The organism is Chenggangzhangella methanolivorans (assembly GCF_019797865.1).
Classification (GTDB): Bacteria; Pseudomonadota; Alphaproteobacteria; order Rhizobiales; family Methylopilaceae; genus Methylopila; species Methylopila methanolivorans.
This window is the reverse complement of the sequence record NZ_CP081869.1, coordinates 5361095-5472972: the sequence shown is the minus strand read 5'-3', so window position 1 is coordinate 5472972 and position 111878 is coordinate 5361095. Positions and strand designations below refer to the sequence as shown.

Sequence of the window (111878 nt, the reverse complement as noted above, 5' to 3'; positions counted from 1 at the left end):
ACGCCGGACCATGACGCGTTCTCGATCCTTGTCGTGGGGTCGCTGACGAACAACAAGGGGCAGGCCCATCTGGTCGAGGCCTGGCCCGAGATTCTCAAGCGCGTTCCGAACGCTCGCATCGACATCGCCGGGCAGGGCGCGTCCCCGGCGCGAACTCGAAGCGGCGATCCGGCGCCTGGGCGCTGAGGGACGGATCCGCCTGCATGGCCACGTCGCCCACGACGCCCTCATGGCGCTCTACCGGGATTGCGACGTGGTGGCGCTTCCGACGCTCTGGTCCGAGCCGTTCGGGCGCGTGCCGCTCGAGGCCGCCGCGGCGGGGCGCCCGGTGGTCGCCTACGCTTCCGGAGGACTGACGGAGACGATCGTCGACGGCGTCACCGGCCGGCTCGTCGCCCGCGGCGACCGCGCAGCTTTCGTGGCGGCGCTGGCGGGGCTTGCGGCGGACGGCGAGGCGCGGGCGCGGATGGGGGCGGCGGGCCGGGAGCGGGTGGTCGAAGCCTATGCGCCGGCGCGGCTCGCCCAGACGCTCGCGACGGTCTGGGACGAGATCCTCAACGCCGGAGAGCCGTCGGCGGGCCTGCGCCGCGCCTCGGCGGGCGGCCGTTAGCATGGCGGCGGATCAGGCGGCGGATCTCGTGGCGGCCTCCTCGCCGCTGCAATACATGAACGCGGTCGAATGGCGTGCGAGTCTAGGCGGCGGCCCCTGCGACCTCGTCCTGATCGGGGACCGGCATGGCGGCTGCGGGAAGATCGACGCGCTGATGCGCCGCCACGCCCCCTGGCGGACCGTCTATCGCCATGGCCGCCGGCCCCGTCCGGCCCGCATCGTCCCGCGCCTCGTCAAGGACCTGCTCGACGCCGGCCATCGCGCCGGGCTCGAACGGCTCGCGGCCCGGCTCGCCGAAACCCGCTACGCCCGGATCGCGATCGGGGACTACCGCAACGTCTCGCAACGCCTTCTGGCCGCCCGGCTTTCCGGGGCGGACCTGACCCTGCTCGACGATGGCTCCGTGACGCCGCAGGCGGCCGCCTTCCGGGCCGATCCGGCCTCGGCGCCCGAGCCCAAGCAGTTCGATCTCGCCTGGTTCCGCACCGGTCTCGCCCGCCGCCTGTTCGGCGACGCCGCGCTGCCGAGCCCTCCCGGGTCACCTATTTCACCATCTACGAGAGCCTCGTGCGGGCAAGGATGGGGGCGGCGGACGAGGCGGCGGCGAACCGCTACGCCGTCTGGGGTCGAGCCGGCTCCGTTGCGCGGGGGAACGCCGCCTGGCTGATCGGCGCGGACCATGTCGAGGCCGGAATCTGCGCGGCGCAGGATTATCGCAGGCTCGCGCTCGCGGCGGTCGAACGGCTCCGCGCGGAAGGCCGCGATCCGATCGTCTATCGCCGCCATCGCGGCGAAGGCCTCGCCAAGGCCGCCGAGCTCGCCGAAGCCGCGGGCATGGCGCTCGACCCCTCGACGGCGCCGGCCGAGCTCGATTATGTCGAAGCGCTGGAACGGCCCGCGACGGTTCTGGTGTTCGCCTCCTCGGTCGCAGACACGCTCGCGGCGCTCGACCCTTCGCTCGACATCGCCCGGATCGCGCTCCCGCCGGGCTATCTTCGAAAGCGCGCCGACCACATCCGAGCGGTCGTCGCCGCCCACGACGCCTTCAACCCGAGGCTCCGCGTGATCCATCCGGACGCGACCGCATGACCGACGAGACCGGGACCCCCGATCCGGAGGCGAAAAAGCGGTTCGCGGGCAGGCGGGTGCTCGCGCTCGGCACCTTCGACAGCTTCGTCCGGACCCGCCGGCGTCATCGCGCGCCTGTTCGAGGCCGAAGGCGCGAGCGTGCGCTTCGCCGCTTTGTCGGCTTCGGAGAAGACCGAGCAGCTTTCCGCCCGCCAGCTCCGCGCCGGCGGGTGCACGAGACCGTTCCGGTGCTGACCGCCCGAAGCCCTCGTCGCCTCGCGGCTGTTTCGAGACGCCCATGTGGTGATCGCGGTCATTGACGGGGGCAGGGCGCGCGAGCTGTTCCTGTCCTGCGCGGCGGCGGACCTGTCGCGCGAGGTCGCTCGGCCGATCGTCGTGGTGGCCTCGCCCGGCGTGGCGCTCACCGAGCTGCTGCAGGGCTTCATGAGTCGCGCGCCCGCGGACGTGCTGTGCTTCAACGCCGAGAACGAGCGCGCCGCCTTCGTCGCGGCGGCCGACGAGATCGGCGTCGATTCCTCGAACGCGATCGTCACGGGCCTGCTCGGGCTCGACCGCCGGCCGCGCCAGCCGAACTCGGACGGGCGCCCCTGCGTCGTCTTTTTCGAGCAGCCGGTCATTCCCGCCCGGCGCATGCAGCGCATGCACCTGCTCGCCGGCATGATCGATCTCGCGCGCCGGTCTCCCGGGACCGACGTGCTGATCAAGCTGCGCCACGCCCGCAACGAGACCGCGCACCACCCGACGCGGTTCCATCTCGACGACTTATCCCGAGAGCTGTTGGCGCGGGGAGGGCGGCCCGAGAACCTTCACCCACGAGCCCGCGCCGAAGCTGCTCGACCGGGCGGCGCTCGCCGTCACGGTGTCGTCGACCGTCGCCGTGGAGGCGATGTCGCGCGGAATCCCGACCCGAATCGTTTCGGACTTCGGCGTTTCCGAAGCGCTCGGCACCTCGTATTTCGTGGGCTCGGGCTGCTTCGCGGCGCTCGCCGACCTCTCGCCGGACATGCCCGATTCGGCGCGGCCCGAATGGGTGGAGGGGCGTTCCGGCGCGGCCGCCGACCCTGAACCGCTGCTCGGCCAGTGCGACGTGCTGCTTCGCGCGCAGGACGCGCGCGGCTCGGCGCTTCCCTTGAGGCCGCTTGCGCCCGCCTACGGCTCGGCCGCCTGGCTCGGCTACGCGCTCGGCGTCGGCGGACCCGTGGCGGTCCATGCGCCGCATCTCATGGAGAAGCCGAGGCGGGGGCTCGGCTTCGTGTCGGCCGTCGCCGCGCGGCTCCGCAACGCACGGCGAGGGCCGCCGTCGCGGTGAGCGCGGAACAGCGCGGCGAGATGGTGCATTCCGTCTTGGGATCCTCTAGTTTATCGCGAACATGAACGAGTGGGTTCGGCGTCCGGCCGGGCTTGCTGAGGTCGTGGCGCAAGGCCCCGACCGCCAATCAGCGCAGGCCGCCGAACGCGCGGACCGCTACGACAAGACAGGCTTGGAGACCCCTCATGGTCAAGGTGATCGCGGAGATCGGCTGCAACCACATGGGCAAGATGGACATCGCGAAGGAGCTGATCTCCGTCGCGGCCCATGTCTGCAAGGCGGACTACGCCAAGTTCCAGAAGCGCAACAACAAGGAGCTGCTGCCGGCGGCGCAGTACAACGCCCCGCACCCGGTGCCGGCGAACTCCTACGGCGACACCTACGGCGCCCATCGCGAAGCGCTCGAGTTCACGGTCGACCAGCACGCCGAGCTCAAGGAGTTCTGCGAGGCGCAGGGCATCGGCTACACGACCTCGGTGTGGGACATGACCTCGGCCCGCGAGATCGCCGGGCTCAAGCCCGACAACATCAAGATCCCGTCGGCCACCAACCTCAACTGGGAGCTGCAGGGCTTCCTGGCGGAGAACTATGCGGGCGAGATCCATGTCTCGACCGGCATGACGACCCGCGACGAGATCGACGGCCTGATCAAGTTCTACGAGGAGCGCGGCCGCGCCAAGGATCTCGTGGTCTATTCCTGCACCTCCGGCTATCCGGTCGCCTTCGAGGACCTGTGCCTCAAGGAGATCGAGCGCCTCAAGGGCAAGTACGGCGAGCGCGTGAAGAAGATCGGCTTCTCGGGCCATCATCTCGGGATCGCGGCCGACGTCGCGGCGCTCGCGCTCGGCGCGGAGTGGGTGGAGCGGCACTTCACGCTCGACCGCACCTGGAAGGGCACCGACCACGCCGCCTCGCTCGAGCCGGACGGCATGCGCCGCCTGGTGCGCGACCTCCACAACGTCGAGAAGGCGCTGACCTTCAAGTCCAAGGACGTGCTCGACGTCGAAGAGGTCCAGCGCAAGAAGCTCAAGTGGCAGCCTGAACTTCGCGCCGTCGGCTGATCCGGCTTCTGAAGCCGGGACGTAAAAGCTTCTGAGGGCGGCTTGCCGCCGGGCCCAGCCCGTGCGACAGGCCGCCCTCATTCGTGTCTGTCTGCGGGGATTGAGATCGGTGCGGTGCGTTGCGGTGATTCCGGCCCGGGGCGGCTCCAAGGGCGTGCCCCGCAAGAATGTCCGTCCGCTGGGCGGCGCGCCGCTCATCGCCAGGACCGTCGCGGCGGCCCGCGCCGCGCGCCTTGTCGACGCCGTCTACGTCTCGACCGACGATCCTGAGATCGCGGCCGCCGCGCGCGCCGCTGGCGCGGAGGTCGTCGATCGCCCGGCCGAGATTTCGGGAGACCAGGCCTCGTCCGAAAGCGCGCTGCTCCACGCCCTCGACATGATCGAGGCCGAGGGCGACCCGGTCGACGTGCTCGTCTTCCTGCAATGCACCTCGCCCTTCACCACGGCGGCGGAGATCGACGCCTGCGCCGACGCGATCGGCAAGAACGGCGCGGCCTGCTCGTTTACGGCCTCGCCCAATCACGGCTTCCTGTGGGGGCGACGCCGACGGCTTCGCGGCGGGCGTCAACCACGACCACACGAAGCCCCGCAAGCGCCGGCAGGATCTGCCGCCGCAATATCTCGAGACCGGCGCGGTCTACGCGATGAACGCCGTGGCGTTCCGCGCCGCGGGCGTGCGCTTCTGCGGCCCGGCCGCGCTGGTCAGCGTCGACGCGGCCCCGGTCGAGATCGACACAGAGGACGACTTCGCGCTCGCCGAGGCGATGCTCGGCCTTTCCGCGCCGAAGCCCGCCTCCGCCGTGCCGTCGGGCTTCAAGGCGCTGGTGATGGACTTCGACGGCGTCTTCACCGACGACCGCGTGCTTGTGGACCAGGACGGCAAGGAGGCGGTGTTCGCCAGCCGCTCCGACGGCATGGGTCTCGGCCGTTTGCGCAAGTTCACCGAAATCCGGATGCTGATCCTGTCCAAGGAGCCGAATCCGGTCGTCTCCGCGCGCGGCCGCAAGCTCGCGATCGAGGTGCGGCAGGGCATCGACGACAAGCTGCCCGAACTCGACCGTTGGCTCGCCGAGCACGGGATCTCGCGCGCCGAGACCATGTATATGGGCAACGACGTCAACGACCTCGACTGCATGAAGGCTGTGGGCTTCGCGGTGGCGCCCGCCGACGCGCGGCCCGAAGCCAAGGCGGTGGCCCGGCACGTGACGCAGGCCGAGGGCGGCCGCGGCGCCCTGCGCGAGCTTTGCGAGGCGATCATCGAGGCGGAAGCCGCGGCGCGCTGACGGCGCGCCGGGCCGCCGGCTTCAGCGGACCGGGACGCCGAGCTTGGCGCGCACGCGCTTGTAGAACCAGTACATCCCGAGCTTCCGGGAGAACGAGGCGATCGGCCCCTCCTTGACGACGGCCGTGCGCGTGGCGGGACGCGTCTCCGGTGTCTTGCCGTCGCGGGGCGGCCTTGGCGCCGCGATCGGGCCCCGCCGAGCCGAGCGCGTCGCTGATGAGCGACGCCAGCCTGAAGAGCGCGGCGCGGCGCTCCACCGCGGCGGTCGTCACGTCCTGAGCCGCCTCGTCCTGGGCCGCCTCATGCTCCTCGGCCGCCGGTTCGGCCTTGTCCTTGGGCAGCAGCGACGTCTCGATCCCGCTCCAGATCTCGCAGATGCGTCCCGCCTGCGCCGCGCTGCCCGACGCGACATGCGTCGCCGACTTGAAGGACACGAAGGCGGCCGGCATCGGCCGGTCCGGATCGAAGGTCTCGAGCCAGTCGATCAGGGCGTCGGGCGAATAGGGCGCGCCATAGCCCATGCGTCGCATCCAGCGTTCGTCGGGCGAGCGGATCGGGGCGTCGTCGAGCGACTTCAGGTCGCCGAGGCGCGCCAGGAGGCCGCTGGCGAAGAACACATGCGCGCCGTCCGCGTTGCGCAGGCCGAAGTCGGTCGCGACCATGCTCGGCACGCCATAGTCGAAGGCGTCGAACAGCGCCGTCGAGGACACCGTCGCGAACAGGTCCGCCCGGTCCAGGAGGTCGTCGAGCGGCTCGTAGGAGACGATGAGGTTGCGCGGCTTCTTGCGGAGCGCCTTGACGAGCTTGGAGATGTGGTTCGGCTGCTGGTGGAAGGTCTGCTCGTCGGGGCGCGTGCGCGCCTTGATGACGACCTGCCAGTCGGGGCTCGCGGAGGCGAGCCGCGCCAGGACCGACACGAGGTTCTGCCGTTCCCGCAGGCTGCGCGGGACGACGACCTGCTCGGCGAACACGAACAGCTTCTTCGGCGCGGCGGTCGGCGTCGAGGCTGCGTCTTCGACGGGAGCCGCGTCGTCGCTCGCCGCCTCTTCGACGGGGTCCTCCGCGACGGCGCCGGCGTCCGTGGGAGCGGCGTCCTCGGCGTCCTCCGGGCGGGGGTCGGCCGCCTCAGCCACGATGGCGGGCTCGTCGGCCTCCGCGGGGGCGGCTTCGGGCGACGGCTGCGCGGTTTCGGCGTCGACCGGCGCGCCGTCGTCCGAAGCCGCCGCGTCCGGCTCCGGCTTGGGCGCGGGGATCTTCAACGGCCGGGGCGGCGTGTCGGTCTTGCGCCGAAGGCCGACGATGACGGAAGGCTGCCGCGAATACTGCGTGGAGTGGAGGAAGTCGACGAAGGCGTCGCGGTCGCGCGGCCCGTTGAGGCCGATCACGTCATAGCCGAGGCGCCAGGCCAGCCCCTCCTCGAACTTCTCGAACACCAGCCCGTTGAAGTTGCAGAACAGCGCCGGCCGCGGCCGCTCCTTCACCCGCGACGACAGCTCGAGCAGGTGGCGGAACATCGCGAGCCGGCTGCCCGTCACGAACACGCCCACCGCGTCCTGGTCGAACACGACGTCCTCGGTCGGAAGCGCGCCGATCGAGCGTTCGATGATGGCGAAGTCGCGCGTCAGGCGCTCGAGCAGCTGCTGCGGGAGGGTGCGCACCGACTCGATCGCGAAGGTCACGCTCCAGCCGCGCGCCGCGAAGGCGAGCGCGAGCGGAAGCGCGCCGAACACCTGGCTGTCGATGTCGCAGGCGAGAAGTACGCGACGCGTGGTCATGCGTAAGCTGCGTCCCTGAAGGTTTTCGACCGAAGATTAAATAACGGAGCGCAGTCGTTCGAAACTTGTCCAAATCCAGATCTTAATTACACAAATTTGGTAGATATACCAAGGGTTGTGGAAATCGATCTGATTTGTCCAATTCGGATCAGAACTGGTGATGCCGGCAGGCGATGCTAGCGAGAAAGCGACGTGCAATTGCTGCTGCAAAAGAACCCGAATGCTTCCATCTTTGCTTGGATGCATCTCGTACCCGGACCTATACATCAGCCCCGATGGGCAGGCTACGGCTTTTCGATGCGGCGTAGGGCAGCCGTTAGCCGAGGTGAAACGGGGGCGGTTTCCGTTTCTCGGCCTCCCGCGTATAACCCGCCTCTTCACGCCGAGGCAGCCTCTCTTGACCAGTTTCGCTCCGCGCCGGTTCTCGGTCGCGCCCATGATGGATTGGACTGACCGGCGGTGCCGCTCCTTCCATCGCGCGTTGACCGCGCGGGCGCTGCTCTACACCGAAATGGTCACGACCGGCGCCGTGCGCTTCGGTCCGCGCGAGCGGCTGATCGGCTTCTCGGCGCATGAGAGCCCCGTGGCGGTCCAGCTCGGCGGCTCGGAGCCCGCGGAGCTCGCCGAGGCCGCCCGCATCTGCGAGGCGCAAGGGTATGACGAGATCAACCTCAATGTCGGCTGTCCGTCAGATCGGGTGCAGGACGGGCGGTTCGGCGCCTGCCTGATGGCCGAGCCCGCGCGCGTCGGCGACTGCGTCGCGGCGATGCGGGCCGCGGTCGCGATCCCGGTGACGGTGAAATGCCGCATCGGCATCGACGAGCAGGATCCGGAGCAGGCGCTCGACGCGCTCGCCGAAGCGGTCGTCGCGGCGGGCTGCGAAGAGCTGATCGTCCACGCCGCAAGGCGTGGCTGAAGGGCCTGAGCCCCAAGGAGAACCGCGACGTTCCGCCGCTCGATTACGGCCGCGTGTTCCGCCTGAAGGCGCGGCTTCCGCATGTTCATGTCTCGATCAATGGCGGGATCGGCTCGATCGGGGAGGCGCGCGCGCTGCTCGAGCCGCGTGACGGCGTCGCGCTCGACGGGGTCATGCTCGGCCGCGCCGCCTATCAATCGCCGGAGCTGCTGCTCGAGGTGGATCCCCTGTTCTTCGGAGAGCCCGCGCCGCATCCCGACGCACGGTCGGCGGTCGAGAGCCTCTTTCCGGAAATCGAAGCCCATCTCGCCGCGGGCGGCCGGCTCTCGAACTACACGCGCCACATGCTCGGCCTGTTCCAGGGCCGGCCCGGCGCGCGCGCCTACCGGCGTTTCCTCAGCGAGCAGGCGCCGCGCGAGGGCGTGGGGCTCGACGTGCTCCGCCGCGCGCTTGATCTCGTGCGCGATCCGGTCTCTCTGAACCGTCTCGAGGCCCACGCGGCGTGACGCCGCGCTGGGGGCGATGAGTTTGATCCCGCTCGCCGCCGTCATGCCCGGCGAAGCCGGGCGTCCACGACTTTCCAGGCACGTCGAGCGATACGTCGAAGGCGTGGATGCCCGCGCGGAAACGCCGGCATGACGCAGCGGTCAAGCTCGAAGCCACCATGCTTTCGGGCCTCGGTCGCAAGGACAGGCCCCAAAGCTCCTTCGGAGTTCTCCCCACATGGAAGCGTTCGCGTCCCTGCCGGTCGGCGAACTCCTGTCGCTCGCCGCGGGGCTTCTGGCCGCCGGCGTCGTGACGGGCGTTCTGGCGGGCCTCTTCGGCGTCGGCGGCGGGGCGGTGATCGTGCCGGTGCTCGCCGAGCTTTTCGCCCATCTCCACATGGCCAAGGGCCTCGAGATGCAGCTCGCAGTCGGCACCTCGCTCGCCATCATCATTCCGACGTCGCTGCGCTCCTTCCAGGCCCATCGGGCCCGCGGCGCGGTCGACATGAGCGTGCTGAAGGCCTGGGCGCCTGGCGTCGTGCTGGGCTGTGTCGTCGGCGCGGCGGCCGCGTCGCTGTTCAGATCCGAATGGCTGAAGGCGGTGTTCGCGGTGTTCGCGCTGTCGATGTCGGCGCGCCTGATCTTCGCCAAGGCGAGCTGGACCATCGCCGACACCCTTCCGGGCCGGCTCGGCATGGCGGCCTACGGCCTCTTCATCGGCCTCGTCTCGGCGCTGATGGGGATCGGCGGCGGCACCTATGGCAGCCTGATCATGACGCTGCACAACCGCCCCATCCATCAGGCGATCGCGACCTCGGCGGGGCTCGGCGCCATCATCGCCGTGCCCGGGGCGCTCGCCTTCGTGGTCGCGGGCTGGCCCCACATGGCCGAGCTGCCGCCGCTGTCGCTCGGCTTCGTGTCGCTGATCGGCGTCGCGCTGATGGCGCCGGTGTCGACGCTCGTCGCGCCGATCGGCGTGCGGCTCGCCCACGGGCTCACCAAGCGCAAGCTGGAGGTCGGGTTCGGGCTCTTCCTCGCGGCCGTGGCCGCGCATTTCACGCTGTCGCTTTTGCTCTGAGCGCCGATCTCACGGCACGTTGACGCCGATCGAGATCAGGAAATCCTTACCGTAGACGTAGAGCATCGCGACCGCGACGATGATCAGCAGCCAGAGCGCCACCGCCTTCAGCGCCGCGTTGGCGTTGCCGGCGTAGCGGCGCAGCAGCCCGGGGCCGATCCAGACCGCAAGGCACATCATGGCGATGGCCGCGGCCCAGCGCTCGTTCGGGAACGTGCCGAAGCCGCCCGCAAGATCGGCGATGACAAAGGTGACGATCGCGGCGAGCACCACCGCGACGAGCATCTCGGGGATCGATCGGTTCATTCGGGGGCCTCGGCGCGGGACGTCGCGGCGAAGGTCTTTCGCCGGGCGGGAAGCAGTCGAAGCACCTGGTCGCGTTCCGCCGCTGAGTAGCGCATCCAGCTGCCGATCTCCGCCATGGTGCGGAAACAACCCTCGCACCAGCCCGTCGCTGGGTCGACGACGCAGATCTTGACGCAAGGGGATTTGATCGGGGCGGGCTGAGGCATGGCGGATGCTTGGCGGATGCCGCGCGGATGCGCAACCGAACATCGCGTCAGCCGGCGCCTGCGACGATCAGCAATCCGGCCAAGGCCGCGATCTCGCCGAGTTCCGAGCCCGCGCCGCAGACGTCGCCGGTGTAGCCGCCGATCTGCCGGCGGGCGAGGGCGGCAACGCCGGCCGCGGCTCCCAGGCCTAAGACAAGCGCGAGCAGCCCGCCGGCTCCGGCGAGCGCCAGCGCTGCGAGCGCCGCGACGGCAAGCCCGAGCGCGACCGCCCTGACGGAGGGCCGGGCCGCGCGGCCGAGGCCGTCGGCGCGCGCCGGATCGAGCAGCACGGCGGGCAGGAAGGCGAGAGGGCGCGCGATCACGGCCGCGGAGATCACGGCGCCGGCCGCGCCCCAGAGGTCGAGGCGCTCGGCGAGCCCGGCGACGAGCGCGACGCGCGCCATCAGCGCGAGCGCGAGCGCCGCGCCGCCGAAGCTGCCGAGCCGGCTGTCGCGCATGATGTCGAGCTTTCGCTCGCGCGTCGCCCCGCCGCCGAACCCGTCCGCGACATCCGCGAGGCCGTCGAGATGAAGCGCGCCGGAGACCAGCGCCGCGACCGCCGCGGCCGCGACCGCCGCGGGCGTCGCCGGCAGGCCCGCGGAGAGCGCGAGGGCGAGCGCGAGCGCCGAGCCTGCGCCCACGACCGCGCCGGCGAGCGGCGAGGCGGCCGCGATCCCGCCGATCGAGTCGCCGCCCGGAGGCCCGAAGCCGATCGGAACCGGAACGCGGGTGAAGAATCGGACGGCGTCCGCGGCGGCGTCGAGGGCCGCGGCAAGCTTTCCGGCGATGGGCGACGTCGGCTCGTCGGGCATGAAGCGCTCGCGGGTGTCTTGCGGCCGTTGCTAGCGCGGATCCGGGCCGCCGCCCACAGTCTTCGCCATCACGTGAGCGGGCGACGACGTCCCGCGGGCTTGGCCGCCACGAGACATTCGGCTATGCGCTGACGCTTCCGTTTCGAGACATGTCAATCGACGCATGGTTCTGCACAGTGAGCCGCATCCGCGGCGAGAGGCTTCCGGCCTGCCCTTCGACGACATCCGGGCGCTGATGGCGCGCCTGCCGCGCCTCGACGGCGAGGCGGCCGCGCGGGCGAAGGCGCGCGAGGCCGAACTCGTGAAGCCGGCCGGGGCTCTCGGGCGCCTCGAGGACATCGCCGAGTGGCTCTGCGCCTGGCAGGGCAAGACGCCGCCGACCGTCGCGCGGCCGCTGGTGGCGATCTTCGCCGGCGCCCATGGCGTCGCCGAGCGCGGCGTCTCGGCCTATCCGCCGGCCGTGACCCGCCAGATGCTCGACGCCTTCGCGGGCGGCGGCGCGGCCATCAACCAGATCTGCAAGAGCTTCGACATCGGGCTCAAGGTGTTCGATCTCGCGACCGAGCGCCCGACGCCCGACATCTGCGAGCAGCCGGCCATGAGCGAGGCCGAGTGCGCCGGCACGATGGCCTACGGCTTCGAGGCCATCCATGGCGGGATCGACCTTCTGGTCGTCGGCGAGATGGGCATCGGCAACACGACCGTGGCCTCGACGCTCGCCCATGCGCTGTTCGGCGGCAGGCCCGAGGACTGGGTCGGCCGCGGCACCGGCGCCAACGACGTCACGCTCGGGCGCAAGATCGACGCGGTCGCGACCGCGGTCAGGGTCCACGGACCCCATCTCGGCGATCCGCTCGAGGCGCTGCGCCGCGTCGGCGGCCGTGAATTCGCGGCGATCGCGGGCGCGATCCTCGCGGCGCGCATGGAGCGGGTGCCGGTCGTGATCGACGGCTTCGTGGCGACGGCCGCCGCCGCCGTCCTTCACGCGCTCGACGCGAGCGCGCTCGAACACTGCGTCGCCGGCCATCGCTCGGCCGAAGCCGCGCACGGCCGCCTGCTGGAGCGGCTCGAACTGCCGCCGATCCTCGATCTCGGCATGCTCGGCGAAGGCTCGGGCGGGGCGTTGGCGGTCGCCGTCATCAAGGCCGCCTGCGCCTGCCACACCGGAATGGCGACCTTCGCCGAAGCCGCGGTCTCGAACCGCGGCGGCTGACGCGAATCGATCTTCTTGCGCTGCCCGCCTGGATTGCGGCAAGATCGTGGCGTTCCCGGCGCAGTCGCGCCGGCGGCCGTCGGGAGAGAGGCTTGGCGCTCGTCAGAGGCGTCCGCGCGATCGCCGCCGCCGGGCTCCTTTCGGCGCTGACCGCCGGGGAGGCCCGGAGCGGCGCGTTCACGCTCGAGCCCGGCGAAACCAAGCTCTTCGTGCTCGGCCTGCTGTCGGCGGGCGACGAGTATTTCGACCGCAAGGGCAAGCTCCGCGCGCGCGGAGACTACCGCAAATACGACCTCCAGCTGTTCGTCGAGCATGGCGCGCTCGACGGGCTCACCGTGTTCGGCTCGACCGGCCTCCAGAAGATCCGCGCGGAAGACGGCGCGACCTTCGACCGCAAGGGCCTCGGCCGGTCCGAGCTCGGCGCGCGGCGCGGCTCTGGGCCGACGGACGGTGGATCGTCTCGGCGCAGGGCTCGGTCGTGGTCGCAGGCGCGCGCCGCGGCGACGGCATCGCGGCCATCGGCGAGACCGACGATCAGGCCGACATCCGCGGCCTCGTGGCGCGCAGCTTCGAGGTCTTCGGCAAGCCGGCCTTCGTCGACGTCGCGGCCGGCTACCGCTTCCGGGGCGGCGACCCGGCCGACGAGATCCGCGTCGACGCCAGTTTCGGGATCCGGCCGGGCAAGCGGCTGCTGCTCATCGCGCAGAGCTTCAACCAGATCGGCAATGGGCGATGGAAGGGGCCGTTGCCGCTTAAGCAGCGCATCCACAAGCTCCAGCTCGCGGCGCTGTTCGACCTCACCGAGAGCCTGCAGCTCATCGGCGCGGCGTTCTTCTCGCCGATGGGCCGGGATTCGCTCGACGAGAAGGGCGCCTCGCTCGGGATCGGGCTGAAGTTCTGAAGCGATTGGGCGCTCAGGCGCGGAACCCCTCGAACACGATCTGGTCGGCATGGAGCGCCGCGCGCGCCTGATCCTCGAGCGTTCGCACCGTCCAGGTCATGACGGGGCGCCCGAGCGAGCGCGCGAGCCGCACCGCGGGGCGTTCGAGGTCGGCCACGTTCCAGGACAGGAAGTCCGGCCGGGTCGCCGGCCAGTGCAGCAGGTTGCGGGCCGAAAAGCGCCGGCGCGGCGAGATCGCCGCCCAGTGCGGGTCGCCGTCCGCGAAGGCCTCTCCGATGATCCCGCGGGGCGCGTCCGGCGCGAGCCGCCGCAGCGCCGTCACGACGCGCGGATCGAAGGATTTCGCGGCGACGGGTCCGCCGCGGCCGCGAGCCGCTCAGCGACCCGCCTCACGAGCCGTCGTCCCCGCCGAAGGCCGATTTGATCTCGACCACCAGCGCGCCCCGGCCCGCGACGAGGTCGAGGCAGTCGTCGAGCGTGAAGATTCGATCGGCGGTCTCGCGGAACGCCACGCGGCGCAGGTCGGCGAGGGGGAGGCGGCGACCGGCTCGCCTCGGTCAGGCGGTCGAGCGTCTCGTCATGGAAACACGACGGCCTCGCCGTCGGCGGAGAGCTGGACGTCGATCTCGCAGCCGTAGCCCGCCGCAATCGCCTCGCCGACGGCCGTCGGCGTGTTCTCGACGACGCCCGCCGTTCGGTCGTGCAGGCCGCGATGGGCGATCGGCCGCGCCATGAGCCAGTCGAGCCGCGCCATCTCAGCGGTCGACGACGGGCGAGGGCGGCGGGCGTTTCGGCGATGCGGGCATTTTCACCTCCGCGGAGCTTGGCCGCGTCATCCTGTGGCGGGGCGCGCGTCGCCCAGCAAGCGCCCCGAAAGCGACGAGATCATTGCCTTTGGTCGCAGACGGCGCACATTTGTGACGCGACGCAATCGAACGAGGCCTGATGCACGCGATCCTCCTCCGCTCCGCCGCCACCGCGCGGTCCTGTTCGCCGGCCTCGCGGCGACGACGTCGGCCAGTTTGGCTGACGTCGCGCTGGCGCCGCACCGCGCCGTCTATGAGCTGAAGCTGCAGGAAAAGCGCGGTTCGGCCGGCGTCGACCGGGTGCGCGGGGCATCGTCTACCAGTTCACCGGCGATTCCTGCGCGGGCTACGCGCTCAATTTCCGTCAGGTCACCGAGATCGGCAACGGCGAGGGCCAGACCAACGTCTCTGACCTGCGCTCCGAGACCTGGGAGGACGGCGCGGCGAAGTCGTTCAAGTTCCAGGCGAAGAATTATCTCAACGACGAACTCGACCGCGACACGGACGGGCGCGCCGACAGGGCGTCGGACGCGGTCAAGGTGCGGGTCTCCAAGCCCACGTCGGTCACGAAGGACTACGACGTCAAGACGCTGTTCCCCACCGAGCATCTTTTGAAGATCCTCGATGCGGCGCGCACCGAGAAGACGCTGCTTGAGGCCGCCGTCTATGACGGCTCGGAAGCGGGCGACAAGATCTACGACACGTTGAGCGTCGTGGGGAAAGCCGAGACCGCGCCGCCGGCCGAGATGGAGGCCGCGGCCAAGCGCCCCGAGCTCGAGAAGCAGCGTTTCTGGCCGGTGTCGATCAGCTATTTCGAGCGCGGCAAGAAGACCGACGGCGAGCAGACTCCGGACTACCAGATGAGCTTCGACCTCTATGAGAACGGGGTCAGCCGCTCGCTGAAGATCGACTATGGCGAGTTCGTCATCTCGGGCGACCTGGTCGAGCTCGACCTGATGACGCCGAGCGCCTGCAAGAAATGACAGGCGCCCGCGCCCGTCATCCCGGCCTTGAGCCGGGATCCAGAACCGCGGGCGTTGCGAGGTTTTCCTGAGAGCGTGGCGTTCCTGGATCCCGGCTCTTCGGCCGGGATGACGGAGGTGGTTCAGGCGCAGTCCCGGGATGACGGCGGCGTCTACTGTGCGGAGCCGGACTGCGTGCTTCGAGACGCCGTCCTGACGGACGGCTCCTCAGCATGAGGACCGTTTGCGCCCCTCAATCTTCGCGTCGTTAGGCTTTGCCCTCCCTCATGCTGAGGAGCCCGCCTCTTCGGCGGGCGTCTCGAAGCACGCAGTTCGCTGCGAAACGCGCTTTGCCGCCCCATACCTGGGCGGGTGATCTCGTCGAGCTCGACGTGATGACGCCGGGCGCCTGCAAGAAGTCACGGGCGCCCGCGCCCGTCATCCCGGCCTTGAGCCGGGATCCAGAACCGTGGGCGGCGCGAGGTTTTTCTGAGAACGTGGCGTTCCTGGATCCCGGCGCTCCGGCCGGGATGACGGTGGTGGTTCTGGCGCAGTCCCGGGATGGACCGGCGGCGTTTACTGTGCGCAGCCGGACTGCGTGCTTCGAGACGCCGTCCTGACGGACGGCTCCTCAGCATGAGGACCTTTTGCGCCCTCAATCTTCTTGTCCTTGGCTCCGCCTTCCTCATGCTGAGGGGCCCGCCCCTTCGGCGGGCGTCTCGAAGCGCGCAGTTCGCTGCGAAACGCGCCCTACCGCCCGTCCCGCGGCGGCCTCCGCGCGAAGGCGCGGTCGACCGAATCCTGGCCGAACTTCGCCCTGAGGCTCGCAACCGCGGTCTCGATCGCGTCGAGGCGGGCGTTGCGGCGCTCGAGGTCCGGCGGGTCGGCCTCAGACCCCGGCCCGAGATCCGACAGCGCGACGCCGATCAGGCGGAAGGCCGAACCGTCGGCTTCCTTCGCGAGCATCCGGCGCGCGGCCTCGAAGATGCGGGCGGCGAGCCGGGTCGGCGTCGAAAGCGCATGGGCGCGGGTCCGCGAGCGGAAATCCGTGGTCTTGAGCTTCAGCGTCACCACCGAGCCGGAGACGTCGCCGGCGCGCATGCGGTCCGCGACCTTCTCGCACAGCCGATAGAGCCGCGCCTCGAGGTCCTCGAGCGTGACGAGATCGACGTCGAAGGTGGTCTCGGCGCCCACGCTCTTGCGGGCGCGGTCGGGCTCCACGCGGCGCGAATCCTGCCCGAAGGCGAGGCGCGAGAGCCGCAGCCCCTGGTCGCCGTAGCGCCGTGCGAGGTCGCGGGGGTCGGCGCGCTGAAGGTCGCCGATCGTCGAGAGGCCGCCGCGGCGCAGCGTCTCGGCGAAGGCCGGCCCGACGCCCCACAGGAAATCGATCGGCTTCGGCGCGAGGAAGCCCGGCGCCTCCTCGACCGACAGCGTCGCGAAGCCGCAGGGCTTGTCGAGCTCGGAGGCGATTTTGGCCAGGAACTTGTTCGACGCCATGCCGACCGACACGGTGATACCGACATCGCGCTCCACCTCCTGGGCGAAGCGGGCGAGCGTCACGGCGGGCGGCGCGCCGTGCAGCTTCTCGGTGCCCGAGAGGTCGAGAAACGCCTCGTCGATCGAGAGCGGCTCCACCAGCGGGGTGAGCGCGAGCATCTTGGCGCGCACCGCCCGGCTCGCCTCGACGTATTTCTCGAAGCGCGGCTTCACCACGACCGCGTCCGGGCAGAGCTTCAGCGCCTTGAACATCGGCATGGCCGAGCGGACGCCGCGGATGCGCGCGACGTAGCAGGCGGTCGACACCACCCCGCGCTTGCCGCCGCCCACGATCACCGGCTTGTCGGCGAGCGAGGGGTCGTCGCGTTCTCGATGGTGGCGAAGAAGGCGTCGCAGTCGACATGGGCGATGGTCATCGCCCGGAGCTGCGGGTGGCTGGCGATCCGCGGCCCTCCGCAACGCGCGCAGCGCCGCGCGGCGGGCGCGGCTTCGGTCAGGCAGTCCCGGCAGAAGGCGAGCTGGCCGCCCGGCGCGCTCACTCCCGGTCTGATCCGCCGAACGCCGCGCGCGCGCGTCCCACCGCTTCCGGCGGCAGGCCCTCCGCGTCCGCGAAATCCATCAGCAGCCGCTCGTCCGACAGCACGTGGTCGAGGACCGAAGGCAGGAAGCCCGAATCCTGCGCCGCGACGCGGATGGTGGCGGGGTCGAGCCCCGACAGCGCGAGGAACCGTCCGAGCCTTTCGGGGTCGCCGGCGAGATAGGCGAGGGCCCGCGCGGCGATTTCGTCGGCGACCGCAGGACGGTCTCTTTCGGGTCGGATCGGCATGCCCCTTTCTTAACACATCAGCGCTATCCTCTGACATTAAGAAGAGTTCGGCGCGGACGCGCGAAACGTCTATGATTTCGCGAGGAACCGCGCCGCCCGGACGGCGGCGGACCGCGCGTGTCGCCTGCGCGGAGGAGTGTTTGCGCCTGATGCCCAAGACCGTTCTGATCGTCGAGGACAACGAGCTCAACATGAAGCTCTTCCACGACCTGTTGGAAGCGCACGGCTATTCGACGATCGAAACGCGCAACGGCGTCGAGGCGCTCGAGCTCGCGCGCACCCACATGCCCGACCTGATCCTGATGGACATCCAGCTTCCGGAAGTCTCCGGCCTCGACGTCACCAAGTGGATCAAGGAAGACGAGCGCACCCGCGCGATTCCCGTCATCGCCGTCACCGCCTTCGCGATGAAGGGCGACGAGGAGCGCATCCGCCAGGGCGGGTGCGAGGCCTATCTTTCGAAGCCGATTTCGGTCTCGAAGTTCCTCGAGACCGTGCGTCACTATCTCGGCGAGGGGTGACCCGGCCATGACCGCTCGCATCCTCGTCGTCGACGACGTCGCCGCAAACGTGAAGCTGCTCGAGGACCGGCTGACGGCCGAGTATTTCGACGTCATGACCGCGGCCGACGGGCCGACCGCGCTCGAGCTCTGCTCGCGCTCGCAGTGCGACCTCGTGCTGCTCGACGTGATGATGCCGGGCATGGACGGGTTCGAGGTCTGCCGGCGGCTGAAGGCCGATCCGAAGACCCACCACATTCCCGTCGTCATCATCACCGCGCTCGACCACCGTTCCGACCGCATCCGCGGGCTCGAGGCCGGCGCCGACGACTTCCTGACCAAGCCGGTGGCCGACGTCGCGCTGTTCGCGCGCGTGCGGTCGCTCGCGCGGCTCAAGATGCTCGGCGACGAGCTGCGCCTGCGCGCCCAGACGACGCGCGAGATCGGCATGTCGGACGCTTTGCGCGAGGCGGTGTCGGACACCGGCGAGCAGGGCAAGGTGCTGCTCGTCGACGATCGCGAGAGCTCCTCGACGCGGATCTACGACGCGCTGTCGGCGACCAGGGCGTCGAGATCGAGACCGAGCCCCACGAGGCGCTGTTCCGCGCGGCGGAGGGCGACTACGACGTCGTCGTGGTCAGCCTTTCGCTCGAGAACTTCGACGCGCTGCGGCTCTGCGCGCAGATTCGCTCGCTCGAACGCACCCGCGCGACGCCGGTGGTGCTGGTCGCCGATCCGGACCAGAACGCGCGCGTGCTGCGCGGCCTCGAGGTCGGCGTCAACGACTACCTGATGCCCGCTCGAGCCGAACGAACTCGTGGCGCGCATCCGCACCCAGGTCCGCCGCCGCCGCTACACCGAGCGTCTGCGCGCCAATCTCCAGACCTCGATGGCGCTCGCCATCACCGATGGCCTCACGGGCCTGCACAATCGCCGCTACATGGAGATGCATCTCCAGGCGCTGCTCGACCAGGCCGCGAGCCGCGATCGGCCGATCTCGATCCTCGTGGTCGACATCGACCACTTCAAGCAGGTCAACGACCGCCACGGCCACGACGCCGGCGACGACGTGCTGCGCGAGTTCTCCCGCCGCCTGAAGGCGAGCGTGCGCGGCATCGACCTCGCGGTCCGGCTCGGCGGCGAAGAGTTCGTGGTCGTGATGCCGGAGACCGACGCCGCGGTCGCGCGCATCGTCGCCGAGCGCATCCGCACCAAGACCGCGGGCAAGCCGTTCCCGATCCGCTCGGGCGCGCTTGAGATCACGGTCTCGGTCGGCGTCGCGAGCTTCTTCGGGGGCGAGGACGACGCCGCCGCGCTTCTGAAGCGCGCCGACGTCGCGCTCTACAAGGCCAAGACGGACGGCCGGAACCGGGTCGTGGCGGACGCCGCCTAAAGTCGGCTCCCAAGTCGGTGATTCTCCGGATGTCGGAGTCGTGGATCTTCGCCTAGCATCCCGCGAGGGCCCGCACTCGCCGAGGCCCATGCTGGAGCGGGGGCGTCCATGCCGAGCGTTGCGTCGATCCTTTCCGCCGCAGGGCTTGCGGCGGCGATTCTCGCTGTGGGCGCGACCGACGCCTTCGCCGTCAAACGCAAGAACGAGACGGTCGCGGGCCTGAAGGTCGTGACCTTCTCGTGGAACGACTCGGCCGGGCGCAAGCGCAGCGTCTCGCTGAAGCGGGAAGGCGAGGGCAATCCGGGCCATGGCGGCTATGCGGTTCGGATGACGTATCGCTACGACGACGCCGGCAAGCTGAAGACGCTGAAGGCGATCGCTCCGAAGACCCGCGACGGCGGCTTCGGCTATTTCGTCGCCCATGAGCGCTACCGGACCTTCGCCGACGGCGACCAGGCCCCGATCGCCGCCAAGATCTTCGGCGCCGACGATTCGCCGCTCGGACTGGGGTTTCCGGTCAAGCAGAAGACCGTTCTGGACGAGCCCGGCCGCAAGGCGGTCGAGTTCAAGCTCGCCTATCCGAAGTACGGAACCCGCAGTCCCGGCGGCATCGACCAGAACACCGGCGAGGACAAGCCGCGCATCGGCACGGACGCCGGCCTCTTCAAGCGCTACGACCTGCCGGTGACGATTCGCTGGACCTTCGAGGACGGAAAGGACCATCCGCGGATCGCCGTGAAGGTCGACCTCGGCAAGGTTCCGGGGCCGGACCGGCTGAGCTTCGACGTGCGCGGCCCTTACGGAAAACTCGACTTCGACGACGGCGAGGCCGCGATCGCGAAGGTGATGTGGGCCGATCGCTTCGCCTTCGAGACGACCGCCTCGCCGGTGACGCGAAACGCGACATGGACCTGGAACGCCCCGAACGCCGGGGCGCGCTTCACCGCCTTGATCGCCGGGTCGCGCGAAATGGGGATCGTCGAGCCGCGCCCCTTCGCGCAGTCGCTCACAAACGATGGCTATTCGGACGGTCGGGGCAAGACGTCGGCGACCTATTTCGGCGGGAACGGCTGCCCGTTTCAGGACCAGATCATCCCGTGCGACTACGAGTGGCCCTACCAGTCGGCCCAGTACGAGCTTCCTTACGACAATCGGAACGGGGCCACGACGTCGGAGAAGATCGCCTGGGGCTCGACGCCCTATTACGGGATGAGCCTGTCCTCGACCTATGACGGGACGCAATCCGTGGCTTTCGACGGTTTCCCGGCCGACCGCTCGATCGACTACGACGTCTGCGTGGTGCTGGGGCCGACGACCGCCGGCGGCCTCACGCGCGCGGTCGCGGCCGGCGGCGGCGACTATTCCTGCGCGTCGGGAGGCTAGGAGCCTGGGCTCATAATGCAGGCCCCAAACGCTCAGGCGGCCGGGCGGCGCGCGTCGAGCGCGCTGCGGATGCGGGCGACGGCCTGCGGCGACATGCGCCCGGTCCTGACGCCCGAGCACAGGGCGCCGCGGAAGCCGAGATAGTCGGGCCCGAGCGCGGTGAGGGGGCCCACGTCCTCCAGCTTCAGCGAGCCGGCGAGGCCCGTCATGAGGCCGAGCGCGCGGGCGCGGCGGACGAACTCGCCGGCCGCGCCGTCGTCGATTTGCTTGCGCAACCCGCCCGAGGTCTTGTCGGCCGTGTCGATCATCACGCCTGCGAAGCCGCAGCCCGCGAGCTCCGGGAGCAGATCGAAATCCGGCTCGGCGTCGGCGAGGAACACGGCGATCAGGCGCGTGCGTTCCGTGAGCGGCAGAAGCGCCTGAAAGCAGGCGAGGGGATCGCCGCCCGGAAACAGGCCGATCTTGACCATGGGCACGCCCTTCGAGGCGACGCGCTCGACGGCGGCCGCGACGTCCTCTGGGTCCATCGGCCTGTCGCCGATCGTGGCGCTCAGCATGGGCTTGGGCTCGCCCCACGACCACCAGAGCGACACGGCCTCCTGCAGCGCCTTGATCTCCCAGGCGCCGAGCGCGCCGCGCGCGGGATCCTTGAGGTCGACGATGTCGGCCCCGCCGGCGCGCGCGGCCTCCATCTCGTCGAGCGTGGCGACGCTCGCCAGGAAACCGGTCACGACGCCGCCCTCCGGCGATGAGCCTCGACCGCGTCGATGAGCCAGCTCCAGGCCTCGAGCTCGGCCTCGCCCGCGGTCTTGTCGATCGCAATCTGGAGATAGGCGAACTCCTGCTCGATCTTCTCGGCCGACAGCATATGAAGCCGGCTGACCAGCACCGCGCCTTCGAGCACGGCGGCGATGGCGCGGTTGAGCCCGCCGAAGGCGCGATGGTTGGCGCTGTGAACCACCGAGCAGATGAGCTTCGGCCGCTCGCCGTCCTCGACGCGCTCGACCCTGACCTCGTGATGGGAAAGCGCCGCGGCGAGCCGCACGCTGTCGACGGTCTCGGCCCTGACGGTCGGCCACTCGGGGCGGCGCTTGGTCACGCAGCCGGCGAAGATCCTGGCGTCGTCCGTGAAGTTCACGACGCCGCAACGGGTTGTGAGAAAGTTCTCAAGCGTCGTGGAAGGACGGAAGGGCTGCAGCAGCCAGCCGCCCTCGATCGGCGTCGCGCCCATGGGGGCGACGTGGGGGCGGCCGTCCGGCGACGCCGTCGTCACGATGGTCTCGCGGATCACGCCAGTTCGTCCTCATTCGGTCCGTTCAGCGCGGATGACACGGGGCGCGGCCCGCGACCCGCTCTCGGCGGACGGCGGCGCGCCCGAGTCGCGCCGCGATGGTTAGCGCTTCAATAACGGCGGTCTCAAGCCGCTCCGTCGTCGCCGGCGTCGGCGCTCTTCCTGGCGAGCGTCGACCCGACCTTCTTGAACTCAAGCCGATGGGCCTCCTCCGCGCTCTCCGACGTCTCGCCGGCGACGCCGAAACGCAGGCCCTCGTCCTGCGCGTAGCGCTTGCCGAGCCGGTAGGCGATCTCGGCCCGCGCCGTCTCGACGCCGAGGTAGAAGGCGTGGGCGCCGTCGTCCTCGACATTGAGATGGGGATAGAGCTCGAACGGATCCACCGCCGTGCGGCAGCCGTCGCGATTGAACACGTGGACGCCGGCCTCCGACACCTCGATGCGGAAGTTGCGGTCGCGGATCTCCTTGGCCAGCGCCTCGACGTCGGCGGCCGAGGAGGCGACCGGCCGACGATCGCGCAGCGCCATCAGGCCGCCGCCATAGCCTTTCGGCAGGGCTCCGTCCTCGCGGGCGGCGAAAAACTCCCGCCGCGCCCGGTCGAATTCGCGCACCGCCGTGCGGCAGTGCGGGCTGACCTGGACCGCGAGCACCGCGGTGATGCGGAGCTCCGAGATCATGCCCATCAGGATCGCGTTGATCCCCGTGGTGTCGGCGTCGGTGAGCTCGGTGACGTTGCCGATGCCCATCAGCATCGGGGCGTCGGGCCGCTCGCGGCGAAACTCGGCGTAGCGCACGACCGACTCGGTGAAGCCGAAATGGATCGGGTCGAGAATCGGATCGGCGAAATAGGCCCGGCCGCGGGCCTCGAGCGCGTCCGCCACGCGGTAGAGCGAGGCCATGTCGCCCTGGGTCGCGGGCACGAGAATCGGCGTCGCCTCGCCCTCGTCGGCGATCCAGAGGTTCTTTTCGCTGAGGCTCAGCAGATAGTCGGCGCCCGCCCGGTTGGCGCGGGCGAGCTCGTCGTCGTTCGCCGAGTCGACGCTGACCGCGACGCCGCGCTCCTTCAGGGCGCGGATCGTCTCCTCGAGATGGGGAAACTCGGTGTCGGGCATGCAGCCGAGGTCGATGACGTCGGCGCCGTCCTTCGCCAGGGCCTGCGCCTTGGCCACGATCTCGTCGACCGAGAGCGTGGTGGCGTCGACGATCTCGGCGAAGATCCGGCAGTCATGGCGCGACAGGTCCGGCTCGACGCCGCCCCGGCCGAAGAACTGCGGGAGGTCGGCGAGCTCTTCGGGGCCGCGCTCGAACTTCACGCCGAACCGCTCGGCGAGCCGGGCGAGATCGCCGCGGAACCGCCCCGGCAGGATGGCGCGGCCGACCTCGTCGGGCAGCTTCAGGCGGCGGTCGAGAATGTCGGCCGTCATCAGCGCCGCGACCTTGACCCCGACATTGACGACGACCGGATCGAGAGCGTCGCTCTTCAGCTCCTCGGCCATCTTCTGGAGGCGGGCCTCGGCGAGCGAGCCGGTGATGAGCGCGACCTTCTCGCTCACGCGGCGCGCCGGATAGGGGCCGCGAGCGCGGCCTCGAAGGCGGCCGCGGTCGCCGGGCCGACGAGAGCGATCTCTCCCGAGAACTCCTCGGCGAGCGGCGCGAAGACGGGATCCACCGTCCCGGCCGCGGCCCAGGCCTCCAGTCCGCCCTCGGCTGCGGCCGCGGCCTTCAGCAGGATCAGCCGGTCGGCGCGGAGCTCGATCGCGAGCCAGAGCGCCAGGCTGTCCGACGTCACGTCCCAGGAAGCGGGCAGGGGCGCCTCGATCGCCATCGCGGAGGGCAGCCAGATCGCCGGCCGTCCCGCGGCCCGGGCCGCCGCGAAAGCAGGCTGATCGGAACAGGCGACGAAGTCCGGCCCGAGGTCGTTGAGCGCCCAGGCGGTCTGCTCCATGGCGAGGCACGCCATGGCGTGCGCCGCCCGGTCGCCATAGACGAGCCGCCGCTGCTCCGTCCGCACGCCGTCTGCGAACGGGCCGCCGCCGGGAACGAGCACGACGCCCGCGCGCGCCGCGGCCGACAGGATCCCCTCACGTTCGCGCGAGCCCAGCAGGCTGCCGCCGAACTTCACCACGGTGATCATTGACTGCGCGAGGCTCCCTGGCGCCTCGGGAGAGGCTGCGAAATGAGGCGCGGGACGCTACCAGCCGCAGCCCGGCTTTCCAACACGCCCGACCGCGCCGCATGGCCGCGCGCCGGGCGCCCGCAAGGCCTCGTGCTTTCGGACGGTTGTGGCCCGCTTTGACGTGATTCTAATTCCGGGTCGCCCTTCATCCGCCGCGCGCAATCGCGGCCTTCCCCCGGAGCGACGCTCGTGACCCATCGACTGATCCTGAGCGCCGTCGCGCTCGCCGCCATTGCGCTCGCGCCGGGCGCCGCCTCCGCCCAGGACGCCGCCGCCGGCGAGAAGGTTTTCAAGCGCTGCGCCGCCTGCCATGCGGTCGGGCCGTCGGCCGCCAACAAGGCGGGCCCGGAGCTCAACGGCCTCGTCGGCCGCAAGATCGCGGGCGTCGCTGACTATTCGAGCTACAGCGACGCGCTCAAGGCCTTCGGCGAGGGCAAGACGTGGGACGAGGCGACGCTCGACAAATGGTTCGAGAGCCCCAAGACGCTCGTGGACGGCACCAGCATGGCGTTCGCCGGCCTGAAGAAGGAGGACGACCGCAAGAACCTGATCGCCTATCTCGCCGGGTTCGACGAAAGCGGCGCGAGCAAGTAAGTCTCCTTACCAGTAGGTCGGCCGCCAAGAGCCGGCCCGACGGGAGACGACCATGCCTCAAGACCTTCTGACGCGCGCGCGGCCGGGAGCGGCGGCGGCCGTCGCCGCGCTGTGCGCAAGTCTCGTCGCCGGCGCGCCTGCAGAGGCCGCGCCGGCGGTCGAGCCGTTGCCGACCACCGAGATCGCCCCGGGCGTGTTCGTCTATCAGGCGCCGTTCCAGCTCTTGGCGCCCGGCAATCAGGGCGCGATCGCCAATGTCGGCTTCGTGGTCGGGCGGGAAGGAGTCGCGGTGATCGACACCGGCAACACGCCCGAGGCCGGCGCGCGGCTGCTCGCGGCCGTGAAGGCCCGCACCGACCTGCCGGTGCGCTACGTCGTGAACACCCACATGCATCCCGACCACGCGCTCGGCGACTCGGCCTTCAGGGCGACCGGCGCCAAGTTCGTGGCGCACGCCAAATTCGCGCGGGCGCTCACGGCGCGCGCCCAGTCCTATGTCGACGCGGCCAAGCGCCAGGCCGGCGACGCGCTCGCGCCGACGCTCGACGACATCGTGAAGCCGGACATCGAGGTCGCCGACAGGCTGACGCTCGATCTCGGCGGCCGCGCGCTCGAGTTCGAGGCGGAGCCGACCGCGCACACCGACAACGACCTCACCGTGCGCGACGTCCAGACCGACACCTGGTTTCTCGGCGATCTCCTGTTCATGACGCATCTTCCGAGCGTCGACGGCTCGTTCGAGGGATGGGTGAAGCTGATGGCCAGGCTTAGGGAGCGCAAAGCGGCGGGGTGGTGCCGGGCCACGGTCCCGTGTCCGCCGGATGGCCGGCGGCGCTCGAGCCGCAGCAGCGATACTTCGACAGGCTCAGGACCGACGTCGAGGCGCTGCTCGACAAGGGGGTGGACCTGGCGACGGCGTCGCGGACCGCGGGACTGTCCGAACGGGAGGCCTGGGCGCTGTTCGACGAATTCAACGCCCGCAACGCAATAGCGGTTTATCGAGAACTGGAATGGAGATAACGCGACGCAATATAATAAGTGAGCAAGTGCAGCAAAATCATAATAACGCTCTTATATCTTAAAGTCCTGTTGCACCCCCAAACGAAGCGGTCTACGTTCCGCCCAGTCTTCCGCTGCTACGCAGGGGTCTCTAGGGATCAACGCGGTTCGTAGGATTGCCGATACGGGGTCGTCCAACGCGACGATGGGTTGCCGGCAAAGCCGTGACACGAGGCTGAAGGCGCAAGTCCAACAATAAACGAGATCCGTCTCTCAGAAGGGCAACGCTCACGAGAGACTGACTAAGGACTGCGTGAAAGAGGGAGAATAACGAATGCGCAAAGTCGCAATCGCGGCAGGCCTGATGGTCTCCGCCGCCGTGGTGCTGCCGGCCTTCGCCAACGACAGCGTTACGGAAATCACCAAGGACCCCAAGCAGTGGGGCATCCAGACCGGCGACTACGCCAACCAGCGCTACTCCAAGCTGGACGAGATCAACGCCTCCAACGTCAAGAAGCTTCAGGTCGCCTGGACCTTCTCGACCGGCGTTCTTCGCGGCCATGAAGGCGCGCCGCTCGTCATCGGCAACATGATGTACGTGCACACGCCGTTCCCGAACAACGTGTTCGCGCTGAACCTCGACGAAGGCGGCAAGATCGTCTGGAAATACGAGCCGAAGCAGGATCCGAGCGTCATCCCGGTGATGTGCTGCGACACCGTTAACCGCGGTCTCGCTTACGCCGACAACACGATCTTCCTGCACCAGGCCGACACGACGGTCGTGGCGCTCGACGCCAAGACCGGCCAGAAGAAGTGGTCGGTCGTCAACGGCGACCCGAAGAAGGGCGAGACCAACACTGCGACCGTTCTTCCGGTCAAGGACAAGGTCATCGTCGGCATCTCGGGCGCTGAATTCGGCGTGCGCAGCCACATCACCGCCTACAACATCGCCGACGGCAAGCTTGCTTGGCGCGGTTACTCGGTCGGCCCGGACGAAGAGATGCTCATCGACCCGGAGAAGACCACCGAACTCGGCAAGCCGGTCGGCAAGGACTCCTCGCTGAAGACCTGGCAGGGCGATCAGTGGAAGATCGGCGGCGGCTCCACTTGGGGCTGGTACTCCTACGATCCCAAGCTCAACCTGATGTACTACGGCACGGGCAACCCCTCGACCTGGAACCCCAAGCAGCGCCCGGGCGACAACAAGTGGTCGATGACCATCTTCGCCCGCGACGTCGACACGGGTAAGGCCAAGTGGGTCTACCAGATGACCCCGCATGACGAGTGGGACTTCGACGGCATCAACGAGATGATCCTCACGGAGCAGACCGTTGACGGCAAGAAGCAGCCGCTCCTCACGCACTTCGACCGTAACGGCTTCGGCTACACGCTGAACCGCGAGACGGGCGCCCTGCTCGTGGCCGAGAAGTACGATCCGGTCGTGAACTGGGCCACCAAGGTCGACATGGGACAAGGACAGCAAGACCTACGGTCGTCCGCTGGTCGTGGCCAAGTACTCGACCGAGCAGAACGGCGAGGACGTGAACTCGCAGGGCATCTGCCCGGCGGCGCTCGGCACCAAGGACCAGCAGCCTGCGGCTTACTCGCCGGAGACCGAGCTGTTCTACGTGCCGACCAACCACGTCTGCATGGACTACGAGCCGTTCCGCGTCTCCTACACCGCCGGTCAGCCCTATGTCGGCGCGACCCTGTCGATGTACCCGGCCCCCAACAGCCATGGCGGCATGGGCAACTTCATCGCCTGGGACGGCAAGAAGGGTAAGATCGTCTGGTCGAACAAGGAGCAGTTCTCGGTGTGGTCGGGCGCTCTCGCGACCGCCGGCGGCATCGTGTTCTACGGCACGCTCGAAGGCTACCTGAAGGCCGTCGACGCCAAGTCGGGCAAGGAACTCTACAAGTTCAAGACCCCGTCGGGCATCATCGGCAACGTCATGACCTACGAGCACAAGGGCAAGCAGTACGTCGCGGTGCTCTCGGGCGTCGGTGGCTGGGCGGGCATCGGCCTTGCGGCCGGCCTGACCAACTCCACCGACGGCCTCGGCGCGGTCGGCGGCTATGCGGCCCTGTCGCAGTACACCGCTCTCGGCGGCCAGCTCACCGTCTTCACGCTGCCGACCAACTAAGTCGACAGCGACATAAGGGGCGCGGTTCTTCGGAACCGCGCCTCCGCCTTCAGCCCGGCTCTCCGATCTTCGGAAGCCGGGCTTTTTTCATGAGCCGCCGCGACGGCCCGACGCGTCCCCGCCTCGATCTCCTCTCCACGATCGGCTCGGAATTGACGGCGGACGTCTATATACTGACGCGATCGCAGAGCCGTTTGCGCGTCCTGTAACGACGCGCCGGCCCGGCCGCGGCGAGACGGCGCCAAAACACGCCGCGCCGCGACGTCTAATAAGAAAAGCCCGCCAAGCCGGCCGAACCGGCGCGGGCGACCGGAAGGGTGGACATGACCAAATCCCCGATCACCGACATGCCGAACGGCGCAGCCGCACGTCGCCTTGCAGGGTTCGCCGCCGCGCTGGCGCTTGCCGCAGGACTTGCGAGCCCGGCCGGGGCCCAGACCTCCGACCTCGTCAATCGCGCGACGCTGCGCGTCTGCGCGGACCCCGCCGACATGCCGCTCTCGAACGAAAAGGGCGAGGGTTACGAGAACAAGATCGCGGAGCTGCTCGCCAAGGATCTCGGCGTGCCGCTCGCCTACACCTGGTTCCCGCAGGCGACGGGCTTCTACCGGATGACGCTCGGCATCAAGCGCTGCGACGTGGTGCTCGGGGTGAGCCAGGGCGCCGACCCGTATCTCAACACCAACGCCTTCATGCGCACGACCTCGATCATCGTGACCAAGAAGGGCGGAGAGCTCGACGGCGTGGACCAGCTGTCCGATCCGAAGCTTCAGGGCAAGCGCGTGGGCGTTACGGCAGGCACGCCGGCCGCCAGCCACCTCATTCGCAACGGCCTCATGGCCCGGGCCAAGCCGTACAGCCTGACGGTCGACCGTCGATACGAATCGCCGGTCGAGCAGATGCTGAAGGACGTCGAGTCCGGCGACGTCGACGCCGCGATCATCTGGGGTCCGCTCGGCGGCTATTACGTCAAGCAGTCGTCGGCCCTTTCGTCCATTCCGCTCGTGAAGGAGAAGGGACAGCCGCCGATGATCTACCGGATGACCTTCGGCGTGCGGCCTGGCGAAGACAACTGGAAGCATAGGCTGAACGAGTTCATCTCCAAGCATCAGGCCGATATTGACAAGATCCTGTCGGACTACGGCGTTCCGCTGGTCGACGAGCAGGACAACGTCAAGCAGGCGGCGAAATGAACAGGCGGCGGTGGCGCGGCGCTCTCGCCGCCGCCGCGCTCGCGGCCGCCGGCGCGGCGGTCGCTCCCGCCGCGCCGCTTCAGGCCGCCGGGCCTGCCATGGAGGATCCGGTCGAGGGCGCGGCGCCGTCCGAGCCGTCGGGCTACCGGATGGACGACTACCGCACCCCGACGCCGCTGACGCTCAGCGGCGCGCGGTCGATCGACACCAAATCAGCGGAAGCGCTGTGGCGCGCGAAAAGCGCGGTGTTTCTCGACACGATGCCGCGTGACCGTCACCCGCCGAACCTGCCGCCCGGCACGGTGTGGCGCGACAAGCCGCGCGAAGACATTCCGGGCAGCGTCTGGCTGGCCAATGTCGGCTACGGCGCGCTCGTCCCAGAGACGGAGGCGTATTTTCGCGACGCGCTGACGGCCCTGTCCGGCGGCGACAAGGCGAAGCCCTTGCTGTTCTACTGTCGCGCCGCCTGCTGGATGTCCTGGAACGCGGCCAAGCGCGCCATGGAGTGGGGATACACAGACGTCATCTGGTATTCGGCGGGAACGGACGGCTGGGGCGAGGCGGGACTGCCGCTCGAGCGCGCGACGCCCTATGCGCTCTCGCCGACGCAGTGACGGGGCTTAGATGGCGCCGCCTTCCGTGAGCAGGCGCGTCACCTGCGCGGCCTCCTCGGCGATGAAGCGCTCGAACGCGTCTTCCTCGTCGTAGAGGTTCGCCCAGAAGCGCTGGTCGAGCATCTGCAGCCAGCCTGGATAGCGCGAGACCCTCAGCATCGCCTCGCCGAAACGGTCAATCAGCGCCGAGCTGACCGCTCCGCGGGAAACGAGGCCGCGCCAGTTCAACATGGCGAGGTCCACCCCCTGCTCGCGCAGCGTGGGAATGTCGATGTCCGGCGTCCGGTCGGGCGAGGCGAGCGCGAGCGCCCGCAGCGTTCCGCCGCGGATCTGGGACGCGAATTCGAGAAGCGCTCCCGTCGCGACCGGCGTCTCGCCCTTCAGCGCCCAGAAGGCGACGCGCGCCGCCGTGTCTGCAGCGCGGTAGGAGAGCCGCTTCGGATCCGCGCCGGCCGCCTTGGTGAGCCGAAGCGCCAGCTGGTGATCGGCGCTGCCGAGCGGGCGCCCCGCCCATCGCACGGCTGCGGGGTCGCGGGCGATCGCGGCCATCAGGTCATCGAGGGTGCGATAGGGCGAGTCCGCCCGGACCACGATCGGCTGACGTTCGCCGATCAGCCGCGCGACGGGCCGGAACTGCCGCAGCCGACCGGCCGCGCCCGCAATCGTGAGCGCCCCGACGGCCGAGAGGCTGAGCACCATCAGCGACGCGCGCGGACGCTTGCCGTCGAGAAACTCCGCCGCGGCGTCCGGCGTGCGGGGCACGTCGATCGCCATCGCGCGAGGCAGAAGCTGCGTCACGCCGAACCCTTCGGCGACCGCGCGTGCGAGCTGGTCGTCGCCGTCGCCCGGTTGTCCGGCCGCGATGATCTCGAGGCCGACAGTCTGGGCCGCCGCCGACCCGCCCGCCAGGCCCGCGATGGCCGCGGCGCCGAGGCCGGAAGCTACGACGCGCCTGTCGGGGCCCCAAGCAGTCTTGGTCGTCATTGAGCCGTCGTCAGATTCGCCTGGATCTCGCGTCCGAGGTCGAAGGGCGCTGTTCAAGAATGACGGGGCTTTCGCACACATAGGTGAGCTGCTGCTGGCGCTCGTCATAGATGCGCGTGTCCCAGTCGAGCGTCTGCTGCTGCTGCAGGGCCTCGGGCGTGTTCTGCGAAGCCATGTCCTTCTGCGTGTCGGCGATCTTGATGCTCTCGGTCTTGATCTTCTCCGACAAGGATCTCTGCTTGCGCGAATAGCGCTCGATGCCGTTCACGATCTGCGAGCGCTGGGCGTTGATCTCTGTGAAGATCCCTGCGAACAGCATGGACAGCTTCTCGTCGCGCTTGTCGCCCGCGGCTTTGGCGAATTTGGCGATCATCGCCTTGGCGTCGTCCATCTTGGTGCGGCGGGCGACGAGATCGTCGACGATCTCGCTCACGTCGCCGTCGGCGCTCCAGCTTTCCAGCGCCTTTTCGAGCGGCGGGCCGCCCCACATCTGCCCGTAGGACATCTCCGCGACCTTGACCTGGACGCACGGCCAGTCCGGATCGATCGTATGGGCGGCGCGCTGTTGTCCCGGCTGCTGGGCGCGCGGCGTGTCGCGCGGCGGCAGCGGGGTTTTGGGCCCGGCGGCGTCCTGGCCGGGCTGAGGCGCGCGCGGCGTGTCGCGGGGGGGCAGGGCCGTCTTCGGCTTCGGGGGCGTCGCTCGGGCTGTTGGGCCCCGCGGGCTGGGGCGCAAGCACGGGCGTGTCGGCGCTCAAGCCGCCTTGTCCGGCGCCGCCCTGCGCGAAGGCGGGGAATGCAAGGAGCGACGCCGCGAGCGCGGCGGCGCATGCCTGCGAGCGGGTCGGGCGGTTCGCCTTCGGCGTCGTCATTGGGCGGTCTCCCGGGTCATCGCGGCCTTCGCCTCGCGCCATATGAGCGAGGGGCCGTCTTGGAACGTTCTTATAGGCGGCGCAGGCGACGTCGTCTCATTTGGCGGCGTCGGGACCGCCGCGGCGGGCGGTGAGGCCCGTCGAGGGATCGTAGGCGAAGACGGCCGCGATCAGAAACACGAGCGAGCAGCCGACGACGACGGCGAGCGCGGTCCATTCGACCTGGCCGTAGAGCGCGAAGCGGATCAGCTCGACCGCGTGCGTGAAGGGATTGTAGCTGCAGATGGCGTAGAGCAGCTCGCTCGACTGCTGCACCCGCCACAGCGGATAGAGCGCCGACGAGGCGAAGAACATCGGGAAGATCACGAAGTTCATCACGCTCGCGAAATTCTCGAGCTGCTTGAACACCGAACTCATCGCAAGGCCCATCGCGCCGAGCATGAAGCCGGTGACGATGAGCGCCGGCAGCACGTAGAGGTAGCCCATCGGATCGTCGGGCCGCACCTCCCAGAACCAGGCCACCAGCAGGAAAGCGTAGACCTGGAGCAGCGAGACCGCGATGCCGGCCACGAGCTTGGAGACGAGCAGGAACCAGCGCGGATAGGGGCTCACCAGCAGAATGCGCATGGCGCCGACCTCGCGGTCGTAGACCATCGAGAGCGAGGACTGCAGCCCGTTGAAGAGCTGGATCATCGCCATCAGGCCGGGCGCGATGTAGACCTCATAGAGGATGTAGGTCTCGTAAGGCGGGATGATCGAGACGCCGAGCGTCGCGCGGAAGCCGGCCGCGAAGATGAAGAGCCAGACGAGCGGGCGAACGAGCGCCGACAGGAAGCGGCCGCGCTGGTGCAGGAAGCGCAGGCCCTCGCGCCAGACGATGCCCGACATCACGACCAGATAGCCGCCGAACGTCACCTCGCGGCCATGCGAAAGGGGGGCAGGCGCGCGGGCAGGTCGGACACGGCGCTCATGCGGAAGCCTTTGAGCCGGCGGGGCTTCGCCGACGATCGTCATGAAGGCCTGGCCGACGTCGTCGGTCTTGGCCCGCGCGCAGAGCTCCTGCGGCGAGCCCGTGCCCATGACCTTGCCCTGATGGAGCACGACGACGCGGTCGGCGGCCGCGATCTCGTCGGTGAGGTGAGTGGCCCAGAGGACGCCGATCCCGTCCTCGCGGATGAGCCGGCGCACTTCTTCGGTGAGGGTGCGGCGCGAGCCGATGTCGAGGCCGGTGGTCGGCTCGTCGAGCAGCAGGAAAGCGGGCCCATGCAGCAGCGCCCGGGCGATCTCGACGCGCCGCATCTGGCCGCCGGAGAGCGCGCGGACCTTGTCCTTCGCGCGATCCGACAGGCCGACGCGGGCGAGCGCGGCCTCGGCGCGCGTCCTCGCCTCCGAGCGGCCGATGCCGTGAAGCGCCGCGTGATAGAGCAGATTCTGGAAGACCGAGAGCTCCAGATCGAGCGTGCGCGCCTGGAACACGACGCCGAGCCGCGACAGCGCCTTGGCGGGCTCGCGGCGCACGTCCGCGCCGAGCACGCGGATCGAGCCGCTCGTGTTGTTGTAGAGCCGGGTGATCAGCGAGAACAGCGTGGTCTTGCCGGCTCCGTTCTGGCCGACGAGCGCGGTGAAGGCGCCGGCCGGCGCTTCGAGCGAGACGCCCGAAAGCCGTCTTCGAGCCGAAGGAATGCGTCACTCCCGCCACGCTGAGAGCGGGCGTCGAACCGGCGTCGTCTGCTTCTGGATCGGTGGCCAAAGAGGCTGTCCTAAGCGTTCATGCGCTGCGGCCCCCGGGAGAGGGGGCCGCTCACGAACTATCTAAAGCGTCGGGCGTCCACGTCGAGCGTCAGGGGATCGCGACGACGCCCCACGGGCCGCGGCCGACCGCGATCGACTTGACCACCTTGTCGTTGGCGACGTCGATGACCGAGATGTCGTTCGAGTTGCCGTTGGTCGTGTAGAGGAACTTCTCGTCCGGCGAGAAGCCGAGCTGCAGACGCGCTGTCCGACCAGCAGGTATCTCTTGATCTCGGCGGTCTTCACGTCGACCACCGCGACGCGGTTGGCGGGCCCGAGCGCGATGAAGGCCGTCGAGCCGTCCTTGGTGATGCGCACGCGACCGGCTGGATCGCCTCCGGCGTGACGCCGGGGATCTCGAAGTTCAGTTTCTTGGTTATCTGGTGGGTCGCGACGTCGATGATCGAGACCGTGCCGCCGACCTCGGCCGAGACCCAGACCTGCTTGCCGTCCGGCGTGAACTCCGCGACGCGCGGACGGGTGTCGACCAGCACGTTCTCGACGATCTGGCGCGTCTCGGTGTTGATGAAATGCGCCATGCTGGTGGTTTCGGAGGTGTTCACCAGGATCTTGCCGTCGGGGCTGATGCCCATGCCTTCCGGCTCGACGCCCACCGGGATCTCGCTCAGCACCTGGTTGGTCTTGGTGTCGACGATCGTGACGAGCGCGTCGTCCTCGTTGGCGATGTAAAGCGGATTGCCCGAAGGGTGGAGCACGAAGAGCTCGGGGTCGGGGCCCGAGGCAGGGTCTTGATCAGCTTCAAGGTGTTGGGATCGTAGACCTCGACGCGGTTGTCGTCGCTCGCGCAGATGTAGATCAGCTTGTTGTCGGGGCTGACGGTCAGGCCGCGGGGCGCCGCCCGGTCTTCACCCGTCTCCAGCACCTTGAGCGTGTCGCTGTCCACCACCGTCATGGTGTGGTCGCGCTCGTTGGTGACGAAGATCTTGCCGGCGTTCGCGGGCCCCGCGAAGCCGACCAGCGTCGCGAGCGCGCCCGCGGCGACGAGCGCCGTCACGCTGGCGCGGGCGGGGAAGAGGCGAGTGGTCATCGGTTGCGTCTCCTGAGCGCGGCGCCGCCTTCTCGTTGAGGCGTCGGGGCGGGCGGCCTGCGGGGTCACTGCGAGGGGAACTTGCATTCGCTCTCGGGCTTGTCGAAGCCGAGCGTGTCGAGCGGGTTGGTCTGGTGGAGGAAGGCGGCGTTCGGCGAGGCCGCGACCATCGCGGCCGGCGAGGACAGCACGATCGGCTGGCGCAGCTGATGGTCCCAAGGTCGATAGGAGAAGGCGCCGCCTTTGAAGCCGGCGAGCTGGAAGTTCGGCCCGAAGATGAACTCGCGGAGCTTGCCGACGTCGTTCGAGCGGATGCGCGCCGAGGCTTCGCCGATGGTGCGCATCGCGAGCCACATCTGGAAGTCGAGCGGGCGCATGCCGCGCTTGGACTGGCGGGCGAAGCGGTTTTGGATCTGCTCGGCGCCCCAGCCGGTCACGGTGACGTTCCAGGTCGTGGGGGTCAGGCCCTGGGTGCCGGCGGTCGGGCGCGGATCCCAGCTGCGATAGCCGATGAGCGGGCCCGAACTCGCCCAGTTCGTCGGCGAGCACAATGACGTCGTAGGACACCCCTTGCGTGAACACCGGGATGATGTCGTTGCCGGTCTCGCGCGCGTCCGGACCGAAATTCCAGGTGCGCTCCTCGACGATCTTGCCGCCGAACTTCTTCGCGGAGCGCTTCACGGCGTCGGCGTAGAGCCGGTCCTCCGCGCGGCGGCCGGTGAGCAGCAGCTGTTCCAGCGCTTCGACACGAGATACTGCGCGAGCGCGTCGGTCAGCATCGCGCGGCTCGGCGCGGTGTGGAGAATGTCGAAGCGGCAGTCCTTCGCCCGCAGCCTGTCGTCGGACGCGCCGGCGTTGAACAGGATGACGTCCTTGCCCTTCACGGCGTCGGCCATCTTGAGGAGCGCGTCCGGCGGAACCGCGACGATGATGAACTTGGCGCCCGAGTCGAGGATCCGCTGGAACGCCGGCATCGGGTCCTCGCCGTCCGGCACCAGCTCCTGTGCGGCGATCTTGAAGTCCTGCTTGAGGAAGCGCCCGGTCGTGTTGTGTCCGTGATCCCGAGAGCCGCGCCGGCGATCCCGTCATCTTCCGGCGAGGTCGTCAGGATGTTGTTCCACCACGGCGGATCCGGCGGGAACTGGCGGAGCACGCCGAAGCTGAGCTCCATCGGGGCGGGGGCGTTCTTCGGAGCCGGACCCGGGGCGGCCGGCGGCGAGGCCTCCTGCGACGAAGCCGGGGAGGGGACGACGGACACGAGGCAGGCGGCGGCGAGCAAGCCGGCCGCGCAAGACGCGAAACTCGATCGACCACGCTTCACTTCGCGACGCTCCGCGCCAGCTTCGCCTGTCCCGGCATGCGAGATCCTCCGTCGGCTCTTTGCGGCCGTGGTCGCGAGACGACAGATCCTCGCAGACAGCCGCAACGTGGCGGCGCGGCGGGATCCGTCAAGCCCGCTCTTGGTCAACCGCATGGCGGCGGACGCCGCCGAATTCATAGCGCCGCTCAAGCGAAAGCAATGGATAAAAAAATAATAAGTTCTGACGATTGCTTGAAGGTCCTATGTCGGATTGCAAAATCTTCCTCGATATGCGTGGTGAGTACCGTCGCACGGCTCGCGCACGCCGATAAGAATAAGACTGCGACTTAGGGAGACGACTGATGCGCAACTGGCGAGAAGCTGCGTTGGCGACCGCCACCGTCGCGATGTTCTCGGGTGGTCACGCGGTGGCCGCGCCCGCGAAGGCGGCTGTGTTTCCGTTCGAATTCATCGACTCCAGCCAGGAAGGCGAGTCGAACGGCCCCCGGCAGGACGAGACCGACCGCGTGAAGCGGGTCGCCGAGCAGGTCGCGGAGTTCCTGCGCAAGGGTTCGATCGACGTGGTCGACGCGACGCCCGCGCAGGCGGGGCTCAAGGACGTGAAGTCGCTGAAGGACTGCATTCCCTGCGCGACGAAGGCCGCGGGCGCGGTCGGCGCGGATCTCGTGGTCGTCGGCCACATCCAGAAGGTCTCGAACCTCATTCTCAACATCAACGTCCAGATCGTCGACGTGAAGACCGGCAAGACGGTGCGCGGCGGCAGCGCGGACATCCGCGGCAACACGCAGGAGACGTGGGACCACGGGACCAAGTATCTGATGACCCGCAACATCCTGAAAGATCCGATGCCGGAGGCGGGCGCGCTATGAGCTGTCGCATCACCCGCCGGGACGCACTCGCGGGAGCCGCCGCGCTTGCGGCCGCCGCGGCGTTCGCTCCGACGGCCGCGCGCGCCGATCGCACGCTGAAGATCGCCTCGCTCAAGTTCGGCACGGTCAACTGGCTGCTCGACACCATCAAGGCCGAGGCCGAGGCGAAGGGCGCGCCTGCGCCGTTCGAGCGCATCGACCTCGCCTCCCCACCAGGCGCTCACCGTCGCGCTGCAGGCTGGGCAGGCGGACCTCACCGTCAGCGACTGGCCGTGGGCCATGCGTCGCCGGATCGAGGGCGAGACGTTCCGCTTCGCGCCCTATTCCTCCGCGCTCGGCGCGCTGATGGTGACGAAGGACTCGCCGATCCAGAAGCTCGCGGACCTCAAGGGCAAGAAGATCGGCGTCGCTGGCGGCCCGATCGACAAGAGCTGGCTGCTGTTCCGCGCCTACGCCCACAAGGAGGTCGACGGCGACATCGCCACCATGGCGGAGCCGGTGTTCGGGGCCCCGCCGCTGCTTTCGGAGCAGCTGAGGCTCGGACGCATCGACGCGGCGCTGACGTTCTGGAACTTCGCCGCGCGCCTCGACGCCGAAGGATATCGCCGGCTCGTCGACGTCGCGGAGGTGATGCGCAAGCTCGGCCTCGAGCCGCCGCCGCCGCTCGTCGGCTTCGTGTGGCGCGAGCAACTGTTCGAAACAGCGGGGCCGGCGCTCGAGGGCTTCTTCGAGGCGGTCGCGGCCGCGAACGAAACGCTGAGAACCTCGGACGAGGCCTGGGCCCGGCTCAAGCCCAGCATGCAGGTGAAGTCCGACGCCGAGTTCCAGCGGCTGCGCGACTATTTCCGCGCCGGAATCCCGGGCCCCTGGGACGCCGCGCAAGCCGCGTCCTCCCAAAAGCTCTACGGCCTCTTGTCCGATCTCGGCGGCGCCGAGTTCGTCGGACCCAATCCGCGGTTCGACCCGGGCCTGTTCTGGTCGCCCAGGGTGTAAAGCGTCGATGGGAGCAGGGGCGTTGGGGGTTGCGTCGCGGCTTGGATGGTGGGCGGTTTCGCTCGCCGGTTTCCTGGCCGTTTGGTGGGCCGCGGCGTTGTTCTACGCAGATCCGAAGCTGCTTCCGACGCCCCCGCTGGTGGTCGACGCGCTGATCGCCGCGGCCAAGACCGGCGAGCTGTTCTCGAACCTCGGCATCACGCTCGCCCGCGTCGCCGCGAGCTTCCTGCTCGCCATGACCATCGGCTCGGCGCTCGGCATCTTCATGGGGCTGTCGAAGACCGCCGACCGGCTGCTCGGGCCGTGGGTGGTGCTGTTCCTGAACCTGCCGGCGCTCGTCATCATCATGCTCTGCTACGTCTGGTTCGGGCTGATCGAGGCGGCGGCGGTGGCGGCGGTCGCGATCAACAAGATCCCGAACGTCGCGGTGACGCTCCGCGAGGGCGCCGCGGCCCTTAGCCGCGACCTCGCCGAGATGGCCGCGATCTACCGTTTCAGCCGCTGGAAGACCCTTCGCCACGTCATTCTGCCGCAGCTTGCGCCTTACTTCGCCGCCGCCGCCCGGTCGGGCCTCGCGCTCGTCTGGAAGATCGTGCTCGTGGTGGAGCTGCTCGGGCGGCCGAACGGCGTCGGATTCGAACTCCAGACCGCCTTCCAACTCTGGGACGTGGCGACGATTCTCGCTTACGCGCTCGCCTTCGGCTTCATCGTCCAGGCGATCGAGCTCGGCATCATCCAGCCCTGGGAGCATGCGGCCAACAGGTGGCGGCGATGACCGGCGTCACGCTCGAGATCGCCGCCAAGACCTTTCCGGCGGCCCATGGCGCGCCCGAGCGGGCGCTCTATCGCGATTTCCGGCTCGACGTCGCCGACCGATCCTTCGTGGCGCTGCTGGGGCCGTCGGGGCTCGGCAAGACCACGCTGCTCAACATGCTCGCGGGCGTCGACCGCGATTTCCGCGGGCGCGTCGCGTTCACGGCCAAGGAGCCGCGGATCGGCTACGCGTTCCAGAGCCCGCCTGCTGCCATGGCGCACCGTCCTCGACAATGTGACGCTGCCGCTGCCCGCCGGCGCCGAGCAGCGCGAGCGCGCGAAGACGGTGCTCGCCGAGATGGGCCTTTCGGACGCCCACAACGTCTTTCCCGAGCGCCTGTCGCTCGGCATGCAGCGCCGCGTCGCGCTCGCCCGCGCCTTCGCGCTGGAGCCCGACCTGCTACTCATGGACGAGCCGTTCGTGTCGCTCGACGAGGCGACGGCCGAGCGGCTGCGCGATCTTCTCGCCGATTTGATCGCTCGCCGGCCGACGACCGTGCTCTTCGTGACCCATGACAGCCGCGAGGCGGTGCGGCTCGCCGACCGCGTGGTGGTGCTCGGCGGCCCCCCGGTGAGAATCGAGCGTGACGTGCGCGTGGAGCTGAGCGCCGAAAACCGTCGCCGCGCCGACGACGTCGACCGCTTCCGGGGCGAACTGCTGCAAGCTGGCTAAAGGCCGGTCGGAACCCGGGTATTGAGGAAAGGGCGCTCTGCCTCCCCGGGATAGGGGAGGGTGGGGCGTGGGGCGTTTCCCAACAGAGCCCAGCACCCAGACTGGCGATGACGCCGCTTCCGCGAAGCGCAGCGTCATCCGCCGAGCGCCATACTGAGGTCGACCCCGCCCTTACCCTCCTCTGTCCCAGGGGAGGGAGGCGGAAGACGCCGCGCCTCGACAATCATGGGCGGCGCGCCTTCGGCGCCCCACAAAGGTAAGGGCCCGAAGCTTGCGCTTCGGGCCCTCGCCGACAGTCTTACTTACCGAATAAGATGGCGGCCAACCGCTGGAGCAGCCCTGGAGGCTTCGCTGCAGGGGCGTTCTGTCCAGAGTGGTTTCCGCTCTACGCGTTCGCGGCGAAGGGGTGCTTGGCGGTCGCGGACTGAGCCACGACGTCCTTGGCCTTCGGCTCGCCGGCGATGGCGCGGGCGATGGCTTCCTTCGTCGCCTGGTAGTTGTATTCCTGGATCTTGGCGTCGTCGGCCGCTTCCCAGTGAATGAACACGCCGACCGATGAACAGGTCGTCGGCTTCGTCCTCGGGGATCACGCCTTCGGCGACCGAATCGACGACCGCCTTGGCGACGCCGTACTGGGCCGGGCCGAACATCTGGACGGCCTGGCGGGCGTCCTTGATGGTGACCTTGTTGAACAGGATCGTGTTCGGCTTGGCGAGCAGGTTCGGCGCCACGACCGCGAGAAGCGAGGTGAAGCCGTCCTTGTTGTTGGTCAGCGCGTTGACGAAGGCCGATTCAGCCGTCGACCCGCGCGGGCCGATGATGAGGTCGATGTGGGCGACTTCGTTGCCGTCGCCGACAAGCGATTCGCCGATGAGGGTCTTGGTGATCTTCGCCATAAAAGAAGCATCCTCCCAGGTTGGTCCGTGGTGTCGCCGCCAGCGCTGGGGGAGCGCCGCTCGGCCGATGCCCGTATCTATCGTCGCGTCAGCGTTCGGTTAGGGAGCCCGAACCGGTTGGCCGGATAGCGCTGTGCTTGGACATGCGGGCGCACACTAGTCGCGACCCGCTTCGCATCGCAAGCGCTTCTTAGGGCGCAAAACCGTCGCGGGCCAGAGCGAGTGCGTCTTTGCTGCAACGCGCTCCGGTTGTTGACGCGACGCACCATATTCCTGTTGCGACGCACCATCATGAGCGTATCCTCATCTTCGAGCCTCCAGCGATGGGGCGCGGAGGCCGATGGGCGCCGCGCGCGCCTGAAAGGAGCAGCTCATGAACCTCGTATTGCTCGTGTGCCTCGCCGCGTCTCCGGAAACCTGCCGCGAGGAGCGGCTGCTGGTCGGCTACGATCTCGCCGACGCGCGCAGCTGCATGATGGGGTCGGTTCCGATCATTGCCGAATGGGCCGACGCCCATCCCGAATGGCAGATCTCGCGCTGGAAGTGCGGGTCCGACGCCAATGCTCGATTGACGCGAAACTACAACTAACGTCAAAGATATCCCGCCGAGAATGCAATCATAAGAAAAGAATAAATTAGAAGATCATAGACGCGAAAGTTCCGAGTATCTATTCTTGCCGGAGTCGGACCGGAGCCGCGCAACGTCGCGCGGGGAACGTCGGCGGACCGGGATCGCACGTTCGACGCGCGGTCCCCGTCGGCGTCGGGGCCGACGAATTCCGGCGACGCGCTTCAGTCCGACGTCAGGCAAAGAGATCCGAAAGAGGTCTCGAACCACGGGAGACGCGTTGAGATGTTTCGATATTTCGTCAGGGCCGCGATGCTGGGCGCAGCCGCGCTGGTCGCGCTGCCAGCGGCCGCGGTCGACCTCGCCAAAGGCCGCCAGACGCTGCCCGACCTCGTCTTCGGCAACGATCAGGGCGACGACTACGCGGTCAGCCAGAAGGACTTCGAACTCGAGTCCGGTAAAGCCTACCAGCTCGACATCGTGTCGAAGGGAGGCAAGGAATACAAATTCTTCTCACCTGAATTCTTCCGGCACATCTGGATCAACCAGATCGTGATCAATCATCTTGAGATCCACGGTCCGGGGTCTCCGCATCATCTCGAATGGGACGACGCCGGCGCGATCCGGCTTGAGTTCGTGGTGATCCGTCCGGGCGAGTTCAAATGGTGGATCGACGGTCTCGAGTCGAAGGGCATGACCGGAAAGATCGTCGCGAAATGAGCGCCCGGACCCACAGCGCCCTGACGGGCCTCGCTTTGCTCGCCGCCCTCGCTCTTCCAGCGCCGGCCTTCGCCGACGACGCGGCCGACTGCGACGCCGGCATCGCCATGATCTCGTCCGAGGTCGCGAAAGAGCACCCCAAGGCTACCGCCGACGCGCTCAAGACCGCGCTGCGCGTCGCCAAGCGCGAGAAGGGCGAGAAGGAATACGACGAGTGCCTCGACGCCGTCGCCGACGCCAAGAAGGCGCTCGGACGATGACCTCCGCCGCCGCGCGCGACTGCCTTTCGGCGGCGTCCGCGGCGGCGCGCCGCGCGTCGGATGACGGCGCGTGAGCGCCTCGTCTCCGACGCCGGCCGTGACTGCGCGGCGACGGCTCGCGGCCGCGCGGTCATGGCTCCGGTCGCTGCGGGGCCGGCTGGCGGTGCTCGTGGCCTCCGTCGTCGTGACGACCGGCGCGGCGGCGGTGGTGTGTTGGCCTGGACGCTCTCGATCGCCAACCAGCACGTCGCGGCGCTCTCCTCCGCGCAGCGGCGGCTCGAGGATCTGTCGACCGCATCGAGCCGTGTCGGCGACTATGCGCTCGCCGCGCTCCAGACGACCGAATCCCACGAACTCCAGAGCGACCGCCTGTCGCTTCCGCGCAAGCGCATCCAGGAAGCCTTCGAGCGCTTCGGGCAGGACATCATCGAGGAGGTGAGGCGCCGCGGCGAGGAGGAGGCCTCCGCCATCGCCGCCTCTCGCGGACGGGCGCTGGCGCGGATGAAGAGCGATTTCGGCCTGCTCGACCGGCAGGTCATGCAGGCCATCCGCGAGGGGCGAGAACCGCGCGAGGGCGCGCAACAGGCCGCGGAGGAGAAGGTGCGCGCGTCGCTCGATCTGTTCGGCGGCGGCTTCGGACCGACGATCGCGCAGGCGATCGACAACGAACGCGTCGCCGCCCGCTCCGCCGACGCCGACATGGCGCGTCTGCGCTCGAAGCTCGCGCCGATGTCGACGCTCGCGCTCGGGATCGCGGCCCTGATCGCGTTCCTGCTCTATCGCTGGATCGTCAGCCCGCTGCTGTCTCGCATCTCGGAGGTGGCCGGCGCCGCGCGGGAGATCGCGCAGGGGCATACGGACGTGCGCCTCGCGGTGCGGGGACACGACGAGCTCGGCCTGCTCACCACGCGCTTCAACCGGATGGCGCTGCACCTGTCGCGGCGCGAGCGGCGGCTTCTGCTCGCCCAGTCGCGCCTGCAGGAGATCGTCGACGCCCGGACCGTCGAACTCAGGTCGGCGAACGAGCGGCTCTCCGACATCGACATCGCGCGCCGACGCTTCTTCACCGACGTCAGCCATGAACTCCGCACGCCGCTCACCGTCATCCTGGGAGAGGTGGACGTGACGCTGCGCGGTAAGCCCGCGAGCGAGGATCTCGCCCAGGCGCTCGTCACGATCCGCGCCCGTGCACGCCGCCTCCATCGCCGCGTCGAGGATCTCCTGCGCGTCGCCCGCTCCGAGAACGGCCAGCTCGATCTTGAATTCGAACCGGTCTCGCTCGTCGCCATCGTCGAGCAGGCGCGCGACGGAGTGAGCGCGGCGGCCAAGGCGCGGAGCGTCACGATCGTCGTCGAGCCGTCGACCGAGGATCCGGTCGTGGAGGCCGACGCCGAATGGCTGCGTCAGGTCGTCGAGGGGCTCGTGGCGAACGCCGTTCGGCACTCCTCCGGCGGGCACATCCGCCTTGCTGTCGGCTACGGTCCGGACGGCGCCGTCCTCAAGGTGTCGGACGACGGGGAGGGGATCCCCGAAGCCGACCTTCCGCACGTGTTCGAGCGCTTTTACCGCGGCGTTAGCGAGAAGGAGGGCTCGGGCTTCGGCATCGGGCTTGCGCTCGCGCGCTGGATCGTCGAACGCCACAACGGCGCGATCACGATCGACAGCCGCACCGCCGCGCCGGGGCGCAAGCCCGGCACGATCGTCACCATCACCTTGCCCTCGCTGACCCCGCGTCTCGCTATCGGAGCCGGCTCATGACCATTCTCATCGTTGAAGACGACGTCGACATCGGCTCCGTGCTGCGCCGGGGGTTCTCGGCCGAGTCCTACGAGGTCGAACTGGTGGGCGACGGCGAGCAGGCTCTGGCGGCGGCGACCGGCAAGCAGCTCTCCGCCATCATCCTCGACGTCATGCTTCCCGGACGGTCCGGCATCGAGGTCTGCAAGGCGCTGAGGGCGGCGGGCCAGACCGCGCCGATCATCATGCTGTCGGCGAAGTCGTCTGTGTCGGAGCGCACCGAAGGGCTGATGGCCGGCGCCGACGACTACATGGTCAAGCCCTTCGATTTCGAGGAGCTTCTGGCGCGCGTGCGGGTGCAGGAGCTCAAGCGCGAAAACAGCGGCGAGGACCAGCGCCACCTCATCGTGCCGCCGCTCGACCTCGACCTCGAGACCCGCAACGTCACGACCGACAAGGGCTCGGCTCGCCTCACCGAACGTGAGGTCGACCTGCTCGCCCTGCTGATGCGCCACGTCGGCGAGCCGCTCAGCCGGGCCGACATCTTCGCCGCCCTGTGGGCCGGCCACGGCGGCGCGTCGCTCAACGTCGTCGACGTCTATATCGGCTATCTGCGCCACAAGCTCGGCGAGGCGACGCCCGAAGGCGCGCGCCTGATCGTGACCGTTCGCGGCCGCGGTTTCATGTTCCAGTCGAGCTGACGCTGGCTTCGGCGAGGTCAGTCTAAAGGCGCGCGGCGAAGCGCCCCGCAGGCCAAAGCCTTGGCATGGCCTTATTGGGCGCTCCATAATGGCGGGACAGAACAACGGCTCGCGGCCGCGCATCTGCGCGCCTGAAGGGCCGGCCCGATCGAGGAAGACCTGATGATCTCCGTTTCTCTACGCCGCCTGAGCGCGGCGCCGCTCGCCGCCTGCGTCGCCCTGATGACGGCGTCCGCCGCGCTTGCGGCGGCCCCGATCTCGGTCGACCTCGTGTTCTACGCGCCCCATTTCCAGAAGCTCGAGAACGGCAGCACGATCTCCTACAGCTTCGTGCGCAAGTCCGAGGATCCGAAGGCGACCCCGTCTTTCGAGGACGAGGTGAAGGTCAATGTCGGCCCCCAGGGCGCCGAGGACTCGGTGCGCATCGACCTCTTCACCGGCGACCGCGGCCAGGTGCTGGGCAACATGTCGAAGACCGGAAACCCGGTGATCGTCGCGATCCTCGAGGAGGACGTGAAGGACATGCAGAAGACTCTCGGCGGAAGCCCGTTCTATTTCCGCACCAAGCTGCGCGAGGCGCTCGCCGCCCAGACGCCGGCCGAGCCCACCAAGATCGAGTTCGACGGCAAGACGATCGACGGCTGGAAGGTCTCCATAAAGCCGTTCCAGGACGACGCGAAGAACCGCGGCAAGCTGCGTGAATTCGCCGAACGCAGCTATGAGCTGACCTTCTCCGACGAGGTTCCCGGCGGCCTCTACGCCCTGAAGACCGTGACCCCGAAGCCGGACGGCGGCGTGCTGCTGACCGAGGAGCTTCGCGTGAAGCCCAAGGTCGTCAAGGCGGACGCGGCCGCGCCGTCGGGAGCGGCCAAGTGAGCCGGGTCGCTCGTCTTCTGGTCGCCGCCGCGCTCATCGTCGCCCCGGCGACGGCGATGGCCGACGTCTCGAACGATTATCCGACGGTCGAGAAGGCCGACTACATCTTCGGCTGCATGGCGTCCAACGGCCAGACCCGCGACTCGCTCGAGCGCTGCTCGTGCTCGATCGACACGATCGCGTCGATCCTTCCGTACTCCGAATACGAGGAGGCGGAGGTGATCCTGCGGATGAACAAGATCGCGGGCCAGTCATCGGAGCTGTTCCGCACCAGCGGCGACCTGCACGACAAGGTCGCCAACATGCGCCGCGCGCAGGCCGAGGCCGAGGTGAAGTGCTTCCCGTAAGGCGCTGACGCTCGCGTCCCGGCTGTCATCCGGGACAAATGGGAGCGGTCCAGACGGCCGACGTTTCAGGCGCGCATGAAAAGGGCCGGTCATTGGACCGGCCCTTCGCGTTTCTTGAGGCGTGCGCCGTTCAGCGCGGCTGGGCGCTCGCGGCGTCCTGCTGGAGATCGGCCGAGAACGCCTTGCCCTGCGTGTCCGTGCCGTTCATCGCGAGCTTGGCGCCGGGCTTCTTGTGATAGGTGAACTGGATCATTGGATCCTCGCTGAGCGAGATGCCGCCGTCCATCGTGAACACCATCTCGTCGCCCTGGCGGATCTCGAGGTGGTTCACGAACCAGGCCGGGATGTAGCTTCGGTCCACCACGTTCATCTGCAGGCCCGAATAGTTCGGGTGGCGGATCATCAGCTGGGCCCGGTCGAACTTGGTGGCGGCGGGCTCGCCTTCGGTCTGGGCCGCAAGGTTGCGGAAGCGGGTCTGGCCGATCCGCGCCATGGCCTCGTCCTGGTCCTTGAGCGCCGGCGCCGAGCAGCCGCCCGAGGCCTTCACGAACTTGCCGTTCATCGCGAGCTTGCCGTCGCTGGTCTCGACCACGGTGCGCACGGTTGAGTAGGCGTTCACGCGCAGACGGGTCGAAATCCAGAACTCCTTGCGGTTCTGGCCGAGCGTGAAGGTCGCGGCGACCGGGGAGGGGTTCTCGTCGACGATCAGCGTCACCTTGGAGATCGTGCGCTGGTCGCCCTCGGGCAGCGCGACCGCGACGTCGATCGGCACCACCGCGGCGTCCTCCGCGCGGTAGGGCGCGGTCATCTTGATGAAGTCGGCGTTGGCCGCGATCGCCTTGTCGCCGAAGGCGTCGGCCTTGAAGCTCTCGAACGTTTTGTCGGTGTTCTGGCTCTGCTGCTGCTGCTGCTCTGCCGGGCTCTGGGCGAGCGCGGGAGCCGCGGAGAGGCCGAGCGCCGCCGCGATCGCGAGCGCGCTCACGGATGCGGACCGAAGACGGAACGTCATGATCTTCTCTCCCATGGGTGGCGGCGCGCTCTTGTGACGGCGCGTCCGGCGTCCGCCTGCTTCGGCGGTTGTTCAATCCGAATTATATGACGCGCAGCGGTTTCCGCAATCTACCGATTGGTAGGTTGATCAGCGGACGACGGTGACGCGCTTCGCAGCCCGGGTGAGGCCGGTGTAGAGCCAGCGGTCGCGGTGTTCGCGGAACGCGTAGCTCTCGTCGAACAGCACCACGTCGTCCCATTGCGAGCCTTGCGCCTTGTGGACGGTGAGCGCATAGCCGTAGTCGAACTCGTCGGAGCGTCGGCGCTGCGCGAAGGGAACGGCCTCGACGTCGCCCTCGAAGAAGGCCTTCAGCACCGAGACGGAGACCGAGCGCTTCGCGCCGTCTTCGTCGGGCATGAGGTCGAGCTTCACGCGCGAGGCGTCTGAGCTTTTGAGGCGCTGGACGATCCAGGTGCCGCCGTTGAACAGGCCCTTGGTCTTGTCGTTGCGCAGGCACACGAGCTTGTCGCCGACGGCCGGCATCGGGTGGATAAGCCCCTTCAGCTCGCGCAGGCGGCCGTTGTAGAGCCGCCGGGTGCGGTTGGTGCCGACGAGCACCTGGTCGGCGCCGGTGACGTCTTCGGTCGCGATCTCGCGGCGCGACGCCACGCGGCTTTCGCCATACTGGCCGTAAGCGAGTTCGCGGCCCTCGCGCACGTCGAGCGACATCCGGATGATCGGATCGTCGGCGGCCTGCCGGTGGACTTCCGTCAGCATCGCGTCCGGCTCGGCCTCGGTGAAGAAGCCGCCGCCCTTGACCGGCGGCAACTGCGCCGGGTCGCCCAGCACCAGCACCTTCTTGCCGAAGGAGAGCAGGTCGCGGCCGAGCTCCTCGTCCACCATCGAGCATTCGTCGATGACGATGAGGTCGGCCTCGGCGGCCGAGCCCTGGCGGTTGATGGCGAAGGACGGCCCTTCCTCGTCGCCGCCGCGCGGGCGGTAGATCATCGCGTGGATGGTGCTCGCGCCGACGCAGCCCTTCGACCGCATCACGAGCGCGGCCTTGCCCGTGTAAGCCCCGAACGCGACGTCGCCGTCGATGTCCTCGGCGAGGTGGCGGGCGAGCGTCGTCTTTCCCGTGCCGGCGTAGCCGAACAGGCGGAACACCTGCTGGCGCGGCTTCGCGAGCCACTCCGCGACCGATTTCAGGGCGTCGTCCTGCTGGGGCGACCAGCGCATGCGTTCTCCGGGGAAGGGAGGTTGGAGGCAGACGTCTTAGCGCGAGTCGAACCGCAAGGCGTCATCCCCGTATGCCGCGGCCCTTGTGCTGGACCCGATCCGGCACCCAGAAACGGCGCCGGAAGACGAAAAAGGCGAAGACGTCCGGAGACTTTAAAACCCAGCGTCTCGGTTCTGGGTCTCGGATCAAGTCCGGGACAAGGGGGCGGCGCGGTCCATCCATCCCAGCCCGTCTTCCGTGCGCCCGAGCGGCCGATACTCGCAGCCGACGAAGCCCGCATAGCCCAACCGGTCGAGCGCCGCGAACACCGCGAAATCGTCGAGCTCTCCCGTTCCCGGCTCGTTGCGGCCGGGGACGCTCGCGACCTGCACATGGCCGATCAAGGGCATCAGCTCCTCGAGGCCGCGGATCACGTCGCCGCGCAGGATCTGGCGGTGATAGACGTCGAACTGCAGCTTCAGGTTCGGGCGCCCGAGCGCCGCGATGATCTCGGCGGCGCGCTCGAAGCTCGCAAGGTGATAGCCCGGCATGTCGCGGCCGTTGATCGGCTCGATCAGAACGTCGACGCCCATGGGACCGGCGCGGTCGCAGGCGAAGGCCAGGGCGTCGCGATAGGCGCTGGCCGCGCGGGCGTCGTCCGGCTGTGCGAGGCCCGCAAGCGCATGGAGGCGACGCGTGCCGAGACGCTGGGCATAGCGCAGCGCCTCCTCCACGGATGCGCGGAACTCCTCGGACCGGTGAGGGAAGGAGGCGAGGCCCCGCTCGCCCGCCGCCCAGTCTCCCGGGCGCATGTTGAACAGGACAAGCTCGAGATCGGCGGCCTTAAGCCATTCCGCAAGCGTTTCCGGCGCATGCTCGTAGGGGAACAGCATTTCGACGGCATCGAACCCTGCGGCGCGCGCGGCGTCGATGCGATCGGGCAAAGCGCGGTCGGCGAAGAGGAACGAGAGGTTCGCGGCGAAGCGGGGCAAGGCGTCTTTCCGACAGGGCGCAAGAGGGCGGGCGTCTTTTTACAGGGCCGGCGTTCGGGACACGAGGCGCGTCCGGCCGGCGGCGATCTCGTGAGCCGACTTTATGTCCCGGCGGACAATAGTCCTGACATTCACTGGGGTCATAGTCCTAGGATGGCGCATAATCCTAGGCTTGCGCTCTCGTTCGGTTTGCCGAACACGGGCTCGGCGGCGTCATCTGCAAAGCTTATTATGAAATTCATATCACACGCTCGTCAGTAACGCGTCATGCAGGATGACATGTTCGTAGATGGGCTTTTCTTATTCTCTCAAGAAATCATCTTTGTGCTCACGTCATGCAAAGACGTTTCCGGATGACAGGTCAGCGCCTCGCGCCGTCAAGGTGGTCCGAGATCGATAAAACATGTGAAGAGAGGCACATAACCATGATGACTTTTGCGAAAGCTGCAGTTCTGGCGCTCGGCGCGACGGCGTTCGCCGCGGCTCCCGCGCTTGCGGTGACGGTGGCCAACAAGTTCGACAAGGCCGTCGAGGTGACCGCCGACCTCGGCACCGAAGAGCCCAAGACCACGATCGAGGCCGGCAAGTCGGCCCAGATCAACTGCCCGGGCGGCTGCGAGCTGCGCGTCAACACCGGAAACTCCTACGGCCTCGCGGCGACCTCCGGCCAGAGCGTCGAGATCGGCAAGGACGGGATGCTCGTTCATGCCGGCGACGCGCAGGCCTCGAACGACAAGGGCGCCAAGTCGAAGTAACGGCGCTGCCGCGGAGTTCACGGTCTCTCCGGTCCGTGAACTCCGCGCGTCTCGATCGATCGCCGTGAGGGCCTAGATGAGAAACCGCCGGCGCGGCCCGCGCCGGCGGTTTTGTCCGCTCGCCCGACCGCGGAGGTTTCAGATGCCCGAGATCGACCGCCGCGCCGTCGTCGCCGGTATGGCCGCGCTCGGCGCCGCAGGGCTCGTCGGCGCCGCGGGCGCGCAGCAGGCCCCGAAGCCGCTGATGAAAACCATTCCGTCGTCCGGCGAAGCGATCCCAGCGGTCGGGCTCGGCACCTGGATAACCTTCAACGTCGGCGAGGATCAGGCGCTGCGCGACGAAAGCGCCGAGGTGATGCGGGCGTTCTTCGAGGCCGGCGGGCGCATGATCGACTCCTCGCCGATGTATGGATCGGCCCAGGCCGTCGTCGGCCACGGGCTGAAGAAGCTCGGGAGCCAGCAGGCGCTGTTCTCGGCCGAGAAGGTGTGGATTTCTTCCGGGCGCGACGGCCCGGGACAGATCGAGCAGACCCGTCGGTTCTGGGGCGTGCCGCGCTTCGACCTGCTGCAGGTCCACAACCTGCTCGCCTTCGACAGCCATTTCGAAACGCTCGAGGCCATGAAGGCCGAGGGCAAGGTTCGCTATGTGGGCGTGACGACCTCCGAGGGGCGCCGGCACGGCGACCTTGAAAAGCTGCTCGCGACCAGGAAGCTCGACTTCGTGCAGCTGACCTACAATCCGGTGGACCGCGAGGCCGAGCAGCGGCTGCTGCCGCTCGCGCGCGAGCGGGGGATCGCGGTGATCGTCAACCGGCCGTTCCGGCAGGGCGACCTCACCGAGGAGCTCGAGGGCGAAAAGCTGCCCGATTTCGCCGGAGAGCTCGGCGCGACCAGCTGGGCGCAGTTGATCCTCAAATTCGTTGCCTCGCATCCGGCGGTCACCTGCGCGATCCCCGCCACGACAAGCGTCTCGCATGTGCGCGAGAACCTCGCGGCCGTCTCCGGACCCATGCCCGACGAGGCCATGAGGGAGCGGATCGCGAAGGCGCTCACTGAGATCTGAGCGAAAAATCCTCATGAGCGAGTGGTGGACCTACCGCCCGTCCGATTTCCTGCTGTTCTCGCCGCGGGTTTATGAGCGGCTGATCGAGAGCCACAACGCCGGGGTCTGGCCGTGGCAGCTCGCGGCGCTGGCGGCGGGACTCGTCCTGATCGGCCTTGTGCGGCGCGGTGGACCGCAGTCCGGCAGGGCCGCGCTGGCGCTCGCGGGCGCAGGACTGGCTATGTCGGGCTGGGGCTTCCTTTGGAGCCGATACGCCGGGATCAACTGGGCGGCGGCCTATGCGGCTCCGGCGTTCCTCACCGCAGGCGCAGGCTTCGCCGCAGTCGCGGCGCTTCTCAACGCGCCCTTGCGCCCCACCGTCAGGCCGGCCGGAGCCTTGGCGGCCGTGCTGCTTGCGCTGGCCGTCATCGCCTATCCGCTCGCCGCGCCGTCGCTCGGAAAGCCGTGGAGCGCGGCCGAAATCGCAGGCGTCATGCCGGATCCGAGCGCGCTCGCCGCGCTCGGCGTCGCGGCGTTGGTCCGCCGGCCGTTTCTTGCGGCGGCGCTCGCCGCCGTTCCGGCCCTCTGGTCGCTCTATGCGGCGATGACGCTCTTCACGCTCGGCGCGCCCGAGGCCTGGTTGATCGCCGCAGGCCTCGCGCTGTTCGTCGCGGCGGTGACGGCGCGCGCGGTTCAGCCTTACCGATAGAGGTCGGCGTAGCGCTCGCGCAGCGCGGCCTTCTGCACCTTGCCCATGGCGTTGCGCGGGAGTTCGTCGACGAGCAGCACGCGCTTGGGCTGCTTGAACCGCGCGAGCCGCTCCTTCAGCGCGGAGAGGATCGAGGCCTCGTCGATCTCGGCGGTGCCGTCCGGCACCACGACCGCCGTCACGCCCTCGCCGAAGTCGCGATGCGCCACCCCGATCACGGCGCTTTCGAAGACGCCGGGCAGCTGGTCGATCTCCTCCTCGACCTCCTTGGGGTAGACGTTGAAGCCGCCCGAGATCACGAGGTCCTTACCGCGCCCGACGATCGAGACCCGCCCGTCCGCGTCGCGCCGGGCGAGATCGCCGGTGACGAAGAAGCCGTCGTCGCGGAACTCGGCGCGGGTCTTCTCCGGCATCCGCCAATAGCCCTTGAAGACGTTCGGGCCCTTCACCTCGATCATCCCGACCTCGCCGTCGGCGAGCGGCGCGCCGCTCTCGGCGTCGACGACGCGCAGCTCGACGTCGGGCAGCGGATATCCGACCGTTCCCGCGATCCTGCCGCCCTCATAGGGGTTGGAGGTGATCATGTTGGTCTCGGTCATCCCGTAACGCTCGAGGATGGCGTGGCCGGTGCGCCCGGAGAACTCGCGGTGGGTCTCGGCCAACAGCGGCGCGGAGCCCGAGACGAACAGGCGCATGCCGGCCGTCGCCTCGCGCGTCAGCCCGGCATGGCCGAGAAGGCGCACATAGAAGGTCGGCACGCCCATCAGCACGCTCGCGCGGTCCATCAGGCCGACGACTTCGGCGGGGGTCGAAGCGCGGCAGGAAGATCATCGACGAGCCCGCGAGCAGCGCCGTGTTGGTCGCCACGAACAGTCCGTGGGTGTGGAAGATCGGCAGCGCGTGGATCAGCCGGTCGGCGGCGGTGAACCGCCAGGTCTTCACGAGCGCGAGCGCGTTCGACAGCAGATTGTCGTGCGTCAGCATCGCGCCCTTGGAGCGGCCGGTCGTGCCGGAGGTGTAGAGGATGGCCGCGAGGTCGTTCGGTCCGCAGGCGGCGTCGCTGAACCCGCGCCCGTCTTCGCCGCGGACGTGGTCCATGAGCGACCCCTCGCCGGCGCCGCCGAGCGTCAGGAGACGGGCGCCGCGCGTCGTCGCGATCGGGGCGAGGGCGGCTTCGGAAGGGGGCGACACGACGAAGAGCCGCGGCTCGGCGTCGCCGATGAAATAGTCGATTTCCGCGGGCGTGTAGGCGGTGTTGAGTGGAAGGAAGACGCCGCCGGCCCGCACCGTCGCGAGATAGAGCAGCAGCGCCTCGGGGCTCTTCTCGACCTGCGCGGCCACGCGGTCGCCGGGCTCGAGCCCGAGCCGGACCAGCGCCGCGGCGAAGCGCGCGGTCTCGTCGACCAGCTCGCCGTAGCTCCAGCGACGGCCGTCCGTCGTCTCCATGAAGGTTTCGTCGCGCCCCGGCGCGGCGGCCCTGACGGCGTCGAACAGATGGTTGGCCACGCGAACTCGCTCCCGTACTCGCAGACGTCATCGAAGACGCTTCCCGGGCCCGGTTGGCGAAACCGGACCCTGCGCGCATACGTAAAGGCCCGAGACGAGACCGATCGCAAGGAAAAGCCGATGTTCGACCGTCGCTCCTCCCTCGGAATTTTGGCGCTCGCTGCGGCGCTGTCCGTCGCGCCAGCCTTCGCCGCGAGCCTGCAACCCTTCGGAACCGCGAATTTCGAGGCCGCGCGCGGAAAGGGCGCGGTGATCGCGCTCATCGACGCCTCATGGTGCCCGACCTGCCGGGCCCAGAAGCCGATCGTCACGAAGCTGCTGGCGGACCCGAAGTTCGCAAAGGTCGCGGCCTTCGCGATCGACTATGATTCGGAGAAGCCGACGCTGAAGGCGCTCAACGCGCCCGACCGCTCCACGATCCTCGTGTTCAAGGGTGGAAAGGAGGTCGGACGCTCGGTCGGCGACACGCGCGAAGAGACGATCGCGGCGCTGCTCGAAAAGGCGCTCTGACCGCGCCGGCGCTGTCTTCCAAAAAAATCTTCGGCCGTGTGTCGGGCTGCCGTCGCCTCGTTCGTCCTAGGATCGAACGAGCCACGATCAGCGCACGATGAGGAGCCCACGATGCCGAAGCTGATTTTCGTCAACCTGCCCGTCGCCGACCTGCCCGCCTCGATCGCCTTCTACAAGGCGGTGGGCGCGGAGCAGAACCTCAACTTCTCCGACCACACCGCCGCCTGCATGGTGCTGTCGGAGACCATTTTCGTGATGCTTCTCACCCACGAGAAGTACCGGCAGTTCACCTCCAAAGAGATCCCTGACGCGCGCGCCTCGGCGCAGGTGCTGCTGTGCGTTTCGGAGGAGAGCCGCGAGGCGGTGGACGGGCAGGTGGCCAAGGCGACGGCGGCCGGCGGGACCGCCGATCCGACGCCCCTGCAGGACTACGGCTTCATGTACGGCCGCTCCTACGAGGATCCGGACGGGCACATCTGGGAGGTGATGTGGATGGATCCGGCCGCGGCCGCAGGCGGTCCGCCGGCCGCGTGAGCGCGCCAGAACATCAGAAAAAACTCGATCCCGGAGGCCCCCCATGTCCAAGATCTCGCCCTGCATCTGGTTCGACAGCGACGGCGAAGACGCCGCGAACTTCTATGTCTCGCTGCTGCCCGACAGCCGCATCGACCGCGTCACGACGAGCCCGGGAGACTTTCCGGGCGGCAAGGCCGGCGACGTCCTGCTGATCGAGTTCACGCTCGCCGGCCAGACGTTCCAAGCGCTGAACGGCCGCAGCGCGCCGCAGCACACCGACTCCGTGTCGCTGTCGGTCGATTGCGCCGACCAGGCCGAGGTCGACCGGGTCTGGGACGCGATCAGGGACAAAGGCGGCAAGGAGGTCGCCTGCGGCTGGATCCACGACCGCTGGGGCGTGCGGTGGCAGATCGTGCCGCGCGCTCTCTCGGAGTTGATCGCCGATCCCGACCCGGAGGTCGCGAGCCGGGTTTTCACGGCCATGATGGGCATGGTGAAGATCGACGTCGCCGCCATCGAGGCCGCGGCGGGGAAACGGGCGGCGTGAGTCCGCCCGTCAAGGGGGAGGCTTAGGCGAGCGACCGATGGCGTATGTGCAGGGTTTCGTCATTCCCGCGGCGGCGGGCCGCAAGGACGACTATCGCGAGATGGCCGAGCAGGCCGCGGAGATGTTCAAGGAGTACGGCGCGCTCCGGATCGTCGAGTGCTGGGGCGTGGACGTCCAGCCCGGCGAGACGGCGGACTTCCGTCGCGCCGTTCGGGCCAAGGACGGCGAGGAGATCGTGTTCTCCTTCATCGTCTGGCCCGACAAGGCGACCTGCGACGCGGCCGCGGCCAAGATGGAGGCCGACGAGCGCATGACCCCGCCCGAAGACGCGCCGTTCTCGATGGATCGCATGATCTTCGGCGGCTTCGAGCCGCTGTTCGACAGCGACGGAGAGCTTTAGGCCCCGTTCAGGCGAGCGGAGCCGCCGAATTGGCGAGCGGCTCCGGCTCGTTCTTCTTCTCGCGCTTGAGCGCATAGAGGCCCGACCCGACGATCAGCGCGGAGCCGATGAGCGACAGCGCGTCGGGGGTGTGGCCCCAGACCGCCCAGCCGAGGATTAGCGCCGCCAGGATGACGCTGTAGCGGAACGGACCGACCACGGTCATGTCGCCGAGGCGGAACGCCATCACGATCAGCATGTTGCAGCCGACCACGAGCCCGGCCGCGACGACGATCATCGTGGTCTCGAAGCCGTCGGGCATCAGCCAGGGGCCGGCCTGCGCGGCGCCGGCGCCGAAGCCCACCGCCGTCACCGCGATGGTGGAGCCGAGCGTCACGACCATCGAGGGCGCGGAAGACGGGATCCGCGACGTGACGAGGTCGCGCACCGCCATGAAGCAGGCCGACAGCAGCGTGAGCGCCGCATAGACGTTGACGCCGCCGGTCGTGGGCTTTGCGATCAGCAGGACGCCGCCGAAGCCGACGCCGATCGCGGCCCACCGCTTCCAACCGACCGTCTGCCAGCCGAGCAGCACCGCGAGAGCCGTGATGATGAGCGGCGTCGTCTGCACGATGGAGGTGAACTCGCCGAGCGAGAGATGCGCGAGCGCCGTCATGTAGGTGAGGCACGCCATCGCCTCGAGGCCGGAGCGCAGCGCGACCAGCGGATTGGCGAGCGTCTTCAGCCGGCGCGCCTCTCCGAGCGCGAGCGCGACGGCGAGCGCCAGCGCGATCGCCATGACGCCGCGCAGCGCCATGATCTCGCTCGCCGGCAAGCGGGCGGAGGCGAGCTTGATGACCGTGTCGTTGGTGGCCTGCACGACCATGCCCGCCACCATGGCGATGACGCCGCGGGCGGTGGGATCGAGACCGGACTTGTCGGAGGCGTAGGCGAGATCGGAGGCGGACATCGGGCGCATGCGGGAGAGAGTCTTATGGAAGACTCATTTCTAACCGGAAAATCTTAACGGCGGTTAGGCATGGGCCGCGCTTTCTCGTCATGGCCGATATGCGCGGGGGCGGCGAAGGCCGACGCGCTTTCGGCGCGGCGACGCCAGACCCGTCCGGGCGCGGAAGTATTCATCTGACAACGACGAAGTGAAGGGCCCGAGACGTCATCGGAATACGGCGATGTGCGTGGACGGGTCTTCGCAGTCAAATATAACGAGCGAAGACGCCCGGCGGAGGGCGCATTTGCTCGGGGGAGCTCATGTCGCGGTGGATACACGAACGGGTTTCGCCCCGTTGGACGACGGCGGCGGCCGCGGTCTGCCTGGCCGGCCTCGCGTCGACGTCGGCGGCCGCGACGACCGCGTGTTATTCGCCCGACCGCGCGAGCGTCCGCATCCCGGACGACGCGGACGCCGGCTGCGCGCCGAACGAGGTCGCGGCCCAGCTCGAGGCCACCGGGATCCGCTGGCGCGGATCATGGAGCGCCAAGAAAACCTATGCGGTCAACGACGCCGTCCAGTTCAAGGGGTCGTCCTTCATCGCGCGGCGCAAGAGCCAGGGCGTGCGCCCGCCGGACGAAACCAACTGGAGCCTGATGGCGTCGAAGGGCGCCGACGGCGACCGTGGCCCGACAGGTCCCAGAGGCGCTGCGGGTCCGCAAGGGCCTGAGGGACCAGCGGGACCCTCCGGCCCCCAAGGCCCGACCGGACCGCAGGGCGAGGCGGGCGCCCAGGGGCCAGCCGGCGTTCAGGGTCCTGTCGGGGAGCAGGGACCGGTTGGTGAGCAAGGACCTGCGGGGCCGCAGGGGCCCGCCGGTCCCGGCGGGGTGACGGGCGGAACCCAGACGGTGACCACGCACAGCGTCGGGGCGTTCGGGCCGACCGTCAGCCAAGTCCTTATGACGACGCCGAGCTTCACGGCGGAGCGGGATATGAGGTGCCTCGTGATCGCGACGGTCCAGCTGTCCGACCCGTCGCCGCCGCCCGCCGGCGACGCCTCGATGTTCGTCAAGATCGCGTTCAACCGCGGGCTCGGCAGCGATGACGACCGGCGCGAGGACCAGACCTATGTCAGCAACGGGATCGCGGGCCGGCAGCCTTCCGTGACGCGCTCTTCGGCAGTTTCGGTGCCGGCCGGGACCGCGGTGCGGTTCGGCGTCAGCCTGAAGAACACGCTCAACTGGGGCGGGGCGACGGCGTTCACGCAGGCGAGCTATTTCTGCTCCTAGCCGCGCGCAGGGCCTTCGCGAAAGACGGCGGCCGCCCGACCCGGCAGGTCGCCGGGCGGCCGCCGGAGCCCTCAGTACTTGTAGAGGATCTTCTCGATCTCCTTGGTGTCCTGGGTCTTGGTCAGAGCCAGCGACGTCAGGAGACGGGCCTTCTGGGGAGACTGGTCGGCGGTGACGATCCAGTCGTTCTCGTCGTCCTTCTCCTCGCCGTTGCGCACCACTTGGCCCGAGCCCGTCCGGGTCGCGCGCACGACGATGACGCCTGACTTGCGCACCTCCTTCAGCGGCTCCTCCATGTAGTCGGCGACCGAGCCGTTGCCGGTGCCGCCATAGATCAGCGCCTTCGAGCCGTTCGAGGTGATGGCCTTCAGGATCGTCGGGTCCATCGAGGTGTGGGCGTAGAACACGTCGACCTTAGGCAGCGCCGTGATCTGGTCGATGTCGAACTCGGTCGCGGTGGTGTGCGGGCGCGCGGGCAGGCGGTAGTAGTAGGGCTTCGACTCCACCACGACGCCGAGCGGGCCGTAGAGCGACTTGAAGGTCTCGACCTTCAGCGCGTTCGACTTGGTGACGTCGCGCGCCGAATGGATCTCGTCGTTCATCACGACCAGCACGCCCTTGCCCTTGGACTCCGGCGAGGCCGCCACCACCGCGGCGTTGTAGAGGTTGAGCGGGCCGTCGGCCGAAAGCGCGGTGCCGGGGCGCATGGCGCCGATGATCACCACGGGCTTGTCGGTCTTGAGCGTGAGGTTGAGGAGATACGAGGTCTCCTCGATGGTGTCGGTGCCGTGCGTCACCATCACGGCGTCGACGTCGGGCTGCTTCACGAGCTCGGAGATGCGCTTGGCGAGCTTGAGCATGCGCTCGTCGTTGTAGCTCTCCGAGCCGATCTGGAAGATCTGCTCGCCCTTGACGTTGGCGACCTCCTTCATCTCGGGAACCGCCGCGATGATCTTCTCCACCGCGACCTTGGCGCTGTCATAGTCGCCTGTGTTGACGCTCGACGCGCCCGCGCCCGCGATCGTGCCGCCGGTGCCGATGATGACGATGTTGGGCTTCTTGGCGGCTTGCGTCTGCGAGGCCTGCGGCGAGGCTTCCTGCGCCAAGGCGGGCGAGGCGGCCGCAAGGGCGACGGCGAGCGCGCCGACCAGCATGGCGGCGGGACGGCGCGAGGGGAACGCGGTCTTGGGTCGGGTCATCGGTCCTCTTCTCCTGAAGGTCGCGTCGGCGGCCCGAGGGGGGGGAGGCGAGGCGGGGGCCGCTCACGGCCCAGAGTGGCCCGGCCGACTTAAGTCGGACAAGGCTTTTGTTCCGCTGGCGCGTCGGACCTCTAGAAAAGCGTGCCTTCAGCCGCGACCACGGCCGCGCCGCCGATCGTCGCCCCGGCGAGCGTGCCGTTGAGATCTCGAGCCCGAGTTCGATGACGCTCGGCCGCTTCATCTCGAAGCCCTGGCCGATCCTGAACGCGTGGGTTCCCTCCGCAGGGGCCTCGAAGGCCGTCAGCGCGCCCGCGAAGGAAGCCGCGGCCGATCCGGTGGCCGGATCTTCCGAAGCGTCCGCGCGCAGCATGCGGGCCCGGAAGGCGAGGGCGGGATCACCTGTCTCGCGCGTGTAGAGATAGGCGCCGCGGTCGGCGACGCCCGCCGCCCATGCGCCGGGCTGCGGCCGGGCGCGGCCGAGCGCTGCGAGGCTCTTCACCGGGATTAGCGTGAAGGCGTTGCCAGCGTCGAAGCGGGACGGGACATGGGCGTCGAAGCCGATGTCGGTCTCGTCCAGCCCGAGCGCCGCCGCGACGGCGGCGGGAGACGGCGGCGGCGCCACCGGCGCCGGCAGCTTCGTGAGCCGGAACGTCGCGCGGCCGGACCGCTTGCCGGTCGCCTCGACGTCGCAGGCGATGACGCCGACCTGCTCCTCGATCTCGAACCGGGCCGCGCGCCCCTTGCCCGCGACCGCGTCCATCAGCCCGAGCAGCACCGCCGTTCCGACCGTCGGATGTCCGGCGAAAGGCAACTCCGTCTGGGGCGTGAAGATCCGAAGCCGCGCCTTGCGCGCCTCGTCCTCCGCCGGGAGCAGGAAGACGGTCTCGGACAGGTTGAACTCGCGGGCGATCGCCAGCATCCCCTCGGAGTCGAGCCCGGAGGCGTCGAGCACGACGGCGAGCGGGTTTCCGGCGAGCGGCCGGTCGGTGAAGACGTCGAGGATGACATAGAGGCGCGACATGGTCCGCGGGGTAGCACGCGCGCCCGAGTCTCGTCACGGAGCTTCTCCGACTGGCGGTCGCCGTTCGGCGCGCTAACTCGGCGCGTCCAGTCCGCCGGAGCTGTTTCCATGAAGCCGCATGTCACCTGCCTGATGCTCTCCTCGCTCGACGGCCGGCTCGGCTCGGGCCGGTCGGGCGAAGGCGCGAAAGACGAGATCGCCGCCCGCGGCAAGGCGTTCGAAGACGCCCATGACGAGCTCGGCGGCGACGGCTGGATCATCGGCCGCGTGACGGGCGCGGAAATGTCCAAGGCGCTCGCGCATCCGCCGGCGAACTTCGAGGCCCCGCCGCGGCCGTTTCACTTCGCCCGGCGCGACGCGGCCGCCTACGGGATCATCGTCGACCCGCGCGGAAAGCTGCATTTCGAGAAAGCCGACATCGGCGGCGACCACGTGGTGGTCCTGCTCGCCGGCGGCGTCGAGGATGCGCATCTCGCAGAGCTCAAGGCCGACGGCGCCTCCTATGTGGTCGCTGAGGGCCCAGAGATCGACCTCCGCGCGACGCTCGAGCTGCTCGCGCGCGAACTCGGCGTGAAGCGACTGCTGCTCGAGGGCGGCGGCGGCGTGAACGGCGAGTTTCTCAAAGCCGGCGTGGTCGACGACGTCGTTCTGCTGATCTGGCCGTCGATCGTCGGACTGTCGGGCGAGCGTACGGTGTTCGAGTCCGGCGCGCACAGCCTCGCGGACACGGTCGGGCTCAAGCTCAGGAGCTGCGAGGCGAAAGGCGAGGTGGTTCGCCTCCACTATGACGTGACGCCCAAAACGACCGGCTGACACGCCGGAACCGCGGCCGTCATCCCGGCCGCAGAGCCGGGATCCAGAAACGCCGTCGTCTCGATGTTTCCTGCCCCGCTTTCGGATCTGGATCCCGGCTCTGCGGCCGGATGACGCGCGAAGGTTCGAGCGCCGGGCGATCGGCCTATCCGGCCCTCAGCTTCCGTGCGGCCTCGACGGCGAAATAGGTCAGCACCCCGTCCGCGCCCGCGCGCTTGAAGGCCTGCAGGCTCTCCATCATGGCGGCGTCGCCGTCGAGCCAACCGTTTTGCGCGGCCGCCTGGATCATCGCGTACTCGCCCGACACCTGATACGCGAAGGTCGGCATGCGGAACCTGTCCTTCAGGCGACGGACGACGTCGAGATAGGGCATGCCTGGCTTCACCATCAGCATGTCCGCGCCCTCGGCGATGTCGAGCTCCGCCTCGAGCTCCGCCTCGTCGCCGTTGCCCGGGTCCATCTGATAGGTCTTCTTGTCGCCGACCAGCGCCTTTTTGGTGCCGATGGCGTCGCGGAACGGCCCGTAGAATGCCGAGGCGTATTTCGCCGCATAGGACATGATCTGGACGTCGGCGAAGCCCGCCTCGTCCAGCCCCGCCCGGATCGCGCCGACGCGCCCGTCCATCATGTCGGAGGGCGCAATCACGTCGGCGCCGGCCTCGGCCTGCACCAGAGCCTGCCGGACGAGCGTTTCGACCGTCGCGTCGTTCAGGATGCGCTCGCCCTCCATCAGCCCGTCATGGCCGTGGCTGGTGTAGGGATCGAGCGCGACGTCGGTGATGAGCCCGATCTCGGGAACCTCGCGCTTGATGAGCCTCAACGCCTGGCAGACGAGGTTCTGCGGGTTGAGGGCTTCCGATCCTTCGGGATCGCGCGCCGCAGGGTCGGTGAAGGGAAAGAGCGCGACAGCCGGAATGCCGAGCGCCGCGGCGTCAGCCACCGCGCGGGCCGCCTCGTCGACGCTCATGCGCTCGACGCCCGGCAGCGAGGCCACCGGCTCGCGGCGCTTCGCGCCGTCGATGACGAAGATCGGCCAGATCAGGTCGTCGACGCTCAGCGTCGTTTCGCGCACGAGGCGGCGCGTCCAGTCGGCCCGGCGATTGCGCCGCGGGCGGCGCGGCAGATCGAGCGCGCCGTCCCGGGTCCGGCCGGTCGTTCCGATCGTCTCGTGCATGCGGCGGCCTCCGGACCGTCTTTGGATTGGCGAGAGCCATAGCACCGCGCGAGGCCATGGCACAAAGCAGGGCGGGTTTGCGTGGAGAGGGGGAGTCGGACAACAGTGCGCCGCCTGAAGCCGGCGCCCCCTCCGCCGGCGACCCGGGAGACGCGATGTCGGCCGAGGACGACCGGAGCGATCCGCCGCCGATTTCGGCGCGCGACCAGCGCCTGTCGGCGGACAGGGGAACGCGCCCGTGGCGCTGGCGGCTCGAGGTGTTCCTGCGGGTCCTGTCGGCGGCCGAGATCGCCAAGGGCCTCGTTCACTGGGCGCTGCTGATCGGCTCCGGCGGCGCGGCCGAGCCGCTCGGCTCCGTCGCGCCCGGCTGGATGTTCGCCACCGTGTTCTTCGCCGTCGCCGATCCGGTCGCGGGCGTCGGGCTGTGGGTCGGGGCGGCCTGGGGCGTCGCCATCTGGCTCATCGCGGCGCTCGGCCAGATCCTTGCGGTTGCGCTTGGCGTCGAGGCCTTTGGCGGATGGGCTGCGGCGGGGCTCGTGTTCGCCGCCATGGCGACCTATGTGGCGCTGTCGATGATGGCGCGGCGCGAAGGCCGCTGAGCTGATCGGCGGACCACATTTCCTTCGCGAGTTCCGCCGGCGATGGTTTCTGCAATTTGAATGAAAAATGAAGATCGATTTACGTCTGTCGCAGCAACTCTCTGAAGACCTTGGGCGGCAAGAGTCTGTTTAGTCTGCTGGATAAATACAATTTTCATCACGCCATTTAAGCGCATTTTCAGAAGCGCGGCCTATCTTCGGTACCAACAGAGACGCGAAACAAAACGACGTCTCAAGTATATCGACAGACAGGAAGGCGTCAGTCATGAAGAACACCGCTCGCCGAATGGAGACCGCTCCCGCCGTCGACGCCGCCCAGCCGGCCGTTCGTCCGCTCTACCTCGAGGCGCTCACCCTCGTGGAGCGTCTTCACCGTCGCCTGCTCGACGTGATCAAGGACGAGTTCGACCGTCGCGGTCGCTCGGACATCAACTCGGTGCAGGCTCTGCTGCTCTACAACATCGGCGACGCCGAGCTCACCGCCGGGGAGCTGCGCACCCGCGGCTACTATCTGGGCTCGAACGTCAGCTACAACCTCAAGAAGCTGGTCGAGATGGGTTATCTCAGCCACCAGCGCTCGCGGATGGACCGCCGCTCGGTGCGCATCAGCCTGACCGAGCAGGGCCGCGAGATCCACGACATCGTCGAGAGCCTCTACGCCAAGCACGTTCGCACGATCGAGCAGGTCGGCGGCATCAACGCCGACGACTTCAAGACGCTGAACGTCGCGCTCGTCCGCCTCGAGCGCTTCTGGACCGATCAGATCCGCTTCCGCCTCTGATCGACGCGCCTTTCAGATCTGTCGACGACAAAGACGCGCCGCGGGCAAGCCCGCGGCGCGTCTTGCGTTGCGGCTACTTCGTCTTGAAGGCGTAAAGCGAGGAGTCGGCGGATCCGAAGTACAGGACGCCGTTCGACATCACCGGCGAGGAGTCGACGATGCTGCCGGTCGCAAACGAGAACAGCTGCTTTCCGGTCGCAAGCTCAAGCCCGTAGACCTTCGCGTCCTGCGAGTCGACATAGACCACGCCGTTGGCGACGCTCGGCGAACTGCGGACGATTCCGCCGGTCAGGAACGTCCATTTGGTGACGCCGGTCTTGGCGTCGAGCGCGTAAACCTGCCGGTCGTCGCAGCCGAAGATCACCATGCCGCTCGCCACCGCCGGCGAGGAGTTGATGGTGCAGCCGATGTTGAGGTTGAACCCGGGGGCGCCGTTGGCGGTCTTGTAGGCGTTGATCGTCGCGTCGGTCGAGCCGATGTACACGAGGCCGGCGGAGACGGCCGGCGACGAGAAGATCGAGTTGGTGGTCGATTTCGACCGTTTCTTCTTGCCGGTCCTGGCGTCGAACGCATAGGTCGAGCCGTCCCCCGAGCCGACGAAGACCAGCCCGCCGTCGAAGGCCGGCGACGAGTAGAGGCCGCCGCCGGTCTTGGGGCTCCACAGCTTCTTTCCGGTCTTGGCGTTGAACGAATAAAGGCTCTGGTCGAGCGACCCGATGATCACGCTCCCGTCGACGACCAGCGGCGACGAGCGGTCGACGATGCCCCCGGTCGGCGAAGCCCAGATCTGCGCGCCGGTCTTGGCGTTCAGCGCATAGACGAAGTTGTTCTGGCAGCCGAAATACACGACGCCGTCGACGACCGCGGGGGAGGTGGTGATCTTGCAGCCGGGCTGCCTGAACCAACCCGGCTGGCCATTGCTCGCCTTGAAGGTCCGAAGCGCGGAATCGCTTGTGGCGACGTAGACGACGCCCTTGACGACCGCCGGCTGCGTATAGACGCCGGCCGGAAGCGAGGCCTTCCACTTCTGCTTCAACTTCTTGGCGTCGCCCACGCCGACGACGGCTTCGTCAAGATTGAGGCTCGTGCGAGCCGGCCCCTGCTTGAACTGCTGCCAGTCGCCCGGCGTCGGCGTCGCGGCCACGGGTTCAGCTGCATTAGCGTAGCTGAAACCCATCAGAGTTGCTGCAAGAGCGAACAAAAGTGCGTATCTGGCGTAACGGATGTCCACTGGATACCTCCAATACCAAATAAACATGATCATCAATACATGAATGACGCGCGCCCACAACACATGGTTGTCCGGTATGAAAATCTCCAAAATTGACGGATAGTTCTGATGTTTTCGCGAGTTCATATTTTCAATTGATCACGGGTCCGTGCATCGGCGTTTGGCCGCCCGACGCGAGGCGGGCGCGTCGGCGCGCGGAGCGGCGGTCGCGAGCGCTTCACGATCCAGCGCGCGCGGCGCCTCGCCCGTCGTCCGACATCGTTCCGCCTCAAAGGCGCGGCATTCGGAAACGCTCGGGAAGTCCTTCGGCCGTCAGGCGTTTTGCGCGGTCAAAGGGTCGCGGTCGCGACGGCTTCCTTTCAGGCCGCTTGGCCGCCGGGGTCGGGGTTCGTTAACCATGGCTGAGGCACCTTGCGGCTTCGCGCGGAGAGCGGGCGAGGAGCCCGTGCCCGCATGTCCGGATCGCAGGAGCTCGTAGACGCCGTGACGGATCGCCCCTCTGATTTTTCCGCCGCCACCCGCCGCGGCGCGCTGAAGCTCGGTCTCGGCGCCGCCGCGGCGGGCGCTTTCGCCGGTTCGGCTGCGGCTCAGGAAATGAACCTCTTCAGCTCGCAGGCCGAGTGGAAGGACCGCTACGACGCGGCCGGCGGCGTCGCGACCCGGACCTCCTCCTCGCGCGTGCCGACGCTCAGCCCCGAGACCGCGCAGGCCACCGAACAGGCGATCGCGAGCTATCGCGAGCTGGTCTCGAACGGTGGCTGGGACACGGTGCCGAACGGCAATCGGCTCAAGCTCGGCTCCACCGGCGAGCGCGTCACGGCGCTGCGGCGGCGCCTGATGGTCACGGGCGACCTGTCCCCGAACCTCGGAATGTCGCCGACCTTCGATTCCTACGTCGAGGGCGCGGTGCGCCGCTTCCAGGCCCGCCACGGCCTCATTCCGGTCGGCGTCGTCGGCGACGACACGCTGCAGTCGCTCAACATTCCGGCCGCGACGCGCCTGCGGCAGCTCGAGATCAACCTCGTGCGCATCCGCACCATGGCGAACGGCAATCTCGGCGAGCGCTACGTGATGGCCAACATTCCGGCGGCCGAGGTCGAGGCGGTTGAGAACGGCATGGTGGCGGCCCGCTACACCGCCGTCGTCGGCAAGGTCGACCGCGCCTCGCCGGTGCTCGACGCCAAGATCCTGCAGGTGAACCTGAACCCGTTCTGGACGGTGCCGGCCTCGATCGTGCGGAAAGATCTCATTCCGCAGATGCAGAAGGATCCCCAGTACCTCACCAAGAAGAACATCCGGATCATCGACCGCAGCGGCGTCGAGATCTCGCCCGAGCAGGTCAACTGGCAGACCGACGAGGCCACCCGCTACATGTACAAGCAGGATCCCGGCGAGGACAACTCGATGGGAACCGTGCGCATCAACATGCAGAACCAGCACGGCGTCTACATGCACGACACGCCGTCCAAGAACCTGTTCGGCGACAACGCCCGGTTCCACTCCTCGGGCTGCATGCGCATTCAGAACGTCAAGGAGCTGTGCACCTGGCTCCTGAAACCCTCGGGCAATTGGGACCGTCGCGCGCTCGACGCCGCGATCAAGACCGGCAACCGCACCGACATCCAGGTGACGCCGCCGGTGCCGGTCTACTGGCGCTATGTCTCGGGCTGGGGCGCGGCCGACGGCACCGTGCAGTTCCGCGAGGACATCTACGGACAGGACGGCACCGGCGAGCTCGCCATGGCCGACGGCGGTGCGAGCCAGGCGACGGGGTCGTCGCAGCGGTGACGCCGAGGCGGCCCTTCGGTCGTCCATCGAATTCGCCCGGCGTCGACGCGGTCGCGCCGGGCGAAGTGCTGTTTGAGTTCATCACCCGCGGAAACGCGACGCGCTGCGCGGCGATCGACGCCGCGACCGGAGTCGAGGTGGTGGTCGTCGGCCCACCGAGCGCGGTCGAAACCCAGCTCAAGGCCGTCGCGCTGCGCAAGCTCAGGATGCGGCTCGCCAAGGGCTAGGGCCGCATCCTGGAGCGGTGAGATCAGTCCGCCTTGGCCGCCGCCGGCTTCTTCGCGCCGCCGGGCTTCGGCTTGGCGGCCTTGAGTTCGCGCACGTCGCGGCTGAGCTTGGCGAGGCCTTCGGCGAGAAGGCCCAGGCTTTCGAGCATCAACGCCCGATCGGCGTTCTTCGGATCCTTGATGGACCCAGCCCGCTCTGCGAGCTTGGTCTGAAGTTCGGTGAGCCGTTTCGCGATCGGTTCGTTGGCAGCCATCGGCAGTCCCCCAGTACGCTTGATCCCGCTGCCTTCTTGCATTGGCGCCGGGCCAAGGAAAGCCCTGCGCCTTGGTTTTGACAACTTTCGGGTCGCGATATAGAAGAGAACAAAGAAAGAACTTATCGGCCCGCTCGTCCGGCGCGGCGGCGCTTTGTGGACAAGCCCCGAGGGCGGGCGACTTCCGCGCGGCGGCGCACTAGGGTGCGGGCCTTGGCCCTTTAGCGAAGGACGGCAGGAGAGACGACGATGGCGGGCAGCGTGAACAAGGTCATTCTGGTGGGCAATCTCGGGCGCGACCCCGAGGTGCGCCGCCTGAATTCGGGCGAGCCGGTCGTCAATCTCCGGATCGCGACGTCCGAGACCTGGCGCGACAAGGGCTCCGGCGAGCGCCGCGAGCGCACCGAATGGCACCAGGTCGTGATCTTCAACGAAAACCTCGCCAAGGTCGCCGAGCAGTATCTGCGCAAGGGCTCCAAGGTCTATATCGAAGGCCAGCTCCAGACCCGGAAATACACGGACGCCTCCGGCGCCGAGAAATACTCGACCGAGATCGTGCTGCAGCGCTATCGCGGCGAGCTGACCATGCTCGAGGGCCGTGGCGGCGGGGGCGGCGACGACGCTTATGAGGGCGGCGGCGGGGGCGACAGCTTCGGCCGTCGAGCCCGATGGAGCGCCGCCAGCCTGCGCCGGCCGGCGGCGGCGGTGGTGGAGGCGGCGGCGGTCGCGGCGGCTATGGCGACGCCATGGACGACGACATCCCGTTCTAGAATGCGGTACATGTGGTTTTGTCCACTGTATGTGATAACCGATTCTAATCGCTAACTTTTAAGCGAACATGGTCGGGGGCCGATTGAGGAATTTCAGGGTCGTATCTGGCGGTAGTTCAATTTCGTAAACTACTGTCAGCTAAGTTTCTGAAATGACCGATGAAATTGCCCCGTTCAGTGTAAAGCTGCTACGATTCCGCAATGGTGAGCGCTTCCCGGCCGTCGTTGACTGCCGGGGGCTGCTGGCAGCGCAGCCCAACGTTTACGCTCTGCTCTCCTTGCGCCCGCGAGAGCAGGCGGCGGCAACCAGCGAACAGCGCTTGAGGGCAGTCTGCACGGCGCTCAACTGGGCGGAGAGCAGGGCGCTCAACTTCAAGGCTAGGATCGAAACGTTCGAGCTTCTGAGCTCGTACGAGGTCGAAGATCTCAAGGACGCCCTGCGCGTCAGCGCCCGCGCTACGAAAGGCCAAGGGGCAAAGAGCGTCGTCGGAGCGGCGCAGTTCGTCGATCGGTGTCACGCCGTTCGCGATTATGTCGCTTGGCACGCTAAGACGGCGCTTCAGCGCATTCGCGTCGGAGATCCGCGGCTAGGTGAAGCACGGCTTTGCCTCGATCGCTTCATCAAGATGATGAACGACGGACTTCCGAGAAGCGGCAAGTCGGACAAGGTCGTTGTCGGCGATGGTGCGCTTCAAGCGATGCTCGCGGCCGCAGCGCCCGGATGCGATGAAAACCCTTTTCAGACCCAGCATCAGCATCGAAATTTTGCGCTGCTCTTGCTTTACTACGAGACAGGCATGAGGCGCGGCGAAGCGCTGAAGCTTAAGGGGCAGGATCTCAACCTTCAGGGCGAAAATCCATCTGTCACCGTTGCCCGACGTCCTGATGACGCCGACGACCGACGGCGCGTCGCGCCGCAGGTGAAGACCCTCGGGCGTACGATCCCGATTACCAAGCATCTCGCTCACGCTCTTCGAGTTTGGATAACCGAGCACCGGACCGACGCTCGGCGGTACCCCGACGCGCGGCGTACCCCGTTTGTCTTCGTGTCCCGGGCCGGTCAGGCGCTCGGGCTCAGGACCGTCAACGACATGTATGAGTTACTCCGGAAGAGGGTCGCAGGGCTGCCCGCTGAGCTCACGACACACGCCAACCGTCACGCCGCGAACTCCCGTTTCTCCGCCGGGAGCAAGGAGCTCGGCTGGAATGACGCCGAGACCGCGCTTGCCAGGAATTATCATTTTGGATGGGTAAAGGGGTCTGATCAAGGGGTCCATTACAACAAAGAATACGTGAGAAAAATGTCCGAAGCTTATGTCGCCAGTATTCAGCGTAAGAGCGCACCGGAGTAATCTTAGTGAAGCCTAATATACTATCACAAAATCAAGCTTCGTTTCCATCGATGGGCATCATCGTTGATCGCGCGGGACTTAACGTCGATGCGAGTGGTTGGCGGTGGGTACTGAACAGCGCGGGAGAACAAGTTTATCTCAATTGGGAAAGATTTCCGCGATGTTCATACGAGGTATTAACGGATACTGTTAGATACTTTGCTAGAAGAATTAAGTCAAAATCTCCTGATGCGGTGTATGCAACATTCGAAACATTGCTATATTTGTCTCATAGTCCGAGTTTTGTTGCCGCCGCAGACGGTAATGATGAGTTGTCAATCGACGTATTTAATGAAGTGCGAGGCTTCCTCGAAGGGCGGTTTGAAAATAGCATCTGGCGATTGCATCATGTGCGGCACTGGTATCGCTCTTGTGCCGATTACGGTAGTGCGGCGTTCTCACCTGAAGTAGCGTTCGAGCTTTATGAGAAAACGATTGGCGGTAATAGGAAAGGTCGTGCTGTACTGTCGTTAGATCCTGAAGAGGGTCCGCTCGTCGATGTTGAGATAACCGCTCTTCTGAACGCGTTGAACGATGAGCGTCGGCGAAAAACGTTTCGTCTTGATCATGCAGCGGCAATTTGGTTGTGTATTGCCTTGGGCTGTAATCCAAAACAGATGGCGTTACTTCGGGAATGTGATCTTCAGCTCATGGAAGAGAGTGGGGTCCGCTTTTTCCATCTTAAAGTGCCGCGTGTGAAGAAAAACCACGACGTTCCTCGTGCCGCATTCCGTACGAGAAAGTTGACGGTAGAAATTGGCAATGTTCTCCTAAGCTTAATAGCAGAAAATCGCGCTCGTGAAGAAGGTTATGGTCGAGTCACAGGTCCAAACAGTCCTATTTTCATGCGCCGTAATGTCAGGATGCATTCCGCAGGTGCCATGCAAGAATATGGACGCCACCTTTATCCGAGCGAATTTACAAAGTTAGTCTCCGACGGCGTCAGGAGATTGGGCGTTGTTTCGGTCCGAACGGGACTTCCGCTGGCCGTGACTACACGGCGCTTACGTTACACGTTCGCGACCCGCCTTGTCCGCGAAGGCGCAAGCATGGAGGAGATTGGCGAGGCACTGGATCACACTGATCTCCAGAACGTCAGGGTCTACTTCGACATCAAGAGCGACATCGTCGATTCTCTCGACCGCGCCATGGCCCTGAAACTTGGACCGGTCGCCCAGGCCTTCCTCGGGAAACTGGTTGCTTCGGAAAGGAAGGCCGAGCGTGGAGACGATCCCAGCAGCAGGGTGATGGCGGTCGACAAAGCCTCTGGACGCCCGGCTGGTCTCGGCACGTGCGGAGAGCATTCGTTCTGTGACCTGCTCGCTCCGATCGCCTGTTACACCTGCAGTCAGTTCCAGCCTTGGATCGATGGGCCTCACGACAAGATCCTGGACGATCTCCTTGCGCAGCGAGAGCGGAAAAAGGCTGCGGGCATGGATGGTCGGATGGTGGCGATCCACGACGCGACCATCCTCGCTATCGGCGATGTGATCCAGCGCATCACGGAGGTGCGCGCGGCATGAATATCCACGTTCTTCCGTCTGCCAGACATCTCGACGCGCAGACGAACCTTGAGAACTTCATCGCCAAGGCTCGCGCCTTGACGGCATTCGGCGCAGTCGACTTCGACGCGCCTATCTGGGCCGTGACGCTGATCAAGCAAAAACGTGCAAGCAGCGGCAGGTCCGGGGTCAACCGACTGTATTTTACCGAGGTGCTGGCCGGAGGACGAGGCGAAGATGGGCGGGTCCCCCTGCACGAACCCTTCGCGAGCTTCCTGAAGGCAGTCGTTCGATCCCGAGAAAGCGATGGAGCTAAGCATCTCGACGACCATGCCGCGCTGATCGCCGCTGCTCGGTTCCTCCATGAGGAAATGGCCGAGATCGGCTTCGACCCCTGCTCTCTGGACCCAGATACGTTCTACCGCGCCGCCATCGCCGCCAAGAAGGCTCAGAGTGCTTCGACGGCTTATTCGACCGGCAAGAAACTTGTCGAGATCGCAGGCTGGGTCGATCGCTTTGGTGTCGGTCGCACGCGCATCGAATTCCGAAACCCGATCATCAAACGACCGGACGGAACCGAGGGCCGATTGGATGCCGCAGCGCGGGAGCGGCGGGAGGAGAAGCTGCCGACCGACGCGAGCCTTAATGCGCTCGCCAGGCTTGCCAACCTCGTCACCGAAGACGTCGACATTCTCCGCATTCGCGTGATCGAGTTGCTGGTCTGCGGCGGCTGGCGCATCAACGAACTTCTGAGCATCCCAGCCAACTGCGAGGTTGAGGAGGCAGCCTATCGCGACGGCAAACCGGTGCTCGACGACAAGGGTGACCCAGTTGTCCGCTACGGCATCCGGTATTGGGCGGAGAAGGGCGCGCCGCCAGCGCCGAAGTGGATCCCGTCAGCCCTCGTGGACGTCGCGCGGCGGGCGATCGCGGACATCCGCCGCATCACCGAACCGACCCGAGAAGCAGCTGCGTACGCCGCTCGTCACCCGTGGGGGGTGAAAGTTGAAGGCCTCGACGATGGTGATCCCGAGTGTCTCATTGAGTGCAGCGCGGTCGGCGCTCTTTTAGGGATGACGCATCGCACAAGCGGCCTTCAGTGGTGTCGTTCGTGGAGTGTGCCGCTCGTCCAAAGCGCTGTCGGAATGTCCGCGACCCGTCGAGACGTATCGAGAGTCATTAGGCGCGAAATGCCGCAAGTGCCGCCGGATAGTCCTTTGCGGCTGGATGAGCATCTATTTCTCATACCTCAGAACTTCACCCATCCCGGACGCACCTCGATCCCTGGATCGGTGCGCTTCCTTACCGACGGCATGATCGGTCTGTTCATCACCGGCAAAGAGGGCGCACCGTCGATCTTTGAGCGGTTCGGCATGGTCGAGGACGACGGGTCGCCTATCCGGATGAATAGCCATCAGCTGCGGCATTGGCTCAACACGTTGGCCCAGGCCGGCGGGATGAGCCAGATGGAGATCGCGCGCTGGTCCGGCCGCAAGGATGTCCGGCAGAACGCGGCCTATGACCACGTGTCGGGGGCCGAGCTCGCTGGCAAGGTTCGCAAGCTGGTCGAGAACGGCGAGATGAGAGGGCCTCTCGCCGAAGCGCACGAACGCTTGCCTCCGCGCGATCGCGCCTCCTTCCGGCAGACCCAGATTGCGACAGCGCACCTGACCGAGATCGGCCTGTGTCTTCACGACTGGAGCCTGCTGCCCTGCACGAAGCACGGTAGTTGCCCTGACTGCACCGAGCATTGCGTAAAGAAGGGCGATGCGGGCCAGTGCGGTGCGGCCGAACGGCTGCTTGCCGAGACCAACGCCCTGCTGGAAAGCGCGGCCGTCGAAGCAGACGAAAGGACCTACGGCGCGGCGCGCTGGGTGGAGGCTCACCGCCGGACGGCTCGCGGCCTCGAGGCTATCGTCGCCGTGCATCATGACCCCAGCATTCCCAACGGCACGCTGGTTCAGATCGCAAGGCCCTGAGGGGCCGTCGGAGGGGAGTGTTCACCTCCTTGCTGTCTACTTGGTGGCTCCGGGCCGAATCACCGTCGAGCCCAGTCTGGGTGGGGCAGATGGCCGTGAAGGAGAAGGGTAGTCGACGTTCGCCAGCCCGCGCTCCGCGGACGGGCAGCCGGCGGCATCTCGACGAAGCGACCGTGGCGCGGATCCGCGAGGTCATCTTGACCTGGGCGGCTCTTCCGCTCCGCTGGGAGGATATCAGCGGCGCTCAAACAGCTCGGCGTCGGTTCGTGGACCAGGCAGGCGCTGGCGGCGAAGCCCGAGATCGTCGATGCCGTCAAAACCCGTAAGGTCGCCTTGGCCGGCGGCGCGAAGCGGCGCTCCCGTGATCCAGAGGTCGTCATCCTTCGACGACAGGTCGAGGATCTGCAGGAGCGCATGAAGGAACTGGCCGAACGCAACGCCTGGTACGAGGAGCGGCACCTCATCATGCTGCGCAACGCGGCCGTGAAGGGCGTCAGCGAGGCCGAACTCATGAAGGCGCTTCCGCCCATCGACCGGAGCAGGTTTTGACTGCGGCCGCAGGGCAGTCTGGAGCGGCGGCCGGCGCCGAGAATTCTCGCCGCCTTCAGGAGTATCTCGACGCGCTCGCGGCCGAACGTCGCCCGCTTCCGATGCGCAACGGTCGCGTCAACGTCTCGGCCGTGGCGCTGGCCTGCGGCTTCGACCGGCAGGTTCTCTACAAGAACCCGGCGGCGAAGGAAGCGCTGGACCTCGGTCGAAGCGATGGGGCTCGCGCCCGAGAACGCTGAGGAGCCTGACGTAAAGCCGGAAGTCCGCACGCCGGACCGGCGCGAGCGACGCATCCACAAGCTCGAACAAGAGAACGCGGCGCTCCGCGCCGAGGTCGCCGGCCTGCGGGAGCGCCTGCGGCGGGTCGAGCATGTCGAGACGCATATGGTGGAGACGGGACGCTGGGTCTCTTCTCTCCCGTTCCTCGGTGAGACCGGGGAATGACCGTTCCTCGGAGCCGACCTGCGAACAGCAGGCCGCCGCGCGCAGGGGAAGGGAAGGGGGCGCGCCTCGGCGCGCCGCTTGCGCTTGCCCCTTCCCTGGACCGAGCACGGTGGCATGGTGGGCGTGGGTCGGCGGGGCACGTCCCGATGGCCGCTCTGATCCGCCACCTCGCTGAGACGCCAGCCTTCGAAGGTATCGGCTGGGCGAAGGCCGCTCGGCTGGCGGAAGTCTTCGGGCCGGATCTTCCACGGCTCCTCGCCGGCGGCGACCCGAACCCGTTGGCGACGGTGGTGGGAGAGCGGGAGGCCGAGACGCTGGTTCGAGCTTGGGCTGAGGATCTCGCGCGAGGAGACGTCGTGGTCTGGCTCGAGGAGCGCGGCTTCGATCCGCGCCTGGCCGGAAAGGTGATGCGCCTCTGGGGAGCGGAGGCCGCCCAACGCATTCGCAGTCAGCCTTACGCCATGATGGCGCTCGCCTCTTGGCCGACCGTCGACGCCGCCGCGAAGCGCATAGGGACGGCCGAGGACGATCCCGCCCGACTGATCGCCGCCGTCGAGGCTGTGCTCTACGAGCGCCTGCAGAGCCAGCACACGTGGACGAGCGACGCCACCCTCCGAGCCCGCCTGCGGAAGCTTCTCGGCCCTGTAGGAGCTGTTTCTGACGTCTCGCGCGGTCGACCATGCCCGGGACGTTGGGGCCGTCGTGAGCAGCGATGGAGGGTGGCAGCCGGCCGGCGCGGCTATGATGGAGGCCTACGTTGCGTCCCGGCTCCTGACCGCGCTGTCAGAGCCCGTCCAAGGCGACCTGATCGCCCGTGAGGTACCCGAAGAAGAAATCGATCAGTGGCTCGATGGTGCGAGACGTGAGGTCGGGGTCGAGCTGAACGAGGAACAACGCGCCGCGGTCCGCCTGGCGGTCCGGTCTCGGTTCGGCATGGTGCTCGGGGGAGCGGGCGTCGGGAAAACGACAGTCCTGAAGGCCGTCTGCGCGGCGAACGAGGCGTTCGGCAGAGTTGTTCACCAGATGGCCCTGGCTGGCCGTGCAGCGGTCCGGATGCGCGAGGCGACTGGTCGGCCAGCATCGACCATCGCGGCCTTCCTGAAAGCCTGTGAGGCGAAAAAGGTGGCTCTTGGGCCGGAGAGCCTCATCGTCGTCGATGAGAGCTCCATGCTTGACCTGCCGACGCTCTACCGCCTGCTGCGGCACATGCCCGAGGAGAGCCGCTTGCTGTTGGTCGGCGATGAGGCCCAGCTCGGACCCATCGGCTTCGGCCTCACCCTCCACGCGTTCGCCGAAGCTCCTCAGGTTCCCGCCATCCGGCTCAGACGGATCTATCGCCAGGCGGCGACTTCGGGCATCCCGGTCGTAGCGGCCGCGATCCGAGAGGGTCAGTGGCCGACGCTCGAGCATCAGGTCGGTTTGGACGGCGTCGCCCTAGTCAGCACGGACAGCGCCCCGACCGCCGACCACGTCGTCGATGTCGTCGAGCGCCTCGGAGGCTTCGGCCACGACCTTCGCATCCTTACCCCGCTCAGGGCTGGTGATACCGGCTTGGAGGCGCTGAACGGCCTGTTCCATCGCCTTCTTAGTGTGGGAAGGGCCCGGGTTCCCGGTCGCGACCTTGCGCTGGGCGAGCCCGTCATGTTCGGCCGAAACGACTATCGTCGCGACCTGCGCAACGGCAGCCTCGGCGTCGTGGTGCGCATCGACGATGCCGTTGAGGTCGACTTCGACGGCGAGCGCCATGAGTTCGTAGGGTCAGCTCTCGACGACCTGTCGCTCGCCTACGCGGTCACCGTCCACAAGGCGCAAGGATCTCAGTTCCGCAGCGTGGTCGTCCCGGTCACGCGCTCGCGGCTGCTCGATCGGTCCCTGATCTACACCGCGGTCACGCGCGCGACCGATCGGGTCGTGCTCATCGGCGAGGCTGACGTTCTTGCAGAAGCCGTTCGCCAGCCCTCCGCCGCCGGCAGGCGTGAGACCGGCCTCGGAAGGCCTGCGTTCTGGCGGGATCACGCGGTAGCGTGATATGCTCGAAACTGGATCGGCGAGGGCCGCTCCAGCATGTTCGCCAACCACCGTCAGATCGACCAAATGAGCGACAGACGACATTTGTCGCTCATCACGTCCAAGGATTCTTGAAGCTGCTCAACGCCGTAACACACAGTGGCGCTTCTGTACCGCACAGAACCTTTCTGATCTCGAGCCGCCGGAGCGGGTCCGATCCCCGACCTCGGCCCCAGCGTCCGTTGGTCATGGTTTGACGGATGCGCGCGCCATGCTATGGCCGCGCGACGGCGACGCGGGGGCGAAGTGGTGGCGGCACGAGGCGGCTTGATGCGACGGGCGGGGGGCGTTCTCGCCGCCTATCTCGTCGTGTTGCAGGCCGTCTTGGCGGGCGTCGCGCTCGGCGCGGCTCCGGCGGCCGCCGATCCGTTCGGCGTTTTGTGCCGCACGATCGCGGACGAGACGTCGGCCCCGGACGACGGCGGCTCGGACAAGAGCCACAAGGCGCTGCCCGACTGCTGCGTTTCCGGATGCGCGCTCCATGCGGTCGCCGCCGCGCCGCGCGACGTTCAGATCGTTCCGGACGTTCCGCAGGTTCTCGGCGGAACGGAGCGGCTTTGGGCGGACGCGCTCGCGCCGCCTGCGCAAAAACGAACTCCACGAAATCCAAGGGCTCCTCCGCGCGAGGCGTGATCGCGGCCTGCAAGGCCGCGCGTCGTTTCGCCAAGACCTCGCCGGCCGGGCAGGGCGTCGCCCGCCGCCGCGCGGGCCAAGCCCTTTCGCGTGGAGTTTTCCGAAGTGTCCGTTCGTTTCTCGCCGGCGCGCAGCGCCGCGCGTCGCCGCGCCTTGTTTTCCGCCGCCGCCGTCGCGGCCCTGCTCGTCGCCTCCCCCTCACTGGCGCAACCCCCGGAAGGGGACGGCGAGGCTGCGACCCCTCTCGACGAGATCGCGATCGAAGGGCGCGGCGAGGGCGACGCCTCCGCGCCGGCCGCGCGGCTCAAGCGCACGAGCGAGGCCGCGAGCCGCCTCGGCCTCACCGTGCGCGAAACGCCGGCGACCGTCGACGTGCTCACACAGCAGCAGCTGCAGGAGCAGGGCAGCCGCTCGCTGATCGAGGCCTACAACTCCGCGCCGGGCGTCGTCGCCGGCAACCTGCCGGGCGAACCGGCGTCACCGCGATCCGCGGCTTTTCGCGCGGGGCGGTCGGCTATGTGATCGACGGGGTGAGGGCGATCGATCCGCTGATCGCCTCGCGCAACTACGACACCTACAGCTTCGACCGGATCGAGATCCTCAAAGGTCCGGCCCTCCGTGGTCGACGGGGCCGGCGCGCTTGCGGGCACGATCAACCTCGTGACGCGCAAGCCGGAGTTCGACGTCTTCAAGGCCGACGGGCTGCTTTCCTACGGCTCGTTCGACAGCGTGCGCGCAGGAGCGGCCGTCAACGTCGCGCCGAGCGAGAACGTCGCCGCCGCGGCGAGCGTGCTCTACGGACGCTCCGACGGCTATGTGAACGACACCGACAGCGAGAACGTGCAGGTCACCACCGCGATCGCGCTGAAGCCGACCGATCGCCTCAAGATCACGGCGGCGTTCGACTATTTCCACGACGACTTCCGCACCGCCTATTTCGGCACGCCGCTGCTGCCCTCGGACGTCGCGCGCGACCCGAGCGGCGTCGTGACGGGCCGCGGCTTCGTGCTCGACAAGTCGATCTGGAAGAAGAACTTCAACGTCGACGACGGCGTGATGAAGTCCGACGCCGTGTGGGCGCGCGCCGGCGCCGAGTACGAGCTCACCGACGCCTGGACGCTGAAGAACGACTTCGGCTTCTACAGCGCCGACCGGCTGTGGCGGAACTCGGAGGACTACACCTACGTGGCGACCCAGCCGGGCGACGCCAAGCTGCGGCGCGACGCGACGCTGATCTCCCACGACCAGCAGTCCTGGACCAACCGCACGACGGCGAACTTCGACGGCGAGATCGGCGGCATGCGCAACCGCTTCACGACGGGCGTCGAATACATGCGCACCGAGTTCGGCTCGAGGCGCCGGTTCGGGACCGTCGACTTCGTCGATCCGTTCGACTTCGACCGGGGAGACTTTCCCGACACCGCGGGCTTCGCCACCCGGCAGAACTTCGACAGCACGGTCGACAACACCGCCGTTTTCGTCGAGAACGCGCTCAACCTCACGCCCGAATGGATCGTGGTCGGCGGCGTCCGGCAGGACTGGATCGACCTCGACCGCAAGGTCGACGACCTCAACGACCCGACGCTGTCGGACCGTTTCGGCAACAAGTTCAAGGCGACGTCCTGGCGCATCGGCACGGTCTACGACCTCACGCCGCAAGTCAGCCTGTTCGGCCAGTACACGACCGCGATCACCCCGGTCAGCTCGCTCCTGCTGTCGAGCTCGGCGCGCGCCGCCTTCGACCTGACGAAGGGCCGGTCGGTCGAGGGCGGCGTCAAGACGCTTCTTTGGGACGAGCGGATCGCCGCGACGGCGTCGATCTACCAGATCGAGCAGGACAACATCCTGACGCGCGATCCGGTCACGCCGGCACTCACCGTCCAGGGCGGCAGCCAGCGCTCGCGCGGCGTCGAGCTCGACGTCTCGATGGCGATGACGAGCCAGTGGAAGGTCAACGCCAACGCGGCCTTCCTCAAGGCGGAGTTCACGAAGCTTTCGGAAGGCGGCGTCAGCCTCAAGGGCAACCGGCCGCTCAACGTTCCGGAGCGGACGATCAATCTCTGGACCACTTATCGGCTGGCCGAGGCGCCGATCACTTTCGGGGCCGGCCTTCGCCATGTCGGAAGCTTCTACACCGACAACGCCAACACGATCCGCGTCGCCGGCCGCACGCTGTTCGACGCGTCAATCGCGGTCGACGTGCCGGCGGGCGGCGTCGTCACGCTCCGGGGCCGGAACCTCACCAACAAGCTCTACGCCGAGTGGTCGGGCTATTCCTCGACCCAGGTCTATGTCGGCGCGCCGCGCAGCTTCGACCTGACCTACAGCGTGAAGTTCTGAGAGGGGAGGCGGCGATGGGCTTTTTCCAGAACCCGGCGCTCTACCGCGCGGTCTGGCGCTGGCATTTCTACGCCGGGCTGATCGTCGCCCCGTTCCTGCTGATCCTCAGCGTGACGGGGGCGATCTATCTCTTCAACGACGAGATCAACGACGCGCTCCATGCGGACAAGCGCATCGTCGCGCCGCATGAGACGACGCTGCCGCTGGGCCGCCTCGTCGCCGCGGCCGCGGCGAGCGTCCCGGGCGGCGAGGCCACCCGGATCGACACCTGGGCGGGCGCCGACCGGAGCGCGCAGGTCTACGTCAAGGACGGGCAGGGCGGAGAACGCCGCGTCTTCGTCGATCCGGGGACCGGCGCCGTGCTCGGCTCCTACGTTTACGACCGGACGCTGGTGGGCTTCGCGGACCGCTTCCATGGCTCGTCGCTGCTCGGCGGCCACGCCATCGTCGAGCTCGCGGCCTGCTGGGGCGTCGTGCTCATCGTGACGGGGCTCTATCTCTGGTGGCCCCGGGGAGCGCGGCGTTTCGCCGACGCTCTCGTCCCGAAACTCCGGGGGACCGGCCGGCCGTTCTGGAAGAGCCTTCACGCCGCGATCGGCGTCTGGACGGCGGCCGTCCTGCTGTTCCTCATCCTGACCGGACTGCCATGGGCGAATGTGTGGGGAACGCTCCTGCGCGCCGGGACCGAGGCCGCAGGGATCGGCTACCCGGTCAGCCACCGCAACCACGGCGCCGTGCCGGCCTCGGCCGAGACGATGAAGCAGGCGACCGGAGAGGCGCCCTGGACGCTCGAGACCGCGCCGATGCCGGCCTCGCGGGAGCAGGCCGGGGACGAGCATGCCGGCCATCATGGCGGCCACATGAGCGCCCCCGCGGACGCCGCCGCCGCGCCGATCGGCGTCGACCGCGCGGGCGAGATCCTCGCCGCGGCCGGCATGGCGCATCCCTACCGGCTCTCGCTGCCGAAGGGGGCGGCCGGGGTCTACTCGGCTTATGTCTATCCCGATCGCCCGCAGGGGCAGCGGACGATCCAGATCGACCAGTACTCGGGCGCGATCCTGAACGACGTCGGCTTCGCCGACTACGGCGTGGCCGCCAAGGCGGTGGAGCTCGGCGTCCAGCTCCACATGGGCAACTATTTCGGCCGCGCGAACCAGTTCGTGATGCTGCTCGCCTGCGTCGGGACCGCGGCGCTGTCGATCACCGGGCCGATCATGTGGTGGCGCAGACGACCGAAAGGCCAGCTCGCCGCGCCGCGGACGCTCGAGCCGACGCGGCTGCGCACGGTGGCGACGATCACGCTCGTCATCGGGATCCTGTTCCCGCTCGCTGGACTTTCGCTCGTCGCCGCGCTTGGCGTCGACCGGCTGATGGCGCGCCGAGGCGCCGGCGGCTGACTTCGCCGTTAAGCATTTCGAAAAAAAACACTCACGGGTTGTGGATGCGTCTGGCGCTCGCCTCATCAGGCGGTAGTCTGATCCCTAACAAACTGGGGGCGGGGCGATGCCGAAATCTGCTGCGATCGCGAGATTGACGTCGGCGGCGAGGACGGCCGGCGAAAAGGCGGGCTTCGCCGCTCTCGTGATCGCGATCGTCGTCGCGCCTTCGGCCATCGCTTCCGCTCTGGTCGCCGCCGACGTCGTCTGGGAACTGGTTGTCGCAGCCTCGAACGCCGTCACCGCGACGCTCTATGCGACGCCGGTGGTGCGCGACAGCCCCGGCCAGACCGCGGACGCGCTCAGGTTCCTGTTCGGCGCGATCCTGGCCGCCGCAGCCCCCTCGGTCTCGATCGGGGCGTTCGAGCGCGCATGGGGCGCGAAGGCGCTCGCGGCGCTGCTGTTCTATCCGCTCTGGCTCATGGTGATCCTCGCGCCCGCGATGGTCGTGCGCCAGTTCGCGTCCGAGATCGACGCCGCCCGGCTTGGTTCGCATGTCTCGATCGACTTCCTCGTGACGTTTTCGGCCTGCGCGGCCTCGATCGCCCTCTGCTTCTCCCTGTGGGCCCGCACCCGCCCCTTGGGTCTCGCGCGGTCGAGACGCGCCGTCGTCAGGGTTTGAATCCCATCGCGCCTCGAAGCCGGGCGTTCGCGCGCCAGATAGGCGCGTCCGGACGACGGAATTCTGTGGGAGTAGACCGATCATGAAGGCGATGACGCTCGGAAGCCCGGCGGGGCTCGACACGCTGGCTCTGGTCGACAAGGACGAGCCGGGCGGGCCGGGTCCCGGCGAGATCCGGGTGCGGCTGAAGGCGAGCTCGCTCAACTTTCATGACTACGCGGTGGCGACCGGCATGCTGCCGTCGCAGGCCGGCCGGGTGCTGATGTCGGACGGTGCGGGGGTGGTCGAGGAGGTCGGCGCCGGCGTCGACGAGTTCGCCGCCGGCGACCATGTCGTCTCGACCTTCTTCCCGACCTGGATCGACGGCCGCACCGACATCTCGGACTTCTCGCTCACGCCGGGCGACGGCGTCGACGGCTACGCCTGCGAGATGGTCACCGCGCCCGCGACCTCGTTCACGCGCGCGCCGAAGGGCTGGACGCACGCCGAAGCCGCGACGCTCACCTGCGCCGGACTGACCGCCTGGCGCGCCCTCGTCGTGAACGGCGGGCTGAAGGCCGGCGACGTCGTCCTGACCATGGGAACCGGCGGCGTCTCGATCTTCGCGCTGCAGATCGCCAAGGCGATGGGCGCCACCGTGATCGCGACCTCGTCGTCGGACGAGAAGATGGAGCGCCTGAAGAGCCTCGGCGCGGACCACGTGATCAACTACCGGTCGACCGAGAATTGGGGCGAGGCGGCCCACGGTCTCGCTTACGGGCGCGGCGTCGACCATGTGGTCGAGATCGGCGGTCCGGGAACGCTCGCCCAGTCCTTCGCCGCCGCGCGCGTCGGCGGCCATGTCTCGCTGATCGGCATCTTCACCGGGCTTTCAGGCGAGGTGCCGACGTTCGCCCTCATGGCCAAGCAGGCGCGGCTCCAGGGCATGATCGTCGGTTCGCGCCGGCATCAGCAGGACATGGTCGAAGCCATGGAGGCGACCGGGCTGAAGCCGGTGATCGACCGCAGCTTCGGCCTCGACGCGTTGGGCGAGGCCTTCCGGCATCAAGAGTCGAACCGGCATTTCGGCAAGATCTGTCTGGAGTTCTGATCTTTTAGGTCCGCCTATCGGCGCTGCTGTAGCGGTGGACTGCGTGCTTCGAGACGCCGACAAGGGTCGGCTCCTCAGCATGAGGACCGTCTTTGGATCGCCGCCATCGTTCATGCTGAGGAGGCCTGCAGGGCCGTCTCGAAGCACGCAGTTCCTCTCGGCCTGTCCTTATTTGGCCGCAGGCTTCAGCCGCCGGACATGTTCCGGCGCATAAAGCGCGCTCGACGTCTCGCCGAGGCCGTCGAGCGCGCGGCCGACGATGACGAGCGCCGTGCGCTCGATCCCCAACGGCGCGGCCTTCTCGACGATGTCGGCGAGCGTTCCCCGCACGATCGCCTCGTCGGGCCATGTCGCGCGGGCGACGAGCGCGACGGGACAGTCGGCGCCGTAAAGCGGCGCAAGCTCATCGGCGATGCGTGCGAGCTGCTTTGCGGCGAGGTGGAGCACGAGCGTGCCGCGCGCCGCCGCCACCGCCTGAAGCGTTTCCGCCTCGGGCATTCTGGAGGCGCGGCCGGACAAGCGGCTGAGCGTGATCGTCTGGGCGATCTCCGGAACCGTGAGCTCGACGCCGAGCCGCGCGCCGCCGCCGCGAAGGCCGGCACGCCGGGCACGATCTCGTACGGAATGCCGCGCGCCTTCAACGCGGCGAACTGTTCGGCCGTCGCGCCGTAGATCGACGGATCGCCGGAATGCACGCGCGCGACGTCGAGTCCGCCGGCGTCCGCCGCCTCGAACTCCGCCACGATGTCGTCGAGCGACAGCGCCGCCGTGTCGACGACGCGCGCGTCCTTCGGCGCATGCGCCACGACGGCTGCGGGCACGAGGGAGCCTGCGTAGAGACAGACGGGGCATCGGGCGATAAGGTCGCGCCCGCGGACCGTGATCAGGTCGGGATCGCCCGGCCCTGCGCCGATGAAATAGACCGTCACGGCTTCACGACGGCGTATTGCGTGACGGGCATCGCAGGGCGCCAACCGGTCATCCGGCCGACCGCGTCCGCGTAGGTCGCCTGGAGGCGCACGAGATCGCCGCCATAGGCCGCGCGGGCGGCCGTCAGCCTCGCCTCGGTCTCGAGCGTCACGGCGTTGGCGACGAGGCGTCCGCCGGGCTTGAGCGCAGCCCAGCAGATCTCGACGACGCGCTCGCCCGTGGCGCCGCCGCCAAGGAAGATCGCGTCGGGGCGCGGCAGGCCCGCCAGTCCCTCAGGCGCCGCTTGCTCGCGCACGTCGAGCGCCGGAACGCCGAGCCGCCGCGCGTTCCGTCGCGCCCGTTCCGCGCGGTCGGCGCGCGGCTCGAGCGCGATCGCATGAGCGTCCGGCTCGGCGCGCAGCCATTCGATCCCGATCGAACCGGAGCCCGCTCCGACGTCCCAGAGCAGGGCGCCGGGGCGGGCGCAAGGCGCGCGAGCGTGACGGCCCGGATCTCGCGGCGCGTGATCTGGCCGTCGTTCTCGAACGCGTCGTCCGGCAGGCCCGGAATGCGGGGAAGACGGGATGCGCCGGGCCCCGCCACGATCTCGATCGCCACGACGTTGAGCGCGTCGAAGCGATGATCGTCCATCTCGGCGGCCGCGCAGGACAGCGCGCGCTGGGCCGGCGCGCCGAGGCGCTCCAGCACCGTCATGCGGCTGCGTCCGAACCCGAGCGAAACGAGAAGCCGTGCGGCCTCGGCCGGCGTGCCTCCGCCGGCCGAGAGCAGGACGACGCGCGCGCCGTCGAACAGTTCGAGCGCAAGCGCTTCGAGCGGCCGTCCGCAAGCGGAGACCAGCCGGGTCTCCTGAACCGGCCACAGCATCGCGGCGCAGGCGAGCTGAAACGAGGAGACCGTCGGAAGAACCGCGACCTCTTCGCGCGCGATCCGGGCGAGCAGGGTCGCGGCGACGCCGTAGAGCAGGGGATCGCCGCTCGCCAGCACGACGACGCGACGACCACGCCATTCCGCGATCGTCTCGACGAAGGGCAGCATGGGAGAGGGCCAGGCGTGGCGCTCGGCGTGGGGCGCGGCGTCCGCCGGCACGAGCGAAAGATGCCGCGCGCCGCCCACGAGGGCCTCGGCCCGTTCCAAGGCTGCGCGCGCGTCCTCGCCAAGCCCGCCGAAACCATCCTCGCCGATCCCGACGACGGTCAGCCAGCGCGGGTCGGGCAGGGGGCGGAGGCTTGTGCGGGCACGCGGAAGATCCGGAAGCGTCTGTAGTCGAACTTCGCTTATCGGCGGGCGCACGGCCAAGAGCAAGACGGCTTCCGGATCAGGCGACGCCCGGATCTCCGATCAGCGCCTTGGCCTGCTCGAGCGCCTCCTCCACGGTCTCGACCACGAGGCCGGCGGGCGGCGGCGGGCGATCGACGAGCACCACGGGCACGCCGCGTTCCCGCGCCGCGTCGAGCTTGGCGACCGCGCCCTTGCCGCCGCTGTTCGCCGTCACCAGCACGCCGAAGCCGTGCTCCTCGAACAGCGCGTGCTCGTTGGCGAGCGAGAACGGGCCGCGGTCGTTGACCACGATCGCGTTCGGATGGTCGAAGGGCGGCTCCGGAGGCTCGACGGTCCGGATGACGAAGCGCAGGTCGCGGCGTTTCGCGAACGGCGCGATCTTCATGCGCCCAACGGTGAGGAAGCAGGGGCCGTCCGTGCGCGGGGTCAGCTGCGCCGCGGCTTCGACGTCCGACGCGAAACGCCAGTCGTCGCCTTCGCGCGGCCGCCACGCGGGGCGGACGACATGGACGAGGCGCGCGCCGACCGCGTGACAGGCCTTGGCGGCGTTGTCCTTGATCCGCGCCGCGAAGGGATGCGTGGCGTCCACCACCAGGGCGAAGTCCTCGACCGCGAGATAGGCGCTGAGGCCGGTGACGCCGCCGAAGCCGCCGACCCGCCAGAGGCCTGCGGGCGTACGCCGCGTCTCGGTGCGGCCGGCGAAGGACGTCACCACCTCGTAGCCGCTCGCGGTGAACCGCTCGGCGGCCTCGAAGCCGTCCGACGAGCCGCCGAGAATGAGAACCCGCGGAGCGGCTTCCCCCTCGAACGTGGGATTGTGCGGCGCCGCGAGAGGGGTCATGGTCCGCCGCATGTCGCCGATGCTGCCGCATGCCGAATGTCCTTCGACGCCGCTCGTGTTGCCGCCGGCGCTGGCGCGCGCAATGCCGCCGTTTCTTCCCGGAACCGTCTGGCTCGTGGGGGCCGGTCCGGGCGATCCCGGCCTCGTCACGCTGCAGGCGGCGTGGGCGCTCGCCCAGGCCGACGCGGTCTACTTCGATGCGCTCGTGAATGAGGAGGTTTTGAGGCTCGCGCGGGACGATTGCGAACGGGTGTTCGTCGGAAAGAGGGCCGGCTGCCCGTCGCCGAAGCAGTCCGAGATCACCGCCCTTCTGATCTCGTCCGCGCGCGCTGGCAAGCGAGTCGTGCGGCTGAAAGGCGGCGACCCTTACGTGTTCGGCCGCGGCGCCGAGGAGGCGCAGGGGCTGGTGGCGGCCGGGACGCGCTTCCGCGCCTCTCCGGGCGTGACGGCGGGCGTCGGAGGCCTCGCGGCCGCCGGCATCCCGGTCACCCATCGCGACGTCAATCAGTCAGTGACTTTTTTGACCGCGCACGACGCGAAGGGCGCGCTGTCGGAGCGGCTGGACTGGACCGCGCTGTCGGCCGGGGCGCCCGTTCTCGTCGTCTATATGGGCTTCCGGCTAATGCGCGTGATCGCCCGAAAACTGCTGGAGGCGGGGCGCCCGGAAGCCGAGCCTGTCGCGGTGGTGGCCAACGCCACGACGCCGCGCCAGCAGGTCGTTCTCACGACGCTTGCTCGCCTTGCGGCGGGCGAGGATGTCGCAGGCGTCGAGCCGCCGGCGATCGTGGTGGTGGGCGGCGTGGTGGCGCTCGCGCCGGTGCTCGGCATGGCGGCCGCGCATGCGGACGCGGCGATCGCGGACGCCGTACGGTGACGCCGAGCTTCGTGGTCGCCGCGCCGTCGAGCGGCTCCGGCAAGACGATCCTGACCCTTGGCCTGCTTGGCGCCTTCCGGCGGGCCGGCCTCGCCGTCGCTTCCGCCAAGATCGGTCCGGATTACATCGACCCTCGCTTCCACGAGGCGGCGACAGGCCGCCCGTCTCCGAACCTCGACGGCTGGTCTATGCGGCGGGACCGGCTGCTCAGCCTTGCGCATGAAGCGGGGCAGGGCGCTGACGTCATGGTCGTCGAGGGGGTCATGGGCCTCTTCGACCGCGCCGCGGAACGCGGCGTCGACGGCTATGGGGGCGCGGCCGAGGTCGCGAAGACGCTCGGCCTGCCGGTCGTGCTCGTGATCGACGTCGGCGGCATGGCGCAGTCCGCCGGCGCGGTGGCGGCCGGGTTCCGGGCCTTCGATCCGGATGTCGAGATCGCCGGCGTCATTCTCAACCGGGTTGCGAGCGCCCGGCACGCGGCTCTGTCGCAGGACGGCTGCGCGGCCGCGGGTTTCAGAGTGTTCGGCGCCGTGCCGCGGACTGCGGGCCTCGCGACGCCCTCGCGGCACCTCGGTCTCGTGCAGGCGGAGGAGATCGAGGGTCTCGCCTCGATCCTGGACGCGGCCGCGGGTCTCGTCGCCGACCATGTCGACCTTCCGGCGCTTCGGGACGCCGCCCGGCCGCTCGCGGCTCCGCCGGCCGCGGCGCCGGGGCCGCCCGCTCGACCGCTCGGGAGCAGGATCGCGCTCGCCTGCGACGTCGCGTTCCGCTTCGCCTATCCGCATCTTCTGGACGGCTGGCGGCGGGCTGGCGCCGAGATCATGCCGTTCTCGCCGCTCGACGACGAAGCGCCGCCGGTCGGAGCCGACGCCGTGTTCCTGCCGGGCGGCTACCCGGAGCTGCATGCCGGGCGGCTCGCGGCGGCGGCCGCTTCAGGGACGGCATGCGCGCCGCGGCCGCGAACGGCGTCGCGATCTATGGCGAGTGCGGCGGCTACATGACGCTCGGCGAGGCCATCATCGACGCCGACGGCGTCCGCCACGAGGGCCTCGGCCTGCTTGCGCTCGAAACGTCCTTCTCCAGCCGGCATCTTCATCTCGGCTATCGTCGCGCCCGCCTCGCCGCCGGCGGCCCGCTCGGCCCATCCGGGACGGACGTGCGGGCCCACGAGTTCCACTACGCCACCATCCTGCGCGAAGAGGCGAGGAGCCGCTCTTCAGGCTACAGGACGGCGGCCGCGCGGGCCTGCGCCGCGCAAACGTCTCAGGATCCTTCCTGCACGTCCTCGACTGCGACTGAGATGTCTTCGACGAGTGCATGCTCGGCGCCGGGCGGCGGCACCCGCGCGACCGTGTTCTTGCGGATCTTTTCGGGCCGCGTCCGCCAGGGCGGAATTCCGTCCGGCGCGTCCGCATGAGCGAGGGCGAAGCGGGCGAGATCCTCCGCGTCTTCGGGAACGAGGCCGCCGACCACGTAGGAGAATTTGCCGGGGGCCGCCACCGAGGCGGCGCAGGAGCGCCCGCAGGCCGACAGGCATGCGATCGCCCGGACCTCGACGACGCTGTCGGGACCTGCAAGCCGCTCGACCGCCGCGACCGTCGCGCGTCCGAGCCGCGCTCCGGGCGGCTCCGCAGCGACGTCGCCCTCCGGTTTGCAGGTCCGGCAGACGGCGACCACCGTGATACCGCGGCTGGCGGAAGCCGCGCTCACGCCCGATCGCTCCCCGCGCGGCCCGGCAGTGGCGTCTTCGCCGCGGGCCGCAAGACCTCAGCAGCGTTGACGCGGCCGCAAATCTGCTCAATTTTTTGGCGTGGGGACAGGCAGGAGCGTTCATGAGGCATGGCGGCGATCTCGCTGCGGCGGAGGCCGCTTTCGGCCAGCCGCGGCAGGGTTGGCTTGATCTGTCGACCGGCGTCAATCCCCATCCCTATCCGCTCAGGCCCTTTCCGCCCGAGGCGCTGACCAGGCTTCCCGACCCGAAGACCTCAAGGAACTCCTGTCCGTGGCCCGGCGCGCCTATGGCTGGCGCCCGGATACGCCCGTCGTCGCCGGGCCCGGCGCGCAGGCGATGATCCAGCTGCTGCCGTACCTGCGCACGCGCGGGCCAGTGCTCGTCGTCGGGCGCACCTATGCCGAGCACGCCTATTCCTGGGCGCGGGCCGGCCACAAGGTGAAAGAGGCCTGGTCGCTGACGCATGCGAGCGAGGCCGACGTCGTCGTCGTCGTGAACCCCGACAATCCCACGGGCCGCACCTTCGAGCCGGACGTATTGGCCGGTCTTGCGACCCAGCTCGCGCGCCGCGGCGGCCTGTTGGTGGTCGACGAGTCCTTCGCGGATGTGAGCCAGGAGACAGCGCTCGGCTCCAAGGTGGCGTCCAAGGGCGTGGTGGTGCTGCGGTCGTTCGGGAAGTTCTATGGGCTCGCCGGCCTTCGCCTTGGCTTCGCGGCGGGCGACGAAGAGATGATCTCGGAGCTTGCCGCCGAACTCGGGCCGTGGCCGGTCTCCGGCCCTGCGCTCCATGCCGGCAGGGCCGCGCTTGCCGACGACGCCTGGGCGGCCGAGATGCGCCTCCAGCTCGCTGTCGACGCGCTCCGGCTCGAGAGCCTGCTGCAGAGCGCGGGCTTCAGTCAGGTGCGGGGCTGCGATCTGTTCCGCATGGTTCGACATCCGCGCGCGTCCGAGATCCACCGCAGTCTGGCGCGCGACGGGGTGTGGACGCGCGCCTTCGAAGAGCGGCCCGACCATCTGCGCTTCGGACTGCCCGGCGGGCCGGACGCCTTCGCGCGGCTCGACCGCGCGCTCGAGACCGCTAAAGACGGCGGCCTGACGAGCAAAGCCGGATTTGGACGCCTTGGACATCGCGCACACCGCGGCGATCGCGCTTGTCGCGCTCGCCCTCGACGCCGTGATCGGCGACCCGGACCGGCTCTGGAGGCGCGTCGCGCATCCGGTGGCGGTGATGGGGGCGGGCGTCGCGTTGCTCGACCGCCGCCTCAACCGGCTGGAGCTCGACGAGGCGGTGCGGCGCAGGCGGGGCGTCGCCGCCGTGTTCGCGCTCGTGCTCGGCCGGTCGGCTTCGCCTTGTCCTTGCCGCTTGGCGGTCTGCCGTACGGCTACCTGCTCGAGGGCGTTCTCGCCTCGATGCTGGTGGCGCAGAAGAGCCTCTATCTGCATGTCCGCGCCGTCCGCGACGCCTTTGCTGCGGGGGGCATCGGCGCGGCGCGGCACGCGGTCTCGATGATCGTCGGTCGCGATCCCTCGAAGCTCGACGAGGCGGGCGTGTCGCGCGCCGCGATCGAGTCGGCGGCGGAGAATTTTTCGGACGCCGTCGTCGCGCCGGTCTTCTGGCTCGTGCTCTTCGGGCTGCCCGGACTGTTCGCCTACAAGGCGATCAACACCGCTGACAGCATGATCGGGCACAAGACCGAGCGCCACCGCGCCTTCGGCTGGGCGGCGGCGCGGCTCGACGACTTGGTCAACCTGCCGGCTTCGAGGCTGTCGGGCGCGATCGTGGCGATCGCAGCGGCCCTGACGGGGCGTTCCGCCGGCGCCGCCTTTCGAGCGATGCGCGAGGACGCCGGCCGCCACGCTTCGCCCAACGCGGGCTGGCCGGAGTCAGCCTTCGGCGGAGCGCTCGGTCTCGCGCTCGGCGGCCCGCGGATCTATTCGGGCGTGGCCGTCGACGATCCGTGGATGAACCGTCGGGGCAGGCAGGACGCGCGCCCCGAAGACATCGGCGCGGCGCTGAGACTGTTCCGGTCGGCCTGCGCCGCGCATGCCGGGGCGGTTCTCGCCGTGTTCGGGGTCGCGACGCTTATGGGCTAGCCGCGACTGCGCGCGATCGCGAGGATCGCGTCGACGTCGAGATGCGTTTCGAGATGCGCCGCGAGCGCGTCGAGCGTCGCCTCGATGGTCGCCTCATAGGCGAGCGCGGAGCCGGGTAGGCCGAGCGCCTTGAGATAGGCGCGGCGGAACCCGTCGGCCGCGAAGACGCCGTGAAGGTAGGCGCCGGCGACGAGCCCGTTCGGAGACGCCGCGCCTTCGGGCCGGCCCTCGACCTCGAACGGCGCGCGGGCCGTGTCCGGACCCGCGGTGCGCCCCATGTGGATCTCGTAGGCCTCGACCGCTTCTCCGCTCGGCATATGGCGGCCGGTCACGCGGGCAAGACGCTTTTCGCCGCCCAGCACGGTGTCGACCTCGAGGAGTCCGAGGCCCTCGACCGAACGGGGAGGGCCCTCGACGCCGTCCGGGTCCGCGATCGTGCGGCCGAGCATCTGGTATCCGCCGCAGAGGCCCAGAACCCGGCCGCCGCGACGGACATGCGCATGGATGTCGTGGTCCCAGCCGAAGCGCCTGAGCGCATCGAGGTCGTCGATCGTGGCTTTCGACCCCGGCAACAGCACGAGATCCGCGTCGACCGGCAGCGGCGCTCCGCCTTCGACGAGCTCCAGCGAGACGCCGATCTCCAGCCGCAGCGGATCAAGGTCGTCGAAGTTCGAGATGCGGGGCAGGACAGGCGTGACGATCCGGATCTCGCCGCGCGCCGGCCGAGCGCGCCCCACGAGATTGACGGAATCTTCCGCTGGAAGTTTGCCGGCTTCCGGAAACCACGGCGCGACGCCAAGCGAGGGCCATCCGGTTCGCTCCGCAATCGTTGTAAGCCCGCCGGCGAACATCGCGGGATCGCCGCGGAAGCGGTTGATCAGAAAGCCTCGAATCAGAGCGCGATCGTCCGGCGGCAGCAACGCCGAGGTTCCGACGAGAGAGGCGATGACGCCGCCCCGGTCGATGTCGCCGATGAGGACGACCGGAACATTAGCCGACTGTGCGAATCCCATGTTGGCGATGTCGTTCTGGCGGAGATTGACCTCCGCGGCGCTCCCCGCGCCCTCGACCAGAACGAGATCGGCGTCGGCCGCCAGCCGCTCGAAGCTCTCGATGACAGGCGCCATCAGGCTTGGCTTCAGCCCGGAATAGGCCGCTCCACGATAGCTGCCGACGCGCCGGCCCTGCACGACGACCTGGCTGCCGGTTTCGCTCTCTGGCTTCAGGAGCACCGGGTTCATGTCGACGACCGGTTCGCGGAAAGCCGCGCGCGCCTGCAACGCCTGGGCGCGGCCGATCTCTCCGCCGTCCAGGGTCACGGCCGCGTTGTTCGACATGTTCTGCGGCTTGAACGGCGCGACCTTCAGGCCACGGCGCGCGAACAGCCTGCACAGCCCGGCGACGATCAGCGACTTGCCGACGTTCGAGCCGGTGCCCTGGAACATGATCGCGGGGGTGGGGGACATTCGCGTCATCCCGGACGGCCGCAGGCCGAGCAGGGATCGTCCTCAAGCGGGGATGCGGCGAAAAACTGCGTGCTTCGAGACGCGGCCTGACGGCCGCTCCTCAGCATGAGGAGGGTTGGGAGCATGAAGAACCTCAAACCTCCCTCATGCTGAGGAGCGAGCCCTTTGGCTCGCGTCTCGAAGCACGCAGTTCGTTTGTAAAAGCGGTCGTCGCGCATCCGGGTCCCGGCGCAAGGCCCGAACGCAGGCGGCGCGTCAAAACTCGATTCCCGCCTGCGCCTTCACGCCGTCGCGGAACGGGTGCTTCACCTGGGTCATCTCGGTGACGAGGTCGGCGATCTCGATCAGTTCGTCCTTGGCGTTGCGGCCCGTCGCCACGACGTGGCAATCGGCCGGCCGGCTCCTGATGGCCTCGAGAACCTCGTCGAGCGCCAGATAATCGTAGCGCAGCACGATGTTGAGTTCGTCGAGGATCACGAGCCGGACGTCCGGATCGGCGATGAATTTCTTCGACATTTCCCACGCCTCGCGCGCGGCGCGGACGTCCCGCTCGCGGTCCTGCGTCTCCCAGGTGAAGCCTTCGCCCATGGCGTGTATCTCCACCTGTTGCGGGAACTGGCGCAGGAGATCGCGTTCGCCGCTCTCCCAAGGGCCCTTCACGAACTGAACGACGCCGACCTTCATGCCATGCGCGATCGCGCGCATCGCCATGCCGAAGGCGGCGGTCGACTTGCCCTTGCCCTTGCCCGTGTGAACGATGAGGAGACCTTTCTCCGTCTGGCGCTCGGCCACGATCTTGTCCTGGTGGGCCTTGCGCGCCTTCATCTTCTCGGCGTGGCGTTCGGCGTCGATAGTCATCGGGCGGCTCCTTCTGCAAGCGTCGAAAGATGGTGGTGGGCGCTGTTGCGGCGCGGGCGCCAGAAGCCGCGGCGCTCGGCCTCGAGGAAGGCCGCCGCCATTTCGGTCAGCGCCGCGGGATTGGCGTCCGCGATGAAGCCGCGCGTCTCGTCGTCGCCGAGATAGGCGTCGTACAGGGCCTCGAACTGGTGAGAGCCGGTCGCGTCTGTGGTCGCGGCGAAACCCATGAGGTTGCGCACCGTCGCGAGCATCTCGGCCGCGCCCTTGTGGCCGTGTTCGCGCATCGCCGCGATCCATTTTGGGCTCGCGGCGCGCCCGCGCATCACAAGGGCGATCTCCTTGCCGAGCGTCCGCGCCTTGGGAGACTCGGGACGCGACGTGTCGAGGTGATAGACGGCCGGCGCCTCGCCTTTCAGCCGCTCGATCGCGGCCGAAAGGCCCCCGGCGAACTCGTGAAAATCATCCGAGTCCAACAGATCGAATTCCCGCGCGTCCTGCGCCTGCACGACGCCGTCGACGCTGCTGGCCATGGCCTCGAGCGCGCCGCGGGCGGGAGCGCCGTCGTGGCCTTGGGCGTATGCGAACCCGCTCGAGGCGAGATAGGCCTCGGCGAGGTCCTGGCGCTTGTCCCAAGCCGACCCGTTCAACAGCGGCGCGAGGCCGGTTCCATAGGCGCCGGGCGCCGAGCCGAAGATCGCGCGCGCGTCGCGGCCCGCTTCCGTTTCTGAGAGGACGCGCGCGCGAATGGGGTTGGCCTTGTCGTCTTCATCGAGCGCGGCCACGAGCCCGTAGGCTTCGTCCAACAGGTCGATCTGGAACGGAAAAGCGTCGCGGAAGAAACGGAGATGCGGAACAGCACGTCGACGCGGGGGCGTTTGAGCTCGGAGAGCGCGATCGGCGCGAGGCCGACCACGCGCGAGGATCCCGGCTCCCATTGCGGCTCGACGCCGAGAAGGGCGAGCGCCTGCGCGACGTCGTCGCCGCCGGTGCGCATGTTGGCGGTGCCCCAGGCCGAGATCGCGAGCCGCCGCGGCCATTCGCCGTGGTCCTGGAAATGGCGGCGGCAGACCGTGTCAGCCGCAAGCCGCCCCAGCCGCCAGGCGGCTTCGGTCGGGGCCGAGCGCGGATCGAGCGCGAAGAAGTTGCGCCCGGTCGGCAGGGCGTCGAGCCGAGCGCGGGTCGGCGCGCCGGAGGGTCCGGGCGCGACGAAGCGTCCGTCGAGGGCGGTGATGAGGCCGGCGATCTCCGCCGCGCCCGAGGCGTCGACGCGCGGGGCCACCACAGAGGCGACCTCGCGAAGGACGGCGGCAGCGCGGGGGAAGGGCTCAACTCCCTTGCCTGGGACAGGGGAGAGAAGGGTGAGGTGGGTCTCAGAGAGAGGTTCGTCATGCCCCGGCTCGTCCGGGGCATTGACCTCTGGCGCAGGCGCGGACGACCCAATCGCGCGTGGGAGCCGCTCCTTGGATCCTCCGGACAAACCGGGGGATGACGACGGAGACAGGGACGCCTCTTCCACCAGCAGCAGCGCCAACATTTCCAGCCGTTCGACCGTATCGCCGACCGTGCGCCACGGCGCGTCGGACACCTCTGCGAGCGCGTCCGATCTCGCTCCCTCCCACGCCGCCGCAAACTCCGGCGCAAGCGGATCGAAGCCGTCGAGCCCGAGATCCGCCGCGAGCGCCCGTGTCAGCGACGCGTCCCCCGGTCGAGAGCCGCGCGGGCTCCGCACCAGCGCCACAAGCAGTTCGGCGCGCGTCGTGCCCAGAGGAGAGCGGCCGAACACATGCAGTCCGTTGCGGACCTGAAGCTCCTTCACCTCGCACAGAAACGCGTCGAGCTTCGTCAGGGCGTCGTCGGGATCGTCGGCGATCGAAAAGCCGCAGTCGCGGTCGAGCCCGAGATCGGCGGCGCGGACAAGGATCTCCTTGGCGAGCGTCTTCGCCCGGCGCGGGTCGAGCCCTTCGGCTTCCGCGTATTCGTCCACCAGCGTCTCGATCTCGCGCAACGCGGCGGATCCTTCGGCGCGAGCGAGCGGCGGGGTCAGATGATCGACGATGACCGCCGAGGCTCGCCGTTTGGCCGCGGCGCCCTCGCCGGGGTCGTTGACGATGAACGGATAGACGTGGGGCAGGGGGCCGAGCGCGATCTCCGGAAAGCACTCGGCTGAAAGCGCGAGCGCCTTTCCGGGGAGCCATTCGAGATTTCCGTGCTTTCCGACATGCACGACGGCCTGAGCGCCGAAGTTCTGGCGCAGCCAGACATAGAAGGCGAGGTGGCCGTGGGGCGGCGGCAGGTCGGGGTCGTGATGCGCGGCCTTGGGATCGAGGTCGAAGCCGCGGCCGGGCTGGACGCCGAGAACGAGGTTTCCGTAGCGTCGAAGCGCGAGACGGAAGCTTTGCGAAGCGGCGTCGAAGCTCGGGTCGCTCTCGGGCGCGCCCCAGCGGGCGGCGATCTTTTCGCGGGCGACGAAGGGGATGCTGGCGAGGAAGCGCGTGTAGTCGGAGAGCGAAAGGCTCGCCGCATCCCGGCCGAAGCGAAGCGCAGAGCCGGGACCCGGATCCGCCAAGGCGGCCGAAGGGAACTCGTCGGTGGTCGCCTCGGTTTCATGCGGCGTCGGTTCTGGGTCCCGGCTCAAGGCCGGGACAAGGGGGCGGCGATTTTCGGGCTCGATGGCGGACTCGAGCGCCGCCGTCATCTCGGCCACCACCTCCGCGCCCGTCTCCGGCGCGCCGTCGGCCGCGTATCCGGCTTGGCGCAGGGCCTCGAGAATCACCGCCGTGCTTTCCGGCGTGTCGAGCCCGACACCGTTCGCAAGCCGCGCCGCGCCTGTCGGGTAATTCGCGAGAATCAGCGCGACGCGACGCTCGGTTCGCGGCGACGACCGCAGCCGCGACCAGTTGGCCGCAAGGTCCGCCACGAAGGCGACGCGGTCGGGGATCGGCTCCAGCGCCAGCACGTCGGTCTCGGTGGCGGGGTCGAAGCGTCCGGCCGACTTGAACGCCACGGCGCGCGTCAGCACGCGGCCGTCGATCTCGGGCAAGGCGACCGCCATCGCCAGGTCGCGGGCCGAAAGGCCTCGCGACGACGCCTCCCAGGCCGCGCGGTCGGAGCCGGAAAACACCAGTTGCAGCCGGGGCGTCGGCCGAATCGAGCGGCGAGCCTTCCCAGGCCGCGCCAGGCTTGGAGACGGCGAAGGCGGTGGCGTTCAGCACGACGGCGGGCCGGACTTCCGCGAAGGTTTTCCGCACGAAGCTCGCGGCGGAGGCGTCCTTCAGCGACGAAACGTAGATCGGCAGCGGGCCGAGTCCGCGCGTGAGAAGCGCCTCGACCATGGCCTCGACCGGCGCGACGTCGCCCGCCTGGAACTGCGCGCGGTAGAACACGATCGGCGCCGCGACGGCGCCTTCCGGCCATTGCGCGCGAATGGCGTCCAGATCAGGCGATGGGAGGCCGGGCCAGAACAGGCCGGCGGCAGGCAGCGGCGCGGGATCGAGCGCGGACGGCGCGCCGTCGAGCCAGGCGCGGCAAGCCCGCAACGCCGCCGCGAGATTGTCCGGCCCGCCCTCGACGAGCGTCCGCCACAGCCGATCGGCCTCATCGGCGGGGACGGTCGAGCGCGAGACGAGATCTGGATCGGCGTTGCCGCAGCCGGGCATCACCGCGAGCTTCACGCCGTGGCGGCGGCAGATCCTCGCGGCCTCCTCGACGCCGTAGGGCCAGTAGGCCGCGCCGCCGAGGAGGCGCAGCACCAGCAGTTTCGAACGCGCCACCGTCTTCTCGAGAAAGAGGTCGACCGACATGTTGTGGCGCAGCCGCTGGAGGTTCGCGAGCCGCAAGCTCGGCGCGTCCGCCCCGAGAGCCGCATGGGCGCGCGCGAGACCCGCGATCTCCGTGTCGGCCGCGGAGACGATGACGACGTCGGCCGGAGAGAGGTCGAGATCGACCGCCTCCGTTCCGTCGCCGATCGGCGTCCCTTGGGCTTTGAGGAGATGCATTCAGACGCTCCAGTGCGCGCTTCGAGACGCGCCTTTGGCGCTCCTCAGCATGAGGAGCGTTGAGGCGATGGAGAGGCGCGAGCTTTCCTCATGCTGAGGAGGCGGCGGCGCGGCCGTCTCGAAGCACGCAGTCGGTCTCAGCCCCTCAACGCTGCGGCGATCGCCGCCTGGTCGACGCCCTTTTCGCCGATCACCACGAGGCGACCCTCGCGGCTCTCTTCGGCGCGCCAGGGGCGGTCGAAATAGGTTTCGATCCGCGTCCCCACGGCTTGCACGACGAGCCGGGCGGACTTGTTCTTGACCGCCACGAAGCCTTTCAGCCGGAGAACGTCGTGGGCGTCCAGCACATGGCGCACCCGCGCTTCCAGTTCGGCGGCGTCGGCGGCCTCGGACGTCGGCGCGATGAAGCTCTCGAAGTCGTCGTGGTCGTGCTGGACCTCGCCCTCCATCTCATGGGTGGTGGGGCGGCTCTCGATCTTGTCCTCGACGCCGGACGCGATGCCGAGGAGGACGTCGGCGGGCAGCGCGCCGCGCGCCGCCGAGACCACGCGCACGCCGTCGCTGGAATGTTCGAGAACGGCGGCGCGCACCGAGGCGATCTCGGCTTCGGTCAGCATGTCGGCCTTGTGCACCACAAGCAGATCGGCGGCGCGCACCTGGTCCTCGAACAGCTCCTCGATCGGGTCCTCGTGGTCGAGATTGGGATCCGCGGCGCGCTGGGCGGCGAGCGCCTCCTCGTCATGGGCGAAGCGACCCTCGCGGACCGCCGGACCGTCGATGACCGTCACGACGCCGTCGACCGTGACGCGGGTCGCGATTTCGGGCCAGCGAAACGCCCTGACCAGCGGCTGCGGCAGCGCGAGGCCCGAGGTCTCGATGACGATGTGGTCGACGGCCTGCGGGCGGGCGAGAATCTTCTCCATCGCAGGGATGAAGTCGTCCGCCACCGTGCAGCAGATGCAGCCGTTGGCGAGCTCGACGATGTCGTCCTCGTCGCAGGCCTCGCTCGCGCAGGCCTTCAGCACCTCGCCGTCGACTCCGACATCGCCGAACTCGTTGACGATCAACGCGATTTTTCGGCCGCCGGCGTTCTCCAGCAGGTGGCGGATGATCGTGGTCTTGCCGGCGCCGAGAAAGCCCGTGACGACGGTGGCGGGGATCTTGTGGTCGCTCATGTCATGGCTCCTTCGGGAGCTTGAGATCGAGAGGAAGGCCGGCGACCACAAGCGTCACGCGGTCCGCGACCGCGGCCACGCGCTGGTTCAGCCGGCCCTGATGGTCGCGAAACGCGCGGCCGAGGGCGTTTTCGGGCACGATCCCGGAGCCGACCTCGTTCGAGACGAGGATCGCGGGGCCGGTGAGCAGGGACACGCCGGTCACAAGCTCGTCGATCGCCGCCTCGACGTCTCGGCCGGCCAGCATCACGTTGGACAGCCAGAGCGTCAGGCAGTCGACGAGGACGATTCGCGTCCCGCCGGCCGAAGCGGCCAGCGCCGTCGCGAGATCGGACGGCGCGTCGACCGTGGTCCAGCCGCCGTCCCGTCTCTCCCGATGATGCGCGATGCGCTCCGCCATCTCGTCGTCGAACGGCTGGGCGGTCGCGACATAGGTGCGCGCGAGGCCGCTTCGCAGGGCGAGGTCCTCGGCGAAGCGGCTCTTTCCGGAGCGCGCGCCGCCGAGGATCAGCGTGAGGGCCCGCGGCGCGGGCGCCATCGATCAGGCCTTGCCGAAGCGCGGCCGGACTGCGCCCGCAAGCGCCCCGAGCGCCGCCCAGAACACGAAGCCCGTGACGATGACCGCGACGACGAAGCCGTGCTCGAGGTCGTGGGGAATCGCGGGCGGGGCAGGGGGCTTCGGCGCGCCGATGACATGCGGCGCAGCGATGAGCGCGACCGCGGCCAGAGCCGCGAGAGGGGCGCGCGAGAAAGCGATGAGCGCCAGTCCCGCCGCCGTCGCGACCGCCGTTCCCACCCACCAGATCTGGCGGTCCATCAAGGCCGCGCCTTCGACGCCAGGGGCCTCGGGCGGAAGGCTGACCGAGGGAGCGAGCGTAAAGACCACGAAGCCTGCAAGGCCCCAGAGCAGGCCCTCGCGCCAGGACGACAGGCCGCCCCTGAGCTCGCTCGCCGCGACGAGGAGCAACGAGAAGCCGACGCCCGCGACGATGTTGGCGACCAGCGTCCAGGCGAATCGCTCCGCGCCGTCCGCCGGCTCCCATTCGTCCGCGCCGTGCTGATGCGCTGCGGCTGCTGCTTCTTCCTGCGCTGTCAGGGCCGCATGGTCATGCTCGCCGGCTGCGGCGTGGTCATGCGGCTTGGCTGCGGCCTCGGCGTTCGATTGCTCGATGACTTCCGCCTTCACGATGAGCGGCTGGGTGCCGAACTGCTGAAGCGCGGTGAGCACGAGCCCGGCCAGCACGCCGGCGAGCGCCGCCGTGAAGACGATGTTCCGGAAAATGTTCAACGGACTTGCCCCTTAGTGGCAGGGGAAGCCGATCGAGTGGCGCTGGTCGTGCGCAGCGTTGTGCAGCGCGGGGACCGAAGCGAATCCGGCTCCGGCGATCACCACCACGCCGAGGAGGAAAGCCGACAGGATCGGCGCGAGGCGGGCGGGCGCAAGATCCGCGGCGCTCGAGGAGTTTGCGGTGACGTTCGACATGTCTGCCTCGCTTGGCCCTCCCACCGAGGGCCCTTGGGGTTGCTCGTCCGGCAGGTCTCCTGGCTTGCGGGTCGCAGCATGCGCGCCGGCCTTCCCGGGTCGAAAGCCCAGTGGCCAAAGTCGACGCGCCGCTCGCCGCTCACAGTTGCGGGGGCAGCTCCGGACTCGAGGCGCATGTCCTCCCACCGGATTCCCTCTTCGTCCCTTGCGGGAGCCGAAGCGAATGAGCGAGGCCTAGCAGAGCAGGCGGCGGCCGACAATCGGACGAATCGCCGTGACGCTTATCCCTTCCAGGCCGCCCAGCCGAGCTCGAACGGTCCAGGGAAGGCGCCGGCGCCGACCGCCGCGGTCTCCCAGAGGAATATGACGAGCCACAGGGTCGCCAGGGGAACCGCGACCCGCCGGAGCGTCTCGCCCGTCCGCCCTCGTGCGCGGGTTCGAGCGAGCGCCGTCGTGACAAACGCAAGCGCTGCGGCGATCCCCGCCACGACGATCCAGTATTGAGCGTTCGCCGCCCCTTCGATCGTGCGGGCGTGCCCGACCCCGATGACCGACAGCGCCACGAGCGACAGAAACGCGAGCAGGCTGCCGAGAAAGGCGGCCTTGCTTGCGGAGCGCTCTTCACCCGGCGCTTCGGGACGGTCGATGTCTGGCATGGCGGGATCTCTTCGCGCGGCGTGCGCCCGGTCCTTACCCTTCCGTCGCGCGGGCAGCCAGCGCGACAGGCCGACCGTCAGGTTTCCGAAATAAGGCGAAGCAGTCCGGCCCGCCGGGCAATTGTGGCGCGCGCGATCTTCTTGCGGTGACACAAAAGCGGCGGTGCGCCGGCTCGCTTTTCAGGCAGAAGGCCAACATTTGAGTGGCATTCCAGCCACAGCGGGATCCAAAGGTCGGATTTGGAACCGTCACAATCGTGATCTCGCTTGCGCCGGGCGCCGCCACGAATATGGTCGTCCTGCGACACGGGGCCTCGGCCAGAGAGTCGCGATCGTCGGGGGATCGGCGGTCATCACCGAATTTTATGTCACGCCGGTCGGGCCGGCGAAGGCTGGGTGTTTGCGCCCGCCGAACGGGGTTTGGAGGACTTCCTAATGAAACTGGTCAAGAGCCTGGTGCTCGGTTCGGCCGCCGCTCTCGTCACCATGACGGGCGTCGCGAACGCGGCTGACCTTCCGGGCGCCGAGCCCGTCGACTACGTCAAGGTCTGCGACATCAAGGGCAGCACGGGCTTCTTCTACATCCCGGGCACCGAGACCTGCCTCCAGATCGGCGGCTTCGCCCGCCTCGAAATGACCTCGGGCGAAGTGCTCGACCGTCCGAACCTCACCAACAAGAAGGACGAGTTCAACCAGACCGGTTACCGCGTCCGCGCTCGCGTTTGGTTCGACGCCCGCACCGACACCGAGTATGGCGCGCTCCGCACCTTCGTCCGCCTGCAGTTCCAGCGCGAGACCGGCACCGCCAACACCACTGACCGCCGCGCGCAGATCCAGAACGCCAACTTCGGCGACGACGCGCTGTTCGACCAGGCCTTCGTGCAGTTCGCCGGCCTGACCGCCGGTGTCACGGACTCCTTCTGGGACTTCAAGCCCTACACCACCTTCCAGAACCCCTTCATCTCGGACCGCACCCTCGCGGTTCTGGCCTACACGATGAAGGTCGGCGACTTCTCGGCGAGCGTCTCGCTCGAAGACAAGACCGCCCGCTACTTCAGCACCAACGACTCGCTCAACAACGCCGGCCAGCAGATCCCGGACATCGTCGCCAACCTGCGCGTCAAGCAGGGCTGGGGCGAGGCTCAGCTCTCGGGCGTTCTGCACCGCATCGAGCCGGGCAGCGAAAACCGCCTCGTTCCGGTCGGCTCGCTCGCCGGCACGGACAAGGAGTGGGGCTGGGGCGTTCAGGGCGGCGTCAAGCTGAACCTGCCGACCGCTAACACCTCTGACGCCAAGGGCGACTTCATCTGGGCGCAGGCCGCCTACACCGACGGCGCGGGCGTCTCGTACAACGGCTTGACCGACAACAACATCGGCTCGGGCCAGACCCAGAACATCGTCAACAACTTCCAGCCGATCTTCGATTGGGTGGGCGTGAACGGCAAGGTCCAGAAGACCCAGGTCTTCAACGCCAACCTCGGCGTGCTGCACTACTGGTCGCCGAAGTGGCGCTCGACCCTGCAGGCCAGCTACGCCCAGGTGAAGTACAACAACGCGGTCGCCAACGCCGGCATCGCCGACGACTGGAAGGCCGGCACGATCACCGGCAACCTGGTCTGGTCGCCGGTCAAGAAGCTCGATATCGGCGGCGAAGTCGTCTACGTGAAGAACCTCAAGAAGGCCGACGTCGGCTACACCGGCCCGAAGGACAAGGACGCCTTCATCGGCCGTCTCCGCGTCCAGCGCGACTTCTGATCGTCCTTCACGATCAACGCTCAAACGGAAAGGCCCCGGTTCGCCGGGGCCTTTTTCGTTTTAAGGACTGGCGTCCTTCCGGTTTAGAAAAGATCCATAAGCCACAGCGTCGGCCAATCGCCTGCGGGCGGTCGCTCGACGCTTTCGAGCCGGTCACGGAACCGTTATCTTTTCTTCTCTGCTCGGATCCGGTCTTGGCGCGCCCTGCGCTCGACGGATCGGCACCAGCCATGCTCCGCATCTGTCGCTGCGGACCTCTGTCGATCGGGGGATCGAACACATGCAGAAAGCCTCGTCGCGCGCAGGTCTCCTGTCCGCCGCCGCAGCGCTCACCCTCGTCGCAGCGGGAGCTCTCGGCGTGCGCGCCGAGGACGCGCCGCCGAACTATGCGGGCGATCTCTCCGAGCGCGAGGCGCTGACGGGCGATTGGGGCGGCGGGCGCACCAAGCTGCTCGAACAGGGCGTCCAGTTCGACGCGAGCTTTACGGCCGACACCTCGTTCAACCCTTCGGGCGGCATCCGGCGCGGCGAGGCCTATTCGGGCCTTCTGCAGCTCGGCCTTACGCTGGATATGGAGAAGCTCGTCGGCTGGACCGGCGGCGAGATCTACGTCGGCTCTTATTTCATCGACGGCAAAGGACTCACTACCGGCGAGATCGGCAACCTCCTGACGATCTCGAACATCGAGGCGACGCCCGCGATCCGCCTCGGCGAGGTCTATCTCAAGCAGAAGCTTCTCGACGACCATCTCGAGATCAAGGTCGGCCAGCTCGCGGCCGACGGCGACTTCGCGACCAGCGACACCGCCGGCCTGTTCGTGAACTCGACCTTCGGCTGGCCGGGGCTCAACGGGACCGATCTTCCGTCTGGCGGCCCGGCCTATCCGGTGCCGACGCCGGGCGCCCACGCCCTCGTCAAGTTCAACGACGCCTGGTCGTTCCAGGCCGGCGTCTACACCGGCGATCCGGCCGGCCGTGATCTCAAGAACAAGCACAACACCGACTTCCCGTTCAGCCCGGGCGCCTTCGCCATCGGCGAACTGATCTACGCCAATGCGGGCGAGGGCGGCGGACTGCCGGGCGCCTACAAGATCGGCGCCTGGTACAATTCGATGGACTTCGCGGACCTGCGCACCGGCGTGAACCGGGAAGGCTCTTATGCGCTTTACGGCGTCATCGACCAGACCATCTGGCAGAGCGGCGGAGGGGGGGATCTCAAGGATCCTTCGCCGGCGCCCGCGCAGAGTCTGTCGGTCTTCGCCCGCGCGGTGTTCGCCCCGCAGGCCAACCGGAACCTGATCGACTACTATTTCGACGCCGGCTTCAACGCGAAGGGCTTCACGCCCGGCCGTCCCGACGACGTCTTCGGGATCGCGGCCGCCTACGCCCACATCAGCAAGACCGCCCAGCGCGCCAACCGCGACGTTCCGGGCACGCCGGTGCGGTCGTCCGAGTTCGCCTTCGAGGCGTCCTATCAGGCCGCGGTCGCGCCGTGGCTGAAGGTTCAGCCGTTCGCCCAGTACATCGTGCGGCCGGGCGGCGGCGATCCGCGGCCCAATGATCCGACGCGGAGAATCAAGAACGCGACGGTGCTCGGCGTCCGCACGCAGGTGGCCTTCTGAGCCTCGGCGCCGGCCGCCGATCTTGACGAAAGCCCCGCTCCGGCGGGGCTTTTGCGTCAGGCTGGGTCGGCCTCGTCGAGAAAGCGCGCGATGGCCGACATCGTCGGCTCGTCCTCCAGCAGCGGCGCGTGGCCCTGTCCGGGCGTCGTGACGACGGTCAGCGGCCGGCGTTCCGTCATCGCCCGCACCGTCTCTGCGCTCAGGATGTCCGAGTGTTCGCCGCGCACGACCATCAGCGGAACGCCGGCCAGCAGATCGAACACCGGCCAGATCGCCGGCGTGGGGCGATCGAGGTCGACGCCCTCGAAGATTCGCATGAGCGCGGGATCGCAGGCCGGTTCGAGACCTGTCGGGGCGCTCCGCCAGGCGCGGCGGGCCCAGCGGTCGAAATCTTGCGCCGTCAGCGCCGGAAAGCGCTCCGCATAGGCCATGGCGAGCAGTCTTGCGCCGTGGGCGAAGTCGCGTGGAGCCTGATGGCGGGCGAGGCCCTCGCGGATGCGCTTGAGGCCTTCGGTCTCAACCACTGGCCCGATGTCGTTGAGAACGACCGAACGCAGAGCGCTCGGCCGCAAGGCCGCGATGGTCATCGCGTGCAGTCCGCCGCGTGAGGTTCCGACGACATGCGCCGCGTCGACGCCTATCGCGTCGAGCGTCGCCAGGACGTCTTCCGATTCGGTCTTGAGCTGGTAGCGCGCGGGATCCGGATCGCGTTCGGAGAGACCCCGGCCGCGCGCCGAGATCGCGATCACGCGGCGTCCCTGCGCGGAGAGCCGCTCGGCGAGCAAGACGAAGTCGTCGAGCGTGCGCGCAAGTCCTGGGAGACAGACGACCGGCGCGCCGCGATGGGCGGCAGGCCGCCAGTCCCGGACGTGAAGCTTGAGCCCGTCCGGGACTGTGACGAAGCGATCCTCGGTCGAAACGACCGAGTCGGTCACCGGTGTGCGCCGCGCGCCATGTCGCGCTCGATCAGCAGCGCGGTCCGGCCGTTGAGGCGGGTGCGGTAGATCTGGGTGTTCTCCATGACGCGCTGCACGTAGTTGCGCGTCTCGGCGAAGGGAATGCGCTCGACCCAGTCGACCGGATCGACCTCGGCCTTGCGCGGGTCGCCGTAGCGCTGCGTCCATTCGAGGACGCGCGCGGGACCCGCGTTGTAGGCGGCGAACACCATGACGTAGGAGCCGTCATACTTCTCGGCGAGCTCGCCGAGATGGGCCGCGCCGAGCTGCGCGTTGAACGCGGCGTCGGTGGTCAGGCGCTTGGCGTCGAAGGGCAGGCCGGCGGCCTTTGCGGTCTTGGCCGCCGTGCCCGGCAGAAGCTGGAGCAGGCCGCGCGCGTTGGCGTGGCTCACCGCCTTCGGGTTGAACGCGCTTTCCTGCCGGGCGATCGCGTGCACGACGGGCGTCTCGATCGCGGGCCCCACCGCCTTGAAGCTCGGAATGCCGCTCGTCGGATAGGCGAGGGCGTCCATCGGGAAGCCGTTCTTCAGCGCCGCCTTGCCGACCACGAGGGTCGCGCGCGGATCCTTGTATTTCTGGGTGAGCGCGCCGAGCAGCACGACCTCGCCGGGGTTCTTGAGGTCTTCGGCGAGCGCGCCGGCGAGCGGCAGCGCGAGCTCCTTTTGGTCTGCGCGGTAGAGAAGATCGATGGCGCGGACCGAGAGGCGCGATCCGAAGGTGGCGCGGTCGGTCGCGCTCGGCTGCGGCAGCGAGCGGATCGGCAGGTCGGACAGGCCAAGACGCGCGCGGGAGATCTGGCCGTAGTAGCTGGTGACGTAGCGCGCCGCCCGCTCATAGGCGCCGCGGGCCGAGGCGGTGTCGCCCATCGCCTCCAGGCAGCGGCCCTGCCAATAGAGCGCGCGCGAGGTGGTGCCCGGGATCGTGGCTTCCTTATGGACGGCGGTGAAGTGCTTGTAGGCGGTCTTGGCGTCGCCGAGCGCGCGCAGGGCGATGAAGCCCGCAAGCATGTCGGTCTCGATCTTGTCGCTGTCGTTCTCGGCGTCGTCGCGTGCGAGGGTCTGGTAGGCGAGTTTGGCGTCGCCGTTGTCGAGCAGGTCGCGGGCGACCACGCGGCGCTCGATCGACCAGGCGTCGGCGTCGACGAGGGCGGCGCCGCGCGGCGCGGCGTTCAGCGCGGCGGCTGCCTCGCGGGGCTTGTCGGCGCGGCGGTTGAACTTCGCCACCGTGAACAGGAAGCCGGGGTCGGACCGCGCGCCGCTCGGCACAGCCGCGATCAGCGCGCCGGCTGAGGGGTTCTTGCGTATCACCGCCGCGCGCGCCTTGGCGATCGCGAGATAGGAGCCGCCCACGCGGTTGGCGGCGCGCATGCCGGCGTCGATCTCGTCAGCGAGGAAGCGGCCTTCGGCGCGGGCGCGGTGGTCCGAAGCGCTGAGCAGCGAGCCGAAGGTCTGGAGAGCCTGGGCTTCAAGCGACCCGTCGAGCGCGTCGCGGCGCCACGCCTCGCGGGCGACGGCGGCGGCGGACGCCTTGTCGCCGCTCGCGAGCAGCGCGCGTGCGAGCGCCAGGCGCCCTTCGGGCCGCTCGGGCTTGCCGTTGGCGGCGAAGAAGCCGCGCACGGTCGAGGGCGACACGTTTTCGAGCCAGAGCGCCTCTTCGGCGCGGCGGCGGACCCAGCTCGCCATCGGCCAGTCGCGATGGGCGCGATAGAAGGCGTCGATGCGGCTGAAGCCGACCTGCCGCGAAGCGAGCCGCACGCCCAGCCAGTCGACCAGCGCCATCGCGCCAGGATCGGCCAGCTGCGACTTCACGGCCATCGCGCCGGAGGTGTCGCCGCGCTCGAAGGCCGAGATCGCCGCGCGCACCAGCGCGACGTCGTTGGCCGACACCGACGCCGTCGGGGCGGCGCGTGACGAGGTGGAGATCGAGCCGGTCGCGGTCGCGTCATAGGCGAGCACCATGCCGGCCGACTTCATCGTGTCGGCGGAAAGCTGGTCGCTGTCGCCCTCGACCGCGGGGATGAACCGCTCCTCGGTCAGAGGCTCGGGCTTGCCGCCGACGGACGCCGCGAAGGCGGTGGACGCCGTCGACAACAGCGCGACTGCGGCCACGCCGCGAAGGAGAAAGCTCAAAAGGGGCATGGCTCTCGGCTTCGGCTGAGCGACCGGCGGGAGGGACCGGGCGAGGGACTCGGGAACTGGCCTCAGTTTCGCCATGCCGGCTTTACGAAACGCTAACCGAGAGAACACGACGCCCGCTAAGACCGCCTCCGACGGACGGCGGGCTTTCACTTGCGCGCGAGCGGGTCTATCAAGACCGGCCGACCGCGGCGCCGGCATGGCGAGCGCGATCACCTTTCCGCGCGTCTGCTGCGCCAAGGCGCAAAACCGCGCCCGACACGTTAAAGCGTCTCGTCATGACCCAACCGATCTTTCACGGCTCCATCACCGCGCTCGTCACGCCCTTCAAGGACGGCAAGCTCGACGAGGCCGCGTTCCGCCGGCTGGTCGACTGGCAGATCGCCGAAGGCACGCACGGCCTCGTGCCGGTCGGCACCACGGGCGAGAGCCCGACGCTGAGCCACGACGAGCACAATTCCGTCGTGCGCTGGTGCGTGGAGGAGGCGAGGGGCCGCGTGCCTGTGATCGCCGGCGCGGGCTCCAACTCCACCCGCGAGGCGATCGCGCTCGCGCGTCAGGCGGAGAAGGACGGCGCCGACGGCCTGCTGGTCGTGACGCCCTACTACAACAAGCCGACCCAGGCGGGCCTGATCGCGCACTACACCGCGATCGCCGAGGCGACCGCGCTGCCGATCATCATTTACAACATCCCGGGCCGCTCGGTGATCGACATGTCGGTCGACACCATGGCGCGGCTTTACGAGATCAAGAACATCGTCGGCGTGAAGGACGCGACCGCCAACGTCGTGCGCGTCAGCCAGCAGCGCGCCGCGATGGGGCCGGACTTCATTCAGCTTTCCGGCGAGGACGCGAGCGCCATCGGCTTCATGGCCCATGGCGGCCATGGCACCATTTCGGTCGCCTCCAACGTCGCCCCGGCGCAGTGCGCGGCGTTCCAGGAAGCCTGCATCGCCGGCGACTACCGCGCCGCGCTCGCTTATCAGGACCGGCTGCTGCCGCTGCACATCGACCTGTTCTGCGAGGCCAATCCGGGACCCGCGAAGGCCGCGCTCGCGATGCTCGGCCGCTGCGGCGAGGAGATGCGGCTTCCGCTCGTGCCGATCTCGGACGCGAGCCGCGCCAAGGTGCGCGCCGCGCTTCTGCACGCCGGCCTCCTTCAGGAGGAGCCACGCATCATGGTGGCGGAGCGGGCTTGAACGGCTCGCCGCTCAGCCAGATCTAGACCTTCATGAGCTCGAAGAATCCCAATCCCCGCTACAAGATCGTCGCCGACAACCGCAAGGCGCGCCACAACTACGAGATCGGCGACACGATAGAGGCCGGCATCGTGCTTGTCGGCACAGAGGTGAAGTCGCTGCGCCAAGGCAAGGCGACGATCGGGGAGTCGTACGCCGGCGAATACGGCGGAGAGTTCTTCCTCTACAACTCCTACATTCCGGAATATTTGCAGGCCAACCGCTTCAACCACGAGGTTCGCCGGCCTCGGAAGCTGTTGCTGCACGAGAGCCAGATCAACAAGCTATCGGGGGCCGTGACCCGTGACGGCATGACGGTGGTGCCGCTGAAGATCTATTTCGACGACCACGGCCGCGCCAAGGTCGAGATCGCGCTAGCGCGCGGCAAGCAGCTCCACGACAAGCGGCAGGCCGACAAGGAAAAGACCTGGAACCGCGACAAGGCGCGCATCATGCGCGATCGCGGGTGAGCGACGAGCCGCTCGCCGGAAGGCTTCGCGGCGCGCTCGACAGATGGGGCCTGGCCCCCGACGGCGACCTGCTGGCGACCCGCACCAGTTTCCTCCAGCCCGTCCACACCGCCGCCGGCGAGGCGGCGATTCTCAAGATCAGCCATTCGCCGGAAGAACGCTTCGGCGCCGAGGTGATGGCGTGGTGGGGCGGGCAGGGGGCCGCGAAGGTGTTGGCCCATGAGGGCGACGTCTTGCTGCTCGAGCGCGCGGCTGGCGAGCGTTCCCTCGCGGCGATGGCGCGCGGCGGAGACGACGACGAGGCCACGCGGGTGATCTGCGGCGCGGCCGAAGCGCTTCACGGCCGCCGCGAGGATCCGCCTGCAGGACTGACGCCTCTCGACGTCTGGTTCCGCTCTCTGTTTTCGGTCGCCGACAGCCACGGCGGCTTGCTTGTCCGCTGCGCGGAGACCGCGTGCGAACTGCTTGCTGAGCCCAAGGACATGGTCGCGCTTCATGGCGACCTTCACCACGGCAACGTGCTGGATTTCGGCCCGCGCGGCTGGCTTGCGATCGATCCCAAGGGGCTTCTGGGCGAACGCGGCTTCGACTTCGCGAACCTGTTGCGCAACCCGGATCCGGATACGGCGCAGACGCCGGGTCGCCTCGCCCGTCAGGCCGACGTCGTCGCGGAGGCCGCGGATCTCGATCGGACGCGCCTGCTCATGTGGGCGCTGGCGTGGTTCGGCCTCTCGGCCGTCTGGATGGTCGAGGACGGCGAGGCCGAGGCGATCGACCTGACCATGGCCGAGATCGCGGCCGCCGAGCTCGATCGCTAGCGCGCGTCCACATACGCCCGGACGCTCGCGAACACCGACTCGAACATCTCGGTGGTGAGCACGCCGGTGTTCGTGTTGTAGCGGGAGCAGTGATAGCTGTCGAAGAGCGTCACAGCGCCGAGCGCGTGGCGCGCCCCGTGGGCGAACGGCGCGGCCTTGAGCGCGACGCCGAGCGTCCGGCAGAGGCTGTCATGCGCAATGCGCCCGAGCGCGACCACCGCGGCGCCGTGACCGAGCGCCTCGATCTCCGACGTCAGATACGGCCGGCAGGTCGCGATCTCCCTGGTCTCGGGCTTGTTCTGCGGCGGCACGCAGCGCACCGCGTTGGTGACGCGCGCGCCGACGAGCGCCAGGCCGTCGTCGGGCCGCTCGTCATAGACCCCTTCGGCGAATCCGAACTTCAGCAGCGTCGCGTAGAGCAGGTCGCCGGCCCAGTCGCCCGTGAAGGGACGACCGGTCCGGTTCGCGCCCTGAAGGCCCGGGGCGAGACCGACGATCAGAAGCTTTGCGGAGACCGGCCCGAAGGACGGGACGGGCGCATTGTGCCAGTCGGCGTGCTTGGCCCGCTGCTCCTCTCGGAACGCGACGAGGCGAGGGCAGAGCGGGCAGTCCCGCGGCGGCTCGGCCGGCGCGGTGGCGGCGGAGATCAAGGTTCCGGCGTGGTGTCGACGGCGGCGGCGCGCCTCGCCTCGCGGGCGGCGCGCTCGGCCGGGTCACGGCCGACCTTGGAGGCGAGGTCGGCGAGGTCGAGGAAGTGGTCGGCGCGGCGGCGCAGGTCGTCGGCGATCATCGCCGGCTGGGTCGTCACGGTCGAGACGACGGTGACGCGCACCCCCTTGCGCTGCATGGCGGCGACCAGCGGCGTGAAGTCGCCGTCGCCGGAAAACAGCACCATGTGGTCGATCTTCTCGGCGATCTCGAGCGCGTCGATCGCGAGTTCGATGTCGAGATTGCCCTTCACCTTGCGCCGGCCCTGGCTGTCGGTGAACTCCTTGGTGGGCTTGGTCACCACGGTGTAGCCGTTGTAGTCGAGCCAATCGATCAGCGGGCGGATGGTCGAGACCTCGAGGTCCTCGCTGAGCGCGGTGTAGTAATAGGCGCGAATGAGATAGCCGCGGCCCTGGAATTCGCGGAGAAGCCGGCGGAAGTCGATGTCGAAGCCCACGCCGCGGGCCGTGGCGTAGAGGTTGGCGCCGTCGATGAAGAGGCCGAGCCGTTCGTCCGAATAAAACATCGCTTGAAACATCCCTTGCTTGAAACCCGCCGCAACCGACGAAGACGCAGATCTGAAAGCCGTTGCGAATAAAGGCCGAATGGCCGCTCCACGTCCGCGCGGAGCATTACGCCCGGTCCTTGCCACGAGATCGGTCCCGCGGTAAAGACCGCGCTCGTTTCCGAACCGTCGAACTCACACAACAGCGGAGGCCCCCATGGCCCGCGTCACCGTCGAGGATTGCATCGACAAGGTCGAGAACCGCTTCGACCTCGTTCTGCTCGCAGGGCACCGCGCCCGGCTGATCTCCTCCGGCCAGCCCATCACCATCGACCGCGACAACGACAAGAATCCCGTCGTCGCGCTTCGCGAGATCGCCGAACAGACCGTCGTTCCGGATGATCTGCGCGAGGATCTGATCCATTCGCTGCAGAAGTACGTCGAAGTCGACGAGCCCGAGGCCGAGGTTGTTCCGGCGCTCGCCGGCTCCGCCGGCGCGTCGGACGACGCCGGCGACGTCGCCTTCGACCGCATGACGGAAGAAGACCTTCTGCGCGGCCTCGAAGGTCTCGTGCCGCCGGCCGAGACCGACGACGACGAGTAAGCCGCTCTTAACTGAGCCGCAGATTCGAACGCCGTCGCGGACCGCCGCGGCGGCGTTTCGCTTTTTGAAGCGTTCGCGAATCTTGTGCGGCGCGATGATCGCCGCGATATTCGGCCGGGGAGCCTCACGCTCCCGAGAGGAGCGCCAGTCTTCACGACATGATGCGGCAGTACGAGCTCGTCGAACGCGTCAAGGCGTACAATCCCAACGCCGACGAGGCGCTGCTCAACCGCGGCTACGTCTACGCGATGAAGGCCCATGGCGCGCAGACCCGGGCCTCTGGCGACCCGTATTTCTCCCATCCGCTCGAAGTCGCCGCGATCCTGACCGACCTGCGTCTCGACGACTCCACGATCGTCGCAGCGCTCCTCCACGACGATCGAGGACACCGACGCCACCCGCGCCGAGATTGACGCGCTGTTCGGCGAACAGATCGGGGCGCTGGTCGAGGGGCTGACCAAGCTCAAGAAGCTCGACCTCGTCACCAAGGAAGCCGCGCAGGCCGAGAACCTGCGGCGCCTGCTGCTTGCGATCGCGGCCGACGTGCGCGTGCTGTTGGTGAAGCTCGCCGACCGCCTCCACAACATGCGCACGCTCCATTTCGTGCCGCCGGCCAAGCGCGCCCGGATCGCGCAGGAGACGCTCGACCTCTATGCGCCGCTCGCCGGCCGCATGGGCATGCAGGCGCTGCGCGACGAGCTCGAGGACATCTGCTTCCGCACGCTCTTTCCGGAAGCCTTCGACACCATCGTGTCGCGGCTGAACCGGCTCGCCTCCCGCAGCGCCGAATCGATCGAGGAGATCAAGACGGCGTTCGAGAAGCGCTTCGCCGACCAGCGCGTCGAGGCGCAGATCACGGGCCGCGCCAAGAAGCCCTATTCGATCTGGCGCAAGTGGAGCGCAAGTCCGTCGCCTTCGAGCAGCTCTCGGACGTGTTCGCCTTCCGCGTGATCGTGAAGGACGTGCCGGACTGCTACCGCGCGCTCGGCGCGCTGCACAGCGGCTGGCCGACCGTGCCCGGGCGCTTCAAGGACTACATCTCGACGCCCAAGGAGAACGACTACCGCTCGATCCACACCACGATCGTCGGTCCCGAGCACCAGCGCGTCGAACTCCAGATCCGCACCGAGGCGATGCACCGCTTCGCCGAATACGGCATCGCGGCCCATGCGCTCTACAAGGACGGGCTTGGCGGCGACGTCGAGGGGCTTGCGCGCGAGAGCCGCGCCTATGGCTGGCTGCGGCGCACCGTGGAGCTGCTCGCCGAGGGCGACAACCCGGAGGAGTTCCTCGAGCACACCAAGCTCGAGCTGTTCTCCGACCAAGTGTTCTGCTTCACGCCGAAAGGCCGCCTGATCGCGCTGCCGCGCGGCGACCCCGATCGACTTCGCCTATGCGGTCCACACCAGCGTCGGCAACCAGTGCGTCGGCGCCAAGATCAACGGCAAGACCGAGTCGCTCGTCCAGCCGCTCTCGAACGGCGACGAAGTCGAGATCATCCGCTCGGAAGCCCAGACGCCTCCGGCCGCCTGGGAGGCGGTGGTGGTGACCGGCAAGGCGCGAGCCGCGATCCGCCGCGCGACGCGTTCAGCGGTTCGGGCGCAATATGCCGGCCTCGGCCGCCAGATCGTCCAGCGCGCCTTCGATCGGGCCGGGCAGCCCTTCGTCGAGGAGAAGCTGCGGACGTCGCTCCATCGCCTCGCGCGCAGCAGCGTCGACGACGTGCTGGCGGCTGTCGGCCGCGGCGAGATGCATTCCAACGACGTCGTGCGCGCCGTCCATCCGGAGGTGAAGGACGAGCGGTCGCCGACGATCGGCGCGCCGTCGAACGGATGGTTCGGGCTGGAGCACGCCGGCTCGCTGCGTTTCAAGGCGCCGAACGGCGAGCCCGCGGACGGCTTTCTCCCCTCGATCCCGATCCGCGGTCTTCGCGGCGACCTGCCGGTGCGCTTCGCGCCCGACGGCGGCGCGGTGCCGGGCGACCGCATCGTCGGCATTCTGGATCCGGGCGCCGGCATCACGATCTATCCGATCCAGTCGCCGGCGCTGAAGGCCTTCGACGATCACCCGAGCGCTGGCTCGACGTCCGCTGGGACGTGGATTTCGGTCGGAGGGAGCGGTTTCCCGTGCGCGTCACCGTGACGTCGATGAACGAGCCGGGCTCGCTCGCGCTCATCGCCGGGATCATCTCGAACTACGAGGCGAACATCGACGACGTGCGCATGGTCTCGCACTCGCCCGACTTTCACGACATCGTCTTCGACCTCGGGGTGTTCGACTCCAAGCACCTGAGCGCGATCATCGCGGATCTGAGGCAGACGCCGGTCGTGTCGAACGCCGAGCGGGTGAACGGCTGAGGGCCGAACGAGGAATTGCGTGCTTCGAGACGCCGGCCTACGGACGGCTCCTCAGCATGAGGACCGATTGGGACACTCGAAACGCCTCTCATGCTGAGGAGCGCCAAAGGCGCGTCTCGAAGCACGCAGCACAGTGGTGAAGGCCATGGCCCAAATCATCCGCCTCGGCGTCAATGTCGACCACGTCGCGACCGTCCGGAACGCGCGCGGCGGCGTCCATCCGGATCCCGTGGCGATCGCCAAGCTCGCGATCGCGGCCGGCGCGGACGGCATCACGGCGCATCTCCGAGAGGATCGTCGCCACATCCGCGACGCCGACATCGAGCGCCTGATGGCCGAGATCGATAGGCCGCTCAATTTCGAAATGGCGGCCACCGACGAGATGGTCGCCATCGCGCTCAGGCGTCAGCCTCACGCCGCCTGCCTCGTGCCAGAAGCGCGAGGAGCGCACGACCGAGGGCGGGCTCGACGTCGTCGGCCAGCGGAGGCACCTGGAGCCGGCCGTGCGCGAACTCGTGGCCGCGGGCGTCCGCGTGTCGCTGTTCGTCGAGGCCGACGCGGCGACGCTCGAGGCTTCAGCCGCCATGGGCGCGCCGGTGGTCGAGCTCCACACCGGCACCTGGTGCGAGGCGATCGCGCATGGCCGCGCCGACGAAGCCGCCCGCGAGTTCGACCGACTCGCCGAAGGCGCCCGCCGCGCTTCCGCGCTCGGTCTCGAGGTCCATGCCGGCCACGGGCTCGACTACGCCAGCGCCGAGACGATCTCCGCGCTGCCCGAGATCGCAGAACTCAACATCGGCCACTATTTGGTGGGAGAGGCGCTCGCCGTCGGTTTCCCGAGACGATCCGGCTCATGAAGGCCGCGATCGCGCGCGGCAGGCGAAAGGCGGCGGCATGATTCTCGGTCTCGGCAACGATCTCTGCGACATCCGGCGCATCGAGCAGACGCTGGAGCGCTTCGGCGACCGGTTTCTCCAGCGCGTGTTCACCGAGACCGAACGCAAGCGCGCCTTCGCCAAGGCCGAGCCCGCCAACACGCTGGCCAAGCGCTTCGCCGCCAAGGAGGCCTGCGCCAAGGCGCTCGGCACC

100 protein-coding genes, 22 pseudogenes and 1 riboswitch (2 of these 123 running past the window's edge) are annotated in these 111878 nt (G+C 68.6%); of the genes and pseudogenes, 76 read left to right on the top strand and 46 right to left on the bottom strand.

Going from position 1 to position 111878, the window contains the following annotated elements; genetic code table 11:
* From K6K41_RS28805 to K6K41_RS28760, 10 genes and pseudogenes are all read left to right on the top strand, one after another.
* Nucleotides 1–186, top strand: the 3' portion of a protein-coding gene (locus tag K6K41_RS28805; RefSeq protein WP_261403365.1) for a glycosyltransferase family protein. 828 nt of this gene lie to the left of the window's left edge; 186 of the gene's 1014 nt are visible here — the last part of the coding sequence; its start codon lies off the left edge, out of view; the stop codon is at nt 184–186.
* Nucleotides 68–610, top strand: coding sequence for a glycosyltransferase (locus K6K41_RS28800; protein WP_315855253.1), 543 nt, complete (start codon nt 68–70; stop codon nt 608–610). The genes K6K41_RS28805 and K6K41_RS28800 overlap by 119 nt, the downstream gene beginning before the upstream one ends.
* A gap of 1 nt (nt 611) precedes the next feature.
* A complete protein-coding gene (locus K6K41_RS28795; protein WP_261403364.1) occupies nt 612–1277 on the top strand; it encodes a hypothetical protein in 666 nt (221 codons plus the stop codon).
* On the top strand, nt 1178–1699 hold the full coding sequence (locus tag K6K41_RS28790; protein ID WP_261403363.1) for a hypothetical protein: 522 nt from the start codon (nt 1178–1180) through the stop codon (nt 1697–1699). The genes K6K41_RS28795 and K6K41_RS28790 overlap by 100 nt, the downstream gene beginning before the upstream one ends.
* Complete coding sequence (locus K6K41_RS28785; protein WP_261403362.1) at nt 1696–1998, top strand: hypothetical protein; 303 nt, start codon at nt 1696–1698, stop codon at nt 1996–1998. Before K6K41_RS28790 ends, K6K41_RS28785 begins: the two co-directional genes overlap by 4 nt.
* Nucleotides 1979–2675 (top strand): annotated as a pseudogene (locus K6K41_RS28780) (DUF6716 putative glycosyltransferase); the annotation flags it as partial. The gene K6K41_RS28785 and the pseudogene K6K41_RS28780, both read left to right, overlap by 20 nt.
* Nucleotides 2676–2729: 54 nt before the next feature.
* Nucleotides 2730–3008, top strand: coding sequence for a hypothetical protein (locus tag K6K41_RS28775; RefSeq protein ID WP_261403360.1), 279 nt, complete (start codon nt 2730–2732; stop codon nt 3006–3008).
* Between the two features lie 185 nt (nt 3009–3193).
* The gene (locus K6K41_RS28770; RefSeq protein ID WP_261403359.1) at nt 3194–4069 is read left to right on the top strand and encodes an N-acetylneuraminate synthase family protein; all 876 of its coding nucleotides are present in this window, start codon (nt 3194–3196) and stop codon (nt 4067–4069) included.
* 61 nt (nt 4070–4130) lie between these two features.
* A pseudogene (locus K6K41_RS30905) lies at nt 4131–4544 on the top strand (acylneuraminate cytidylyltransferase family protein); the annotation flags it as partial.
* 169 nt (nt 4545–4713) lie between these two features.
* A complete protein-coding gene (locus K6K41_RS28760) occupies nt 4714–5352 on the top strand; it encodes a KdsC family phosphatase (protein WP_261403357.1) in 639 nt (212 codons plus the stop codon).
* On the opposite strand, the gene K6K41_RS28755 is transcribed toward K6K41_RS28760, so the two are convergent.
* Nucleotides 5324–7126 (bottom strand): DUF6716 putative glycosyltransferase, encoded by a 1803-nt coding sequence (locus K6K41_RS28755; RefSeq protein WP_261403356.1) that lies wholly within the window; start codon nt 7124–7126, stop codon nt 5324–5326. The two genes, K6K41_RS28760 and K6K41_RS28755, sit on opposite strands and share 29 nt — an antisense overlap.
* Before the next feature lie 436 nt (nt 7127–7562).
* Here K6K41_RS28755 and dusA point away from each other — a divergent pair.
* Together dusA and K6K41_RS28745 are read left to right on the top strand one after the other, a co-directional pair.
* Nucleotides 7563–8548 (top strand): annotated as a pseudogene (dusA, locus tag K6K41_RS28750) (tRNA dihydrouridine(20/20a) synthase DusA).
* A gap of 217 nt (nt 8549–8765) precedes the next feature.
* Nucleotides 8766–9605: a sulfite exporter TauE/SafE family protein gene (locus K6K41_RS28745; protein WP_261403355.1), complete on the top strand. Its 840-nt coding sequence runs from the start codon at nt 8766–8768 to the stop codon at nt 9603–9605.
* Nucleotides 9606–9614: 9 nt separating this feature from the next.
* On the opposite strand, the gene K6K41_RS28740 is transcribed toward K6K41_RS28745, so the two are convergent.
* The 3 genes from K6K41_RS28740 to K6K41_RS28730 are packed head-to-tail and all read right to left on the bottom strand — an operon-like array spanning nt 9615 to nt 10968.
* On the bottom strand, nt 9615–9911 hold the full coding sequence (locus tag K6K41_RS28740) for a hypothetical protein (RefSeq protein WP_261403354.1): 297 nt from the start codon (nt 9909–9911) through the stop codon (nt 9615–9617).
* Entirely contained in the window at nt 9908–10117 is a 210-nt protein-coding gene (locus K6K41_RS28735) for a DUF1289 domain-containing protein (RefSeq protein WP_261403353.1), read from the bottom strand. The genes K6K41_RS28740 and K6K41_RS28735 overlap by 4 nt, the downstream gene beginning before the upstream one ends.
* A gap of 47 nt (nt 10118–10164) precedes the next feature.
* The gene (locus tag K6K41_RS28730; RefSeq protein WP_261403352.1) at nt 10165–10968 is read right to left on the bottom strand and encodes an adenosylcobinamide-GDP ribazoletransferase; all 804 of its coding nucleotides are present in this window, start codon (nt 10966–10968) and stop codon (nt 10165–10167) included.
* A 163-nt stretch (nt 10969–11131) separates the two neighbouring features.
* Here K6K41_RS28730 and cobT point away from each other — a divergent pair, with 163 nt between their 5' ends.
* A complete protein-coding gene (gene cobT, locus K6K41_RS28725) occupies nt 11132–12181 on the top strand; it encodes a nicotinate-nucleotide--dimethylbenzimidazole phosphoribosyltransferase (protein ID WP_261403351.1) in 1050 nt (349 codons plus the stop codon).
* 478 nt (nt 12182–12659) lie between these two features.
* Nucleotides 12660–13082, top strand: coding sequence for a hypothetical protein (locus tag K6K41_RS28720; protein ID WP_261403350.1), 423 nt, complete (start codon nt 12660–12662; stop codon nt 13080–13082).
* A 13-nt stretch (nt 13083–13095) separates the two neighbouring features.
* Here the strand turns inward: K6K41_RS28720 and K6K41_RS28715 are convergent.
* Nucleotides 13096–13836: pseudogene (locus K6K41_RS28715) on the bottom strand (glycerophosphodiester phosphodiesterase family protein).
* A 363-nt stretch (nt 13837–14199) separates the two neighbouring features.
* On the opposite strand from K6K41_RS28715, the gene K6K41_RS28710 reads away from it, so the two are divergent.
* A complete protein-coding gene (locus K6K41_RS28710) occupies nt 14200–14871 on the top strand; it encodes a cell envelope integrity EipB family protein (protein ID WP_261405858.1) in 672 nt (223 codons plus the stop codon).
* Nucleotides 14872–15200: 329 nt separating this feature from the next.
* A complete protein-coding gene (locus K6K41_RS28705; protein WP_261403349.1) occupies nt 15201–15470 on the top strand; it encodes a hypothetical protein in 270 nt (89 codons plus the stop codon).
* Between the two features lie 130 nt (nt 15471–15600).
* Here K6K41_RS28705 and K6K41_RS28700 read toward each other — a convergent pair.
* Both K6K41_RS28700 and K6K41_RS28695 read right to left on the bottom strand, forming a co-directional pair.
* Nucleotides 15601–16886 (bottom strand): annotated as a pseudogene (locus K6K41_RS28700) (DNA polymerase IV).
* A complete protein-coding gene (locus K6K41_RS28695; RefSeq protein WP_261403348.1) occupies nt 16883–17173 on the bottom strand; it encodes a DUF3572 domain-containing protein in 291 nt (96 codons plus the stop codon). The pseudogene K6K41_RS28700 and the gene K6K41_RS28695 overlap by 4 nt, the downstream one beginning before the upstream one ends.
* Nucleotides 17174–17322: 149 nt before the next feature.
* On the opposite strand from K6K41_RS28695, the gene K6K41_RS28690 reads away from it, so the two are divergent.
* The 3 genes and pseudogenes from K6K41_RS28690 to K6K41_RS28680 all read left to right on the top strand — a co-directional run bounded on the left by K6K41_RS28690 (nt 17323) and on the right by K6K41_RS28680 (nt 20449).
* On the top strand, nt 17323–17694 hold the full coding sequence (locus K6K41_RS28690; RefSeq protein WP_261403347.1) for a response regulator: 372 nt from the start codon (nt 17323–17325) through the stop codon (nt 17692–17694).
* 7 nt (nt 17695–17701) lie between these two features.
* Nucleotides 17702–19066: pseudogene (locus tag K6K41_RS28685) on the top strand (PleD family two-component system response regulator).
* Between the two features lie 108 nt (nt 19067–19174).
* The gene (locus tag K6K41_RS28680) at nt 19175–20449 is read left to right on the top strand and encodes a hypothetical protein (protein ID WP_261403346.1); all 1275 of its coding nucleotides are present in this window, start codon (nt 19175–19177) and stop codon (nt 20447–20449) included.
* A 32-nt stretch (nt 20450–20481) separates the two neighbouring features.
* Here the strand turns inward: K6K41_RS28680 and K6K41_RS28675 are convergent, their stop codons facing one another.
* From K6K41_RS28675 to K6K41_RS28660, 4 genes are all read right to left on the bottom strand, one after another.
* Nucleotides 20482–21180, bottom strand: coding sequence for a (5-formylfuran-3-yl)methyl phosphate synthase (locus K6K41_RS28675; RefSeq protein ID WP_261403345.1), 699 nt, complete (start codon nt 21178–21180; stop codon nt 20482–20484).
* Nucleotides 21177–21740 (bottom strand): DUF447 domain-containing protein, encoded by a 564-nt coding sequence (locus K6K41_RS28670; protein WP_261403344.1) that lies wholly within the window; start codon nt 21738–21740, stop codon nt 21177–21179. The genes K6K41_RS28675 and K6K41_RS28670 overlap by 4 nt, the downstream gene beginning before the upstream one ends.
* 125 nt (nt 21741–21865) lie before the next feature.
* Nucleotides 21866–23293, bottom strand: a complete 1428-nt coding sequence (locus K6K41_RS28665; RefSeq protein WP_261403343.1) for a DUF6513 domain-containing protein — start codon at nt 23291–23293, stop codon at nt 21866–21868.
* Complete coding sequence (locus K6K41_RS28660; protein WP_261403342.1) at nt 23290–23874, bottom strand: amino acid kinase family protein; 585 nt, start codon at nt 23872–23874, stop codon at nt 23290–23292. The genes K6K41_RS28665 and K6K41_RS28660 overlap by 4 nt, the downstream gene beginning before the upstream one ends.
* A gap of 231 nt (nt 23875–24105) precedes the next feature.
* Here K6K41_RS28660 and K6K41_RS28655 point away from each other — a divergent pair, with 231 nt between their 5' ends.
* The 5 genes and pseudogenes from K6K41_RS28655 to K6K41_RS28635 all read left to right on the top strand — a co-directional run bounded on the left by K6K41_RS28655 (nt 24106) and on the right by K6K41_RS28635 (nt 29460).
* Complete coding sequence (locus K6K41_RS28655; RefSeq protein WP_261403341.1) at nt 24106–24510, top strand: c-type cytochrome; 405 nt, start codon at nt 24106–24108, stop codon at nt 24508–24510.
* A gap of 52 nt (nt 24511–24562) precedes the next feature.
* Nucleotides 24563–25501 carry an MBL fold metallo-hydrolase gene (locus tag K6K41_RS28650; RefSeq protein ID WP_261403340.1) on the top strand — a complete coding sequence of 313 codons (939 nt, stop codon included), beginning with the start codon at nt 24563–24565 and terminating at the stop codon, nt 25499–25501.
* A 342-nt stretch (nt 25502–25843) separates the two neighbouring features.
* Nucleotides 25844–27653 (top strand): annotated as a pseudogene (xoxF5, locus tag K6K41_RS28645) (lanthanide-dependent methanol dehydrogenase XoxF5).
* Nucleotides 27654–27976: 323 nt separating this feature from the next.
* The gene (locus K6K41_RS28640) at nt 27977–28846 is read left to right on the top strand and encodes a substrate-binding domain-containing protein (RefSeq protein WP_261403339.1); all 870 of its coding nucleotides are present in this window, start codon (nt 27977–27979) and stop codon (nt 28844–28846) included.
* Entirely contained in the window at nt 28843–29460 is a 618-nt protein-coding gene (locus K6K41_RS28635; protein WP_378148462.1) for a PQQ-dependent catabolism-associated CXXCW motif protein, read from the top strand. The genes K6K41_RS28640 and K6K41_RS28635 overlap by 4 nt, the downstream gene beginning before the upstream one ends.
* 6 nt (nt 29461–29466) lie before the next feature.
* Here K6K41_RS28635 and K6K41_RS28630 read toward each other — a convergent pair whose 3' ends face one another.
* The 7 genes and pseudogenes from K6K41_RS28630 to K6K41_RS28600 all read right to left on the bottom strand — a co-directional run bounded on the left by K6K41_RS28630 (nt 29467) and on the right by K6K41_RS28600 (nt 35147).
* Nucleotides 29467–30444, bottom strand: coding sequence for a tripartite tricarboxylate transporter substrate-binding protein (locus tag K6K41_RS28630; protein WP_261403338.1), 978 nt, complete (start codon nt 30442–30444; stop codon nt 29467–29469).
* Nucleotides 30445–30454: 10 nt separating this feature from the next.
* On the bottom strand, nt 30455–30949 hold the full coding sequence (locus K6K41_RS28625) for a hypothetical protein (RefSeq protein WP_261403337.1): 495 nt from the start codon (nt 30947–30949) through the stop codon (nt 30455–30457).
* 460 nt (nt 30950–31409) lie between these two features.
* Nucleotides 31410–32201, bottom strand: coding sequence for an ABC transporter permease (locus K6K41_RS28620; RefSeq protein WP_261405856.1), 792 nt, complete (start codon nt 32199–32201; stop codon nt 31410–31412).
* A gap of 180 nt (nt 32202–32381) precedes the next feature.
* Nucleotides 32382–32996 (bottom strand): annotated as a pseudogene (locus K6K41_RS28615) (ATP-binding cassette domain-containing protein); the annotation flags it as partial.
* Nucleotides 32997–33153: 157 nt separating this feature from the next.
* Nucleotides 33154–34152, bottom strand: a pseudogene (locus tag K6K41_RS28610) (PQQ-dependent catabolism-associated beta-propeller protein).
* A 65-nt stretch (nt 34153–34217) separates the two neighbouring features.
* The gene (locus K6K41_RS28605) at nt 34218–34703 is read right to left on the bottom strand and encodes a type 1 periplasmic-binding domain-containing protein (protein ID WP_261403336.1); all 486 of its coding nucleotides are present in this window, start codon (nt 34701–34703) and stop codon (nt 34218–34220) included.
* A 126-nt stretch (nt 34704–34829) separates the two neighbouring features.
* Nucleotides 34830–35147, bottom strand: a complete 318-nt coding sequence (locus K6K41_RS28600; RefSeq protein WP_261403335.1) for a type 1 periplasmic-binding domain-containing protein — start codon at nt 35145–35147, stop codon at nt 34830–34832.
* A 667-nt stretch (nt 35148–35814) separates the two neighbouring features.
* On the opposite strand from K6K41_RS28600, the gene K6K41_RS28595 reads away from it, so the two are divergent.
* The 4 genes and pseudogenes from K6K41_RS28595 to K6K41_RS28580 all read left to right on the top strand — a co-directional run bounded on the left by K6K41_RS28595 (nt 35815) and on the right by K6K41_RS28580 (nt 38821).
* Nucleotides 35815–36342, top strand: a complete 528-nt coding sequence (locus K6K41_RS28595; protein ID WP_261403334.1) for a DUF3280 domain-containing protein — start codon at nt 35815–35817, stop codon at nt 36340–36342.
* Nucleotides 36343–36621: 279 nt separating this feature from the next.
* Nucleotides 36622–37335 (top strand): ABC transporter substrate-binding protein, encoded by a 714-nt coding sequence (locus K6K41_RS28590; RefSeq protein WP_428978556.1) that lies wholly within the window; start codon nt 36622–36624, stop codon nt 37333–37335.
* Between the two features lie 7 nt (nt 37336–37342).
* Entirely contained in the window at nt 37343–38110 is a 768-nt protein-coding gene (locus K6K41_RS28585; RefSeq protein WP_378148448.1) for an ABC transporter permease, read from the top strand.
* Nucleotides 38107–38821: pseudogene (locus K6K41_RS28580) on the top strand (ABC transporter ATP-binding protein). Before K6K41_RS28585 ends, K6K41_RS28580 begins: the two are co-directional and overlap by 4 nt.
* Before the next feature lie 385 nt (nt 38822–39206).
* Here K6K41_RS28580 and fae read toward each other — a convergent pair.
* Nucleotides 39207–39717, bottom strand: a pseudogene (gene fae, locus K6K41_RS28575) (formaldehyde-activating enzyme).
* Nucleotides 39718–40090: 373 nt separating this feature from the next.
* On the opposite strand from fae, the gene K6K41_RS28570 reads away from it, so the two are divergent.
* The 7 genes from K6K41_RS28570 to K6K41_RS28540 all read left to right on the top strand — a co-directional run bounded on the left by K6K41_RS28570 (nt 40091) and on the right by K6K41_RS28540 (nt 44926).
* Nucleotides 40091–40306, top strand: a complete 216-nt coding sequence (locus K6K41_RS28570; protein ID WP_261403332.1) for a hypothetical protein — start codon at nt 40091–40093, stop codon at nt 40304–40306.
* Nucleotides 40307–40570: 264 nt separating this feature from the next.
* Entirely contained in the window at nt 40571–41005 is a 435-nt protein-coding gene (locus tag K6K41_RS28565; protein WP_261403331.1) for a cupredoxin domain-containing protein, read from the top strand.
* Nucleotides 41002–41265, top strand: a complete 264-nt coding sequence (locus tag K6K41_RS28560; protein ID WP_261403330.1) for a histidine kinase — start codon at nt 41002–41004, stop codon at nt 41263–41265. Before K6K41_RS28565 ends, K6K41_RS28560 begins: the two co-directional genes overlap by 4 nt.
* 213 nt (nt 41266–41478) lie before the next feature.
* The gene (locus K6K41_RS28555; protein ID WP_261403329.1) at nt 41479–43023 is read left to right on the top strand and encodes a sensor histidine kinase; all 1545 of its coding nucleotides are present in this window, start codon (nt 41479–41481) and stop codon (nt 43021–43023) included.
* Nucleotides 43020–43703, top strand: a complete 684-nt coding sequence (locus K6K41_RS28550) for a response regulator transcription factor (RefSeq protein ID WP_261403328.1) — start codon at nt 43020–43022, stop codon at nt 43701–43703. Before K6K41_RS28555 ends, K6K41_RS28550 begins: the two co-directional genes overlap by 4 nt.
* Before the next feature lie 162 nt (nt 43704–43865).
* Nucleotides 43866–44579, top strand: coding sequence for a hypothetical protein (locus tag K6K41_RS28545; protein WP_261403327.1), 714 nt, complete (start codon nt 43866–43868; stop codon nt 44577–44579).
* Between the two features lie 56 nt (nt 44580–44635).
* Nucleotides 44636–44926: a hypothetical protein gene (locus K6K41_RS28540; protein WP_261405854.1), complete on the top strand. Its 291-nt coding sequence runs from the start codon at nt 44636–44638 to the stop codon at nt 44924–44926.
* 130 nt (nt 44927–45056) lie between these two features.
* Here the strand turns inward: K6K41_RS28540 and K6K41_RS28535 are convergent, their stop codons facing one another.
* From K6K41_RS28535 to otnI, 3 genes are all read right to left on the bottom strand, one after another.
* Nucleotides 45057–45935, bottom strand: coding sequence for a quinoprotein dehydrogenase-associated SoxYZ-like carrier (locus tag K6K41_RS28535; protein ID WP_261403326.1), 879 nt, complete (start codon nt 45933–45935; stop codon nt 45057–45059).
* A 129-nt stretch (nt 45936–46064) separates the two neighbouring features.
* Nucleotides 46065–47156, bottom strand: a complete 1092-nt coding sequence (locus K6K41_RS28530) for an ATP-dependent DNA helicase (protein WP_261403325.1) — start codon at nt 47154–47156, stop codon at nt 46065–46067.
* Nucleotides 47157–47342: 186 nt separating this feature from the next.
* Complete coding sequence (gene otnI, locus K6K41_RS28525) at nt 47343–48128, bottom strand: 2-oxo-tetronate isomerase (protein WP_261403324.1); 786 nt, start codon at nt 48126–48128, stop codon at nt 47343–47345.
* Nucleotides 48129–48553: 425 nt separating this feature from the next.
* On the opposite strand from otnI, the gene K6K41_RS28520 reads away from it, so the two are divergent.
* The 3 genes from K6K41_RS28520 to K6K41_RS28510 all read left to right on the top strand — a co-directional run bounded on the left by K6K41_RS28520 (nt 48554) and on the right by K6K41_RS28510 (nt 50634).
* Nucleotides 48554–48883, top strand: coding sequence for a hypothetical protein (locus K6K41_RS28520; protein ID WP_261403323.1), 330 nt, complete (start codon nt 48554–48556; stop codon nt 48881–48883).
* A gap of 142 nt (nt 48884–49025) precedes the next feature.
* Nucleotides 49026–49946 (top strand): aldo/keto reductase, encoded by a 921-nt coding sequence (locus K6K41_RS28515; RefSeq protein ID WP_261403322.1) that lies wholly within the window; start codon nt 49026–49028, stop codon nt 49944–49946.
* Between the two features lie 13 nt (nt 49947–49959).
* On the top strand, nt 49960–50634 hold the full coding sequence (locus K6K41_RS28510; protein ID WP_261403321.1) for a DUF6064 family protein: 675 nt from the start codon (nt 49960–49962) through the stop codon (nt 50632–50634).
* Here the strand turns inward: K6K41_RS28510 and K6K41_RS28505 are convergent.
* Nucleotides 50625–52140: pseudogene (locus tag K6K41_RS28505) on the bottom strand (malonate--CoA ligase). The gene K6K41_RS28510 and the pseudogene K6K41_RS28505 overlap by 10 nt on opposite strands.
* 120 nt (nt 52141–52260) lie before the next feature.
* On the opposite strand from K6K41_RS28505, the gene K6K41_RS28500 reads away from it, so the two are divergent.
* The 4 genes from K6K41_RS28500 to K6K41_RS28485 all read left to right on the top strand — a co-directional run bounded on the left by K6K41_RS28500 (nt 52261) and on the right by K6K41_RS28485 (nt 54113).
* Nucleotides 52261–52650: a thioredoxin family protein gene (locus K6K41_RS28500; protein ID WP_261403320.1), complete on the top strand. Its 390-nt coding sequence runs from the start codon at nt 52261–52263 to the stop codon at nt 52648–52650.
* A 111-nt stretch (nt 52651–52761) separates the two neighbouring features.
* On the top strand, nt 52762–53184 hold the full coding sequence (locus K6K41_RS28495; RefSeq protein ID WP_261403319.1) for a VOC family protein: 423 nt from the start codon (nt 52762–52764) through the stop codon (nt 53182–53184).
* Between the two features lie 43 nt (nt 53185–53227).
* Complete coding sequence (locus K6K41_RS28490; protein WP_261403318.1) at nt 53228–53713, top strand: VOC family protein; 486 nt, start codon at nt 53228–53230, stop codon at nt 53711–53713.
* 37 nt (nt 53714–53750) lie between these two features.
* On the top strand, nt 53751–54113 hold the full coding sequence (locus K6K41_RS28485; RefSeq protein WP_261403317.1) for a DUF1428 domain-containing protein: 363 nt from the start codon (nt 53751–53753) through the stop codon (nt 54111–54113).
* Between the two features lie 7 nt (nt 54114–54120).
* Here K6K41_RS28485 and K6K41_RS28480 read toward each other — a convergent pair whose 3' ends face one another.
* Nucleotides 54121–55071 (bottom strand): DMT family transporter, encoded by a 951-nt coding sequence (locus tag K6K41_RS28480; RefSeq protein WP_261403316.1) that lies wholly within the window; start codon nt 55069–55071, stop codon nt 54121–54123.
* Between the two features lie 290 nt (nt 55072–55361).
* Here K6K41_RS28480 and K6K41_RS28475 point away from each other — a divergent pair, with 290 nt between their 5' ends.
* On the top strand, nt 55362–56330 hold the full coding sequence (locus tag K6K41_RS28475) for a collagen-like protein (protein WP_261403315.1): 969 nt from the start codon (nt 55362–55364) through the stop codon (nt 56328–56330).
* A gap of 71 nt (nt 56331–56401) precedes the next feature.
* On the opposite strand, the gene K6K41_RS28470 is transcribed toward K6K41_RS28475, so the two are convergent.
* Both K6K41_RS28470 and K6K41_RS28465 read right to left on the bottom strand, forming a co-directional pair.
* Nucleotides 56402–57379, bottom strand: a complete 978-nt coding sequence (locus K6K41_RS28470; RefSeq protein WP_315855251.1) for an asparaginase — start codon at nt 57377–57379, stop codon at nt 56402–56404.
* On the bottom strand, nt 57309–58550 hold the full coding sequence (locus tag K6K41_RS28465) for a PhzF family phenazine biosynthesis protein (protein WP_315855110.1): 1242 nt from the start codon (nt 58548–58550) through the stop codon (nt 57309–57311). The genes K6K41_RS28470 and K6K41_RS28465 overlap by 71 nt, the downstream gene beginning before the upstream one ends.
* 108 nt (nt 58551–58658) lie before the next feature.
* On the opposite strand from K6K41_RS28465, the gene K6K41_RS28460 reads away from it, so the two are divergent.
* A complete protein-coding gene (locus K6K41_RS28460) occupies nt 58659–59363 on the top strand; it encodes a RibD family protein (RefSeq protein ID WP_261403313.1) in 705 nt (234 codons plus the stop codon).
* Between the two features lie 145 nt (nt 59364–59508).
* On the opposite strand, the gene hemB is transcribed toward K6K41_RS28460, so the two are convergent.
* On the bottom strand, nt 59509–60537 hold the full coding sequence (gene hemB / locus K6K41_RS28455; RefSeq protein ID WP_261403312.1) for a porphobilinogen synthase: 1029 nt from the start codon (nt 60535–60537) through the stop codon (nt 59509–59511).
* A 155-nt stretch (nt 60538–60692) separates the two neighbouring features.
* On the opposite strand from hemB, the gene K6K41_RS28450 reads away from it, so the two are divergent.
* Together K6K41_RS28450 and ldtR are read left to right on the top strand one after the other, a co-directional pair.
* A complete protein-coding gene (locus tag K6K41_RS28450; RefSeq protein WP_261403311.1) occupies nt 60693–61136 on the top strand; it encodes a DUF6163 family protein in 444 nt (147 codons plus the stop codon).
* 265 nt (nt 61137–61401) lie between these two features.
* Entirely contained in the window at nt 61402–61917 is a 516-nt protein-coding gene (gene ldtR / locus K6K41_RS28445) for a transcriptional regulator LdtR (RefSeq protein ID WP_261403310.1), read from the top strand.
* Nucleotides 61918–61990: 73 nt separating this feature from the next.
* Here ldtR and K6K41_RS28440 read toward each other — a convergent pair whose 3' ends face one another.
* Complete coding sequence (locus K6K41_RS28440) at nt 61991–63061, bottom strand: outer membrane protein assembly factor BamB family protein (protein ID WP_261403309.1); 1071 nt, start codon at nt 63059–63061, stop codon at nt 61991–61993.
* Nucleotides 63062–63631: 570 nt separating this feature from the next.
* Here K6K41_RS28440 and K6K41_RS28435 point away from each other — a divergent pair.
* Both K6K41_RS28435 and K6K41_RS28430 read left to right on the top strand, forming a co-directional pair.
* Nucleotides 63632–64936, top strand: a complete 1305-nt coding sequence (locus K6K41_RS28435; RefSeq protein WP_261403308.1) for a L,D-transpeptidase family protein — start codon at nt 63632–63634, stop codon at nt 64934–64936.
* The gene (locus K6K41_RS28430) at nt 64933–65163 is read left to right on the top strand and encodes a DUF6898 family protein (protein ID WP_261403307.1); all 231 of its coding nucleotides are present in this window, start codon (nt 64933–64935) and stop codon (nt 65161–65163) included. The genes K6K41_RS28435 and K6K41_RS28430 overlap by 4 nt, the downstream gene beginning before the upstream one ends.
* A 23-nt stretch (nt 65164–65186) precedes the next feature.
* Here K6K41_RS28430 and K6K41_RS28425 read toward each other — a convergent pair whose 3' ends face one another.
* On the bottom strand, nt 65187–65417 hold the full coding sequence (locus K6K41_RS28425) for a hypothetical protein (RefSeq protein WP_261403306.1): 231 nt from the start codon (nt 65415–65417) through the stop codon (nt 65187–65189).
* Between the two features lie 249 nt (nt 65418–65666).
* Here K6K41_RS28425 and ssb point away from each other — a divergent pair.
* The 15 genes and pseudogenes from ssb to K6K41_RS28350 all read left to right on the top strand — a co-directional run bounded on the left by ssb (nt 65667) and on the right by K6K41_RS28350 (nt 80240).
* Nucleotides 65667–66187 (top strand): annotated as a pseudogene (gene ssb / locus K6K41_RS28420) (single-stranded DNA-binding protein).
* Nucleotides 66188–66339: 152 nt separating this feature from the next.
* On the top strand, nt 66340–67539 hold the full coding sequence (locus K6K41_RS28415; RefSeq protein WP_261403305.1) for a tyrosine-type recombinase/integrase: 1200 nt from the start codon (nt 66340–66342) through the stop codon (nt 67537–67539).
* A 50-nt stretch (nt 67540–67589) separates the two neighbouring features.
* Entirely contained in the window at nt 67590–69101 is a 1512-nt protein-coding gene (locus K6K41_RS28410; RefSeq protein WP_261403304.1) for a site-specific integrase, read from the top strand.
* Complete coding sequence (locus K6K41_RS28405; protein ID WP_261403303.1) at nt 69098–71059, top strand: hypothetical protein; 1962 nt, start codon at nt 69098–69100, stop codon at nt 71057–71059. Before K6K41_RS28410 ends, K6K41_RS28405 begins: the two co-directional genes overlap by 4 nt.
* Nucleotides 71060–71392: 333 nt before the next feature.
* Nucleotides 71393–71608, top strand: a complete 216-nt coding sequence (locus K6K41_RS28400) for a hypothetical protein (protein ID WP_261403302.1) — start codon at nt 71393–71395, stop codon at nt 71606–71608.
* Complete coding sequence (locus K6K41_RS28395; protein ID WP_261403301.1) at nt 71605–71847, top strand: hypothetical protein; 243 nt, start codon at nt 71605–71607, stop codon at nt 71845–71847. Before K6K41_RS28400 ends, K6K41_RS28395 begins: the two co-directional genes overlap by 4 nt.
* The gene (locus K6K41_RS28390) at nt 71822–72052 is read left to right on the top strand and encodes a hypothetical protein (protein ID WP_261403300.1); all 231 of its coding nucleotides are present in this window, start codon (nt 71822–71824) and stop codon (nt 72050–72052) included. Before K6K41_RS28395 ends, K6K41_RS28390 begins: the two co-directional genes overlap by 26 nt.
* A gap of 146 nt (nt 72053–72198) precedes the next feature.
* Nucleotides 72199–72870 carry a helix-hairpin-helix domain-containing protein gene (locus K6K41_RS28385; protein WP_261403299.1) on the top strand — a complete coding sequence of 224 codons (672 nt, stop codon included), beginning with the start codon at nt 72199–72201 and terminating at the stop codon, nt 72868–72870.
* Entirely contained in the window at nt 72794–74080 is a 1287-nt protein-coding gene (locus K6K41_RS28380) for an ATP-dependent DNA helicase (protein ID WP_261403298.1), read from the top strand. Before K6K41_RS28385 ends, K6K41_RS28380 begins: the two co-directional genes overlap by 77 nt.
* A gap of 309 nt (nt 74081–74389) precedes the next feature.
* On the top strand, nt 74390–74752 hold the full coding sequence (locus tag K6K41_RS28375; protein ID WP_261403297.1) for a DUF2946 family protein: 363 nt from the start codon (nt 74390–74392) through the stop codon (nt 74750–74752).
* A gap of 90 nt (nt 74753–74842) precedes the next feature.
* Nucleotides 74843–75306 (top strand): annotated as a pseudogene (locus K6K41_RS28370) (TonB-dependent receptor plug domain-containing protein); the annotation flags it as partial.
* Nucleotides 75307–75370: 64 nt separating this feature from the next.
* Nucleotides 75371–77092 (top strand): TonB-dependent receptor, encoded by a 1722-nt coding sequence (locus tag K6K41_RS28365; protein WP_261403295.1) that lies wholly within the window; start codon nt 75371–75373, stop codon nt 77090–77092.
* A 14-nt stretch (nt 77093–77106) separates the two neighbouring features.
* Nucleotides 77107–78489, top strand: a complete 1383-nt coding sequence (locus K6K41_RS28360) for a PepSY-associated TM helix domain-containing protein (RefSeq protein ID WP_261403294.1) — start codon at nt 77107–77109, stop codon at nt 78487–78489.
* A gap of 106 nt (nt 78490–78595) precedes the next feature.
* Entirely contained in the window at nt 78596–79150 is a 555-nt protein-coding gene (locus tag K6K41_RS28355) for a hypothetical protein (RefSeq protein ID WP_261403293.1), read from the top strand.
* Nucleotides 79151–79232: 82 nt separating this feature from the next.
* Nucleotides 79233–80240 carry a zinc-dependent alcohol dehydrogenase family protein gene (locus tag K6K41_RS28350; RefSeq protein WP_261403292.1) on the top strand — a complete coding sequence of 336 codons (1008 nt, stop codon included), beginning with the start codon at nt 79233–79235 and terminating at the stop codon, nt 80238–80240.
* A gap of 168 nt (nt 80241–80408) precedes the next feature.
* On the opposite strand, the pseudogene cobM reads toward K6K41_RS28350, so the two are convergent.
* The 3 genes and pseudogenes from cobM to K6K41_RS28335 all read right to left on the bottom strand — a co-directional run bounded on the left by cobM (nt 80409) and on the right by K6K41_RS28335 (nt 83289).
* Nucleotides 80409–81169 (bottom strand): annotated as a pseudogene (gene cobM, locus K6K41_RS28345) (precorrin-4 C(11)-methyltransferase).
* Nucleotides 81166–82385, bottom strand: a pseudogene (gene cbiE, locus K6K41_RS28340) (precorrin-6y C5,15-methyltransferase (decarboxylating) subunit CbiE). The pseudogenes cobM and cbiE overlap by 4 nt, the downstream one beginning before the upstream one ends.
* A gap of 100 nt (nt 82386–82485) precedes the next feature.
* Entirely contained in the window at nt 82486–83289 is an 804-nt protein-coding gene (locus K6K41_RS28335; protein WP_261403291.1) for a cobalt-precorrin-6A reductase, read from the bottom strand.
* Nucleotides 83290–83371: 82 nt separating this feature from the next.
* On the opposite strand from K6K41_RS28335, the gene cobA reads away from it, so the two are divergent.
* Together cobA and K6K41_RS28325 are read left to right on the top strand one after the other, a co-directional pair.
* Entirely contained in the window at nt 83372–84163 is a 792-nt protein-coding gene (gene cobA / locus K6K41_RS28330) for a uroporphyrinogen-III C-methyltransferase (RefSeq protein ID WP_378148821.1), read from the top strand.
* Nucleotides 84160–85462: pseudogene (locus K6K41_RS28325) on the top strand (cobyrinic acid a,c-diamide synthase CobB). Before cobA ends, K6K41_RS28325 begins: the two are co-directional and overlap by 4 nt.
* On the opposite strand, the gene K6K41_RS28320 reads toward K6K41_RS28325, so the two are convergent.
* Nucleotides 85427–85873: a DUF1636 domain-containing protein gene (locus K6K41_RS28320; protein ID WP_261403289.1), complete on the bottom strand. Its 447-nt coding sequence runs from the start codon at nt 85871–85873 to the stop codon at nt 85427–85429. The pseudogene K6K41_RS28325 and the gene K6K41_RS28320 overlap by 36 nt on opposite strands.
* A 358-nt stretch (nt 85874–86231) precedes the next feature.
* Between K6K41_RS28320 and K6K41_RS30045 the strand changes: the two are divergent.
* A pseudogene (locus tag K6K41_RS30045) lies at nt 86232–86882 on the top strand (aminotransferase class I/II-fold pyridoxal phosphate-dependent enzyme); the annotation flags it as partial.
* A 133-nt stretch (nt 86883–87015) separates the two neighbouring features.
* Nucleotides 87016–87989, top strand: a pseudogene (cbiB, locus tag K6K41_RS30035) (adenosylcobinamide-phosphate synthase CbiB).
* Here cbiB and K6K41_RS28305 read toward each other — a convergent pair.
* From K6K41_RS28305 to K6K41_RS28255, 9 genes and pseudogenes are all read right to left on the bottom strand, one after another.
* Nucleotides 87986–89464 carry a cobyric acid synthase gene (locus K6K41_RS28305; protein WP_378148395.1) on the bottom strand — a complete coding sequence of 493 codons (1479 nt, stop codon included), beginning with the start codon at nt 89462–89464 and terminating at the stop codon, nt 87986–87988. The pseudogene cbiB and the gene K6K41_RS28305 sit on opposite strands and share 4 nt — an antisense overlap.
* A gap of 246 nt (nt 89465–89710) precedes the next feature.
* Entirely contained in the window at nt 89711–90313 is a 603-nt protein-coding gene (gene cobO, locus K6K41_RS28300; protein ID WP_261403287.1) for a cob(I)yrinic acid a,c-diamide adenosyltransferase, read from the bottom strand.
* Nucleotides 90310–94308, bottom strand: a pseudogene (gene cobN, locus K6K41_RS30900) (cobaltochelatase subunit CobN). The gene cobO and the pseudogene cobN overlap by 4 nt, the downstream one beginning before the upstream one ends.
* A 137-nt stretch (nt 94309–94445) precedes the next feature.
* Nucleotides 94446–95483, bottom strand: a complete 1038-nt coding sequence (cobW, locus tag K6K41_RS28280; protein WP_261403285.1) for a cobalamin biosynthesis protein CobW — start codon at nt 95481–95483, stop codon at nt 94446–94448.
* Between the two features lies 1 nt (nt 95484).
* Nucleotides 95485–96021, bottom strand: coding sequence for a bifunctional adenosylcobinamide kinase/adenosylcobinamide-phosphate guanylyltransferase (cobU, locus tag K6K41_RS28275; RefSeq protein ID WP_261403284.1), 537 nt, complete (start codon nt 96019–96021; stop codon nt 95485–95487).
* A gap of 3 nt (nt 96022–96024) precedes the next feature.
* The gene (locus tag K6K41_RS28270; RefSeq protein ID WP_261403283.1) at nt 96025–96771 is read right to left on the bottom strand and encodes a CbtA family protein; all 747 of its coding nucleotides are present in this window, start codon (nt 96769–96771) and stop codon (nt 96025–96027) included.
* A gap of 12 nt (nt 96772–96783) precedes the next feature.
* Nucleotides 96784–96966 carry a CbtB domain-containing protein gene (locus K6K41_RS28265; RefSeq protein WP_261403282.1) on the bottom strand — a complete coding sequence of 61 codons (183 nt, stop codon included), beginning with the start codon at nt 96964–96966 and terminating at the stop codon, nt 96784–96786.
* A gap of 32 nt (nt 96967–96998) precedes the next feature.
* Nucleotides 96999–97197: riboswitch (cobalamin riboswitch) on the bottom strand.
* A gap of 50 nt (nt 97198–97247) precedes the next feature.
* The gene (locus K6K41_RS28260; RefSeq protein ID WP_261403281.1) at nt 97248–97622 is read right to left on the bottom strand and encodes a hypothetical protein; all 375 of its coding nucleotides are present in this window, start codon (nt 97620–97622) and stop codon (nt 97248–97250) included.
* Between the two features lie 77 nt (nt 97623–97699).
* A complete protein-coding gene (locus tag K6K41_RS28255; protein WP_261403280.1) occupies nt 97700–97930 on the bottom strand; it encodes a hypothetical protein in 231 nt (76 codons plus the stop codon).
* 127 nt (nt 97931–98057) lie between these two features.
* Here K6K41_RS28255 and K6K41_RS28250 point away from each other — a divergent pair, with 127 nt between their 5' ends.
* Together K6K41_RS28250 and K6K41_RS28245 are read left to right on the top strand one after the other, a co-directional pair.
* On the top strand, nt 98058–99377 hold the full coding sequence (locus K6K41_RS28250) for a porin (protein WP_261403279.1): 1320 nt from the start codon (nt 98058–98060) through the stop codon (nt 99375–99377).
* A gap of 280 nt (nt 99378–99657) precedes the next feature.
* Nucleotides 99658–100998: a carbohydrate porin gene (locus K6K41_RS28245; protein WP_261403278.1), complete on the top strand. Its 1341-nt coding sequence runs from the start codon at nt 99658–99660 to the stop codon at nt 100996–100998.
* 56 nt (nt 100999–101054) lie between these two features.
* Here K6K41_RS28245 and K6K41_RS28240 read toward each other — a convergent pair whose 3' ends face one another.
* Nucleotides 101055–101933: an alpha/beta fold hydrolase gene (locus K6K41_RS28240; RefSeq protein ID WP_261403277.1), complete on the bottom strand. Its 879-nt coding sequence runs from the start codon at nt 101931–101933 to the stop codon at nt 101055–101057.
* Nucleotides 101930–104092 carry a lytic transglycosylase domain-containing protein gene (locus K6K41_RS28235; RefSeq protein WP_261403276.1) on the bottom strand — a complete coding sequence of 721 codons (2163 nt, stop codon included), beginning with the start codon at nt 104090–104092 and terminating at the stop codon, nt 101930–101932. Before K6K41_RS28235 ends, K6K41_RS28240 begins: the two co-directional genes overlap by 4 nt.
* Before the next feature lie 275 nt (nt 104093–104367).
* Here K6K41_RS28235 and dapA point away from each other — a divergent pair, with 275 nt between their 5' ends.
* The 3 genes from dapA to K6K41_RS28220 are packed head-to-tail and all read left to right on the top strand — an operon-like array spanning nt 104368 to nt 106615.
* The gene (dapA, locus tag K6K41_RS28230; RefSeq protein WP_261403275.1) at nt 104368–105288 is read left to right on the top strand and encodes a 4-hydroxy-tetrahydrodipicolinate synthase; all 921 of its coding nucleotides are present in this window, start codon (nt 104368–104370) and stop codon (nt 105286–105288) included.
* 32 nt (nt 105289–105320) lie between these two features.
* Complete coding sequence (smpB, locus tag K6K41_RS28225; protein ID WP_261403274.1) at nt 105321–105797, top strand: SsrA-binding protein SmpB; 477 nt, start codon at nt 105321–105323, stop codon at nt 105795–105797.
* Nucleotides 105794–106615, top strand: a complete 822-nt coding sequence (locus K6K41_RS28220) for an aminoglycoside phosphotransferase family protein (protein ID WP_261403273.1) — start codon at nt 105794–105796, stop codon at nt 106613–106615. The genes smpB and K6K41_RS28220 overlap by 4 nt, the downstream gene beginning before the upstream one ends.
* Here the strand turns inward: K6K41_RS28220 and K6K41_RS28215 are convergent.
* A complete protein-coding gene (locus K6K41_RS28215) occupies nt 106612–107265 on the bottom strand; it encodes a uracil-DNA glycosylase (protein ID WP_261403272.1) in 654 nt (217 codons plus the stop codon). The genes K6K41_RS28220 and K6K41_RS28215 overlap by 4 nt on opposite strands.
* Nucleotides 107262–107849 (bottom strand): LabA-like NYN domain-containing protein, encoded by a 588-nt coding sequence (locus tag K6K41_RS28210; RefSeq protein WP_261403271.1) that lies wholly within the window; start codon nt 107847–107849, stop codon nt 107262–107264. Before K6K41_RS28210 ends, K6K41_RS28215 begins: the two co-directional genes overlap by 4 nt.
* 196 nt (nt 107850–108045) lie before the next feature.
* Between K6K41_RS28210 and rpoZ the strand changes: the two genes are divergently transcribed.
* The 4 genes and pseudogenes from rpoZ to acpS all read left to right on the top strand — a co-directional run.
* Nucleotides 108046–108432, top strand: coding sequence for a DNA-directed RNA polymerase subunit omega (gene rpoZ / locus K6K41_RS28205; protein WP_261403270.1), 387 nt, complete (start codon nt 108046–108048; stop codon nt 108430–108432).
* Nucleotides 108433–108590: 158 nt separating this feature from the next.
* Nucleotides 108591–110789: pseudogene (locus K6K41_RS28200) on the top strand (RelA/SpoT family protein).
* 145 nt (nt 110790–110934) lie between these two features.
* Nucleotides 110935–111687, top strand: a pseudogene (locus tag K6K41_RS28195) (pyridoxine 5'-phosphate synthase).
* On the top strand, nt 111684–111878 hold the start of the coding sequence (acpS, locus tag K6K41_RS28190) for a holo-ACP synthase (protein WP_261403269.1). 213 nt of this gene lie beyond the right edge of the window; the window shows 195 of its 408 coding nt (coding positions 1–195); the start codon lies at nt 111684–111686; its stop codon lies beyond the right edge, outside the window. Before K6K41_RS28195 ends, acpS begins: the two are co-directional and overlap by 4 nt.

Excerpts from the sequence above, each read along its gene's own strand:
- K6K41_RS28795 (WP_261403364.1), top strand. The coding sequence starts at position 612 with ATGGCGGCGGATCAGGCGGCGGATCTCGTGGCGGCCTCCTCGCCGCTG.
- K6K41_RS28785 (WP_261403362.1), top strand. The coding sequence starts at position 1,696 with ATGACCGACGAGACCGGGACCCCCGATCCGGAGGCGAAAAAGCGGTTC.
- K6K41_RS28770 (WP_261403359.1), top strand. The coding sequence starts at position 3,194 with ATGGTCAAGGTGATCGCGGAGATCGGCTGCAACCACATGGGCAAGATG.
- K6K41_RS28760 (WP_261403357.1), top strand. The coding sequence starts at position 4,714 with ATGAACGCCGTGGCGTTCCGCGCCGCGGGCGTGCGCTTCTGCGGCCCG.
- K6K41_RS28755 (WP_261403356.1), bottom strand. The coding sequence starts at position 7,126 with ATGACCACGCGTCGCGTACTTCTCGCCTGCGACATCGACAGCCAGGTG.
- K6K41_RS28745 (WP_261403355.1), top strand. The coding sequence starts at position 8,766 with ATGGAAGCGTTCGCGTCCCTGCCGGTCGGCGAACTCCTGTCGCTCGCC.
- K6K41_RS28740 (WP_261403354.1), bottom strand. The coding sequence starts at position 9,911 with ATGAACCGATCGATCCCCGAGATGCTCGTCGCGGTGGTGCTCGCCGCG.
- K6K41_RS28735 (WP_261403353.1), bottom strand. The coding sequence starts at position 10,117 with ATGCCTCAGCCCGCCCCGATCAAATCCCCTTGCGTCAAGATCTGCGTC.
- K6K41_RS28730 (WP_261403352.1), bottom strand. The coding sequence starts at position 10,968 with ATGCCCGACGAGCCGACGTCGCCCATCGCCGGAAAGCTTGCCGCGGCC.
- cobT (WP_261403351.1), top strand. The coding sequence starts at position 11,132 with ATGGTTCTGCACAGTGAGCCGCATCCGCGGCGAGAGGCTTCCGGCCTG.
- K6K41_RS28695 (WP_261403348.1), bottom strand. The coding sequence starts at position 17,173 with ATGCCGATCCGACCCGAAAGAGACCGTCCTGCGGTCGCCGACGAAATC.
- K6K41_RS28690 (WP_261403347.1), top strand. The coding sequence starts at position 17,323 with ATGCCCAAGACCGTTCTGATCGTCGAGGACAACGAGCTCAACATGAAG.
- K6K41_RS28680 (WP_261403346.1), top strand. The coding sequence starts at position 19,175 with ATGCCGAGCGTTGCGTCGATCCTTTCCGCCGCAGGGCTTGCGGCGGCG.
- K6K41_RS28660 (WP_261403342.1), bottom strand. The coding sequence starts at position 23,874 with ATGATCACCGTGGTGAAGTTCGGCGGCAGCCTGCTGGGCTCGCGCGAA.
- K6K41_RS28650 (WP_261403340.1), top strand. The coding sequence starts at position 24,563 with ATGCCTCAAGACCTTCTGACGCGCGCGCGGCCGGGAGCGGCGGCGGCC.
- K6K41_RS28640 (WP_261403339.1), top strand. The coding sequence starts at position 27,977 with ATGACCAAATCCCCGATCACCGACATGCCGAACGGCGCAGCCGCACGT.
- K6K41_RS28635 (WP_378148462.1), top strand. The coding sequence starts at position 28,843 with ATGAACAGGCGGCGGTGGCGCGGCGCTCTCGCCGCCGCCGCGCTCGCG.
- K6K41_RS28630 (WP_261403338.1), bottom strand. The coding sequence starts at position 30,444 with ATGACGACCAAGACTGCTTGGGGCCCCGACAGGCGCGTCGTAGCTTCC.
- K6K41_RS28625 (WP_261403337.1), bottom strand. The coding sequence starts at position 30,949 with ATGTCCTACGGGCAGATGTGGGGCGGCCCGCCGCTCGAAAAGGCGCTG.
- K6K41_RS28620 (WP_261405856.1), bottom strand. The coding sequence starts at position 32,201 with ATGTCGGGCATCGTCTGGCGCGAGGGCCTGCGCTTCCTGCACCAGCGC.
- K6K41_RS28595 (WP_261403334.1), top strand. The coding sequence starts at position 35,815 with ATGCGCAACTGGCGAGAAGCTGCGTTGGCGACCGCCACCGTCGCGATG.
- K6K41_RS28590 (WP_428978556.1), top strand. The coding sequence starts at position 36,622 with ATGCGTCGCCGGATCGAGGGCGAGACGTTCCGCTTCGCGCCCTATTCC.
- K6K41_RS28585 (WP_378148448.1), top strand. The coding sequence starts at position 37,343 with ATGGGAGCAGGGGCGTTGGGGGTTGCGTCGCGGCTTGGATGGTGGGCG.
- K6K41_RS28570 (WP_261403332.1), top strand. The coding sequence starts at position 40,091 with ATGAACCTCGTATTGCTCGTGTGCCTCGCCGCGTCTCCGGAAACCTGC.
- K6K41_RS28565 (WP_261403331.1), top strand. The coding sequence starts at position 40,571 with ATGTTTCGATATTTCGTCAGGGCCGCGATGCTGGGCGCAGCCGCGCTG.
- K6K41_RS28560 (WP_261403330.1), top strand. The coding sequence starts at position 41,002 with ATGAGCGCCCGGACCCACAGCGCCCTGACGGGCCTCGCTTTGCTCGCC.
- K6K41_RS28550 (WP_261403328.1), top strand. The coding sequence starts at position 43,020 with ATGACCATTCTCATCGTTGAAGACGACGTCGACATCGGCTCCGTGCTG.
- K6K41_RS28545 (WP_261403327.1), top strand. The coding sequence starts at position 43,866 with ATGATCTCCGTTTCTCTACGCCGCCTGAGCGCGGCGCCGCTCGCCGCC.
- K6K41_RS28540 (WP_261405854.1), top strand. The coding sequence starts at position 44,636 with ATGGCCGACGTCTCGAACGATTATCCGACGGTCGAGAAGGCCGACTAC.
- K6K41_RS28535 (WP_261403326.1), bottom strand. The coding sequence starts at position 45,935 with ATGACGTTCCGTCTTCGGTCCGCATCCGTGAGCGCGCTCGCGATCGCG.
- K6K41_RS28530 (WP_261403325.1), bottom strand. The coding sequence starts at position 47,156 with ATGCGCTGGTCGCCCCAGCAGGACGACGCCCTGAAATCGGTCGCGGAG.
- K6K41_RS28520 (WP_261403323.1), top strand. The coding sequence starts at position 48,554 with ATGATGACTTTTGCGAAAGCTGCAGTTCTGGCGCTCGGCGCGACGGCG.
- K6K41_RS28515 (WP_261403322.1), top strand. The coding sequence starts at position 49,026 with ATGCCCGAGATCGACCGCCGCGCCGTCGTCGCCGGTATGGCCGCGCTC.
- K6K41_RS28510 (WP_261403321.1), top strand. The coding sequence starts at position 49,960 with ATGAGCGAGTGGTGGACCTACCGCCCGTCCGATTTCCTGCTGTTCTCG.
- K6K41_RS28500 (WP_261403320.1), top strand. The coding sequence starts at position 52,261 with ATGTTCGACCGTCGCTCCTCCCTCGGAATTTTGGCGCTCGCTGCGGCG.
- K6K41_RS28495 (WP_261403319.1), top strand. The coding sequence starts at position 52,762 with ATGCCGAAGCTGATTTTCGTCAACCTGCCCGTCGCCGACCTGCCCGCC.
- K6K41_RS28490 (WP_261403318.1), top strand. The coding sequence starts at position 53,228 with ATGTCCAAGATCTCGCCCTGCATCTGGTTCGACAGCGACGGCGAAGAC.
- K6K41_RS28485 (WP_261403317.1), top strand. The coding sequence starts at position 53,751 with ATGGCGTATGTGCAGGGTTTCGTCATTCCCGCGGCGGCGGGCCGCAAG.
- K6K41_RS28480 (WP_261403316.1), bottom strand. The coding sequence starts at position 55,071 with ATGCGCCCGATGTCCGCCTCCGATCTCGCCTACGCCTCCGACAAGTCC.
- K6K41_RS28475 (WP_261403315.1), top strand. The coding sequence starts at position 55,362 with ATGTCGCGGTGGATACACGAACGGGTTTCGCCCCGTTGGACGACGGCG.
- K6K41_RS28465 (WP_315855110.1), bottom strand. The coding sequence starts at position 58,550 with ATGTCGCGCCTCTATGTCATCCTCGACGTCTTCACCGACCGGCCGCTC.
- K6K41_RS28460 (WP_261403313.1), top strand. The coding sequence starts at position 58,659 with ATGAAGCCGCATGTCACCTGCCTGATGCTCTCCTCGCTCGACGGCCGG.
- hemB (WP_261403312.1), bottom strand. The coding sequence starts at position 60,537 with ATGCACGAGACGATCGGAACGACCGGCCGGACCCGGGACGGCGCGCTC.
- K6K41_RS28450 (WP_261403311.1), top strand. The coding sequence starts at position 60,693 with ATGTCGGCCGAGGACGACCGGAGCGATCCGCCGCCGATTTCGGCGCGC.
- ldtR (WP_261403310.1), top strand. The coding sequence starts at position 61,402 with ATGAAGAACACCGCTCGCCGAATGGAGACCGCTCCCGCCGTCGACGCC.
- K6K41_RS28425 (WP_261403306.1), bottom strand. The coding sequence starts at position 65,417 with ATGGCTGCCAACGAACCGATCGCGAAACGGCTCACCGAACTTCAGACC.
- K6K41_RS28415 (WP_261403305.1), top strand. The coding sequence starts at position 66,340 with ATGACCGATGAAATTGCCCCGTTCAGTGTAAAGCTGCTACGATTCCGC.
- K6K41_RS28410 (WP_261403304.1), top strand. The coding sequence starts at position 67,590 with ATGGGCATCATCGTTGATCGCGCGGGACTTAACGTCGATGCGAGTGGT.
- K6K41_RS28405 (WP_261403303.1), top strand. The coding sequence starts at position 69,098 with ATGAATATCCACGTTCTTCCGTCTGCCAGACATCTCGACGCGCAGACG.
- K6K41_RS28390 (WP_261403300.1), top strand. The coding sequence starts at position 71,822 with ATGGGGCTCGCGCCCGAGAACGCTGAGGAGCCTGACGTAAAGCCGGAA.
- K6K41_RS28385 (WP_261403299.1), top strand. The coding sequence starts at position 72,199 with ATGGCCGCTCTGATCCGCCACCTCGCTGAGACGCCAGCCTTCGAAGGT.
- K6K41_RS28380 (WP_261403298.1), top strand. The coding sequence starts at position 72,794 with ATGATGGAGGCCTACGTTGCGTCCCGGCTCCTGACCGCGCTGTCAGAG.
- K6K41_RS28375 (WP_261403297.1), top strand. The coding sequence starts at position 74,390 with ATGCGACGGGCGGGGGGCGTTCTCGCCGCCTATCTCGTCGTGTTGCAG.
- K6K41_RS28360 (WP_261403294.1), top strand. The coding sequence starts at position 77,107 with ATGGGCTTTTTCCAGAACCCGGCGCTCTACCGCGCGGTCTGGCGCTGG.
- K6K41_RS28355 (WP_261403293.1), top strand. The coding sequence starts at position 78,596 with ATGCCGAAATCTGCTGCGATCGCGAGATTGACGTCGGCGGCGAGGACG.
- K6K41_RS28350 (WP_261403292.1), top strand. The coding sequence starts at position 79,233 with ATGAAGGCGATGACGCTCGGAAGCCCGGCGGGGCTCGACACGCTGGCT.
- K6K41_RS28335 (WP_261403291.1), bottom strand. The coding sequence starts at position 83,289 with ATGACCCCTCTCGCGGCGCCGCACAATCCCACGTTCGAGGGGGAAGCC.
- cobA (WP_378148821.1), top strand. The coding sequence starts at position 83,372 with ATGCCGCCGTTTCTTCCCGGAACCGTCTGGCTCGTGGGGGCCGGTCCG.
- K6K41_RS28305 (WP_378148395.1), bottom strand. The coding sequence starts at position 89,464 with ATGACGCGAATGTCCCCCACCCCCGCGATCATGTTCCAGGGCACCGGC.
- cobO (WP_261403287.1), bottom strand. The coding sequence starts at position 90,313 with ATGACTATCGACGCCGAACGCCACGCCGAGAAGATGAAGGCGCGCAAG.
- cobW (WP_261403285.1), bottom strand. The coding sequence starts at position 95,483 with ATGAGCGACCACAAGATCCCCGCCACCGTCGTCACGGGCTTTCTCGGC.
- cobU (WP_261403284.1), bottom strand. The coding sequence starts at position 96,021 with ATGGCGCCCGCGCCGCGGGCCCTCACGCTGATCCTCGGCGGCGCGCGC.
- K6K41_RS28265 (WP_261403282.1), bottom strand. The coding sequence starts at position 96,966 with ATGTCGAACGTCACCGCAAACTCCTCGAGCGCCGCGGATCTTGCGCCC.
- K6K41_RS28260 (WP_261403281.1), bottom strand. The coding sequence starts at position 97,622 with ATGCCAGACATCGACCGTCCCGAAGCGCCGGGTGAAGAGCGCTCCGCA.
- K6K41_RS28250 (WP_261403279.1), top strand. The coding sequence starts at position 98,058 with ATGAAACTGGTCAAGAGCCTGGTGCTCGGTTCGGCCGCCGCTCTCGTC.
- K6K41_RS28245 (WP_261403278.1), top strand. The coding sequence starts at position 99,658 with ATGCAGAAAGCCTCGTCGCGCGCAGGTCTCCTGTCCGCCGCCGCAGCG.
- K6K41_RS28235 (WP_261403276.1), bottom strand. The coding sequence starts at position 104,092 with ATGCCCCTTTTGAGCTTTCTCCTTCGCGGCGTGGCCGCAGTCGCGCTG.
- dapA (WP_261403275.1), top strand. The coding sequence starts at position 104,368 with ATGACCCAACCGATCTTTCACGGCTCCATCACCGCGCTCGTCACGCCC.
- smpB (WP_261403274.1), top strand. The coding sequence starts at position 105,321 with ATGAGCTCGAAGAATCCCAATCCCCGCTACAAGATCGTCGCCGACAAC.
- K6K41_RS28210 (WP_261403271.1), bottom strand. The coding sequence starts at position 107,849 with ATGTTTTATTCGGACGAACGGCTCGGCCTCTTCATCGACGGCGCCAAC.
- rpoZ (WP_261403270.1), top strand. The coding sequence starts at position 108,046 with ATGGCCCGCGTCACCGTCGAGGATTGCATCGACAAGGTCGAGAACCGC.